This window comes from Streptomyces sp. AHU1 (assembly GCF_045343905.1).
Taxonomy (GTDB): domain Bacteria; phylum Actinomycetota; class Actinomycetes; order Streptomycetales; family Streptomycetaceae; genus Streptomyces; species Streptomyces triticiradicis.
In genome coordinates, this window is sequence record NZ_CP174283.1 from 567,595 (window position 1) to 681,122 (window position 113,528).

At 72.7% G+C, this 113,528-nt stretch carries 101 protein-coding genes and 6 pseudogenes (2 of these 107 only partly in view); 62 read left to right on the forward strand and 45 right to left on the reverse strand.

Going from position 1 to position 113,528, the window contains the following annotated elements; translation table 11 throughout:
* The 5 genes in view from ACICHK_RS02655 to ACICHK_RS02675 are tightly spaced (at most 45 nt apart) and all read right to left on the reverse strand, a layout consistent with a single transcriptional unit that may run on beyond the window.
* Window positions 1-1,313: the 5' portion of an LLM class flavin-dependent oxidoreductase gene (locus tag ACICHK_RS02655; protein WP_406835455.1), read on the reverse strand. 16 nt of this gene lie to the left of the window's left edge; only the first 1,313 of its 1,329 coding nucleotides appear in the window; its start codon is at window positions 1,311-1,313; its stop codon lies off the left edge, out of view.
* Between the two features lie 38 nt (window positions 1,314-1,351).
* Window positions 1,352-2,404: an ABC transporter substrate-binding protein gene (locus ACICHK_RS02660; RefSeq protein WP_406835457.1), complete on the reverse strand. Its 1,053-nt coding sequence runs from the start codon at window positions 2,402-2,404 to the stop codon at window positions 1,352-1,354.
* 45 nt (window positions 2,405-2,449) lie between these two features.
* Window positions 2,450-3,181 carry an ABC transporter ATP-binding protein gene (locus tag ACICHK_RS02665; protein ID WP_406835459.1) on the reverse strand — a complete coding sequence of 244 codons (732 nt, stop codon included), beginning with the start codon at window positions 3,179-3,181 and terminating at the stop codon, window positions 2,450-2,452.
* Window positions 3,178-4,071, reverse strand: coding sequence for an ABC transporter permease (locus ACICHK_RS02670; protein WP_406835461.1), 894 nt, complete (start codon window positions 4,069-4,071; stop codon window positions 3,178-3,180). Before ACICHK_RS02670 ends, ACICHK_RS02665 begins: the two co-directional genes overlap by 4 nt.
* Entirely contained in the window at window positions 4,068-4,964 is an 897-nt protein-coding gene (locus ACICHK_RS02675) for a TauD/TfdA dioxygenase family protein (protein ID WP_406835463.1), read from the reverse strand. The genes ACICHK_RS02670 and ACICHK_RS02675 overlap by 4 nt, the downstream gene beginning before the upstream one ends.
* A 1,141-nt stretch (window positions 4,965-6,105) precedes the next feature.
* On the opposite strand from ACICHK_RS02675, the gene ACICHK_RS02680 reads away from it, so the two are divergent.
* From ACICHK_RS02680 to ACICHK_RS02690, 3 genes and pseudogenes are all read left to right on the forward strand, one after another.
* Window positions 6,106-7,467: a bifunctional o-acetylhomoserine/o-acetylserine sulfhydrylase gene (locus ACICHK_RS02680; RefSeq protein ID WP_406835464.1), complete on the forward strand. Its 1,362-nt coding sequence runs from the start codon at window positions 6,106-6,108 to the stop codon at window positions 7,465-7,467.
* An 8-nt stretch (window positions 7,468-7,475) separates the two neighbouring features.
* On the forward strand, window positions 7,476-8,666 hold the full coding sequence (locus ACICHK_RS02685) for a homoserine O-acetyltransferase (RefSeq protein WP_406835466.1): 1,191 nt from the start codon (window positions 7,476-7,478) through the stop codon (window positions 8,664-8,666).
* A gap of 234 nt (window positions 8,667-8,900) precedes the next feature.
* Window positions 8,901-9,149, forward strand: a pseudogene (locus tag ACICHK_RS02690) (universal stress protein); the annotation flags it as partial.
* 866 nt (window positions 9,150-10,015) lie between these two features.
* Here the strand turns inward: ACICHK_RS02690 and ACICHK_RS02695 are convergent.
* The 3 genes from ACICHK_RS02695 to ACICHK_RS02705 form a co-directional block, all read right to left on the reverse strand.
* Window positions 10,016-10,342, reverse strand: a complete 327-nt coding sequence (locus tag ACICHK_RS02695) for an alcohol dehydrogenase catalytic domain-containing protein (protein WP_406835467.1) — start codon at window positions 10,340-10,342, stop codon at window positions 10,016-10,018.
* A gap of 105 nt (window positions 10,343-10,447) precedes the next feature.
* The gene (locus tag ACICHK_RS02700; RefSeq protein WP_406835469.1) at window positions 10,448-11,968 is read right to left on the reverse strand and encodes an AAA family ATPase; all 1,521 of its coding nucleotides are present in this window, start codon (window positions 11,966-11,968) and stop codon (window positions 10,448-10,450) included.
* A complete protein-coding gene (locus ACICHK_RS02705; protein ID WP_406835470.1) occupies window positions 11,961-12,830 on the reverse strand; it encodes a universal stress protein in 870 nt (289 codons plus the stop codon). Before ACICHK_RS02705 ends, ACICHK_RS02700 begins: the two co-directional genes overlap by 8 nt.
* Window positions 12,831-13,161: 331 nt before the next feature.
* On the opposite strand from ACICHK_RS02705, the gene ACICHK_RS02710 reads away from it, so the two are divergent.
* The 6 genes and pseudogenes from ACICHK_RS02710 to ACICHK_RS02735 form a co-directional block, all read left to right on the forward strand.
* Window positions 13,162-13,767, forward strand: a complete 606-nt coding sequence (locus ACICHK_RS02710) for a hypothetical protein (protein WP_406835472.1) — start codon at window positions 13,162-13,164, stop codon at window positions 13,765-13,767.
* Window positions 13,768-13,806: 39 nt separating this feature from the next.
* Window positions 13,807-14,856, forward strand: a pseudogene (locus ACICHK_RS02715) (hypothetical protein); the annotation flags it as partial.
* Window positions 14,857-14,914: 58 nt separating this feature from the next.
* Complete coding sequence (locus tag ACICHK_RS02720) at window positions 14,915-15,199, forward strand: DUF1876 domain-containing protein (protein ID WP_406835473.1); 285 nt, start codon at window positions 14,915-14,917, stop codon at window positions 15,197-15,199.
* A 228-nt stretch (window positions 15,200-15,427) separates the two neighbouring features.
* Window positions 15,428-16,351, forward strand: a complete 924-nt coding sequence (locus tag ACICHK_RS02725; protein WP_406835474.1) for a DUF1918 domain-containing protein — start codon at window positions 15,428-15,430, stop codon at window positions 16,349-16,351.
* Window positions 16,352-16,504: 153 nt separating this feature from the next.
* A pseudogene (locus ACICHK_RS02730) lies at window positions 16,505-16,684 on the forward strand (universal stress protein); the annotation flags it as partial.
* Window positions 16,685-16,744: 60 nt separating this feature from the next.
* Window positions 16,745-17,180 (forward strand): annotated as a pseudogene (locus ACICHK_RS02735) (glycoside hydrolase family 65 protein); the annotation flags it as partial.
* Between the two features lie 46 nt (window positions 17,181-17,226).
* On the opposite strand, the gene ACICHK_RS02740 reads toward ACICHK_RS02735, so the two are convergent.
* Complete coding sequence (locus ACICHK_RS02740) at window positions 17,227-18,093, reverse strand: universal stress protein (RefSeq protein WP_406835476.1); 867 nt, start codon at window positions 18,091-18,093, stop codon at window positions 17,227-17,229.
* A 417-nt stretch (window positions 18,094-18,510) separates the two neighbouring features.
* On the opposite strand from ACICHK_RS02740, the gene ACICHK_RS02745 reads away from it, so the two are divergent.
* The 5 genes and pseudogenes from ACICHK_RS02745 (at window position 18,511) to ACICHK_RS02765 (ending at window position 22,913) form a co-directional block, all read left to right on the forward strand.
* Window positions 18,511-19,500, forward strand: coding sequence for an Acg family FMN-binding oxidoreductase (locus ACICHK_RS02745; protein ID WP_406835478.1), 990 nt, complete (start codon window positions 18,511-18,513; stop codon window positions 19,498-19,500).
* A gap of 86 nt (window positions 19,501-19,586) precedes the next feature.
* The gene (locus ACICHK_RS02750; RefSeq protein WP_406841147.1) at window positions 19,587-20,021 is read left to right on the forward strand and encodes a CBS domain-containing protein; all 435 of its coding nucleotides are present in this window, start codon (window positions 19,587-19,589) and stop codon (window positions 20,019-20,021) included.
* A 366-nt stretch (window positions 20,022-20,387) separates the two neighbouring features.
* The gene (locus ACICHK_RS02755; RefSeq protein ID WP_406835480.1) at window positions 20,388-21,263 is read left to right on the forward strand and encodes a universal stress protein; all 876 of its coding nucleotides are present in this window, start codon (window positions 20,388-20,390) and stop codon (window positions 21,261-21,263) included.
* A 107-nt stretch (window positions 21,264-21,370) separates the two neighbouring features.
* Window positions 21,371-21,946 (forward strand): annotated as a pseudogene (locus ACICHK_RS02760) (response regulator transcription factor); the annotation flags it as partial.
* Between the two features lie 70 nt (window positions 21,947-22,016).
* On the forward strand, window positions 22,017-22,913 hold the full coding sequence (locus ACICHK_RS02765) for a ferredoxin (RefSeq protein ID WP_406835481.1): 897 nt from the start codon (window positions 22,017-22,019) through the stop codon (window positions 22,911-22,913).
* A 31-nt stretch (window positions 22,914-22,944) separates the two neighbouring features.
* Here ACICHK_RS02765 and ACICHK_RS02770 read toward each other — a convergent pair whose 3' ends face one another.
* A complete protein-coding gene (locus tag ACICHK_RS02770; RefSeq protein WP_406835482.1) occupies window positions 22,945-23,454 on the reverse strand; it encodes a DUF2231 domain-containing protein in 510 nt (169 codons plus the stop codon).
* Window positions 23,455-23,718: 264 nt separating this feature from the next.
* Between ACICHK_RS02770 and ACICHK_RS02775 the strand changes: the two genes are divergently transcribed.
* From ACICHK_RS02775 to ACICHK_RS02790, 4 genes are all read left to right on the forward strand, one after another.
* Window positions 23,719-24,420, forward strand: a complete 702-nt coding sequence (locus tag ACICHK_RS02775; RefSeq protein ID WP_406835483.1) for a CBS domain-containing protein — start codon at window positions 23,719-23,721, stop codon at window positions 24,418-24,420.
* Window positions 24,421-24,556: 136 nt separating this feature from the next.
* A complete protein-coding gene (locus tag ACICHK_RS02780) occupies window positions 24,557-25,219 on the forward strand; it encodes a CBS domain-containing protein (protein WP_151467886.1) in 663 nt (220 codons plus the stop codon).
* Window positions 25,216-25,668 (forward strand): OsmC family protein, encoded by a 453-nt coding sequence (locus ACICHK_RS02785; protein WP_406835485.1) that lies wholly within the window; start codon window positions 25,216-25,218, stop codon window positions 25,666-25,668. The genes ACICHK_RS02780 and ACICHK_RS02785 overlap by 4 nt, the downstream gene beginning before the upstream one ends.
* 176 nt (window positions 25,669-25,844) lie before the next feature.
* A complete protein-coding gene (locus ACICHK_RS02790; protein WP_406841148.1) occupies window positions 25,845-26,126 on the forward strand; it encodes an SHOCT domain-containing protein in 282 nt (93 codons plus the stop codon).
* A gap of 42 nt (window positions 26,127-26,168) precedes the next feature.
* Here the strand turns inward: ACICHK_RS02790 and ACICHK_RS02795 are convergent, their stop codons facing one another.
* Window positions 26,169-27,092, reverse strand: a complete 924-nt coding sequence (locus tag ACICHK_RS02795; RefSeq protein ID WP_406835486.1) for a carbamate kinase — start codon at window positions 27,090-27,092, stop codon at window positions 26,169-26,171.
* Window positions 27,093-27,440: 348 nt separating this feature from the next.
* Window positions 27,441-27,650, reverse strand: coding sequence for a hypothetical protein (locus tag ACICHK_RS02800; protein WP_406835487.1), 210 nt, complete (start codon window positions 27,648-27,650; stop codon window positions 27,441-27,443).
* Window positions 27,651-27,867: 217 nt separating this feature from the next.
* Here ACICHK_RS02800 and ACICHK_RS02805 point away from each other — a divergent pair, with 217 nt between their 5' ends.
* A complete protein-coding gene (locus ACICHK_RS02805) occupies window positions 27,868-28,872 on the forward strand; it encodes an Acg family FMN-binding oxidoreductase (RefSeq protein WP_406835489.1) in 1,005 nt (334 codons plus the stop codon).
* Between the two features lie 137 nt (window positions 28,873-29,009).
* Here the strand turns inward: ACICHK_RS02805 and ACICHK_RS02810 are convergent, their stop codons facing one another.
* Window positions 29,010-29,432: an Hsp20/alpha crystallin family protein gene (locus ACICHK_RS02810; RefSeq protein WP_406835490.1), complete on the reverse strand. Its 423-nt coding sequence runs from the start codon at window positions 29,430-29,432 to the stop codon at window positions 29,010-29,012.
* Window positions 29,433-29,689: 257 nt separating this feature from the next.
* Between ACICHK_RS02810 and ACICHK_RS02815 the strand changes: the two genes are divergently transcribed.
* The 19 genes from ACICHK_RS02815 to ACICHK_RS02905 all read left to right on the forward strand — a co-directional run bounded on the left by ACICHK_RS02815 (window position 29,690) and on the right by ACICHK_RS02905 (window position 50,489).
* Complete coding sequence (locus ACICHK_RS02815; RefSeq protein ID WP_406835492.1) at window positions 29,690-30,574, forward strand: universal stress protein; 885 nt, start codon at window positions 29,690-29,692, stop codon at window positions 30,572-30,574.
* A 141-nt stretch (window positions 30,575-30,715) separates the two neighbouring features.
* Window positions 30,716-30,934: a hypothetical protein gene (locus ACICHK_RS02820; RefSeq protein ID WP_406835493.1), complete on the forward strand. Its 219-nt coding sequence runs from the start codon at window positions 30,716-30,718 to the stop codon at window positions 30,932-30,934.
* Window positions 30,913-31,410, forward strand: coding sequence for a hypothetical protein (locus ACICHK_RS02825; RefSeq protein WP_406835494.1), 498 nt, complete (start codon window positions 30,913-30,915; stop codon window positions 31,408-31,410). Before ACICHK_RS02820 ends, ACICHK_RS02825 begins: the two co-directional genes overlap by 22 nt.
* A 912-nt stretch (window positions 31,411-32,322) precedes the next feature.
* Window positions 32,323-33,567 (forward strand): acyl-CoA dehydrogenase family protein, encoded by a 1,245-nt coding sequence (locus tag ACICHK_RS02830; RefSeq protein WP_406835495.1) that lies wholly within the window; start codon window positions 32,323-32,325, stop codon window positions 33,565-33,567.
* Between the two features lie 58 nt (window positions 33,568-33,625).
* Window positions 33,626-34,084: an Rrf2 family transcriptional regulator gene (locus ACICHK_RS02835; RefSeq protein WP_151467895.1), complete on the forward strand. Its 459-nt coding sequence runs from the start codon at window positions 33,626-33,628 to the stop codon at window positions 34,082-34,084.
* Between the two features lie 215 nt (window positions 34,085-34,299).
* On the forward strand, window positions 34,300-34,494 hold the full coding sequence (locus tag ACICHK_RS02840) for a hypothetical protein (protein WP_151467896.1): 195 nt from the start codon (window positions 34,300-34,302) through the stop codon (window positions 34,492-34,494).
* Complete coding sequence (locus ACICHK_RS02845; protein ID WP_406835497.1) at window positions 34,491-34,760, forward strand: DUF4190 domain-containing protein; 270 nt, start codon at window positions 34,491-34,493, stop codon at window positions 34,758-34,760. Before ACICHK_RS02840 ends, ACICHK_RS02845 begins: the two co-directional genes overlap by 4 nt.
* Before the next feature lie 233 nt (window positions 34,761-34,993).
* Complete coding sequence (locus tag ACICHK_RS02850; protein WP_406835498.1) at window positions 34,994-35,782, forward strand: GntR family transcriptional regulator; 789 nt, start codon at window positions 34,994-34,996, stop codon at window positions 35,780-35,782.
* Window positions 35,783-35,823: 41 nt separating this feature from the next.
* Window positions 35,824-36,051, forward strand: a complete 228-nt coding sequence (locus ACICHK_RS02855; RefSeq protein ID WP_037623574.1) for a ferredoxin family protein — start codon at window positions 35,824-35,826, stop codon at window positions 36,049-36,051.
* 16 nt (window positions 36,052-36,067) lie between these two features.
* Window positions 36,068-37,411, forward strand: coding sequence for an ABC transporter substrate-binding protein (locus ACICHK_RS02860; RefSeq protein ID WP_406835500.1), 1,344 nt, complete (start codon window positions 36,068-36,070; stop codon window positions 37,409-37,411).
* On the forward strand, window positions 37,408-38,358 hold the full coding sequence (locus tag ACICHK_RS02865; protein WP_225860371.1) for an ABC transporter permease: 951 nt from the start codon (window positions 37,408-37,410) through the stop codon (window positions 38,356-38,358). Before ACICHK_RS02860 ends, ACICHK_RS02865 begins: the two co-directional genes overlap by 4 nt.
* The gene (locus tag ACICHK_RS02870) at window positions 38,342-39,109 is read left to right on the forward strand and encodes an ABC transporter ATP-binding protein (RefSeq protein ID WP_406835503.1); all 768 of its coding nucleotides are present in this window, start codon (window positions 38,342-38,344) and stop codon (window positions 39,107-39,109) included. The genes ACICHK_RS02865 and ACICHK_RS02870 overlap by 17 nt, the downstream gene beginning before the upstream one ends.
* 12 nt (window positions 39,110-39,121) lie before the next feature.
* Window positions 39,122-41,893 carry a fumarate reductase/succinate dehydrogenase flavoprotein subunit gene (locus ACICHK_RS02875; RefSeq protein WP_406835505.1) on the forward strand — a complete coding sequence of 924 codons (2,772 nt, stop codon included), beginning with the start codon at window positions 39,122-39,124 and terminating at the stop codon, window positions 41,891-41,893.
* A 156-nt stretch (window positions 41,894-42,049) separates the two neighbouring features.
* On the forward strand, window positions 42,050-42,526 hold the full coding sequence (locus ACICHK_RS02880; protein ID WP_406835507.1) for an Asp23/Gls24 family envelope stress response protein: 477 nt from the start codon (window positions 42,050-42,052) through the stop codon (window positions 42,524-42,526).
* Window positions 42,527-42,612: 86 nt separating this feature from the next.
* Entirely contained in the window at window positions 42,613-42,930 is a 318-nt protein-coding gene (locus tag ACICHK_RS02885) for a DUF3040 domain-containing protein (protein WP_406835509.1), read from the forward strand.
* Between the two features lie 159 nt (window positions 42,931-43,089).
* Complete coding sequence (gene ppdK / locus ACICHK_RS02890; protein WP_406835511.1) at window positions 43,090-45,774, forward strand: pyruvate, phosphate dikinase; 2,685 nt, start codon at window positions 43,090-43,092, stop codon at window positions 45,772-45,774.
* Window positions 45,775-46,075: 301 nt separating this feature from the next.
* Window positions 46,076-48,808: a bifunctional acetaldehyde-CoA/alcohol dehydrogenase gene (gene adhE / locus ACICHK_RS02895; RefSeq protein ID WP_406835513.1), complete on the forward strand. Its 2,733-nt coding sequence runs from the start codon at window positions 46,076-46,078 to the stop codon at window positions 48,806-48,808.
* Window positions 48,809-48,855: 47 nt separating this feature from the next.
* On the forward strand, window positions 48,856-50,070 hold the full coding sequence (locus tag ACICHK_RS02900) for a globin domain-containing protein (protein ID WP_406835515.1): 1,215 nt from the start codon (window positions 48,856-48,858) through the stop codon (window positions 50,068-50,070).
* A 41-nt stretch (window positions 50,071-50,111) separates the two neighbouring features.
* Entirely contained in the window at window positions 50,112-50,489 is a 378-nt protein-coding gene (locus ACICHK_RS02905; protein ID WP_406835517.1) for a hypothetical protein, read from the forward strand.
* Between the two features lie 120 nt (window positions 50,490-50,609).
* Here the strand turns inward: ACICHK_RS02905 and ACICHK_RS02910 are convergent, their stop codons facing one another.
* Window positions 50,610-51,680: a zinc-dependent alcohol dehydrogenase family protein gene (locus ACICHK_RS02910; protein WP_406835519.1), complete on the reverse strand. Its 1,071-nt coding sequence runs from the start codon at window positions 51,678-51,680 to the stop codon at window positions 50,610-50,612.
* Between the two features lie 223 nt (window positions 51,681-51,903).
* Between ACICHK_RS02910 and ACICHK_RS02915 the strand changes: the two genes are divergently transcribed.
* Window positions 51,904-52,485, forward strand: a complete 582-nt coding sequence (locus tag ACICHK_RS02915) for a hypothetical protein (protein WP_406835521.1) — start codon at window positions 51,904-51,906, stop codon at window positions 52,483-52,485.
* Between the two features lie 100 nt (window positions 52,486-52,585).
* On the opposite strand, the gene ACICHK_RS02920 is transcribed toward ACICHK_RS02915, so the two are convergent.
* From ACICHK_RS02920 to ACICHK_RS02960, 9 genes and pseudogenes are all read right to left on the reverse strand, one after another.
* Window positions 52,586-53,083, reverse strand: coding sequence for a flavodoxin domain-containing protein (locus ACICHK_RS02920; protein WP_151467911.1), 498 nt, complete (start codon window positions 53,081-53,083; stop codon window positions 52,586-52,588).
* A 16-nt stretch (window positions 53,084-53,099) separates the two neighbouring features.
* A complete protein-coding gene (locus ACICHK_RS02925; RefSeq protein ID WP_406835523.1) occupies window positions 53,100-53,831 on the reverse strand; it encodes a CBS domain-containing protein in 732 nt (243 codons plus the stop codon).
* A 12-nt stretch (window positions 53,832-53,843) separates the two neighbouring features.
* Window positions 53,844-56,552 carry a GNAT family N-acetyltransferase gene (locus tag ACICHK_RS02930; RefSeq protein WP_406835525.1) on the reverse strand — a complete coding sequence of 903 codons (2,709 nt, stop codon included), beginning with the start codon at window positions 56,550-56,552 and terminating at the stop codon, window positions 53,844-53,846.
* A 157-nt stretch (window positions 56,553-56,709) separates the two neighbouring features.
* Window positions 56,710-57,648, reverse strand: a complete 939-nt coding sequence (locus ACICHK_RS02935; protein WP_406835526.1) for a universal stress protein — start codon at window positions 57,646-57,648, stop codon at window positions 56,710-56,712.
* 21 nt (window positions 57,649-57,669) lie between these two features.
* The gene (locus tag ACICHK_RS02940; protein WP_406835527.1) at window positions 57,670-58,584 is read right to left on the reverse strand and encodes a universal stress protein; all 915 of its coding nucleotides are present in this window, start codon (window positions 58,582-58,584) and stop codon (window positions 57,670-57,672) included.
* A 94-nt stretch (window positions 58,585-58,678) separates the two neighbouring features.
* The gene (locus ACICHK_RS02945) at window positions 58,679-59,299 is read right to left on the reverse strand and encodes a hypothetical protein (RefSeq protein ID WP_406835528.1); all 621 of its coding nucleotides are present in this window, start codon (window positions 59,297-59,299) and stop codon (window positions 58,679-58,681) included.
* 143 nt (window positions 59,300-59,442) lie between these two features.
* Entirely contained in the window at window positions 59,443-60,666 is a 1,224-nt protein-coding gene (locus ACICHK_RS02950; RefSeq protein WP_406841149.1) for a sulfite oxidase, read from the reverse strand.
* Window positions 60,576-61,007 (reverse strand): annotated as a pseudogene (locus ACICHK_RS02955) (sulfite oxidase); the annotation flags it as partial. The pseudogene ACICHK_RS02955 and the gene ACICHK_RS02950, both read right to left, overlap by 91 nt.
* A 153-nt stretch (window positions 61,008-61,160) precedes the next feature.
* Window positions 61,161-61,244 (reverse strand): putative leader peptide, encoded by an 84-nt coding sequence (locus ACICHK_RS02960; RefSeq protein WP_354775551.1) that lies wholly within the window; start codon window positions 61,242-61,244, stop codon window positions 61,161-61,163.
* A 223-nt stretch (window positions 61,245-61,467) separates the two neighbouring features.
* Here ACICHK_RS02960 and ACICHK_RS02965 point away from each other — a divergent pair, with 223 nt between their 5' ends.
* From ACICHK_RS02965 to ACICHK_RS03015, 11 genes are all read left to right on the forward strand, one after another.
* Window positions 61,468-62,391: an LLM class F420-dependent oxidoreductase gene (locus tag ACICHK_RS02965; RefSeq protein WP_406835529.1), complete on the forward strand. Its 924-nt coding sequence runs from the start codon at window positions 61,468-61,470 to the stop codon at window positions 62,389-62,391.
* Window positions 62,392-62,491: 100 nt separating this feature from the next.
* Window positions 62,492-63,316 (forward strand): DUF1684 domain-containing protein, encoded by an 825-nt coding sequence (locus ACICHK_RS02970; protein ID WP_406835530.1) that lies wholly within the window; start codon window positions 62,492-62,494, stop codon window positions 63,314-63,316.
* Window positions 63,317-63,692: 376 nt separating this feature from the next.
* Entirely contained in the window at window positions 63,693-64,481 is a 789-nt protein-coding gene (locus ACICHK_RS02975) for an RNA-guided endonuclease InsQ/TnpB family protein (RefSeq protein WP_406835531.1), read from the forward strand.
* A 40-nt stretch (window positions 64,482-64,521) separates the two neighbouring features.
* Window positions 64,522-64,782 (forward strand): hypothetical protein, encoded by a 261-nt coding sequence (locus tag ACICHK_RS02980; RefSeq protein ID WP_406835532.1) that lies wholly within the window; start codon window positions 64,522-64,524, stop codon window positions 64,780-64,782.
* On the forward strand, window positions 64,779-65,036 hold the full coding sequence (locus tag ACICHK_RS02985) for a zinc ribbon domain-containing protein (protein ID WP_406835533.1): 258 nt from the start codon (window positions 64,779-64,781) through the stop codon (window positions 65,034-65,036). Before ACICHK_RS02980 ends, ACICHK_RS02985 begins: the two co-directional genes overlap by 4 nt.
* A gap of 361 nt (window positions 65,037-65,397) precedes the next feature.
* A complete protein-coding gene (locus tag ACICHK_RS02990; RefSeq protein ID WP_406835534.1) occupies window positions 65,398-66,036 on the forward strand; it encodes a TetR/AcrR family transcriptional regulator in 639 nt (212 codons plus the stop codon).
* An 87-nt stretch (window positions 66,037-66,123) separates the two neighbouring features.
* Window positions 66,124-66,732 (forward strand): TIGR03086 family metal-binding protein, encoded by a 609-nt coding sequence (locus ACICHK_RS02995; protein WP_406835535.1) that lies wholly within the window; start codon window positions 66,124-66,126, stop codon window positions 66,730-66,732.
* A 93-nt stretch (window positions 66,733-66,825) separates the two neighbouring features.
* Window positions 66,826-67,515, forward strand: coding sequence for a HEAT repeat domain-containing protein (locus ACICHK_RS03000; RefSeq protein WP_406841150.1), 690 nt, complete (start codon window positions 66,826-66,828; stop codon window positions 67,513-67,515).
* 3 nt (window positions 67,516-67,518) lie between these two features.
* Window positions 67,519-68,523: a MerR family transcriptional regulator gene (locus ACICHK_RS03005; RefSeq protein ID WP_406835536.1), complete on the forward strand. Its 1,005-nt coding sequence runs from the start codon at window positions 67,519-67,521 to the stop codon at window positions 68,521-68,523.
* Between the two features lie 199 nt (window positions 68,524-68,722).
* Window positions 68,723-69,424 carry a DUF4232 domain-containing protein gene (locus ACICHK_RS03010; RefSeq protein ID WP_406835537.1) on the forward strand — a complete coding sequence of 234 codons (702 nt, stop codon included), beginning with the start codon at window positions 68,723-68,725 and terminating at the stop codon, window positions 69,422-69,424.
* 192 nt (window positions 69,425-69,616) lie between these two features.
* Entirely contained in the window at window positions 69,617-70,591 is a 975-nt protein-coding gene (locus tag ACICHK_RS03015) for an NAD(P)-dependent alcohol dehydrogenase (RefSeq protein WP_406835538.1), read from the forward strand.
* Window positions 70,592-70,905: 314 nt separating this feature from the next.
* Here the strand turns inward: ACICHK_RS03015 and ACICHK_RS03020 are convergent, their stop codons facing one another.
* A complete protein-coding gene (locus ACICHK_RS03020; RefSeq protein ID WP_406835539.1) occupies window positions 70,906-71,430 on the reverse strand; it encodes a hypothetical protein in 525 nt (174 codons plus the stop codon).
* 1,109 nt (window positions 71,431-72,539) lie between these two features.
* On the opposite strand from ACICHK_RS03020, the gene ACICHK_RS03025 reads away from it, so the two are divergent.
* Window positions 72,540-79,292, forward strand: a complete 6,753-nt coding sequence (locus ACICHK_RS03025) for a glycoside hydrolase domain-containing protein (RefSeq protein ID WP_406835540.1) — start codon at window positions 72,540-72,542, stop codon at window positions 79,290-79,292.
* Between the two features lie 21 nt (window positions 79,293-79,313).
* Here the strand turns inward: ACICHK_RS03025 and ACICHK_RS03030 are convergent, their stop codons facing one another.
* On the reverse strand, window positions 79,314-79,961 hold the full coding sequence (locus tag ACICHK_RS03030; protein WP_406835541.1) for an LUD domain-containing protein: 648 nt from the start codon (window positions 79,959-79,961) through the stop codon (window positions 79,314-79,316).
* Window positions 79,962-80,147: 186 nt separating this feature from the next.
* Here ACICHK_RS03030 and sigJ point away from each other — a divergent pair, with 186 nt between their 5' ends.
* On the forward strand, window positions 80,148-81,098 hold the full coding sequence (gene sigJ, locus ACICHK_RS03035) for an RNA polymerase sigma factor SigJ (protein ID WP_406835542.1): 951 nt from the start codon (window positions 80,148-80,150) through the stop codon (window positions 81,096-81,098).
* Between the two features lie 102 nt (window positions 81,099-81,200).
* Here sigJ and ACICHK_RS03040 read toward each other — a convergent pair whose 3' ends face one another.
* The 3 genes from ACICHK_RS03040 to ACICHK_RS03050 form a co-directional block, all read right to left on the reverse strand.
* Entirely contained in the window at window positions 81,201-83,783 is a 2,583-nt protein-coding gene (locus ACICHK_RS03040; RefSeq protein WP_406835543.1) for a cellulase family glycosylhydrolase, read from the reverse strand.
* A 362-nt stretch (window positions 83,784-84,145) separates the two neighbouring features.
* A complete protein-coding gene (locus ACICHK_RS03045) occupies window positions 84,146-84,580 on the reverse strand; it encodes a VOC family protein (protein WP_406835544.1) in 435 nt (144 codons plus the stop codon).
* 98 nt (window positions 84,581-84,678) lie between these two features.
* Window positions 84,679-85,227 (reverse strand): GNAT family N-acetyltransferase, encoded by a 549-nt coding sequence (locus tag ACICHK_RS03050; RefSeq protein WP_406835545.1) that lies wholly within the window; start codon window positions 85,225-85,227, stop codon window positions 84,679-84,681.
* A gap of 240 nt (window positions 85,228-85,467) precedes the next feature.
* Between ACICHK_RS03050 and ACICHK_RS03055 the strand changes: the two genes are divergently transcribed.
* Window positions 85,468-86,238, forward strand: coding sequence for a polysaccharide deacetylase family protein (locus tag ACICHK_RS03055; RefSeq protein WP_406841151.1), 771 nt, complete (start codon window positions 85,468-85,470; stop codon window positions 86,236-86,238).
* 154 nt (window positions 86,239-86,392) lie between these two features.
* On the opposite strand, the gene ACICHK_RS03060 is transcribed toward ACICHK_RS03055, so the two are convergent.
* From ACICHK_RS03060 to ACICHK_RS03075, 4 genes are all read right to left on the reverse strand, one after another.
* Entirely contained in the window at window positions 86,393-86,599 is a 207-nt protein-coding gene (locus ACICHK_RS03060) for a hypothetical protein (protein ID WP_406835546.1), read from the reverse strand.
* A 546-nt stretch (window positions 86,600-87,145) separates the two neighbouring features.
* Window positions 87,146-87,811, reverse strand: coding sequence for a class I SAM-dependent methyltransferase (locus ACICHK_RS03065; RefSeq protein WP_406835547.1), 666 nt, complete (start codon window positions 87,809-87,811; stop codon window positions 87,146-87,148).
* A gap of 58 nt (window positions 87,812-87,869) precedes the next feature.
* A complete protein-coding gene (locus ACICHK_RS03070; protein WP_406835548.1) occupies window positions 87,870-88,397 on the reverse strand; it encodes an SMI1/KNR4 family protein in 528 nt (175 codons plus the stop codon).
* Between the two features lie 49 nt (window positions 88,398-88,446).
* Window positions 88,447-88,911 carry a GNAT family N-acetyltransferase gene (locus ACICHK_RS03075; RefSeq protein ID WP_406835549.1) on the reverse strand — a complete coding sequence of 155 codons (465 nt, stop codon included), beginning with the start codon at window positions 88,909-88,911 and terminating at the stop codon, window positions 88,447-88,449.
* A 163-nt stretch (window positions 88,912-89,074) separates the two neighbouring features.
* On the opposite strand from ACICHK_RS03075, the gene ACICHK_RS03080 reads away from it, so the two are divergent.
* Window positions 89,075-90,286, forward strand: a complete 1,212-nt coding sequence (locus tag ACICHK_RS03080) for a glycoside hydrolase family 3 N-terminal domain-containing protein (protein ID WP_406835550.1) — start codon at window positions 89,075-89,077, stop codon at window positions 90,284-90,286.
* Window positions 90,287-90,398: 112 nt separating this feature from the next.
* Here the strand turns inward: ACICHK_RS03080 and ACICHK_RS03085 are convergent, their stop codons facing one another.
* Together ACICHK_RS03085 and ACICHK_RS03090 are read right to left on the reverse strand one after the other, a co-directional pair.
* Entirely contained in the window at window positions 90,399-92,813 is a 2,415-nt protein-coding gene (locus tag ACICHK_RS03085) for an FtsX-like permease family protein (RefSeq protein ID WP_406835551.1), read from the reverse strand.
* Window positions 92,810-93,502, reverse strand: a complete 693-nt coding sequence (locus tag ACICHK_RS03090; RefSeq protein ID WP_151471978.1) for an ABC transporter ATP-binding protein — start codon at window positions 93,500-93,502, stop codon at window positions 92,810-92,812. The genes ACICHK_RS03085 and ACICHK_RS03090 overlap by 4 nt, the downstream gene beginning before the upstream one ends.
* A 221-nt stretch (window positions 93,503-93,723) precedes the next feature.
* Here ACICHK_RS03090 and ACICHK_RS03095 point away from each other — a divergent pair, with 221 nt between their 5' ends.
* The gene (locus ACICHK_RS03095; RefSeq protein WP_406835552.1) at window positions 93,724-95,103 is read left to right on the forward strand and encodes a sensor histidine kinase; all 1,380 of its coding nucleotides are present in this window, start codon (window positions 93,724-93,726) and stop codon (window positions 95,101-95,103) included.
* On the forward strand, window positions 95,088-95,795 hold the full coding sequence (locus tag ACICHK_RS03100; protein WP_406841152.1) for a response regulator: 708 nt from the start codon (window positions 95,088-95,090) through the stop codon (window positions 95,793-95,795). The genes ACICHK_RS03095 and ACICHK_RS03100 overlap by 16 nt, the downstream gene beginning before the upstream one ends.
* A gap of 54 nt (window positions 95,796-95,849) precedes the next feature.
* On the opposite strand, the gene ACICHK_RS03105 is transcribed toward ACICHK_RS03100, so the two are convergent.
* From ACICHK_RS03105 to ACICHK_RS03115, 3 genes are all read right to left on the reverse strand, one after another.
* Window positions 95,850-97,457 carry a serine/threonine-protein kinase gene (locus ACICHK_RS03105; protein WP_406835553.1) on the reverse strand — a complete coding sequence of 536 codons (1,608 nt, stop codon included), beginning with the start codon at window positions 97,455-97,457 and terminating at the stop codon, window positions 95,850-95,852.
* A gap of 90 nt (window positions 97,458-97,547) precedes the next feature.
* Window positions 97,548-98,231 (reverse strand): hypothetical protein, encoded by a 684-nt coding sequence (locus tag ACICHK_RS03110; RefSeq protein ID WP_406835554.1) that lies wholly within the window; start codon window positions 98,229-98,231, stop codon window positions 97,548-97,550.
* Window positions 98,232-98,354: 123 nt separating this feature from the next.
* Window positions 98,355-99,497, reverse strand: coding sequence for a winged helix DNA-binding domain-containing protein (locus ACICHK_RS03115; RefSeq protein WP_406835555.1), 1,143 nt, complete (start codon window positions 99,495-99,497; stop codon window positions 98,355-98,357).
* A 220-nt stretch (window positions 99,498-99,717) separates the two neighbouring features.
* Between ACICHK_RS03115 and ACICHK_RS03120 the strand changes: the two genes are divergently transcribed.
* Complete coding sequence (locus ACICHK_RS03120; protein ID WP_406835556.1) at window positions 99,718-100,581, forward strand: DUF4239 domain-containing protein; 864 nt, start codon at window positions 99,718-99,720, stop codon at window positions 100,579-100,581.
* A 73-nt stretch (window positions 100,582-100,654) separates the two neighbouring features.
* Here the strand turns inward: ACICHK_RS03120 and ACICHK_RS03125 are convergent, their stop codons facing one another.
* The 4 genes from ACICHK_RS03125 to coaD all read right to left on the reverse strand — a co-directional run bounded on the left by ACICHK_RS03125 (window position 100,655) and on the right by coaD (window position 105,096).
* A complete protein-coding gene (locus ACICHK_RS03125) occupies window positions 100,655-102,478 on the reverse strand; it encodes a choline/carnitine O-acyltransferase (RefSeq protein WP_406835557.1) in 1,824 nt (607 codons plus the stop codon).
* Window positions 102,475-103,320, reverse strand: a complete 846-nt coding sequence (locus tag ACICHK_RS03130) for a class I SAM-dependent methyltransferase (RefSeq protein ID WP_151471971.1) — start codon at window positions 103,318-103,320, stop codon at window positions 102,475-102,477. Before ACICHK_RS03130 ends, ACICHK_RS03125 begins: the two co-directional genes overlap by 4 nt.
* Window positions 103,321-103,454: 134 nt before the next feature.
* The gene (locus tag ACICHK_RS03135; RefSeq protein WP_406835558.1) at window positions 103,455-104,324 is read right to left on the reverse strand and encodes an arpA protein; all 870 of its coding nucleotides are present in this window, start codon (window positions 104,322-104,324) and stop codon (window positions 103,455-103,457) included.
* 295 nt (window positions 104,325-104,619) lie between these two features.
* On the reverse strand, window positions 104,620-105,096 hold the full coding sequence (gene coaD, locus ACICHK_RS03140) for a pantetheine-phosphate adenylyltransferase (protein WP_406835559.1): 477 nt from the start codon (window positions 105,094-105,096) through the stop codon (window positions 104,620-104,622).
* Between the two features lie 90 nt (window positions 105,097-105,186).
* Between coaD and ACICHK_RS03145 the strand changes: the two genes are divergently transcribed.
* Entirely contained in the window at window positions 105,187-106,119 is a 933-nt protein-coding gene (locus ACICHK_RS03145; protein WP_406835560.1) for an aminoglycoside phosphotransferase family protein, read from the forward strand.
* Between the two features lie 98 nt (window positions 106,120-106,217).
* On the opposite strand, the gene ACICHK_RS03150 is transcribed toward ACICHK_RS03145, so the two are convergent.
* The gene (locus ACICHK_RS03150) at window positions 106,218-108,746 is read right to left on the reverse strand and encodes an FtsX-like permease family protein (RefSeq protein WP_406835561.1); all 2,529 of its coding nucleotides are present in this window, start codon (window positions 108,744-108,746) and stop codon (window positions 106,218-106,220) included.
* Complete coding sequence (locus ACICHK_RS03155; RefSeq protein WP_406835562.1) at window positions 108,743-108,991, reverse strand: hypothetical protein; 249 nt, start codon at window positions 108,989-108,991, stop codon at window positions 108,743-108,745. The genes ACICHK_RS03150 and ACICHK_RS03155 overlap by 4 nt, the downstream gene beginning before the upstream one ends.
* 293 nt (window positions 108,992-109,284) lie before the next feature.
* Between ACICHK_RS03155 and ACICHK_RS03160 the strand changes: the two genes are divergently transcribed.
* Window positions 109,285-110,013 carry a family 16 glycosylhydrolase gene (locus ACICHK_RS03160; protein WP_406835563.1) on the forward strand — a complete coding sequence of 243 codons (729 nt, stop codon included), beginning with the start codon at window positions 109,285-109,287 and terminating at the stop codon, window positions 110,011-110,013.
* A 73-nt stretch (window positions 110,014-110,086) separates the two neighbouring features.
* Here ACICHK_RS03160 and ACICHK_RS03165 read toward each other — a convergent pair whose 3' ends face one another.
* Window positions 110,087-110,695: a TetR/AcrR family transcriptional regulator gene (locus ACICHK_RS03165; RefSeq protein ID WP_406835564.1), complete on the reverse strand. Its 609-nt coding sequence runs from the start codon at window positions 110,693-110,695 to the stop codon at window positions 110,087-110,089.
* Between the two features lie 94 nt (window positions 110,696-110,789).
* Here ACICHK_RS03165 and ACICHK_RS03170 point away from each other — a divergent pair, with 94 nt between their 5' ends.
* From ACICHK_RS03170 to ACICHK_RS03180, 3 genes are all read left to right on the forward strand, one after another.
* The gene (locus tag ACICHK_RS03170) at window positions 110,790-111,650 is read left to right on the forward strand and encodes a class I SAM-dependent methyltransferase (RefSeq protein ID WP_406835565.1); all 861 of its coding nucleotides are present in this window, start codon (window positions 110,790-110,792) and stop codon (window positions 111,648-111,650) included.
* Between the two features lie 115 nt (window positions 111,651-111,765).
* Window positions 111,766-112,029, forward strand: coding sequence for a hypothetical protein (locus tag ACICHK_RS03175; protein ID WP_151471963.1), 264 nt, complete (start codon window positions 111,766-111,768; stop codon window positions 112,027-112,029).
* Between the two features lie 190 nt (window positions 112,030-112,219).
* Window positions 112,220-112,942, forward strand: a complete 723-nt coding sequence (locus tag ACICHK_RS03180; RefSeq protein WP_406835566.1) for a VOC family protein — start codon at window positions 112,220-112,222, stop codon at window positions 112,940-112,942.
* Between the two features lie 178 nt (window positions 112,943-113,120).
* On the opposite strand, the gene ACICHK_RS03185 is transcribed toward ACICHK_RS03180, so the two are convergent.
* Window positions 113,121-113,528: the 3' end of an EamA family transporter gene (locus tag ACICHK_RS03185; RefSeq protein ID WP_406841153.1), read on the reverse strand. 489 nt of this gene lie beyond the right edge of the window; 408 of the gene's 897 nt are visible here — the last part of the coding sequence; its start codon lies off the right edge, out of view — the gene reads right to left on this strand; the stop codon is at window positions 113,121-113,123.

Consider the following 113,528-nt stretch of genomic DNA (forward strand, 5'->3'; position numbering starts at 1 on the left):
TTCTCCGGGACCGGGAGCCCGTAGTGCTCGCGCAAGGTCGTGCCTTCGTACTCCTCGCGGAACAGGCCCTTGCCGCGCAGGATCGGCAGGACGTGCTCGATGAAGGCCTCCAGGCTCGAGGGCAGGGCGGGCGCCATGATGTTGAACCCGTCCGCGGCACCGCCCTCGAACCAGGCGATGATCGTGTCCGCCACCTGCTCGGGCGTGCCGATGAACTCGAAGTGGCCGCGCCCGCCGCCGAGCCGGGAGATGACCTGACGGACCGTGAGGTTCTCCCGCGCCGCGAGGTCGATGATCAGGTCGGAACGGCTCTGCGAGCCCTCCAGTTTCGGCCTGGCGAGGATGAAGTCCGGCAGGGGCGCGTCGAGTTCGAAGGCCGACGGCTCGGTCTCGAACACGGCGGCCAGCTGGCGCAGCCCGTACTCCGGAACGCGCAGTTCGTCGAACTCCCGGGCCAGCGACCGGGCTTCCGCCTCGGTCGACCCGATGTAGGGGACGATGCCGGGCAGGACGATCACGCCCTCGGGGTCGCGGCCCGCGGCCCTGGTCCGTGCCTTGATGTCGGCGTAGAAGGCGGCCGCGCGCTCGTAGGTCGTGTGGGCGGTGAAGACGGCCTCGGCGTGACGGGCCGCGAAGCCCTTCCCGTCCTCCGAGGAGCCGGCCTGGACGAGCAGCGGGTGCCCCTGGGGCGGACGCTGGACGTTGAGCGGGCCCGCCACCTTGAAGTACGCGCCCCGGTGGTCGAGCCGGTGCAGCCGCTCGGGGTCGGCGTAGCGTCCGCCGGCCTTGTCCGCGACGACGGCGTCGGACTCCCAGCTGTCCCACAGGGCCTTGGCGATCTTCAGGAACTCGTCGGCGCGGGCGTAGCGCTCGGCGTGGCCGGGGCGGTCGTCGAGGCCGAAGTTGGCGGCCTCGTCGGCCCCTGCCGAGGTGACGATGTTCCAGCCGGCGCGGCCGCCGCTGACGTGGTCGACGGAGGCGAGCCGGCGCGCGAGGTTGTAGGGCTCGTTGTAGGTCGACGAGACGGTCGCTATGAGGCCGATCCTGCTGGTCGCCTGGGACAGGGCGGTCAGCAGCGTCAGTGGTTCGAGCTGGCCCGGTGGCCTGAACTCACCGGTTCCCATGAGTGCCGGGCCGTCGGCCAGGAACAGCGAGTCGAACTTGGCGCTCTCGGCGAGCCTCGCCAGCTCGATCCAGTGGCGCAGGTCGAAGTCCGCCCGGGGGTTGCTGCGCGGGAGCCGCCAGGCCGCCTCGTGGTGGCCGGCCTCCATGAGGAAGGCGTTGAGGTGGAGCCGGCGCTGTGTCGCGGTCATGGGTTCTCTCCTTCGGGTGTCGAGGTGGATGAGGGGGCTCAGTCGAAGGTCAGCTCGGAGCTGTCGTAGCCGGCCGGGAGGAGGTTGTCGGTGATCGACCCGACGTCGACCTTCTTGGTGATCTGGCCCGATTCCAGGAAGACGTCCGCGAGCTTCTGCTCCAGCTCGATGTCGGACTTCTCGACCGGGGTCACCCGGTTCGAGTAGGCGGCCAGGGACGCCTTGGCGTCGGCCAGGGGGATGCCCTGTTCCTTCGAGAGCGCCTTCGCGTACTGGTCGGGGTGCTTGATCGCCCAGGCGTATTCACGGGAGAGCCGCTTCAGGACGTCGGTGAGGGCCGCGCGCTTGGTCCTGTCCTTCAGCGACTTGTCCGTCGCGACGTAGTAGCTGCTCGTCTGGTCGATCGGCGGGAGGCCCTTGACCAGGATCCGCGCACCGTTCTTGACCGCGATCGCGGACTGCGGGTTCCAGATCGACCAGGCGTCCACCTTGCCGGTGTTGAACGCCGTCGCGGCGGCCGCGGGGTCGAGGAAGACCAGCTCGGCGTCCTCGGGGCCGAGGCCGACGCTCTTCAGCGCGTTCAGGGCCAGTCCGTGGGCGGAACTGCCCTGCGGAACGGCGATCCGCTTGCCCTTGAGGTCGGCGGCCGTCCTCAGCTTCGAGCCCTTCGGCACGATGATGTTCTCGACCGCCTGATCGGGCGTGAGCGAGCGGTTCACGGCGACGATCTTGAAGCCGTACTCCTTCGCCGCGCCGGTGATCGGCGGTACGTCACCGACGCTGCCCAGGTCTATGTCCCCTGACGCCGCGGCCTGCACAAGAGGCGGACCGTAGGTGAAGCGGGCGAACTTCACCTTGTAGGGCGCGTTGTCGAACACGCCGGTGACCTTCGCCAGCTCCTGGCTGCCGTCGCCGCCGTTGTCGCCGATGGTGAAGGTGTACTTGCTCCACTCGGGGTGCTTCGCGCTGCTCGCGTTGCCGGCGTTGCTCAACGGCGCGGAGGTGTCCGAGGACGATCCGCAGGCGACGAGGGTGCTCGCCAGGGCGAGGGGAGCGGCGGCGGCGACGATCCTGCTGGTTGTCTTGCGCATGGTGATGTCCTGGGCTTTCTGTGCTGGGTGTCGTGGTGGGGAAGGTCAGTGCCGGCCGGCGAGGCCGAGGTCTTCCAGGAGTCGGGCGCGCAGTTCCTCGCGCGCGACGCTCGCCTCACGGTCGGCGGCGGTGAGGTGGACCTCGTGGGAGCTGCCGATGCGGCCGTCGTTCATGACGAGGATGCGGTCCGCCAGGGCGATCGCCTCGTCGATGTCGTGGGTGACGAGCAGCATGGCCGCCTGGTGCTTCGTCCGCAGGGCGCGTACGAGGTCGTGCACGCGCAGCCGGGTGATGGCGTCGAGGGCCGCGAACGGCTCGTCGAGCAGGACGAGTTCGGGCTCCGAGACGAGCGCCCTCGCCAGGGACACCCGCTGGGCCTCGCCGCCGGAGAGTTCCTTGGGCCAGGCCTTCTCGCGGCCCGAGAGGCCGACCTCGGCGAGCACCTCGCGGGCGCGCCGGTCCGCGTCGGGTCCGTGGAGGCCGAGTGTGACGTTGCGCAGGACGCGATGCCAGGGCAGCAGCCGGTCGGCCTGGAAGACGACCGCCCGCTTCGCCGGAACCTCGACGCGTCCTCCGTCGGGCCGGTCCAGTCCGGCGAGCAACCGCAGGAGGGTGCTCTTGCCGCAGCCCGAGGGGCCGAGCAGGATCACCAACTCCTCGCTCTCGATGGTGAGATCGAGTTGGTCGAGTACGGTCCGGTCGCCGAACCGCCGGACGACCCGCTCGACGACGACACCGGTCCCGCGGCGGAGATCGGTCGCGACCGTGCTGCTCATGACGCCTCATAACTGGGGCGCCACCGCAGCAGCACCCGCTCGAGAGCCCGGACGAGCTGGTCGGCGAGCAGACCGAGGAGCGAGTAGATCACCAGCCCCACGAACACCTGGTTGGTCTGCAGATAGGTCTGTCCCTGGGTGATGAGGAAGCCGAGCCCCTGGTCGGCGTTGACGGTTTCCGCGGCGACGAGACCCAGGACGCTGTACGCGAGGGAGAAGCGGAGGCCGACCAGGAAGCCGGGCAGGGATCCGGGCACCAGCACGCGCGTCACCAGACGCCAGGTGCCCGCCCCGGTCGTGCGGGTCATCTCGATCAGCCGCTGGTCGACACCGCGGATCGCGGCGAACAGGTTGAGGTACATCGGGACACCGGCGCCGAAGGAGATCAGCAGCACCTTCGTGAGCTCGTCGATGCCGAACCACACGATCATCAGGGGCAGCACCGCGAGGAGGGGGATCGTGTTGAGGACCTGTACGACGCCGTTGAACAGGTACTCACCGCTGCGCAGGAGTCCGCCGAGCACTCCGGCGACGATGCCCACCGTCAGACCGAGCGCGAGTCCGAGGCCGGCGCGTTGCAGGGAGATGGCCAGGTCCGGCCCGAGCACTCCCTGCTGCCACAGATCGACGGCGGACTTCACGATCGAGGTGGGGGCCGGGGCGTAGGTCTTCGTCAGCACCCCGGTCCGGGCGAGCGCCTCCCAGGCGATGAGGATCACGACCGGGGTCGTGTAGATGCCCAGCGGCCAGCGCAGCCGCTCGCGGAGCGCGCCGAGCGTCGTCCGTCGGCGCGCGCCGCGCGGAACGAACACCTCGCGTTCCCGCTCCTTCTCCGTCACGGCGTCCGGGCCCTTGAGGACGGCGGGAGCCGGGATGCGGACCTCGGTCATGCCGCCACCGCCAGGACGCCGGTGTAGTGCGAGGCGTCACCGACGAGTTGCTCGCTGCGGCGTCCGTCGACGCCGACCGGCACCTCTCCCGCGACGGTCACCCGGTTCAGGAGCCGCGGGTGGTCGTCGTAGTTGTCCACCGCGTAGTGCTGGGTGATCCGGTTGTCGAAGATCAGCAACTGGCCGGGGGACCAGGTCCAGCGCAGGATGTTCTCCGGACGGGTCACGTACGACTGGAGGATGCGCAGCAGATCGGCCGAGTCGCTGTGGGACAGGCCGACGATCCGTTTGGCGAACCCGCCGATGAACAGGCCGCGTTCGCCGGTCAGCGGGTGCACGCGCACGACCGGGTGCTCGGCCTCGTACGGTGTGGAGACGAAGACGCGGTCGTACTCCTGCTGTCGTGCCGTGGCGGCCGCGGGGCGGGCGTAGTCGTACTGGTTGGTGTGCACGACACGCAGCGAGTCCGCGAGGGCGCGCAGCGGTGCGGGCAGGTCGCGATAGGCCGCGGCGGCGTCGGCGATGAGCGTCTCGCCGCCGTAGGGCGTGGTCACGAGCGACCTCAGTGTCGTGACCTGCGGCGGGTTGACCACGAACGTGACGTCCGTGTGCCACTCGTTGGCCTTGGAGGTCTCGCTGTCGACGGCGAGCACGTTCGTCGTGCCGTCGACGGCCGCCACGTTGGGGTGGGCGGTGGTGAGTTCGCCGAACCAGCGGGCCACGCGCTCCTGGCCGGAGTCGTCGAGGCCCGCGTCGTCGAAGACGAGTGCCTTGTGCTCGTCGAGGGCGTCACGCAGTGCCGTGAGCGTGGAGTCGTCCGGTGGCGCCGTCAGATCGACGCCCTCGGCCACCGCGCCGATGCGGCCGGTGAGCTTGCGGATGGACACGGGCATGAGGAGGTCCTTCTCGGGAGGGGTGGGCGTACCACCGTGCGCCGGGGAACGGGCGGCGGCGATGACGGATCGCCCCGCCGCCGGGCGGGAACGGGAAAGGGGCCGCGATCACGACGCGGGGGCGGGCAGACGTCGTCCCTGCGGGAGGCACGGCCGGACGGATCCGCTCACCGAGGGGCCGATGGCCAACCGTCGGATCCGATGCCGGGCCGCTTGTCCGCCTGTGGCCGGCTACCGGTTCACAGGTCCTTCAACGACCGCGTCGGTCCGCTCGTACGGCCTCGCCGCCCGTGCGCGCCCTGCGCCGCGGACTCCCGGCCGGGGCCGGGAAGGAGAGGTACGAGTGAAGGACCTGGAAGAAGTCGCCGAGAGGTCGGATGCGGCGATCCCGCGGAACTGCAGCTACGGAAAAGCAGTTTGACACTGCGTCAGTCACGTAGGCTGCATCGGTGCGAGGTGCGCGGTCGGTGCGCACCGGTCGCTGCCGGGGACGGCTACCGGGTCAGCGACAACAGAAGGCGCTGGCGACGTGCGCCAGATCGATGTGGCGCCGCCGGGTGAGTTCCACGGGCGGGTTCATGGAACGGGAGTTCAGCAGACGTCCGCCGGAGTGGTCAAGAAAATCGGAGCGGGTCTTGCATCGCGGACACGGAGGGGTTCTCCGTTTGTCCGGAACTCCTTGGCCCGGCAGGACGGTTCCGCGTCGGCCGACGGCTCGCGCCAGGCCGGTGCGGACGGGGGCGGAGAGGGCCGGGCGGAGCGGCCGACCCCGTGCGGGTCGCGCACCCTCCCGCGCGTGAGGCCGGCGGACCCCGGAGCAGGATCGGCGCCCGTCCGGAGCGGCGGATCCGCCGCGGCCTTCGGCGGATGAAACGCACGTCTGGCTGGTTCGTGACGGCGCCATGTGGTTATCTGGGCTCATGACCGTGCTCGTGACCCGCCGCCACGTCGATTACGTGCGTGTCACCACCACCGGTTGTCCCGCCACGAGCTGACCACACGCTCGGGCTTCTGACCAGCACTTCTTTCACCCCTTCCTTCACCGCGCAGCGCCGACCTCCGCCGTCGTACCGGCAGTGGTCCGTGGCGCCGTGGTTCCTCGCACCTTCCCCATCTCACCCTCCGTACAGGGAGCAGCACCATGAGCCAGCCCATCGATTCCGTCACCGCCGGCCACACCCCGGAAGAGGTGCCCGCGGGACCTGACACCTCGGCATGGTCCTTCGAGACCAAGCAGGTTCACGCCGGGGCCGCTCCCGACCCGACGACCGGCGCCCGGGCGACCCCGATCTACCAGACGACGTCGTTCGTGTTCCGGGACACCCGGCACGCGGCCGACCTGTTCTCGCTGGCCGAACCCGGCAACATCTACACGCGCATCCACAACCCCACCCAGGACGTCTTCGAGCAGCGGATCGCCGCGCTCGAGGGCGGCGTCGCGGCCGTCGCGCTCGCCTCCGGGCAGGCGGCGGAGACACTGGCCGTCCTGACGCTGGCGAGCTCGGGCGACCACATCGTCTCCAGTACGTCGCTGTACGGCGGCACGTACAACCTCTTCCGGCACACGCTGCCCAAGTTCGGCATCGAGGTGTCCTTCGTCGACGACCCCGACGACGTCGAGGCCTGGCGGGCCGCCGTCCGGCCGAACACCAAGGCGTTGTTCGCGGAGACGCTGGGCAACCCGCGCGGCAACGTGCTGGACGTACGCGCGGTCGCGGACGTCGCGCACGCCGAGGGGGTGCCGCTGATCGTGGACAACACCGTCCCCACCCCGTACCTGCTGCGACCCCTCGAGCACGGCGCGGACATCGTCGTGCACTCGGCCACCAAGTTCCTGGGCGGGCACGGCACCGCCATCGCGGGTGTGGTCGTCGACGGCGGCACCTTCGACTTCGGCGCGCACCCCGACCGGTTCCCGGACTTCACCGAACCGGACCCGAGCTACCACGGCCTGCGGTACTGGCCGGCCCTCGGCCCCGGCGCCTTCGCGGTCAAGCTCCGGGTGCAACTGCTGCGCGACCTCGGCCCGGCGCTCTCCCCGCACTCCTCGTTCCTGCTGCTGCAGGGTGTGGAGACGCTGAGCCTGCGCATCGAGCGGCACTCGGCGAACGCCCGGGCGCTCGCCGAGTGGCTGGAGCGGCGCGACGAGGTCGCCGCCGTCCACTACCCGGGCCTCGAGTCCAGCAGGTGGTACGAGGCGGGACGGCGGTACCTTCCGCGCGGCGCCGGCGCCGTGGTCTCCTTCGAGCTGCGGGACGGAGTGGAGGCGGGCAAGCGGTTCGTGGACGCGGTCGAGCTGTTCAGCCACCTCGCCAACATCGGCGACGTACGCAGCCTGATCATCCACCCGGCGTCCACCACCCACAGCCAGCTGGACGAGGAGCAGCTCGCGGCGACCGGCGCCGCACCGGGCCTGGTGCGTCTGTCGGTCGGCATCGAGAACCTCGCCGACCTCAAGGCGGACCTGGAGGCGGGCTTCCGCGCGGCCAAGGGCGCGTCCTGAACACGACGGTGACGCCTCCTCAGGAATCCCTTCCGCCGGCCACCGGTGCCTGGCGGGAGGGGGACCCGCCGGGACGACGCCGGTGGTACCGCCGCGAGAAGCCGCTCTCGCTGGAGGCGGGCGGTGAACTGCCGGAGATGCGGCTCGCGTTCGAGACCTGGGGACGGCTCGCGCCGGACGCCTCCAACGCCGTCCTCGTGCTGCACGCCCTCACCGGGGACAGTCACGTCACCGGACCTGCCGGACCCGGGCACCCCACCCCCGGCTGGTGGGACGGCCTCGTCGGACCGGGACGCGCCCTGGACCCGGACCGCTGGTTCGTCGTGGCGCCGAACGTCCTCGGCGGCTGCCAGGGCAGTACCGGTCCCTCCTCGCTCACACCGGACGGGCTCCGCTGGGGCGGTGACTTCCCCTTCCTGACCCAGCGCGACCAGGTGGCGGCCGAGGCGGGCCTGGCCGACGCGCTCGGCATCGACCGCTGGGCGCTGGTGGTCGGCGGCTCGATGGGCGGGATGCGGGCGCTGGAGTGGGCCGTGTCGTACCCCGGGCGAACCGGTGCGCTCCTGCTGCTCGCCACGACCGCCGCGGCGAGCGCCGAACAGATCGCCTGGGCCGACGTCCAGACGCGGGTCATCCGCTCCGACGGGAACTGGCTCGGCGGCCACTACCACGACACCGGCCGCGGCCCGCACACCGGACTCGGCCTGGCCCGGCGGATCGCCCACGTCACCTACCGCAGCGAGCCGGAGCTCCACGTCCGCTTCGGCCGTACGCCCCAGGGCGCGGAGGACCCCTGGAGCGGCGGCCGGTACCAGGTCGGGTCCTACCTGGACCATCACGCCGGCAAACTGGTGCGCCGCTTCGACGCGGGCAGCTACGTCGTGCTGTCCGAGGCCATGAACAGCCACGACATCGGCCGGGACCGCGGTGGCGTGCGCGCCGCCCTGCGCCGGGTGACCGCCCCCACCCTGGTTGCGGGGGTCGACTCCGACCGCCTCTACCCGACGGCCCAGCAGGCGGAACTGGCGGCGGGCATCCCCACCGCGGACGGTCTCAGACTGATCGAATCCCCCTACGGCCACGACGGCTTCCTCATCGAGGTGGAACAGGTCGCGGCGCTCGTGGGCGAACTCGTTTCCCCGGACGCGTCATCACCTTGCCGTCGGGCAGGAGGCCCCGGACCGGGTGCCCCTCGGTGAAGGCGCGGGGTTCGGCTGTCCCGGCCTCCCGTTCCGCGGGACTCCGGCGGACGGACCGCGGAGAGCCCGGGACAACGGTGCCGGCACGCCGGGGCCGGATCACGGCCGGCCGGCCCGGTCGTACCGCCGCCCGTGCCGCGGCCGGTCGTCCCCCGCACGGCGACGGCGCGCGGGCGGCCCGCCCGAGAGCCGGGCCGCGGTCGAACGGGCGGCCCGTGAAGCCGGGCTGCGCGGGTGCCGGTCAACATCCTGCACATGTGGGAGCGGGTGCCGGAGCCCACGGCACAGGCCCCGCAGCCCGGTACCGGGACCGGGCAGCCTTGGGGCGAGGTTCTCCGCGATTCCGCCGAGGACCTCCGGTTGCGCCACCCCGGCGTCGAGGTGACCGCCGAGCACGTGGCCGGTCGCCCCGGCGAGGTGCTGCCCGCAACCGCCGAGAAGGCCGAGCTGCTCGTCCTCGGCTCGCGGGGGCTGAGTGGAAGCGGCACCGGCCTGAGGGGCGTACACGGTTGGAGCCCCCCGTACCACCTCGACCGCCCGACCACCGTGCTGGAGAGGTACGACCGGATCGCCCGGTGGCACGCATCCGCACTCGGCGAGGCGCTGACCCGACGGCGCCAGAAGTACCCGTCCCTCGAAGCGGCCGAGGAGTTCCGCGCGGGCAGCCCGGCGGGCCGGTGGGTCGACGCCTCCCACCACGCGTCCCTGGTGGTCGTCGGCAGGCGGGCTCACCCTTCGGGACGGTTCGGCGTACGGGACGGTGGAGACGGAGTCGTCCCGGGCCACGCGTCTCGGCACGGCCTTCTCGGCGTCGCCCGAGGCCGTGTGCCGACCGGCCGCCTCATGAGCCATGTCGAGGCCGACGCCGGGGAGCCCTGCCGGCTCGTCGGGTGCCCGCGGCCGGGTGAAGGCCTGGCGGGTCAGGCCGTGGACGGTGAGACGTCACGGCGTCGTGGAGCCGGGGGCCGCCCGCTTCTTGCGGGCCCGAATCACACGGTGCGCGGCTTCGCTCCGCTTCTCCGTGCCTTCCTGTGGCCCTCGGCTCACTTCCATGACAGCTCGGCACCTCGGCGACGTGTAGGGCCGGAGGGCCCCGGCGACCGGCCGACCGGCCCACGCCCGCCGTACCGGTCGGCCTCGCGTCAACACCGCAGCAGGACCTTGAGAGCACCCGTGGTGGCGCCTCGGGCGATGCGTCTCATAGGCGTCCTCCGTCCGGTCGAGGGGAAGGCGTCGGTGACCAGACCGGAGACGGGCAGGTCACCCTGCGGGCGACGGTGGACGGAGTGGTCGGCGAAGGGCACGCGCACCAGCTCGGCCCGCGTTCCGTGGATCCCGTCGCCCAGAAGTCACCCGCCGCCCGCGCCGCAGCGTCCGAAGGTGGTGTCACGGCATTCCCGGCAGTGGCCGCACGCCGACACGGCCGACACGATCACCTGGTTGCCGGAGCGCAGGTGGTGGACGCCGGGTCCCGCCTCCACGCCCTCGTGACCGAGAACGGTGCCCGGTTTCGCCTCGGGTAGGTCGCCCCGCAGAATGCGCAGGTCGCCGCCGCAGACGGTGGTGGCGTCGACGCGGACGATCGCGTCGGTCGCCTCCTCGATCACGGGGTCCGGGACGGTGTCCCAGGAACTCTGTCCCGGGCCGTGGTGGACGAGCGCTCGCACGGTACTCACTCCCCCGCCCCCTGGTTCCACGGTCGCTCCGGCCCGGCTCCCGGGCGACCGGGTCGCCCGCCGGGGGAAGCGTTCTCCGTCTCCCTCGGTGGCTCCCGGCTCTGGCTAGTCGGGTTCCATGTAGGGCCTGCGGAAGACCGGTGCCCGGCCCGTGCCGGACGGCCGTACGGCGGCCAGGGCCCGGGAGGCGGCGGACTCCAGCGGCCCGCTGGTGTCGATGGTGACGGCCTCGGGCCAGGCGGGTTCCGTGGCCGCCATGGCGGCGGCCACGTCGAGACCGGCGTCCGACGGCCCCGGGGAGCGCGCGCCCAGGCGGGCCGCCGAGACCTCGTCCGGCACCTCGCAGTGCAGGGCCACCAGGTCGGCGCTGGTGCGCTCGGCCACCGCCTGGGCCGCCGTACGCTGCTCCGTGGAGGTCCAGGTGGCGTCCAGGACCACGGATTCGCCGGACGACAGCAGGACGGCCGCGCGGTCGAGCAGGGCGGCGTAGGTCCGGGCCGTCCACTCGGGTGTGTACAGACCCTCACCGTAGGCGGCCGCCGCCGACCGCTCGGGCGGGATGCCCGCCAGTTCCTTGCGGAGGCGGTCGCTGCTGAGGAGGGTGGCCTCCAGCCGGTCGGCCAGGGCTCCGGAGAGGGTGGACTTCCCGCTTCCCGGCAGCCCGCCGACGAGTGTCAGTCCGACGGCGGCGGTACGCAGGTGGCGCAGGGTCGTGGAGACCAGACGCCGTGAGGCCGGCTCCGCACCCGGTGCCCCCTGCTCCGCCTGGATGAGCGACACCTTGGCGCGGACGAACGCGCGGTAGGCGACGTAGTGGTGCCACAGTGACGGGGGTGCGGGGTCGCCGGAATACTCGCCGTAGCACGCGAGGAAGTAAGCCGCCGCCTCCGGGGCGCCGAGCTGTTCGAGGTCCATGGCGAGGAAGGCGGCGTCGTCGAGACCGTCGACGTACCGCAGGTGGTCGTCGAACTCGAGGCAGTCCAGGACACGGGGACCGTCGTCGAGGCAGAAGATGTCCTCGGCCAGCAGGTCGCCGTGCCCGTCCACCACCCGCCGCTGTCCGATGCGGGAGTCGAACAGCCGCCCGCGCCCGGCGAGATAGCGGCGTACCAGCCGCTCGACCTCGGGTACCCCGTCGGGCACGGGGCCCTCCCCGGCCAACGCGCGGATCTGCGCGAAGCTCGCCTCCCACCGGGCCGCGAGCGCGTCCCGTGTGCCCTGTGCGTCCACGTCCCGGCCTCGGGGCGCCTCCGCGTGCCAGGCGGCGAGCCGTCTGGCCACGGCGCGCAGCACGTCGTCCAGCGGTGCACCCGATCGCACGAGCCGGGACAGGCGCCGGTCCGCCGGCATCCGGCGCATCACCACGAGCGGCTCACCCACGTCGGCACCAGGAGTGGAGACCTCCCCCAGGCCCAGGTACACATCCGGCGCGAAACGGCGGTTGAGGGCGACCTCGCGTTCGCATGCCGCCCTGCGTGCCGCCCCTGTCGTGTAGTCGAGGAACCCCAGGTCCACGGACTTCTTGACCTTGTAGGCACGGTCGTCGGCGAAGAACACGATCGCGGTGTGGGTCTCGCACACCTCCGCCCGGGACGGCGGCCCCGGGGAACGAGCGGGGTCAGCCATGGGGGACGACGGCCACGGGGCAGCGTCCGTGATGGAGGGCCGCGTGGGCCACGGGGCCCAGGTGCGGTGCCACACCGTGCCGGTGCGCGCGCCGGCCGACGACCAGCAGCGCGGCGCCCTCGGCGGCCTGGAGGACGGCCTTGCCCGGGCTCGTCAGGCGGATGCTGTCGGCGACCCGCACCTGTGGGTACTTCTCGCGCCACGGACGGAGCATCCTGGTCAGCTCCTGCTGCGCCTCCCCCGTGATCTCCTGGGCGACCTCGTGGTCCGCACCCCAGGGCATGCGCGCGTGGAGCGGCACGCTGCGGCCGTGGACGGCCAGCAGCGGCACCTGCCGGGCCGCGGCGGTGTGGAACGCGAAGCCGAGCAACGCCTCGGCGGAGCCGTTCAGCTTCAACGCCACGACCACGCGCTCCGCCGGTGCGGGGGGCGATCCGCCCTCCGCCGGTTCCGCACGGACCAGGACGACGGGCCGCTCGGCCCGCGCGACGACCGGCATGCTGACGTCGCCCATGAAGTAACTTTCCACGGTCTCCAGCCCGCGGGAGCCGAGCACGAGCATCTCGGACTCCGAGGCAGCCTTGATCAGGGCCTCCTGCGCGTCCTCCGGGACCAGATCGGCGACGACGGTCAGGTCCGGGTGGTGTGCCCGCAGTTCGGCCTGTGCGGTGTGCACCAGACGCCTGGCCCAGTAGTTCTGGTCGACCTCGGCGGCGGTGTCGGCCGGTTCCGGGGCCAGCAGCGGCCAGGCGTGCAGCAACCGCAGGGCGAGTCCGCGCTTCTCGGCCTCCTCGGCGGCCCAGCGGGCGGCGGCGAGGCTCTCGGGTGAGCCGTCGAGGCCCACGGTGACGACGGGTTGCATGGCGGAGGCCTCCGTCTGGTACGAGGCGGGAGATGACGGTGCATGGCGTGGGACGAGTCCGATGGCGCGCCCTGGCCGGACGTCGCCGGCCTGCCGGGTACGGCGCGTTCCCTCCCTTCGAGAAGTACCTCATTCCCCTCCGGCGCGCATGTGGACGGCGGTCCGAGGCGTCGGACGTCCTCGTGGCGGCTTCCCTCGGCCCACGCCACGGCTCCCGGGGCCGGAAACCGGTCCGTCAGGGACCTTCGGCCTATGACCCGGACCCGTCCGCGTTCGAGACTGGGGGCAGGAGCGGGGGGACAGCGACCAGCCAACCGCTGGAGGCCGGCCCATGAACACCCGAGGTTCGCCTTACACGTCCGGTCCGCCCTCGCCGCGCGACGAACACGTGCCGAGGAGCGCGAATCCGCTGAAGCGCCCGTCGGACGTGTTCGAGTGGTGGTTCCGGCGTCTCCTGATGGTCGTCCTCGCCGTCGGACTGCCGCTGGCCGCCTACGGCACGGGCATGACCGCGTACGAGACGTCGATGAGCGCGGCGCGCACCCAGGCGGCGCAGCGGCACGAGGTCACCGCCCGGCTGACCGAGGACGCCGAGCGCGACACCTACATGGCGAAGCAGCCGACGCGGGTCCGCTGGACCGGCGCCGACGGCGTCGTGCGGACGGCGGCGGTGCTGGTGAAGCCCGGAACGCCCGAGGGCGCCGCCGTACGCGTGTGGGTGGACCGGAACGGAACCGTCACCGGCCCGCCGACGAGCACGCTCGACGCGAGGACCACGGGCTGGGTGATGGGCGGCGCGGCGGCGTTCGGCACGGCCTTCGGGGTCTACGGGGTCTGGGCGGGCACGCGTGTGCTGCTGAACCGCCACAGGTCCAGGCAGTGGGACACCGAGTGGGAGCGGGCGGAGCCGCTGTGGTCCGCGCGTTTCCGCCGGTGACGGGTCGGTGACCGGACACGGGCCGAGAAGGCGGCACTCATGACGGACGCGAGGACCACGGATCTGTGCGAAGTGACGATGGCCACGTCCTACCCGCGGGAAGGGATGACCGCCCCGGCCACGTTCGGCCTGTTCGTCCGGGACCTGCCTCCCGGACGTGGCTTTTTGATCGGGGCCGGGCCGGAGTCCGCCCTGGACCACCCGTCCGGCTTCCGTGTCGGGGTCGAGGACGTCCGTGCCTTCGCCTCCGCGCCGCACCGGCCGCCGGGCGACCTGGAGCCGCTCCTCGGCCTGGAGTTCACCGGCCGGGTGCGGGCGGTGCCGGAAGGGCGGGTCGTGCTCCCGGGCGAGCCCCTGCTCGAGGTGACCGCTCCCCTCCCCCGGGCGCAACTGGTGGAGACGTACGTGCTCGACCTGCCGAGCCATCGGACGACGATCGTCTCGAAGGCCGCGCGCTGTGTGCTCGCCGCGGCCGGCCGGCCGGTGGTGGACTTCTCCCTGCGGCGCACCCACGGTCCGCAGGCCGGGTTCCAGGCGGCCCGCCTCGGCGCGGTGGCCGGTTTCACCGGGCCCGGCAACGTGGCCGCGGCCACCGCCCTGGGCATACCCGCCGTCGGCACCATGGCCCACTCGTACATGGAGGCGTTCCGGGCGTTCGCCCGCTCCCACCCCGGGCCCGTGACCCTGCTGGTGGACACCTACGCCGTCGGAACGCGCGTGGGGGTGTCGGCCGACGCGCCGTACCTGGACTCCGCGTACAAGATGGTGGAGTACGACGGCCGCCCGGTGATGAAGCTGTCGTCGGCGAAGGTCACGGCACCCGGCCCCAAGCAGGTGTTCCGCCGGCCCGGCCTCGCGCACGTGATCGCTCTCGCCGACGAACGGCCGCCGGACGGCGGCACCGCGCTGCTGGAGACGGTGCTGGAGAACGGGCGGCGCACTGTCGGAGGGCCCACGCTCGACGGGTGCCGGGCCAGATGTGCCGCGCACCTGGGCTCGCTGCCCCCCGCGGCCCGCCGGATCAGGGCGCCGGTCGCGCCTCGCGCCACGGCCTCGAAGCGGTTGCCGGCGCTCACCGCCCGCGTCCGGCACGAATCGAGGAGCGGCTCGCGTCGCAGCAGCCGGTACCCACATGAGGAGGACAGCCATGCCGCACACATCGGAATGGAAGTGCCGTCTCCACCTCTTCGAGGACGACGGAACGACGAAGGCACGCATGGTGCTGGACACCGGCACCACGGAACTCACCGGTCACGGGACCGCGCACTGCAGTCCCGGGGACGCCGACGTCCCGGAGATCGGTGACGAGTTGGCGGCCGGCCGAGCGCTGGACGACCTCGCCCGGCAGCTCCTGCGGGCGGCCGAGCGCGATATCGAGGGCGCGGGCGCGGCACTGCCGGACACCGGCGAGAACGCCGCTTGGTCCCTGTGAAGCGCGACATGAAGCCGCGACCCGTGCGAGACCGAAGTCCGGGAGCGGCTCTCCTGCCGCGCGACGCCGCCGAACGCCGGCACCCCATCGGCTCGTGACCGGGCAACCGCGTCCTGACGGTCGGAGTCACCGGGACCGGGAAGGGACGGCCGCAACGCATCGAGACCACCGGCTGAACCCGGATGCTCACGCGAGACACAGCACCGACTCCAGGAGAGGACGGCCACCATGCGAGCTCACCTCGGCGACCAGCTCGTCATCGAAAGCACGAAGTCCGGCGCGGCCCGGCGCGACGGGGAGATCGTGGGACTCCACCACGCGGACGGCACACCGCCGTACGACGTGCGCTGGTCGGACACGGACGAGGTGGCGCTCGTGTTCCCAGGGCCCGACGCGCGTGTCCGCCATCTGGAGCACGGCGGGCCCGAGACGGTTCACGGGACCGCCTCCCCGGACACCGGCGACGCGAAGGCCGCTGCCCCGAGCGGCCCGACGGCAGTCTCCGCCGGTCCCGGTGACATCGGCCGGCGTGTCGCCGTCGAACGCCGTCGGCAGGGGCTCGGTCTCGAGGAGACCGCCCGCCTGGCACACATGTCGCCCGGATATCTGTCGTACATCGAGGAGCGCCCCGCCGATCCGAGCACGGCTGCCCTGATCAGGCTGGCCGACGCACTGGGCACGACCGCGACCGCGCTGCGCGGAGCCGGGGTGGACCTGCCACCGGGTCAGGGCCACGCGCTGCTGCGTCCACGCTTCCAGGACCTCGGCCCGGACCAGTGCCGCGCCCTGCTCTCCACTCATGGCGTGGGGCGCCTCGCGGTGACCGCACCCGACGGACGGCCGGCGGTCGTCCCGGTCAACTACGAGGTCGTCGATGACACGATCGCCTTCAGGACCGCCCCGGACTCTCTGCCCGCCGCCGCCGTCGGAACGGAGGTCGCCTTCGAGGTCGACCACGTGGACGACGCCCTGAGTCAGGGCTGGAGCGTGCTCGCCGTCGGCCCGGCGAGCGTGACCACGGACCCCGCTGCCGTGCGTGAGCTCACCGCGCGGGCCCACACCACGCCCTGGCCGGGCGGTGACCGCGGGATGTGGGTGTCGATCCGGCCCACGAGCCTGACCGGCCGAAGGATCACCGCGGCCGATCGTTAGGCACCTCGCCCGCGGATCCCTCCTCGGCGCCCCACCGGGCCCGTACCACCGCGACCCGGCCGAAGAGGGACGGCCGGTGCCGCGACGGGCCGCCGGCGGTGCGACGGTTTTCGCAGGGAGCCTCTCGGCAACCGGGCGGAGGCGGTGGCGGCCATGGAACTCCCGCTGGTCGTGGGCGTCGACGGATCGGAGTCCAGCCTGCCGGCGGTCGACCGGGCGGTGGACGAAGCGGCCCGGCACCGACCGACGTTGCGGCTGGTGCACGGCGCCCGGTCGGAACGGTACGAGCGAGCGCTGCCGCCGTTCACGACCGGCGGTCCCGCCGGGGAGGTGACGGCACGGAACATCGTCGCCGCCTGCGCGGAACGCGCCAGGCTCCGGGATCCGGCGGTGAAGGCGTCCAAGCAGGCCGACGTCCTCATGCTCGGTCATCTGTTCCCCCCCCCCCCGCCGAACTCGGACGGCTCTTCGCGCGCCTCGGCCACACCGTCGACGACGAGGTCTGGCGCAGGACGGTCGACCACTACCTCCGGCGCACCAGCCACGGTTCCACCCTCAGCGGACTCGTGCACGGCCTGGTGCCCGCCAGGACGCGGCGGGCCGAAACCTGGCAGTACGTCCAGGAAGCCTTGGAGGCCGGCGTCGCCGACATCCGGGGAGGGACGACCGGCGAGGGCATCCGTCCCGGGGCGATGGCCGGACCCTCGACCTGGTCCAACGCCGGCTGACCGGGCTGGAAACCCGTGAGGACGCCCTGTGGCTCGGCCCGGTGCCCCTCCCGGCGCTCTCCGAGTACGGGTTCACGCTGCGCTGCCGCGGTCACCGGGGGGCGTACGGCGCCGGAGCGGACAGGTGGAGACCCTGAGCGGTGAAGCTCACCGGTGAGGGACCACCGCCACGGGGCAGTGCGCGTGATGCAGCACGGCGTGGACGACGTGCCCCAGCGGCGCCCCGGGGGCGTGCTCGGCCCGACGGGCTCCGACCACGACCAGATCGGCGTGGGCGGAGGCGTCGACGAGGGCTCCGGCCGTGGAGTGGGTCCGGACCAGATCGCTGGTCACCGTCAGGCCGGGAAACTCGTCCCGTACGGGCGCCATGAGGCGGTTGGCATAGCTCGCCTGCTCCTCGGCGACCTCGGTGAGGTCACCGAGCATCGGAACCATGCTGCCCGCGTACTGGTAGTAGGCGTAGGTGCTCAGCACGCGCAGCGAAGCCTTGTGCCGGACGGCGGTCCGTGCCGCGAAGCGCAGCACCCCGAGGTCCCGCTCGTCACGTACGGCGACGAGGACGACTCCTGTGGTGACGTGATCGCGCTCGCCGCGCACCACGACGACGGGGCCTGTCGCGTAGGCGGCCACACAGCGCCCGACCGATCCGACCAGAAGTGCGGAGAACCCGCCGGACCCGCGGGTGCCCACCACGACGAGGCCGTCGTCGCCCGCTGCCTCGAGCAGTGTCTGGGCGGCGGCCCCCTGGCTGACCACGGGAATGACGCGGATGCCGGGCGCCTCGCCCTCCGCCACCGCGACAGCGCTCTCCACGGTGGCCGAAGCGGCGTCGAGCACTAGCCGGGCCACGGATTCGGAGGGCACGTCCGCGGCCAAGGTGTCCAGTTCGGTGGCACACACGATGTGCAGTGGCGCGTCCCTGCACGCGGCCTCGAGAGCGGCCCACCGCACGGCCGTGGCGGCGCCCTCGGATCCATCCGCCCCCACGACGACCGGTCCGCGTACGGCAGGCATGATCCCTCCAAGGTTCAGGGTCGTTCCACGCTGGCACCGCGTACGCGGGCCCGGGTAGTGGCCGTTCGTCCCTGGGGCCGGGCCGAACGGCCCCGAGAGGACCGCGGGCGCGCCGGAAGGGGGACCGCGATCACCGCCCGGCTCGCCGGCGCCCGTCCGCACGGGACGACCGGGCCCGGCGCGCGGGAGGGTCGGCCGGGCCCGTGGCGAGGACCAATGGCCCCTGCCGGGCCGACGCTTCGGGGGCCTTTCATGGAGTCGTCGGCGGCGAGGCCGTCGTATGCGGAACCTCGTGCCGCGCCTCGTGGCACGGGAGACCGGGATCGCCGGAACCCGTCATCCCGACGGCAGCCTTTCCTGCGGCCCGCGCCGTCGTCGGAGAGGGTGGGACGAGAAGCCGCACGAAGGGAGAGCACCGTGAACGCAGAATCCCTCGACACGAACACCATCACGGCACTCGTGACGGACGCCGTCGCCGCGCCCTCGCTGCACAACGCCCAGCCCTGGGTGTTCCGCTACGTGCGGGACACCGGCGTCATCCGGCTCTACGCCGACCCGGAGCGCGCGCTCCCGCACACGGATCCGGAGAACCGGGGCCTGCTCATGGGCTGCGGCGCCGCGTTGTTCAACCTGCGGGTGGCCGCCGCGGCGGCCGGGCTGACGCCGAGGGTGCTGCTGCTGCCCGATCCCGCCTCGGCGGAACTCCTCGCCGAGGTACATCTGTCCGGCACCGGACCGTCCGACGACACGCTCGCGCCGCTGGCCCCCTCGATCCGGCGTCGGCACTCCAGCCGTCTTCCCTTCCGCGACGAGGAGATCCCCGCCGCCACGAAGGAACGGCTGTCCGAGGCGGCCCGCCTCGAAGGCACGGAACTGTTCTTCCCCGACCCCTGGCACGTGCGGTCGATCCTCGACCTGATCAGGGACGCCGAGGAATCCGAAACACTCGACCCGGGAGTGCACGAGGAGACGGTCCGCTGGACTCGCACGGAGCCGTCGACCGTCACCGCCGTGGCGGACGGCATCCCCGGCGAGGCGTTCGGTCCGCGGCAGCGCAACGCATCGGTGCCCGCACGTGATTTCGCCGTCGGCCGTCCCATGCCGGGGCGCGACAGCAAAGCCTTCGAGGAGAATCCGAACATCGCCCTGCTCGGGACAGCCCGTGACGAGCCGGTGGACTGGGTGCGCGCGGGTCAGGCGCTGGAACGGGTTCTGCTCCGGGCCACCGCGGACGGGCTGGTCGCCTCCATCACGTCCCAGCCGCTGGAGTGGCAGGACATCCGGTGGGCCGTCCGTGATCCGGTCTCCGCCATGGCGAACGTCCAGATGGTGATCCGGCTCGGGTACGGCCCCGAGGGCGCGGCGAGCCCGCGGCGGCCGGTGACCGAGGTGCTCGACTTCGTCTGACCCCCCGCCCGGCCTTCACAACCCCCTTCACATCAGCTCACATCAGCGAGGAAGCGAGGAGCGGTCTCATGCGGATCTCGGAGGTGATGACGACTTCCCCGGTGTGTGTGTCACCTGACGCGAGCTTGGCCGAGGTGGCCGGGCAGATGGCCCGACGCGCCGTGGGGTCGGTCCTCGTGATCGAGGACGGAGAGCTGTGCGGCATCGTCACCGACCGGGATCTCGCCGTACGGGGCATGGCCGAAGGCCTGGACCCGGGCACGCGGGTCGATACGGTCATGTCGCCGTGCTCCGTCACGGTCGACGCCGACGACGACCTCCAGGTGGCCTACCGGGCGTTCCGCCGGACAGGGGTCCGCCGGTTGCCGGTTCTGTGCGCGGGCCGTGTGGTGGGCGTGCTGACGGTCGACGACCTGTTCCTCGACGTCTCCCGAAGGCTCACCGACCTGCTCGGCCCGGTCGCCTGGAACATCCTGAGGGAATCACCGGCGCCGCCTTCACCTGCCACGACCCGGCCGTGAGACGCGCCGTGGTCCTCGGCCGTCGTCTCCGGCCCCGCCGTGGGACGACCGGCATCGTGGGGCGTTCCGCGGAAACGGGTGGACCTGGTTGGCGGAACTCGCCCGGGTTCTGCTCCATGCCGGCTCCGCCTCTCGGTCTCTCCCGCCCGGCGCGCACGGATCCCGCACGGGGACCGTTCCCACGGTAGTGCCGCACGGCAGGAGCCGATGAGCCGAAGGGCGCGCCGACCATACCGATCCCGTACCGGGGCTGAAAGTCCCGGGTGAGGGCTGAATGGCCCCTGCCGTCATCTGTCGGCGCGTACCACCGTGGAAGTGACACCCCCTACCGCACCCGTGCGGTCGAGAGAGAAGGCGGTGGAGACAATGACACTCCCCCTCGTCGTGGGCGTCGACGGATCGGACGGCAGCCTCCTGGCCATCGACTGGGCGGTGGACCTGGCCACGCGCAGCGGGCTTCCGCTGCGGCTGGTCCACGCGTCGCTCTGGGAACGGTACGAGGGAGCGTTCCCCTCACTGAGCCGGGAACGCTCCTCCGAGCAGGTGCTGGCGGAACACATCGTCGGCTCGGCGGCGGAACGGGCCCGCCGGCACAACCCCGACCTGAGCATCTCGACGAAGGCAGTGCCGGACGAAGCCGTTTCCACGCTCCTGGACGAAGGGCGGAACGCCACCGCCCTGATCACCGGCTCGCGGGGCCGCGGCGAACTGAAGGGGGCGCTGCTCGGTTCCGTGTCTCTCGCGGTCGCGGCCCGGGCGGACTGCCCGGTCATCGTGGTCAGGGGCGACAAGGCGGCTCTGACCGGATCCCACGAGCGCGTCCTGCTCGGCGCCGGTGACCTCGACACCTGCCGGGCGGCGGTCGGATTCGCGTTCGAGGAGGCCGAGGTTCGCGGGTGTGAGCTGGATGTCGTGCGGGCCTGGCGATGCCCGGCTCGGGAGGCGGCGGACGACACCGCACCGACCGAGGATCCGGAGCACCGGCACGAGAAGCAGGCGGCCGCTCTCGTCGAGAGCCTCATCGCCGACGCGTCCGCCGCCCACCCGGACGTGCGGCTGCGCCGGACGACGGTCGAGGGCGCGGCACGCAAGGTGCTGGTCCATCGCTCGGCCGCCGCCGACCTCGTGGTCCTCGGAGCGCGTCGCCGGTCCGGTCGCTTCGGACTCCAGCTCGGCCGTGTGAGCCACACCCTGCTGCACCACGCCTCCTGCCCGGTGGCGGTCGTACCGAACAGGGCCTGACCGCTCGGCGCCGTGCCGCCACGGTCGCGAGGAACCCGCGCCCGACGGAGAGCGCGGGGAAACGGACCGGGGTCGCCGATCCCACCGTCCGGAAGACGGATACGCACATGAACACTCGGAGCACCGGCGCGGACGAGGAGACCCGGGTGCTGGTCGTGGAGGACGACCGGGGCATCGCGGAGTCGTTGGCGCGCGGGCTGCGGCAGGCCGGCTGCACCGTCGAGGACGTGCGGAGCGGCGGGGCCGCGCTGGCGGCCGTCACCCCCGACGTCGTACTGCTGGACCTCGGGCTGCCGGACATCGACGGTGTCGAGGTCTGCCGGATGCTGCGCGCCCGGTCGGACGCCGCGATCATCGCGGTGACCGCGCGGGGCGAGGAGGCTGACCGGGTGGTGGCACTCGACCAGGGGGCGGACGACTATCTGGTGAAACCGTTCGGGCCGGCCGAGCTGCTGGCCAGGATCCGGGCGGTACTGCGCCGACGGCGGCCGGCCGGGCCGGAGATCGTCCGGCACGGGCCGCTGGAACTCGACCTGCGCACCCGGCGGGTGTCGGTGGGCGGACGCGCGGTGGCGCTGACGCCGAAGGAGTTCGGCATCCTGGAGTGCCTGGCCGCCGATCCGGGCCGGGTGGTCAGCCGGCAGCAGATCCTGGAGCGGGCCTGGGACGCCCACTGGTACGGGCCGACGAAGGTGCTGGACGTGCACATCGCCGCGCTGCGCCGCAAGCTCGGAGAGCCGGGACGAACGCGGCGTGGCCCGCCGCCCCGCCCTCGTCCACAACGCCGAGACACTCGCCCATCTCGCCCTCGTCGCCCGTCACGGACCCGACTGGTTCCGGCGGACGGGCACCCCGGAAGAGCCCGGCACCACGCTCCTCACCGTCCCCGGCGCGGTGGCCGCTCCCGGAGTCCTGGAAGCGGCGCTCGGCACGCCTCTCGCCACCGTCCTCGAGCGTGCCGGAGGCGCGACACAGCCCCTCCGGGCCGTCCTGCTCGGCGGCTTCGGCGGCACCTGGCTGCCGGTGGAGCACCTCCGAACTCCCTTGGCCCGCCGCGAACTCGCGCCGTTGGAGGCCGCACCCGGCGCCGGTGTACTCGTCGCGCTCCCCCACCAGGCCTGCGGGCTGAGGGAGACGGCCCTCCTACTGGGCTACCTCGCCGCCCACGGCGCACGCCGGTGCGGCCCCTGCCGCTACGGTCTGCCCGCCGTGGCCGAGGACTTCGCCGCGCCGGCCGGCGGGCGGACCGACGGAGAACTCATGGTCCGCCTTCGTCGCCGGACGGGTCTGCTGCCCGGCCGCGGGGCCTGCGGCCGCCCGGACGGGGCCGCCCGTCTGGCGGCTTCCGCCCTGCGTACCTTCACCGAGGACGTCGACCACCATCTGACCCGCGGTCGACGAGCCGCCGCGGATCCCCGTACCGCCCGCCACACCCCCGGAGGCATGGCGATGACCAGGACCCTGCGCGTCGACCGCGTCGCCTGCACCGGCCGGGGCCTGTGCGCCGAACTGCTCCCCGAGCTGGTCGACCTCGATGAATGGGGCTACCCCGTACTCGAGGACAGCACCGTCCCCGACCAGCTGCGCGGCCATGCCCGGCGGGCCGTCGCCGCCTGCCCACGCCTGGCCCTGCACACGGACGAGGTGTGAGGGGCGCGCGGGCAGGCGGGCCGGTCGCGGGTCAGTCCCCGTCGCCTCCGTGCGAGGCGGTCTTGGAATAGCCGTCGTGCCACGCCGCCTTCGCCCCGGAGTCGCCGATGCGGTACACGTCCACGACGGCTCCCACTGCCACCACGAGCGTCAGCACCGCGGCCGCGACCCGTACGAACGCGGCGGGCCGGCGCGAGACGTCCGAGTCCCCGGACGCCGTGGTGCGGCCTGTCTTCCACCAGAGGGCGACCGCCAGGACGAACAGACCCCCGGCCCAGGGAAGGAGGCCGTCCCCGAGCTCGGCGTGGCGGCGCACCAGCGCGTCGTCGGCGACGTGTCCCTCCAGCCATTCGCCCGCGTTCGAGGTGAGCGGCACGCTCACGAGCGTGACCAGGGCGAGCAGCGGCAGCGCGATGCCCAGGCGCCGGGCCGCTTCGGGCCATATCGCGCAGACCACGAGGGCGAGCGCGGTCAGGGGAACGAGGACGACCACGAAGTGCACCAGCAGTACGTGCGCGGGCAGGCCGTTGACCAGGCTCATCGGCAACTCCTTGAGATGGGTGGGTACTCACCGTGTCGATCAGGCGCGCCAGACTGGCACAGGAATCTCTCAGGTTCCTCTGAACACCGCTGAACACCGCGCCACCGGTCCGGCCCTCGGTGAACTGACGGCGCGGCAGCCGTTACAGGCGGGTGCGGCCAGGGCCTCCCGGGGCAGGGAACTGGACCATCCGGCCCATGCGGGCTTCCGTGTGCCGGGCGAGAGTGAAAAGGGGGATCCGCACGGCACGAGGAGGCGGGAACCATGAGGCACCGGACAGTTGGCGACCTCATGACCACGTCGGTCGTCGAGGTTCGCCGGGACACCGGATTCAAGGAGATCGCCAAGCTTCTCGCGGAGTACGGCATCACCGCCGTACCGGTCGTGGACGACGACGAGCGCGTCGTGGGCGTGGTCTCCGAAGCGGATCTGCTGCGCAAGGAGGCGGACCGGCTCGATCCGGCCGGGCTGCTGCCCGTCCTGCGCCCCCGTCCCGCCGACCGCACGAAGGCGGAGGCCACGACCGCAGAGGGACTGATGAACGGCCCGGCCGTGACGGCCAGGCCCCAGTGGACGGCGGTCGAGGCCGCGCAGGTCATGGAGCGCCACCACGTCAAACGGCTGCCGGTGGTCGACGAGTCCGGCAGGCTGGTCGGCCTGATCAGCCGGGCGGACCTGTTGCGTGTCTTCCTGCGCGGCGACAGCGCCATCCGGGAGGAGATAGCCGGTGACGTGCTCGTGCGCACCCTCGACGTCGCTCCCGGCGCGGTCGCCGTGCACGTCGTCGACGGGCGGGTGTCGCTGAAGGGCACCGTCGAACGCAAGTCGCTCGTCCCGGTCGTCGTGCGCCTGTGCCAAGGCGTGGACGGGGTGGTCGACGTCTCCGCGGAGCTGCACCACCACCTGGACGACGCCCCCGTGGCTCCGGGGACCGGAACGTCACGCCGGGCCGGACTGGCCACGTGAACGGCCCTGGAGCCGGCACCCCGGACGCGGCCGCAGTTCATGCCCGACCGACCCGTCCGGGTCGCCGCACGAACCACGTGCATCCGTCGGACCGGCGGCGACCGGTCGAGATGACAACGAATCGAGGTGTTGGGACATGACCGGCACTCCGCACATCGTCAGCGATGTGATGACCCAGACGGTCGTGGCCGTGGGACGGGACGCTCCGTTCAAGGAGATCGTGCGGACCCTGGAGCAGTGGAAGGTCAGCGCCATGCCCGTGCTGGAGGGCGAGGGACGCGTCGTCGGTGTCGTGTCCGAGGCCGACCTGCTGCCCAAGGAGGAGTTCCGGGACGAGGAACAGAGCCTCTCCCGGCAGCGGGAACGCCTGGCCGACGCCGCCAAGGCCGGTGCGACCAGGGCCGCGGAACTCATGAGCACTCCGGCGGTCACGGTCCACGCGGACGCCACTCTCGCGCAGGCGGCCCGGATCATGGCCGTCCGCCACGTCAAGCGGCTGCCCGTGGTCGACGCCGTCGGCATGCTCCAAGGCATCGTCAGCCGCGCCGACCTGCTCAAGGTGTTCCTGCGGCCCGACGCGGAGATAGAGGAGGAGGTCCGGCGCACAGTGGTGTCGTACCTCTTCCCGGGCTTCAGCCACGCCATCCACGTGAACGTGGACGAGGGGGTCGTCACCCTGCGCGGTCACGTCCGCGACACCTCGCTCGTCTCCGTGGCGGTGCGCCTCGTGCATGCGGTCGAGGGCGTCGTGGACGTCGTACCGCAGCTCACCGGCGAGTCGGCGGAGGCCACGCCATGACGGACACGGCACCGGACCCATCGGCCGCGCGACAGCCACGGCCCGCGGCCGGACACCGGCTCGATGTCACCCATGTGGACGGGGACGTGTACGAGGTGGACGTCCGAGGACACCGGCTCCTGGTGGACCAGCCCGTGGACGCGGGCGGAACGGACATCGCGCCGACCCCGGTCGAGCTGTTCGCCGCGTCACTGGCCACCTGCGTCGCCTTCTACGCGGGCCGCTACCTCCGGCGCCACGGGCTGCCCCGGGAGGGACTGCGGGTCCGTTCGGAGTTCACCATGGCGACGGACCGGCCCGCCCGTGTCGATTCGGTGCGCGTGGTCGTCGTTCCGCCTCCGGAGCTGTCGGCTCGACGGTATGCAGCCATGCTCGCCGTCGCCTCGCACTGCACGGTCCACAACACACTTCACGAGCCTCCCGGGGTCCGCATCGAGGTGGAGACCTGAGACGGCCCGGCAGGGATGCCGCCCGCTCCGGGCGGACGGGGCCGAACGCCCCAGTGCGTGCGGGCTCTTCGGGTTACGGCAGGTGAGCGGCCCGAGACCGAAACCGACCGTGCCGCGCCGGTACCGCGGGCAGGAAACCCCCGTCCGGTGCGGCCACGAGAAAGCGGGTGACCGTGATGTTCTGGTACGGACATGATCCGAGCGGGTGGGGCTGGTTCACCATGTCGGTCGGCATGATCCTCTTCTGGGCCGTGCTGATCGTCTTCGCCGTCCTGCTGTTCCGGTCCCTGGCCCGGCCCGCGGACAGCGGGGCGAGCACCGGACACGCAGGGTCCGGTCCCGCCCCGGAGCAGCTCCTCGCGGAACGTTTCGCCCGCGGGGAGATCGACGAGGAGGAGTACCGAAGCCGCCTGGCCGTCCTGCGTTCCGGCGACGGCGGGAGCTCCGGGAAGGTCTGACCCGGCGGTCCGCCGTCGCAGGCGACGGCGGACTCGGGAGGGTCACATGACCGGCAGGTCTGGGCGGACGAGTGTGCCCGACGTACCGTGGACCATCTCGTACGCCGCGTCCAGGGCGCCGATGGCGGCCAGTCCCCCGGTGCGTTCCACGAACCGGGCCGCCGCCTCGGTCTTGGGGCCCATCGAACCCTCGGGGAAGCTTCGCCCGCGCAGGTCGGCGGGGGTGGCGCCCAGGACCGGCCGCTGGCCGGGAGTCCCGAAGTCGGCGTAGACGCAGGGCACGTCGGTGAGGATGAGCAGGAAGTCGGCCTTCAGTTCCTCGGCGAGCAGGGCCGCCGTGAGGTCCTTGTCGACGACGGCCTCCACCCCGGTGAGCGCTCCGGTGTCCGGGTCGGCGGTCACGGGGACGCCCCCGCCGCCCGCGCAGACGACGAGCGCGCCGCCGGCGAGCAGTTCGTGGACGGTCTCGGTCTCCAGGATCCGTTCGGGTGCCGGGGAGGGGACGACGCGGCGCCAGCCGGTGGTGTCGGCGGCGATGTGCCAGCCGCGCCTGCGGGCGAGCGCCGACGCGATGTCGTACGGGTACACCTGGCCGACGAACTTCGTGGGGTGCTCGAAGGCGGGGTCGTCGGACCGGACCAGGGTGTGGGTGACCAACGCGATCGTCCGGTGTCCGGGCAGGGCGTCGTGCAGGCTGCGGACCAGCAGGGTGCCGATCAGGCCCTGGGTCTGCGCGCCGAGCAGGTCGAGCGGGTAGGGAGCGCTCAGGACCGGGTCGGCGGCGCTCTCCGCGGCGAGCAGGCCGATCTGGGGGCCGTTGCCGTGCGTGACGACGATCTCGTGGTCATGGGCGAGGGCCGCGATCGCGCTGGTGACGCGGTCGATGTTCGACTCCTGGACGGCCGCGTCGGGACGTTCGCCGCGGCGCAGCAGGGCGTTGCCGCCCAGGGCGATGACGATGCGCATGACTCGGTCCTCCAGGGTGACGGCCAGGACGGCCTCGACGGTGTGCGGTTGGTTCTCCGCCCGGTGGTCGACGTCGGCGGAGGCGGGTGAGGAGCAGACCTCATGATTCTCGTCGGCGGCAGAGGTCGTGGTCAGCGGCCGAACTTCCCCGTCCGGGACCGTTGGTCCCGGACGCCGCCGACCGGACGGCCCCTGTCGCGGGGGACGCCCGGTCGGCGGCGGCCGTGCAGAGCGGGATGGGAGGGAACGGGCGTCCACCGGGCCGGTGGTGACGATCACGTTCTTGATCCACCGGTCTTCCGGGGGCGGCGTCGCGGGCCTGTCGTGGACCGTGCCGACGGCTCCGGGTCAGTGCCGGACGGAAACGCCGTGCGCCGCCTGCCGCTTCCACGCCTCCGCAGGGGTCGGCGAAGTCGACGGGGTCGGTGGGATCCGGCGGCCGCGCATCCGCAGCACCAGGGCGTCGAGCGCGGCACCGACCACGACGACGACCGCGGTCGCGATCACCAGCAGGACGGTGAACTGCTTCCAGAACTCCGGTGTCAAGGTCGTACCCACGGTGTTCACCTCCTCTGTCCGTCGGTCGCCTTTCCCGGTTCCATCGAACCGCGGACGCCCCGGTGGCACAGGGTGCCGAGGGGTCCCCGCCGAACGCCGGTGGGCCCCGGCCGGGGGCCGGGTGGCCCCTCCCCGCGGCCTTGCCGACGGCATCAGGCTGGGCGGGAACAGCCAACGGCCCGGCGGCCTTTCGGGCGCGGGCACGGGAGGAGACACCATGTCCACCACGGCTCTCGACGTCCCGACCCTGGAACGGCTGGTCGCGGCCTCCGTCGCCGCCCCCTCCATCCACAACACCCAGCCCTGGCGGTTCCGGCTCGACCCGGACACCGCCACGCTGGAGATCCGGGCCGCCGCGCAACGGGGCTTACGGCACACCGACCCGTCCGGGCGGGCCCTGCACGTCTCCGTCGGCTGCGCCCTGTTCAACCTGCGTGTGGCGGTCGCCCACCACGGCTGGGAACCCGTGCCCAGGCGTCTCCCCCGTCCCGGCCGACCGGACCTGCTGGCCACCGTGCAGCTCGCCGGAACGTCTCGCCCCTCGGCGACTCCGCGGCTGTACGACGCCCTGTGGCGCCGGCACAGCAGCCGCTTCCCGTTCTCCGACCTGCCGGTGCCCGCTCCCGTACTGACCGAACTGCGCGAGGCCGCCCACGCGGAAGGCGCCGCGCTGGACTTCCCGGGCCTCGCGGAGACCGACCGGCTGCTGTGGCTGACCCGGGACGCCGAGCGGCGCAACACCCTTGACGCCGACCGGTCCGCGGAAAGTCGACGCTGGGTTCGACCGCCCGACGGCGGGTCCCTCGGCATGCCGCCGGAGGTGGTCGGTCCCCAGGACTTCCGGGACCGGATCCCGATGCGTGACTTCGCCGCCCACCCACGTCCTTCGGAACTCCTGGCCCGCCCCTTCGAGAAGCGGCCGGTCCTCGCGGTGCTCTCCACCCTTCACGACCGCCGGACGGACTGGCTGCGCGCCGGGGAAGCGCTCGAACGCGTCCTGCTGGTGGCCACCGCCCACGGCGTACGGACATCACTCCTGCATCAGGCACTGGAATGGCCGGACCTGCGGGGACAACTGGTGGGCGGCCGGAGGAGGTTCGCTCAGATGGTGCTCCGCCTCGGCTACGGCCCGCGGGGACCGGCCTCACCGCGCCGCACGGTCCGCCAGGCCCTGGCGCAGGACGTGTGGTCCGGCGCCGACGACGGCGTGCTCATGAGCTGAAGCGACCGTACGCGGTCGTCTTACGGCGGACCCGGCACGGTACCGGTGGGCCGAGGCGCGGCGCTCGGTCGCGCGAGCGGCCGGGCAGGAACAGGCCCGGCCGCTCGCATCCGGCGCGCCACGGCACGTACGCTCGATCAGCCGTGCCGCACCGGGATGGTCCGGGTACCGGTCTTGGTCTCCGGCACCGGGATCTTGATCGTCAGGACACCGTTCCGGTACTCCGCGGTGGCCTCGTCCCCCTTCGCTCCGGCCGGCAGCCGGACGGAACGGGCGAAACTGCCGTAGCGGAATTCCGTACGGTGCTTCTCGGTCGTCTCCTCACCACGCTCGGACCGCAGGGTCAGAACGCCTTCCGTGACCGTGATCTCCACGTCCTTGGTGGGGTCGATGCCCGGAAGCTCGGCCTTCAGCACGTACACGCCGTCCGTCAGGTGCTCCTCGATCCGGATGTTGTGCAGCCCCGGGATCGCGTGCGTGACCGGAAGTCCTGTCTCCATCCACCCGAACAGGTCGGGAAACGCCGGCCAGCCGGGCAACCGCTCGATCATGCCGTTCATCTTCTCCCTCCTCCCCTTCCCCACTTCCAGGGTCCCGCGCCACGGCACGGCGTGCGTGGGCCGAGCGGGCCCGTCGACGGCCCGGTCGGCCCCTGGCGGCCGGTCACTCTCGGGGTTCCGGCACGGCGTTCGGGCCTTTCGGCCTCGGGGAAGGGCTCCGCGGCCCCTGCCGGCCGGAGCCGTGCTCCACGACCCTGGTGGTACAAGGCCCGGGGCCCCGGCGCCGGGCGCGGGCATCGATGCGGGAGGTGTTGACCGTGCTTCGCCCCGTTGTCGTAGGACTGGACGGTTCACGGGAGAGCCTTGCCGCCGCCGACTGGGCGGCCAGGGAGGCGTTGCGTCGCGGTGCGCCGCTGCGTTTGGTGCACGCGTGGGAGGCGATGGGCAAGGAGCCGTCGACGCTCCCCGAGCTCGACGCGCCCCGCCACTGGGCCCGGCGGATCCTGCGCGATGCCATGGACCGGCTCGACGAGCGTTATCCGCAGGTCCACCTGAGCTCCGAACAGCTCGCCCGGCCTCCGGTCGACGCTCTCGTCGCGGCCGCCGAAGAAGCCGAACTCCTGGTCCTCGGCAGCCGGGCGTTCAGCGGTGTCGGCGGATTCCTGGCAGGTTCCGTGGCCCTGGCCACGGTGGCCCGCCTGACCCGTCCGGCGGTGCTGGTGCGGGCCGACGAGACGCCCGCGGGCGAGCGGGAGCCCGCCACCGGAGGCGTCGCCCCGGAGCGCGGCCCGTACCGCGAGGTGGTGGTGGGCGTGGACACCGACCATCGTTGCCATGACGTCCTGGCGTTCGCCTACGAGAGCGCCGCCCTGCGCTCGGCCCCGCTGCGCGTGGTGCACGCGTGGCGTCCGCCGGGCGCCCTGGGGCCGGGCGCGGAGGATCTGATCGGGCAGGAGGACGCCGAGCAGGCGGTGACCTCGCTCCTGCGGCCGTGGGGCGAGAGGTTCCCGGAGGTCGAGGTCCGCGTGCAGGTGCAGAACGGTCGTCCGGCCGAACTGCTGCTGCACACGGCTCGGGACGCCTGCCTGCTGGTGGTCGGCCGCCGGATCCGTCCGGCCCGGCTCGGCACGCACACGGGACCGGTCGCCCACGCCGCACTGCATCATGTCCGGTGCCCGGTCGCGGTCGTCCCGCACGAGTGACCCACGCGGTTGCGGACGGACCCCGGCCGTCTCGGGACCGGTCCCGTCCGGGACGGCCGGCAGTGGTGGCCGTATTTCACGCGACCTGGGCGAACCGCGCGCCTTACGATCACTCAATCCACTGCCGGAGCGGTCGAAGCGGTGCTGCGGGAGGCCGACCTCCCTTCCGGCACGCCCCGGTCGATCGCCGTCGAGCACGGCATCGCGGTCTTCGCCATCGGCTCCCCCCACTCCTGCGTCTACGGTCTGATGGCACCCGAGGGACCGAAGGCCTGGCGGGCGCCGTGGGCGGAGCCCTGCACCACCGAGGGCGCGTACGACGGATACGCGCTCACGCGGTGGCCGCCGGTCGACGGGTAGCCTCGACCGTCCATCCGGCGATCCGACACGAGAGCCACCGTCCTTCGAGCGATCACGAGTCCGCCGCCACCACGCCCGAACCCGGAGCCCACGAACTCGCCAGGCTCTACCTCGACGCGCTCGAGGACGTCATGCAGCCCGAGGAGTACGCGGACCTGCGCACCCTCGTCCTCACCCTCATCGGGGCGATGACCGAGCCCGCCGGTCCGGACGATCCGCCGTCCCGGGTTCGACTGGACGTCGACCTGACGCCGGCCGTCCACGACGAGTGGCTGACCGTCATGGGCATCCTGGGCAGCGGCCGTACGGACCAGACGATCGTCGACGTCGGCGACGGCACCCGCACGGTCGTGGACAGCGGACTCGCGGCCGATCCCGAAGCGCTGGCCGCGTTCCGCGCGGAGGTCCGGGAACGGAACCGGATCCGTGGACAGGAGCGGGAGTTCCTCGACGGGATCGAGGCCGGCCTCTCCTGACGGCCGGTCCGTGCCGCGACCGGCCGAGGGCGCGTCAGGCCGAGTGCGCGTCAGGAACGGGGAGCGGGGTCGGTGCGTACCGGCGGGGACCGAGGGAAGTCGGCGGCGACTCCCGGCCGCGAACGGGTTGCGTGCCGGCACGACGATGGCGTGGTCCACCAGCGTGGTCGCGCCCGGCTCCGACTCACCGTGCTCCGCGCCGTCCCGCACGCACACGATGCGGTACTCCCCGGAGAACTCCCTGAAGACATGGGGAACGTCGAGCCGGTCGGTCATCAACTGCCAGACCCCGTCGTGCGCCGGACCGCCGATCACGACCAGGTTCTCCTCGGCGTCCGAGGCCATGGCGAAGGCCCGCGCCCCGACCATCAGCGCCTCGTGCAGGCGCAGGTCCTGGGACAGGAACTGCCGCAGGTTCATGGCGGCCAGGGCGTCGGCCTCATGGAGCTTCGGTCTGCACCACGGGACCGGCCGAGGAGAAGGGCTCGCGGATCCGCGCGGACCTGCCACGGCGCCCGTCAACTCCGCACCTGAGCAGTACGCCTGACTTCCCGTCAGCACGGACCGCGTGCCGGACGACAGGCCTTGGCCGATAGTCGTCGGGTCCTCCCGCATCCGCGGGCCCGGGCTCCCTATATTTCCTATCGATTTACTAGGAAAGCATTGACCGGGCGTCCGGTGGCTGCGCAGGATGATGCACATGCCCCCCACACAGCAGCGACTGGTTCGCCGCCGGCACGTCGACTTCGGTCGCGTCGCCAGCGCCGTCTGTTGTAGCGCGTAGGGCACACCCGGCACCCACGTCGTGCGCGTGCCGCCCCCTCTCTCCCGCCCCCGGGCGATCAGGCGAACCCGACCGGCAAGAGACTCCCGACACGGCACCTTGCCGCCGACCTTGAGGAAACCAACATCATGGGCGTTGCCACCGCGCCGTCCGGAGCCGGTTCCGGAGCCGGCCCGAGCGCACCCGAAGCGGCCGGACCCGACCGCACGCACTGGCTGCGTGCGGCCCGTGAGACGGCGGAAGACCTGGCCACGGACGCGGTCGCCAGAGAGCAGGCGGGCAAGGCCCCCTTCGACGAGGTGGCCCGGCTGCGCGAGGCGGGACTGCTGACGCTCCTGGTACCGGCCGACGCCGGAGGAGGCGGCGCGGACTGGACGACGGCCTACGCCGTCGTCCGGGAGATCTCCGCCGCCGACGGCGCGATCGGTCAACTGCTCGGCTGTCACTACTTCTTGTCGTGGAGCGCGCTGTCCTTCGCCGACTCCGCCCGCGCCACCGAGGCCGTGCAGCGTTCCACGAGGAAGCCCTTCCTCTGGGGCGGCGGTCTCGCCCGCCAGGAGCCGCCGCTGCGGCTGACCAGGAAGGCCGGGGGCTACGTCCTCGAAGGACGGCAGAGCTACGCCACAGGGGTCCTGGTCGCCGACCGCCTCGCCGTACGGGGCGAGCGGACCGACACCGGCGAGCCCTTCGCCGTCGTCGTCGACACCGACCGTCCCGGCGTGCGGATCGACGGCGACCCGGACGCCTTCGGCCAGCGGCTCGCGGCCGGCGGCAGTGTGGACTTCGACGCCGTACCGGTCGCCGCCGGCAGCGTGCTCGGATCCCTGTCCGCGGACGAGGAGGTCCTGTCCCCCCTGACCGCCTTCACCTCGCCGGTCGGACGCCTCCTCTCCGTCCAGATCCTTCTCGGCATCGCCGAGGGAGTGCTCACCGAAGTGCGCGAGTACAGCAGGGCGGGCCACTCGCTCCGGCATCCCGCCTGGCCGATCGGCTCCCCCTCGGACCCGCGGATCCTGACCCTGCACGGAGAACTCACCGTTCTCACCCGCTCCGCCTCGGCACTCACCGAGCAGGCGGTGCGGGCGGTGCACGGCGGACTGGCACGCGGTGAGGACCTGAGCTACGACGAGTACGCGGAGATCTCCGTCCTCGTGGCCATGGCCGAAGCCGCCGCGTCCAGGGCCGCGCAGGAGTCCACCACGCGGGCCCTCGACGTCATCGGCGCCCGCTCCGCGTCCTCCCGGCTCGGCTTCGACCGGTTCTGGCGCAACGCGCGGACCCACACCCTGTACGAGCCCGTCGGCCACCGGCTCCGTGACGTCGGGGACTACTTCCTCAACGGCGCCCACCCGCCGTTCGTCCTGCCCGTCTGAACCGGAGAGCGGCGGAAGGGCGTGGATACCGGCCCGAACCGTACGGGATAATGCGCGCATGCGGATTTCAGCCAGGGCGGACTACGCGGTACGTGCCGCACTGCAACTCGCCGCGTCACGGGCCGAGGCACCGTTGAAGGCCGAGGCGATCGCGGACGCCCAGGACATTCCGCACAAGTTCCTCGAAGGCATCCTGAACGACATGCGCCGGGGCGGTCTCGTCCTCAGCCAGCGCGGCGGCAACGGGGGCTACCGCCTGGCCAGGCCCGCCGGGTCCATCACCATCGCCGACGTCATACGCACCGTGGACGGACCGCTCGTCTCGGTGCGTGGCGTCCGCCCCCCGGACCTCTCCTACACCGGCCCGGCCCAGTCGCTGCTCCCCCTGTGGATCGCGCTGCGGTCCAACGTGCGCGAGATCCTCGAGGGGGTCTCGCTCGCCGACGTGGCGTCGGCCCAACTGCCCCCCGACGTCTGCGCCCTGACCGACGCCCCGGGAGCCTGGGCCAACCCCTGACACCACGCACCCGCACCACCCGTGACGGCGACACCGTCTCCGAATTCCTTCCCCACCGACACTCCTTCCCCGGACCGGGACCGCCGGGCGCGGCCGAACGGTTCAGGCCGACCTGGCGGCCGACGGAGCGGCCGGAGTTTTCCGGGTGGCGCTCAGGGCACCCGGGCTCCGCTGATCATTCGTCCGCGCGGCCCCGTGAACCCGGAAGGAGACACATGCTCTTCCTCGTCGCCGCTTTCCTGCTCCTCGGAGTGGTAGTGGGTGCCGCGGCGCACCTGCCGCTGCCCGTCACGCTCGCCGCGTCCGTGGCCATCGGCTGCTGGCTGCTCGTCTACGGCCTGCGAAAACACCGTCCGGACGGTGACGCGGCGCAAAGGCGCGCCTCCTCCCGGAGCGGGGAGGCCCGATGAGCCGCCCCGTGACCGGCACGACGCGGACGGCCTCGCGCCGTGACCCGTACGCCCTGGCCGCGGCGTCCTTCGTCCTCGGCCTGGTCGGACTCCTGGTCTTCAACCTGTTCCTGGGGCCGACCGCCGTCGTTCTCGGGCTCCTCGCCCTGCACCGCGGCACCACCCACCGCCACCGGGCCTACCTCGGGATACTGCTCGGTGCCGCCGACCTGGTCGTCCTGGCTCTCGTCACCGCGGCGGACAACACGGTGAGCTGGCACTTCTGAGCACCCCGGCCCGCGCACCCGGCGCACGGAGGTGTGCCCCGGTGGGCGAAGGTCCCGGCGGCCGACCGACCGCGGCCGTCGCGGCGTGTCGCCGGACCCGCGCCCCGGGGCCGATGGCACATGTGGCCCCCGTGCGCCGGAAACCCCAGGCCGGACACGTGTCCGGCCCCTCCTGAAGTGGCGCAACATTCCGGCAACACGACTTTTCCCATCGGATCGGTAGGGTTCGACCCGTGCCTCCCACCGACCGCATCCGCGACCACGCCGGCCAGGGCGCGACCACCGTCGCCGCCCACCGCGCGCGGCGCCGGCTGCGCGCCGACCGGGCCCGGCAACTCGCCGACCTCCTCCGCCGCCAACTCCTCACCGGCGGATTCCCCACGGACACGTTGCCCCACGAGTCGATCCTCGCCGGTGACTACGGCGCTTCGCGCAACACCGTGCGCGAAGCCCTCGACCTGCTGCGCGCCGAAGGCCTGGTGGAACGCCAGCCGGGCGTCGGCACCGTGGTCGTCGCCCGGAAGTACCAGCACGGCCTCGACCGCCTGATGGGCCTCGCCGAGACCCTCCACGAACAGGGCCGCGTCACCAACGAGGTCCGCACGGCCGGTCCCGCGCCCGCTCCGGCGCCGGTCGCCGAGCGGCTCCACGTCCCGCCCGGCGCCGACGTCCTCTACATCGAACGCCTGCGCCGCCTGGGCGGTCTCCCCCTGTCCCTCGACCTCACCTACATCCCCCTCGACATCGGTACCGCCCTGCTCGGCGCCGACCTGGAGAACACCGACGTCTTCCGCCTCCTGGAGACCATCACCGGCCGGCCCCTCGGCCACGCCGAGATCACCCTGGAGGCGGTCACCGCGGACGCCCACTCCGCCGCCGTGCTCGAAGCCCCGCGCGGCACGGCCGTCCTCATGCTGGAACGGCTCACGCACCTCGACGACGGCCGCCCGGTCGACCTGGAGTTCATCCGGTTCCGCGGCGACCGCATCACGATGAGCGGCCTCCTGCGCCGCTCCTGCTGACACCCCCCTTCCTCCACCGCACGACCTTCCCGGAGACAGCCATGCCCTTGGCGCCCCAGCGGGCCGACGTGCCCGTGACCATCGACCAGTCGAAGTGCATCGACGGCTGCACACTCTGTGTGGACATGTGCCCGCTGGACTCCCTCGCCATCGACGACAGCAGCGGCAAGGCCTACATGCACGTCGACGAGTGCTGGTACTGCGGCCCGTGCGCGGCCCGCTGTCCCACCGGAGCCGTCACGGTCAACATGCCCTATCTGCTCCGGTGAAAGGTCCCGAACTCCCATGAAGCACAAAGCGGTTGCCGCGAGCTTCCTGCTGCTCCTCCCCCTGACGGCGTGCGGCGGCACGGCCGCGGCCGGAGGTGACGGCTCCACCGTCACCGTCACGGTCGGGTACCAGTCCAAAACCATCAACACCGTCACCGCGGGCACCCTCCTGCGCTCCCTCGGCCTGTTCGAGAAGGAGCTCGGCGCCCTCCACGACGGCCACACCTACAAGGTCGACTGGCAGGACTACGCGACCGGCGCCCCCATCACCGCCCAGATGACCGCCGGGAAGATCGACATCGGTTCGATGGGCGACTTCCCCCTCCTCATCAACGCGGCCCGGGGCAAGCAACTCGGCCGCCCCACGCACCTCGTGTCGGTCACCGGCTACAACCTCCGCGGCGGCCTCAACACCATCGTCACCGCCCTTGACTCCAGGATCGACTCGCTCGCGGACCTCAAGGGCAAGAAGGTCTCGACGAGCATCGGCTCCGCCGCCGACGGCACACTCGTACGGGCCCTGCGACGCGCCGGTGTCGACCCCGACAAGGGCATCGGGAAGCTCAACCAGCAGCCGGCGGTGGGGGCGTCCGCCCTCTCCGCGGGGAGCGTCGACGCGCTGTCCCAGTTCGTCGCCTGGCCGGGTCTGCTCGCCTACCAGGGCAAGGCGAAGGCCCTGTACGACGGGGCCCAGCTCGACCTGCCGACCTTCCACGGCGTCACCGTCCGCGAGGACTTCGCCGAGAAGAGGCCCGCCGTCCTGGAAGCCTTCCTCAAGGCCCAGGCGAAGACCACGGACTATCTCGACGCCCACCCCGTGTCCGCGGCCGAGAAGGTCGCCGAGGCCACCGGACTGCCCGCCGAGGTCGTCTACCTGTACAACGGCGCCCACGGCATCTCCACCTTCGACCCGGCGGTCAAGCCGCGGCTCGTCTCCGCCCTGAAGCAGGACGTGTCGATCCTCAGGTCGGCGAAGCTCACCGGCGACGTGGACGTCGACGCCTTCGTCGACGACCGGTACGTCAGGAAGGCCCTCGGCGCCGCCTACGCCGAGCGCCTCGCCGCGAGTCCCCCACCAGCCGCGAGCGAGGTGTGGACCAAGGGCGCCCGGCAGACCCGTACCTTCAAGTCACCGAGGGAACTGCTCGGTCATCTCGCCGGGCACAAGGCCGGCATCCGCGCCGCCTACGTGCCCGACGCCACCACCGGCACCCTCTGGTTCGCCGACCGGGCGGTCTGGGTGGCCGACGGCGAGCGGTTGCTCCCCTTCGTCGCGCCGGCGACCGCGAAGGCGTACACCGCCGGACACCCCGGCGCCCACGTCATCACCTACGCCGACGCCCTGCGGCGGGCGTCATGACCCGGGACGCGCGACAGGACGGCCGGTTCGCGCCGCGCGATCCACGGCGGGCCGGCCGGTTCGCGCCGCGGTATCCGCGCCGGTACGGCCGGTTCGCACTGCGCCTCGGCTCGCTGGCGACCGCCCTCGGCGTCTGGCAGCTGCTGACCGGCCTGGACGTCGACCTGTGGCTGCGCTTCTCGCAGTTCCCCACGGTCGCCGACGTGGCACGCGCCTTCGCCGACCGCCTGTCGGGACCCGACTACTGGACGGACCTCACCGACAGCCTCACCCGCATCCTCACCGGCTTCCTGCTGGCCGCCGTCCTGGGCGTGGCCACGGGCGTGCTCGTGGCCCGCTCCCGTCTCGCCGAGGACCTGCTCGGCCCGCTCGTGGAAGTGGTCCGGCCCGTCCCGGCGATCGCGCTCGTCCCCGTGGCGATCCTCCTGCTGCCGACCAACGAACAGGGCATCGTCTTCATCACCTTCACCGCGGCCTTCTTCCCGGTCCTGGTCTCCACCCGTCACGCCGTCCGGGCGCTGACGCCCGTCTGGGAGGAGGCCGTGCGCACCATGGGCGCCGGCCGCCTGCGCATCCTCGGTTCGGTCGTCCTGCCGGGTGCGCTGCCCGGCATCTTCGGCGGCCTCTCGGTCGGCCTCGGCGTCTCCTGGATCTGCGTCATCTCCGCCGAGATGATCTCCGGCCAGTACGGCGTCGGCTACCGCACCTGGCAGGACTACACGATCGTCGACTACCCGGGCGTGTTCGTCGGGATGGTCACGATCGGCGTCCTCGGCTGGATCACCTCCACGGCCGTGGAGGTGCTGGGCCGCCGCCTGACCCGCTGGCTGCCCCGTACGTCGTACGTCCCCGGCGCGCGGGCCCCGCGCCGGGCGCGCGGCCCCCTCACCGCCGTACCGGCGGCGCCCGCGACGGAGAAGGAGGTACCCCATGACCAGCTCGTCTGACGTCCGTCCGGTGTCGCGCACAGGGGCGGGACTCACCCTGCGCGACGCCGTCCTCGGCCACCCGGACGCTCCCGTACTGCACGGGGTGGACCTGGACGTGGCCCCCGGCGAGATCCTCACCGTCGTCGGCCCCTCCGGCTGCGGCAAGTCGACCCTGCTGCGCACCCTCGCCGGACTGCTGTCCCCCCTCGCCGGAGAGGCCGCCCAGGACACGCGCCCGCTGACGGGCCCCTCCGCCGACCGCGCCCTGGTCTTCCAGGAGGACGCCCTGCTGCCCTGGCGCACCCTGCTCGCGAACGTCGAACTGCCCCTCGCCGTCCAGGGCGTGTCCCGCGCCGAACGCCGCGCCCAGGCCGGGTCCTGGCTCGCCCGGGTCGGACTCGCCGAACAGGCACGGCAGTTGCCGCACCGGGTCTCCGGCGGCCAGCGTCAGCGCGCGCAGTTGGCCCGGGCCCTGGCACCGGCGCCGCGCGCCGTCCTCATGGACGAGCCGTTCGGGGCGCTCGACGCCCAGACCCGCGCCGGCATGCAGGACCTGCTGGTGGAGGTGTTGCGGGGCACGGGCGCGACCGTCGTGTTCGTGACCCACGACGTCGACGAGGCCCTGTTCCTCGGCGACCGGATGGCGCTGCTCGGCTCCGGCGCTCTCGCCGCGCTGCACGAGGTGCCCCGCCCGCGCGACCGTACGGCGCACGACGATCCGGCACGCGTGGCGCTGCGCCGCGAAGTCCTCTCCTCGCTCGGTACCTGAAAGGCATGTCCGGTGACCACCCCCGTGAACACCCCTCCCGTCATCCCCGACCTCGCCGACGCCGAGGAACTCCGGTGCGACGTCCTCGTGATCGGCGGCGGCACCGCCGGCACCATGGCGGCGCTGACGGCCGCCGAGCACGGTGCGCGGGTGATCCTGCTGGAGAAGGCCCACGTCCGGCACTCCGGCGCACTCGCCATGGGCATGGACGGCGTCAACAACGCGGTCGTCCCCGGCCGCGCCGAACCCGACGACTACGTGGCCGAGATCACCCGGGCCAACGACGGCATCGTCGACCAGTCCACCGTCCGCCAGACCGCCACCCGCGGCTTCGCCATGGTGCGGCGCCTGGAGTCGTACGGGGTGAAGTTCGAGAAGGACGAGCACGGCGAGTACGCGGTCCGCCAGGTGCACCGCTCCGGCTCCTACGTGCTGCCCATGCCGGAGGGCAAGGACGTCAAGAAGGTCCTGTACCGGCAGCTGCGGCGGCGTGAGATGCGCGAACGGATCCGCATCGAGAACCGGGTCATGCCGGTGCGCGTCCTGACGGCCCACGGGCGGGCCGTGGGAGCCGCCGGGTTCAACACCCGTACCGGACGGTTCGTCACCGTCCACGCCGGTGCCGTGATCCTGGCGACCGGCGCCTGCGGCCGCCTCGGCCTGCCCGCCTCCGGCTACCTGTACGGCACGTACGAGAACCCGACCAACGCGGGCGACGGCTACGCCATGGCGTACCACGCGGGCGCCGAACTCACCGGCATCGAGTGCTTCCAGATCAATCCGCTGATCAAGGACTACAACGGTCCGGCCTGCGCCTACGTGGCGAACCCCTTCGGCGGCTACCAGGTCAACCGGCACGGCGAGCGTTTCGTCGACTCCGACTACTGGTCCGGGCAGATGATGGCCGAGTTCGCCGCCGAGGTGGCCTCCGACCGCGGTCCGGTGTACCTGAAGCTGAGTCACCTCCCGGAGGAGTCGGTCGCGGCCCTGGAGACCATCCTGCACTCGACCGAGCGCCCGACCCGGGGCACGTTCCACTCCGGGCGCGGCCACGACTACCGCACGCACGACATCGAGATGCACATCTCCGAGATCGGTCTGTGCGGCGGCCACTCGGCCTCGGGAGTGCGGGTGGACGACCACGCCCGTACGACCGTCCCGCGCCTGTACGCGGCCGGTGACCTGGCCTGCGTTCCGCACAACTACATGATCGGCGCCTTCGTGTTCGGCGACCTGGCGGGAGCCGACGCGGCCCGGTACACGGCGTACGAGGGCGAACTGCCGCCGGACCAGCTGCGCGAGGCACATGAGTTGATCTACCGCCCCCTGCGCAATCCGGACGGCCCGCCGCAGCCCCAGGTCGAGTACAAGCTGCGCCGCTTCGTGAACGACTACGTGGCCCCGCCGAAGTCGGGTGCCCGGCTGTCCCTCGCCCTGGAGGCGTTCGAGCGGATGCGCGCCGACGTCGCCGCGATGGGTGCCCGTACCCCGCACGAGCTGATGCGCTGCGCCGAGGTCACCTTCATCCGCGACTGCGCGGAGATGGCCGCGCGGGCGTCCCTGGCCCGTACGGAGTCCCGCTGGGGCCTCTACCACGACCGCCTCGACCACCCGGAGCGCGACGACACGTCCTGGTTCCACCACCTGGACCTGTACAAGTCCCCTTCCGGAGCGATGGAGTTCACAGCCCGTCCGGTGGCTCCGTACCTCGTTCCGGTGGAGGGGTTCGCCCCGGCCGGCGGCCCCGCCCGTCACCTCGGAGAGGTCCACGCGCAGCAGGTGGCGACGGCCGGGGCCCGGGAAGCCGCGCCGGTGGCGCTGTCGCCCCGCCCCGCCCCGGCCGCCCACCACGGTGGGGTGGCGGGCGCGCCCGCCACCCCACGCCTGCTCCAGCTCCTCGCGCTCGCGGAGGAGGAGCCCGAACTCTCCGACCTCACGCCCTACTTGACCGATCCCGATCCCGTCGTCCGCCGGACGGCCGTCACCGTCCTGACGGAGACCGTGCCGCCCGGTGCCGGACCCGCCCTCGCCGGGGCACTCGCCGACGCCGACGCCTCGGTGCGCGAGGCCGCGGCCGGCTCGTTGCGCGAACTCGTCGAAACCCTCCCGGCCGAGCAGGCCCTGCGCGACGGCCTCGTCGCGGGGCTGTCCGGAGACGACCCCGTCGTACGGGCCGCGGCACTGGACGTCCTGCGTGCCCTGCACCTCGGTGACGCCGACCTGTTCGGAAACTCCCTGTCGGACTCCAGCATCGCCGTGCGCATCGAGGCCGTACGGGCGCTCGTGTCCGTCGACGCCACCGCCGAGGTGGCCCGCGCGTCCTCGGACCCGTCCCGGGAGGTCCGGGTGACGATCGCCAGGTCACTGGGCACCACCGCGGCACGGCCCGGCGACACGGGGCGGGCGGGCTCCCCGCCGGGCACGGCCCGCGCGGCCCTGGCCGTGCTCGTCGACGATCCGGACGCGCTGGTGCGCGCGGCCGCCTACGAGGCACTGGGCGCCACCGGCTGCCCGGCGCCGCTGGCCGACGGGGCGGTGGCCGCCCTGGCCGACCCGGCCTGGCAGGTCCGGGCGGGTGCCGCGACCGCCCTGTCCGCCGCGGACCCGGGCCCGGCCGTGCCCGCCCTCGCCGAGGCCCTGGCCGATCCGAACGCCGACGTGCGCAAGGCCGCCGTGCTGGCGCTGGCCCGGCACCGTGCCGGCGAGGAGGCCCGCGCGGCCCTGACCTCGGCGACCGCGGACCCGGACGCCGACGTACGGGCCTACGCGGCGCGAGCCCTGTGACGGCACCCCGCCCTCACTCCCACCCCGAAGGGCGCACCTTTCGTCCCGGATCGCACGAATTGAGCCGTTCGTGTGACGATGGCTGGAGGGGGCAGAGGCCGACCGTCCCCCCTCGAGCCACGCGAGGTGTCCGCACGGAAGACCGAGGAGGTCCTGATGACGGACCTGACCACCCACCCCGCGACCACCACGAACGAAACGGGCGGCGCCACGGGGACCCGGCGCCCCGGCGCCGGTGATCCGGGCGGCAAGGGACGGACCACCATCGCCGACGGCGTGGTGGCCAAGATCGCGGCGGCGTCCGCACGCGAGGTGCTCGGCGTCCACGGCCTCGGCACCGGCATGACCCGGGCCCTCGGGTCCGTCCGCGACCGGGTGCCCGCCGGGCGCCCCGGTCAGACCCGCGGTGTGAGCGTCGAGGTCGGTGAACGGCAGACCGCGGTGGATCTCGACGTCGTCGTCGAGTACGGGTACCCGATCACGGATGTGGTCGCGGACATGCGCGTCGCCGTGGTCACCGCCGTCGAGCGCATGACCGGCCTGGAGGTCGTGGAGGTGAACGTCGCCGTCGGTGACGTGCGCCTGCCGGACGAACCGGACGAGGAGCCGCAGGACGGCCCGCGTGTGACGTGACCCGTCCCGACGTGACCCGCCGCCCCGGCACCGGAGGCCCGCCGTCCACCGGCCGCCGGGGAAGAACCCCCAGGAGGTGCGTCGCCGTGGACGACAGGGACCGGACGGACGGTGTCCGTCTCACAGCACGCGAACGCGCCGCGCTCGCGGAGATCGAGGAGGGGCTGCGACAGGACCACGACCCCGCGCCGACGCCGCGCCGCTCGACGGGCGGGCGCCGACTGCCCGTCGTGGTCGCACTGATGCTGGTGTGCTCGGTGGTGCTCGCGGTGGTCGGCATCCGCACGTCGGAGCCCGCGCTCCTCTGGTGCTTCGCGGTCATGTGGCCGCTGACCGTGCTGCAGGTCATCAGGTTGCTGGGCCGCTGGATCAGGACCACGGGTCCGTTCACCCCGTGGTTCTGAGCGGCTCGCGGCCCCGGGGCCGACTAGGGAAGGTCCCGGCTCGCCCCGGTGGGCCGACCGGCCCCGTGCGGGGGCCCGACAGCACCTGCCCGTCCGTCCGTACGGGCCGGAGGCTGGAGACCCAGCCCAGTCCGCACCCCGTCAGAGGAGACCGGCGTCATGGTCCGTTACGTGTACGACTTCGCAGAAGGCGGCCGCGACCTGGCCGGCCTGCTCGGCGGCAAGGGAGCCAACCTCGCCGAGATGGCCCGGCTGGGGCTGCCGGTCCCGCCGGGATTCACCGTGACCACGGACGCCTGCCGGGCCTTCCTCGCCACCGGCACCGAACCGGACGGTCTGATGCGGGAGGTCTCCGACCACCTGACGACCCTGGAGGAGGCGGCCGGGCGGCGGCTGGGGCAGCCGGACGACCCCCTGCTGCTGTCCGTGCGCTCCGGGGCACGCTTCTCCATGCCCGGCATGATGGAGACGATCCTCGACATCGGCCTCACCGACGAGTCCGTCCTCGGTCTGGCCAAGACCTCCGGCAACGAGCGCTTCGCCTGGGACTCCTACCGCCGCCTGGTGCAGATGTTCGGCAGCACGGTCATGGGCGTCGACGGCTCCCTCTTCGAAGGCGTCCTGGACGACCTGAAGCGGGCGCGGGGCGCCGCGAGCGACCTGGACCTGACGGCGGAGGACCTGGCCGGACTCGTCGAGTCGTACCGGAACCTCGTCCGCCAGGAGACCGGCGAGTACTTCCCGCAGTCCCCGGCCGAGCAGCTGCGCCGGGCGGTGCTCGCCGTGTTCGAGTCCTGGAACGGCGAGCGCGCCCGGATCTACCGCCACCGCGAGCACATCCCCGACGACCTGGGCACCGCGGTCAACGTGCAGACCATGGTCTTCGGCAACCTCGGCGCCGATTCCGGCAGCGGTGTCGCCTTCACCCGGGACCCGGCCACGGGGCGGCCCGGCCTGTACGGCGACTACCTGGCGAACGCGCAGGGCGAGGACGTCGTGGCGGGCATCCGCAACACCGTCCCGCTGACGGCCCTCGCGGAGCTGGACCCGGTGTCGTACGAACAGCTCCGCTCCCACATGAGCACGCTGGAGACGCACTACCGGGACCTGTGCGACATCGAGTTCACGATCGAGCGCGGCCGGCTGTGGATGCTGCAGACCCGGGTCGGCAAGCGCACCGCCGAGGCCGCGTTCGCCATCGCCACGGAGCTGGCCGACGAAGGCCTGATCACCCCCGACGAGAGCCTGGCCCGGGTCAGCGGGGAGGGCCTCGCCCGGCTGATGTTCCCCCGCTTCGACACCTCGGCCGTCGGCAAGGCCCTCGCACACGGCCTGCCGGCCTCCCCGGGCGCGGCCGTGGGCGCCGCGGTGTTCGATTCGGCCGAGGCGGTACGCCGGTCCGCGGCGGGCGAGAAGGTCGTCCTGGTGCGCCAGGAGACCACCCCGGACGATCTGCCCGGCATGATCGCCGCGCAGGCGGTGCTGACCAGCCGCGGCGGGAAGACCAGCCACGCGGCCGTCGTCGCCCGGGGCATGGGCAGGGTGTGCGTGTGCGGGGCCGAGGAGATCACGGTGGACACCGGGGCGCGCCGGTTCACCGTGGGGGCCACCGTCGTCGAGGAGGGCACGGTCGTCTCCGTCGACGGTTCGGAGGGCGCCGTGTACCTGGGCGCCGCTCCGCTCGTCGACTCCGCGGTGATGCGGTACTTCGAGACGGGTGAGCGGTCCGACGCGCTGGTCGGGGCCGTCGCCGGTGTCATGGAGCGGGCCGACGGCGCCCGGCGCCTGGAGGTGCGGGCGAACGCCGACACCCCCGAGGACGCGGCACGCGCCCGGCGGTTCGGCGCACAGGGCGTGGGGCTGTGCCGCACCGAGCACATGTTCCTCGGCGAGCGCCGCAAGCTGGTCGAGGCGATGATCCTGGCGAGTGACGAGACCGAGCGGGAGAGGGCCCTCGGCGCGCTGCTGCCCCTGCAGCGGAAGGACTTCAGCGGCATTCTGGAGGCGATGGACGGCCTGCCGGTCACCATCCGGCTCATCGACCCGCCCCTGCACGAGTTCCTCCCCGACCGCACGGAACTCGCCGTGCGGATCGCCGCCGTCGAGGGCCGGGGCGAGCGGCCGGACCCGCACGACACCGATCTGCTCGGCGCGGTGAGCCGTATGCACGAGGAGAACCCCATGCTCGGGCTGCGGGGCGTACGCCTGGGGCTGGTCGTCCCGGGACTGGTCGCCATGCAGGTCCGCGCGATCGCCGAGGCGGTCGTCGAGCGGACGCGGGCCGGGGGCCGGCCCAGGGCGGAGATCATGGTGCCGCTGGTGGGCGCCGTCGAGGAACTGCGCATCGAGCGGGCCGAGGTGGAACGCGTCCTGGCCGAGGTGTCCCAGGAGTCCGGTGTCCCCGTACGGCTCCCGGTCGGCACCATGATCGAGCTCCCGCGGGCCGCGCTCACGGCCGGACGGATCGCGGAGGAGGCGGAGTTCTTCTCCTTCGGCACCAACGACCTCACCCAGACCACCTGGGGCTTCTCCCGCGACGACGTCGAGGCGGAGTTCTTCTCCGCCTACCTCGACAAGGGCATCTTCGCCACCTCGCCGTTCGAGACCCTCGACCGCGACGGAGTGGGCCGGCTGGTCCGCATCGCGGTGGACGAGGGCCGCGCCACGCGTCCCGACCTGAAGATCGGCGTCTGCGGTGAGCACGGCGGGGACCCCGAGTCCGTGCACTTCTTCCACGCGGCGGGACTGGACTACGTGTCCTGCTCGCCGTTCCGCGTCCCCGTCGCACGCCTGGAGGCCGGGCGTGCCGCGCTCTCCGGGACGGAGGCGAGCGACAGCAGGTGACGTGGGGAGGACGCGTACGGCCCGGGTCGACAGGCCCGGGCCGTACGCACGAGGTCATCGGCCCCGGAGCGAGCGGGCGGGCGGGCCCACGGTCGGGGTGCGCGTCGTCAACGGGCTGACCCGGCCCCGCACTTCGGGGCCGGTCGGCCCCCGGCGAGGACCCAACGGGACCTGATCACCGGCGTACCCGGTGGGAGACGCTGTGGGTACGGCAGGAACGGCCCGCGGCCCCGCGGCACCGCTCCCGCCCCAGCGCCCCACCCGCGTTGCGCCCCTCACCCGACCACGGAGGCCCGTTCCCATGACCCGCCACGACGACCGCACCGCGACCACCGATCCCGCAGGCGTGCCGTCCCCCGTCGCGGGCGTGCCGGCCGAACGCGCGGGCGCTCCGTCCGACATCGCCCTCGCGGTGGACCACCTCGTGGAGAACGCCCTCAAGGCGCTCACCGCGTACGAGTCGCTGGACCAGGAGCAGGTCGACCACATCGTGAAGAAGGCCTCGGTCGCGGCGCTGGACCAGCACACCGCGCTGGCGGCGCTCGCGGTGGAGGAGACCGGCCGCGGTGTCTTCGAGGACAAGGCCGCCAAGAACATGTTCGCCTGCGAGTACGTCACGCACAGCATGGGTCCGATGAAGACCGTGGGCGTCGTGGCCCGGGACGACATCGACGACATGACGGAGGTGGCCGAGCCCGTCGGAGTGGTGTGCGCGGTCACCCCCGTCACCAACCCGACCTCGACCACGGTCTTCAAGGCGCTGATGGCGCTGAAGACCCGCAACCCGGTCGTGTTCGCCTTCCACCCCTCCGCCCAGCGCTGCAGCGCGCAGGCCGCGCGGATCGTCCGTGACGCGGCGGTCGCGGCGGGAGCTCCCGAGCACTGCGTGCAGTGGATCGAGACGCCGTCCGTCGAGGCGACCGGCACCCTGATGCGCCACCCCGGTGTCTCCCTGATCCTCGCCACCGGCGGCAACGCCATGGTCAGGGCCGCCTATTCGGCCGGCAAGCCCGCTCTGGGGGTGGGCGCGGGCAACGTTCCCGCCTATGTCCACCGCAGCGCCGACGTGCGCCGCGCGGTCAACGACCTGGTGCTGTCCAAGTCGTTCGACAACGGCATGATCTGCGCCTCCGAGCAGGCCGTCATCCTGGACGAGGAGGTCCGTGACGCGGTCCTCGCCGAGTTCCGCACCCTGCACGCCCATCTGGCCACCACCGAGGAGAAGGCGAAGCTGGAGGCGTACCTGTTCCCCGTCGGCACGGCGGGCGCGGGGTGCGAGCCCAAGGTCAACTCCGCGGCCGTGGGCCGGAGTCCGGCCTGGATCGCCGAGCAGGCCGGGTTCTCGGTGCCGCGGGACACCTCGCTGATCCTGGTCGAGGCCGACGGGGTCGGCCCGCAGGAGCCGCTGACCCGCGAGAAGCTCTGCCCGGTCCTCGCCGTCCTGCGGGCCGACTCGGCGGAGCAGGGCTTCGACCTGGCCGCCGACATGGTCGCCTTCCACGGCCAGGGCCACAGCGCCGTCATCCACACCGGCGACCCCGAGCTCGCCGAGGCGTACGGCCGCCGCATGAAGACCGTACGGATCATCGTCAACGCCCCGTCCTCGCAGGGCGCCATCGGCGGCATCTACAACAGCCTGCTGCCCTCGCTGACCCTGGGCTGCGGCTCGTGGGGCAGCACCTCGGTGTCCAACAACGTCTCGGCCGCCCAACTGCTCAACATCAAGCGGGTGTCGGTGCGCCGCAACAACCTCCAGTGGTTCAAGGTGCCTCCCAAGATCTACTTCGAGCCCCAGTCCATCCGCTACCTCGCCTCGATGCCGGACGTCCACCGCGTCACGGTCGTCACCGACGCGACGATGACCCGCCTCGGCCTCGTCGACCGGATCCAGAACGTCCTGCGCCGGCGCCGGGAACCGGTCACCGTCCAGGTCATCGACAACGTCGAACCCGAGCCCACCATCGACTCCGTGCGGCGCGGCGCCCGGCTCATGGGCGACTTCCGCCCGGACACCATCATCGCCCTCGGCGGCGGCTCCCCCATGGACGCGGCCAAGGTGATGTGGCTGCTGTACGAGCAGCAGGCCGAGGGCAAGGACGTCGACTTCGCCGACATGCGGCACAAGTTCTCCGACATCCGCAAGCGCGCCTTCCGCTTCCCGGTCCTCGGAAAGCTCGCGCGGCTCGTGTGCGTCCCGACGACGTCGGGCACCGGAGCCGAGGTGACCCCGTTCGCCGTCATCTCCGACCCCGCGACCGGCAAGAAGTACCCGCTGGCCGACTACGCGCTCACCCCCAGCGTGGCGATCGTCGACCCGCTCCTCACCACCGGACTGCCGCGAACCCTGGCCGCAGACAGCGGATTCGACGCCCTCACCCACGCCATCGAGGCCTATGTCTCGGTCTACGCCAACGACTTCACCGACGGTCTCGCCCTGCACGCGATCCGGCTGATCTTCGAGAACATCGAGGCCGCGGTCAACGACCGCGCGGCGAGCGAGCGGGCGCGGGAGAAGATGCACAACGCGGGCACCATCGCCGGCATGGCCTTCGGCAACGCCTTCCTCGGCATCGTCCACGCCATGTCCCACACCCTGGGCGCCACCTTCCACATCGCGCACGGCCGCACCAACGCCGTACTGCTGCCGCACGTCATCCGCTACAACGGCACCGTCCCGACGAAGCTCACCGGCTGGCCCAAGTACGAGAACTACCAGGCCCCCGAACGCTTCCAGGACATCGCCCGCGCCCTCGGTCTGCCCGCCGCCACCCCTGCCGAGGGCGTCGAGTCCCTCGCGGCGGCGGTGGAGCGGCTCCGGGACCGGGTCGGCATCGAGCCGACGTTCCAGGCCCTCGGCGTCGACGAGCACGCCTTCCTCGACGCGCTGCCCCAACAGGCCCTGAACGCCTACGAGGACCAGTGCGCGCCCGCCAACCCCCGGATGCCGATGCTCGACGACATGCGGGAACTCATGCGCACGGCCTACTACGGCCGCGAGGCGCGCGACGGTGCCGCCGCCGCTTCCTCCGCCTGACCGAGTCCCCGTCCCTCCCCCTCACACCACCCTTTCCTGGAGGTTCCATGCTGTCCGCGGAGTCCGCAGCCCTCGTACGGGCCACCCTGCCCGCCGTGGCCGGGGCGCTCGACGAGATCACCACCCGCTTCTACGCGACCATGTTCCGCGAACGGCCCGAACTGCTCGACGGGATGTTCAACCGCGGCAACCAGGCCAGCGGAGCCCAGCGCCGCGCGCTGGCCGGCTCGATCGCCGGATTCGCCACGGCGCTGCTGGAGAACCCCGACGAGCGGCCCGACGCGCTGCTGTCGCGGATCGCCCACAAGCACGCCGCCGTCGGTGTCACCGACGACCAGTACACGATCGTCCACAAGTACCTGTTCGGCGCGATCGCGGACGTCCTCGGGGCGGCGGTCACCCCGGAGGTCGCGGCCGCCTGGGACGAGGTCTACTGGCTGATGGCCGGCGCCCTGATCAGCCGGGAGGCCCTCCTCTACCAGGACGCGGGGGTACGGCCCGGCGGGATCTGGCGGCCGTGGACGGTCGTCGAACGGCGCCCGGAGACCTCCGACGCCGTGTCCTTCCTGCTGCGCCCGGCGGACGGCGAGCCGGCACCGCGGGCCCGCGCCGGCCAGTACGTGAGCGTCCGGGTGCGCATGCCCGACGGGGTGCACCAGCTGCGCCAGTACACCCTGTCCTCGGATCCGGGCGGTGAGCTGCGGCGGATCACCGTGAAGCGGGCCACGGGCGAGGGCGGCGGGCCGGACGGCGAGGTCTCCACCCTCCTGCACGAAACCCTGGGCGAGGGTGACGAGTTGTCGCTGTCCGCGCCGTTCGGCGACGTCTTCCTCGACGACCCGGCCGATGCCACCACCCCGGTCGTCCTGGTCTCGGCGGGCATCGGCTGCACCCCGATGACCGGCATCCTGGCCCACCTCGCCGCCACCGGCTCGACCCGGCCGGTCCTGGTCCTGCACGCCGACCGCTCCCCCGCCGACCACGCCCTGCGCGCCGAGACGCAGGCGCTCGTGGGACGGCTGCCGGACGCCCGGTCCGTCTTCTGGTACGAGCACCCGGGACCGGAGGAGCCCGACGCGCGGGCCGGGCTCATGGACCTGGACGACACCGAGATCCCCGACGGGGCCACGGTGTTCCTGTGCGGCCCCCTCCCCTTCATGCGCAACGTGCGCGCACAACTGCTGGCCGCCGGTGTCCCCCCGCGCCACATCCGCTACGAGGTCTTCGGCCCCGACCTGTGGCTGCCCGGTACCGCGGCCTGACCCCCTCCCTTCCGCCGTTCCACCTCCGAAAGAAGGACCCCGTGACCACCGACAGCACCCGGCGGACCCCGCTGGTCCGGCTGCGCTCCGACGGCGCCGTGGACGAAGCCACCCTGGCGTACGCCCGTACGAAGATCGACGCCGTCCTCGCCCGGCCGGGACTGCCCGCCGTCACCGGCGAGGTACGCATCGCCCGGGCGGCGGCCCACCACGCCGGCCACCCGTGGTCGGCCACGGCCGACGTGCGCGTCGGGCGCCGCCAGGTCGTGGCGGTGGCCGAGGAGGCGACGGGTACGGAACTCGTCGACCGGCTCCAGGACCGGCTGCGCCGCCAGACCGACAAGGCTGCCCACGCCTGGGACGACGGCCGCGGCACGACGGCCCCGCCGTGGCGCGGCGGAGAGTCCGGGACGGCGTGAGCCCATGAGGACAGCGGGACCGGCCGGCGCCCACGCGCCGGCCGGTCCCGCTGTCCACGGGGACGCGACCCGGTACAACCAGTACGACTCGAACCGGCTGCTCACCACCGTCGCCCACCGTCAGGCCGCGGGGACGGCGACCTCGTCGTGCGACGGGGCGCCGAGCACCACCTTGAGGGCGCCGGTGTCGGCGGCCCGGGAGAAGACGTCGTAGGCCTCCTCCATGTGCTCCAGCGGGAAGGTGTGGGTGACCAGCTCCGCGGTGGGCAGCCGGCCGGCGGCGGCCATGCGGAGCAGGGTGGGGGTGGAACGGGTGTCCACCAGGCCGGTGGTGATGGTCACGTTCTTGATCCACAGGTCTTCCAGGTGCAGCGTCGCGGGCCTGCCGTGGACGCCGATGTTGGCCACGTGCCCGCCGGGCCGCACCATGCGCGTGCACAGTTCGAAGCTCTCCGGCACCCCGACCGCCTCGATGACCACGTCCGCCCCGAGGCCGTCGGTGAGATCGGCGATCAGCTGCTCCGGGTCCTCCCCCGCGTCGGCCACCGCGTCGGCGCCCAGCCGCCGGGCGGCCTCCAGCCGGGACGCGGCGAGGTCGACGGCGACGATCCGCTCGGGCGAGAACAGACGTGCCGTGGCGATCGCCGCCAGGCCGATGGGTCCGGCGCCGACGACGGCGACCGTGTCGCCCGGACGTACCCGCCCGTTGAGAACGCCGACCTCGTAGGACGTCGGGAAGATGTCCGCGAGCAGGACGGCGTCCCTGCTCTCCACGGCTCCGGGCAGTGCGTGCACGGAGAGGTCGGCGTGGGGGACGCGGACGTACTCGGCCTGGGTGCCGTCGATCAGGTGGCCGAGGATCCAGCCTCCGCCGCCCCGGCACTGGCCGTACATGCCCTCCCGGCAGAAGCGGCAGCGGCCGCAGGAGGTGATGCAGGAGACCAGCACCCGGTCGCCGGGACGCACGGTCCGCACATCGCTGCCGACCTCCACGATCTCGCCGACCGCCTCGTGCCCGAGGACCGTTCCCGGACGCACCTCGGGGACGTCGCCCTTGAGGATGTGCAGATCCGTGCCGCAGATGGTGACGGCATCGACCCGCACGACGGCGTCGGTGGGCTCCTTGATCGCCGGGTCCGGGACATCCTCCCAGGCGGACTGCCCGGGACCGTGGAAGACGTATCCCTTCATGGTCTCCTCACCCTTCCCTCTTCGGTCCGAGGTGGCTCCTCGAGTCCAGCTTGTCCCGTTGTGGGGTGCTCCGCTTGGGCCGACCGGCCCCCGTCGTCCGCCGCCCGGCGCCGGAGTCGGTCCCGAGCGGCCCTGCCACGACGCCTGGTCGACCCATGCCCTCGCGCCGCCCGGGCTGTCACCGTCGGAGGTGTCACCACGACGAAGGAGGAGGTGCGGACCGATGCCCCGTGGCGGGTACGCGAAGAAGCGGTTGTGGCGGTGGTGCGACAACCCGCTGCGGCGACGCGACGACGTCATCGAGGCCTGGATCGTCCTGGCCGTCTGGACGGTCTTCGGCGTGGGCGGAACCGTCGCCGGGCTGGTGACCGCCCGGGTCGCGAACGACGCGTTCGCACGGCAACGAGCCGAACGGCGGTCGGTCACCGCCGTGGTCCTGCACGACGTCCCGCCGGCCGCCACCGTGCCGCGCGGGACCTCCGGCCGCCTGATGACGACCGTGCGCTGGAAGGCGCCCGACGACTCGCTCCGCACGGGACGGACCCTGGTGAACACCGGAACCACGGCCGGGTCCGCGGTGACGGTCTGGCAGAACGACCGCGGCCGTCTCACCTTCGCGCCGCCGACTCCCGCGACGGCGGCCGTCGAATCGGGCCTCGCGGGTGCCGCGGCCGTGACCGCCGTCGCCGGTCTGGCGTTCGGCGTCGGCACGGTCGCCCGCCGACGGCTCGACCGGCGCCGTGTCGACGCGTGGGGCCGGGAGTGGGTCCTGGTGGAACCGCGATGGGGTCACAGGACCGGTTGACCGCGGACACGGATTCGGGGCCCGGACCGCAGAGGCGGTCCGGGCCCGTGAGCTGGGACAGGTGGACAAGTCCGACGGTTTCGTCCCTCCTACCTACGCGCTACGCGTGGGTCAAGGAGTCCGCGATGCCCTTGGCCCACTTCTCGACGGCGCCGAAGTCCCGGAAGTCGCCGCCCTTGCCGGAGCTCACGATCATCTTGGCGATCCGTCCCTTGGCTCCTTCCTTCAGGCACCCCCCGAAGGTGATGTGTCCCCGGGCGTCCAGCCGGGTCATGGCCCGCCGCACCCCGCGCACGGGCGGGATGTCCCGCTCCGCGGCGGAGGCGTCGAGCGGTCCGCTGCTGAAGAACCAGACCGGACGGTCCGTGAGCGGTGCGCGGTGCCGGCGGACGAACCGCCGCGCGTCCTTGTGCCAGCGTCCCGCGTAGAGCCCGCCGCCGACCACGACGGCGTCGTAGGACGTCACGCTCGTCACGGAACCGGCGGGAAGGGCCCGGACGGTCAGCCCCTCCTCGCGCAGGGTGCCGGCGACCGCTTCGGCGATCTCCGCCGTGGATCCGTTCGTCGTTCCATAGGTGACCAGCACGGTGTCGGCCATGGTGGTCCGCCTCCTTTCACAACCGGCGCAGCCAGTCCTCGGTCACGCCTCGCGGTGCGCGGTCGTCGGGGCGCAGGTGCGCGTCGTCCAGCCGGTGGGTGAGGTGGGCGACCACGTCGACCACACCGTCGATCCGGCGCGTCATGGCCACGGCGATCTCGGTGTCGCTCTTCCGTTCCATGTCTCCGGTGAGGGTGACGACTCCCTCCGTCACGGATACCTCGACGCCGCGCGGCGCCAGCCACAGCGAGCGCACCAGCACCTCGTCGATCACCTCGCGCCGTATCTCCTCGTCCGGCCGCAGGAAGCCACGGAGGAGATCGCCTCGGGTGACGATCCCGACGAGCCGGTCCTCCTCGTCGAGGACGGGGAGCCGGTCCACGTGCTTCCGGGCCATGGTGCGGGCCGCCTGGACGACGGTGTCGTCGGCGTGCACGGTGACGGGCGGTGCCGTCATCAGTCCGCCGGCGGTACGGGCGTTGTTCTTGGCGGCCTGCCGGCGGGCGCCGGGTATCAGGCCGGCGAGCCTCGCGTGGTGGTCCGGCTCGTACGGGTCCGGTGCGGCCGCCCGGTGCGTCAGCAGGTCCGTCTCGGACAGGACGCCGATGACCTTGTCATCCTCGTCCACCACGGGCAGTCCGCTGATCCGGTGGGCGGCGAGCAGCCGCGCCACCTCCTTGAACGGTGTTCCGTACTCGGCACGGACCACGTCCGCGGTCATCACGGATCCGACCTTGTCGTGTCGCACGGCCGTTCCTCCTCAGCGCAGTCGGCGCAGGTAGGGGTCCTGGGGGCGGCGCGGTAGCAGACGCACCCGTGCGTCGAGCACGGTGACGCCGCCCGGTGTCGCCAGGACGGGATTGAAGTCGGCCTCGGCGAGCTGCGGCAGGTCCGCCGCCATCCGGGACAGCCGCAGCAGCAGCTGTTCCAGCCGTTCGAGGTCGACGGGGGTGTTTCCGTTCGCGCCCAGCAGCAGCGGGGCGCACCGCGGCGAGGTGATCAGCTCGTGCACGTCCCGGTCGGTCAGGGGGGCGAGGCGCGCCGCGTGGTTGGACAGGACCTCCGTGGCCGTGCCACCCAGCCCGAACAGGACGAGCGGACCGAAGACCTCGTCCTGGACGACGCCCGCGAACAGTTCGGTGCCGCGGTCGGCGAGGGGCTGCAGGACCACGCCGGTCATGAGGCCCGCGAAGCGGGTCTCCAGGTCGCGGAACGCGGCCCGGATCTGGGCGTCGCCGCGCAGGTCCAGGTGGACCGCCCGCTGCTGCGACTTGTGCAGCAGTCCGGGCCAGTGGGCCTTCATCACGACCCGGCCGTCGAAGCCGCGCAGCCGGTCGGCGGCGAGCACGGCGTCGTCCTCGGTCTCGGCCCAGGCCCAGGGCATCTGCGGGACGTCGTAGCAGGCCAGCAGCTCGGCGCACGTGCGCGGGTCGAGCCAGCCGCCCTCGGGGTGGAAGGCGAGGTATTCCTCGACGACCTCACGGGCCCGTTCGGACTCGATACCGGCCGGCACGGGGACGGTTCCGGCCGGCTGGGCGAGCCAGGCGGCGCGCTTCGCGGCGTGCGCCAGGGCGCGGGCCGCCGCCTGCGGTTCGGCGTACGAGGGAATCGTGCCTCCGTCCGCGGCGGCCATCAGCCGCACGGACCGGTCCTGCTCCAGCCGTACGGCGACCACGGGCCGCGCCCGTCGGCCGGGAGCCGAGGTGAGGGCCCGCACCAGGTCGTCGCCGGTGGCCGCGGCGACCGCGGTGGGGACCAGCGCCACGACGACGGCGTCGACGCCGGAGCACCGGGTGAGGCGGTCGACGCACTCCGTGAGCTGCTCCTCGGACACGGCAGCGGTGGCGTCGACCGGGTTGCCAACGGAGGCGCCGTCCGGCAGGACGGCGAGGAGATCGTCGATCACCGCGGGGGTGAACGGCGGCAGGACGAGTCCCGCCTCGGCGCAGGCGTCCGCGGTGAGCACTCCGGCTCCGCCCGCGTTGGTGACGACCGCGACGCGCGGGCCTTCGGGCAGCGGCTGGGAGTGCAGCAGAGCGGCCGTTTCGAGGAGTTCGCCGACCGAGCGGGTCGCCGTGATACCGGCCTGGGTGAACAGTGCCTGGCGGGTCATGGTGCGGGTGGCGGCGGCGGCCGTGTGGGAGGCGGCCGCTTTCCGACCGGCGTCGGTACGGCCGGCATCCACGGTGAGCACCGGGATGCGGCGGGTCACCCGCCGGGCGGTGCGGGAGAAGGCACGGGGGTTGCCGAAGGACTCCAGGTGCAGCAGGGCGAGGTCGGTGCGGCCGTCGCTCTCCCACCACTGGAGCATGTCGTTGCCGCTGACGTCGAACTTGTCGCCCAGCGAGGCGAACGAGGAGACCCCGATGCCCAGCCGGGACAGCCCGTCGAGCAGGGCGATGCCGATGCCGCCGGACTGCACGGCGATGCCCGCGGTACCGGGACGCGGGTGGCCCGCGGCGAAGGTCGCGTCGAGGTTCAGCTCCGGGTCCGTGTTGGAGACACCGAGGCAGTTGGGTCCGACGAGCCGCATGCCGTGGGTACGGCACGCGGTCAGCAGCGCCTTCGCCTGCGTGCGGTCGAGGCCGGCGGTGACCACAACGAGGGCACGGACCCCGGCCCTTCCGCACTCCTCGGCGACGGCGGGCACGCTCGCGGCCGGTACGGCCACGACCACGAGATCGGGCGTCTTCGGCAGTGCCGCGACCGACGGGTGGGACGGCACCCCGAGCACCGACTCGACGCTGGGGTTCACGGCGAAGAGGCGACCGGTGAAGCCACCGGTGCGCAGGTGGTTCAGGACGGCCCGGCCCACCGATCCCGGTGTGCGTCCCGCCCCGACCACGGCGACCGTGGAGGGCCGCAGCAGCGGCAGCAGGCTGGCCACGTCGGCGGCGCGGCCGCGGGCCTCGACCGCGGCCAGGTAAGCGTCGTCCTGGTCGAGGTGGATGGTACAGCGCACTTCCGGCCCCTCGAAGCGACGGATGGTGCGCAGGCCGAGGTCGGCGAAGAGCCGGAGCACCTCGTGGTTCTCGCCGAGGGCGTCGGCGGTGAAGGCGGTGATGCCCTCGGACCGGGCGGACGAGACGAGGTGCTCGACGAGCAGGGTGCCCACGCCCCGGTGGTGCAGGCCGTCCGCGACGGCGATGGAGATCTCCGCGCTCCTCTCCTCCGCCGTGCCTTCCTCCCCGCCGGTGTCGTACTCGGCGAGGCCGATCACCCGGCCGTCCGTCTCGGCCAGCAGGGCGCGGTAGCCCGGGTGGGCGGGGGCGCAGGCCCGGTCGGCGGCCCGGGTGCCCGAGCGCCTGCTCGCGGAGAAGAACCTCAGCCGGAGGTTCTCCGGCGCCATCTCCTCGTAGAACCCTCGCAGCCGGTCGTGGTCGCCCGGGAGCGCCGGCCGGATGCGCGCGATGGTGCCGTCGGCGAGCAGGGCATGGACGGGGGGCCGTTCGAGCAGGTCGTCCGTCATCACGGATCTCCTCCCATCACTCGGTACTTCGATCGTCCGGCGGAGCGGACAAGGAGCCCAGGGGCCGACCGGGCCGCTCCGGGGCCGGTCGGCCCTCCCGCGCCGCCGACCGGCCCACCTCCGCCGCGGGACGGCCGCGGAAGCGGGCCGTCCCGCCTCACGCCGGCTCGGGGACCACGGCGACCGGGCAGGCCGCGTGGTGCAGGACCCCGTGGGCGACGCGGCCGAGCTGGAGCCCGAGGCGTCCGGGACGGCGCCGGGCGCCGACCACCAGCAGACCGGCGCCCTGGGACGCGCCCAGGAGGACGTGGCGGGCGGGACCCTCCACGGTGCGGCGGTGCACGTCGACGCCGGCCGGTGCGTCCCTCAGCGCCTCGTCCAGCGTCTCGACGGCCTGTTCCTCGTGCAGCCGCGCGGGCTCACCGGCGAGCAGGGGGTGGTCCACGCTCTCGTGCGCGGGGCAGCGCCAGGCCCGTACGGCGTCCAGGGGCGCCCGGCGCAGCCGCGCCTCCTGCGCGGCGAAGCGCACCGCCGCCGAGTCCTTCCCGGTCTCGCCGACCCCCACGACCACGCGGCGCGCGGTGGCGTCGTCGACGTGGTTGTCGTGGCCGCCGCGCAGCACGATCACCGGGCAGTCGGCGTACGCGGCCACCGCGAGGCTGACGGAGCCGAGCAGCATCTCGACGAAACCGCTGCGGCCCCGGGTGCCGAGGACCAGCGCGGAGGCGTCGCGTCCGGCCCGCACCAGGGCGTACTCGGGCTCTTCGGCCAGGATCTCGGTCGAGACCTCCAGGTCCGGGTGACGCTTCAGGACCCGGCGCGCGGCCACCGTCACGATGTCGTCGGCGCGTACCTCTTCGAAGGGCTTGTGCTCCCCGGCGAGTGCCGTGCCCTCGTAGCGCTCCCAGAGGGAGGCGTACACCACCCGCAGCGGCACACCGCGCAGCGCGGCCTCGTCGGCCGCCCAGTCGGCGGCGCGCAGGCTGGGCTCGGAGCCGTCCACGCCGACGACCAGGGGCAGTTCAGCCTTGTCCGCCCCACCGTTCGCCTCACCGGCCAGGGGCTCGCCGGACGCTCGTACGACCGCTGCGTTCATGGGTCTGCTCTCCTCGGGGGGTCAGTCGTGGGGGACGACGGCGACGGGGACGGTGGCGTGGTGCAGGACGGAGTGCGCGGTGTGGCCGATGTGGGCCCCGACGGGGATCCGGCGGGCGCACCGGCCCACGACGATCAGCGAGGCGTCACGGGACGCCGCGACCAGGTGTTCCGCGGGGCTGCCGTACCGGGTGACCTCGACGACGTCCACGTCCGGGAACCGGGCCCGCCAAGGGCTGAGCGCCTTCGCCAGTTCCGCCTCGGCGCTCAGCGCCAGGGCCTCGTTCAGGGCGGGGTTCACGGGGGTGCCGTACGCGTAGTAGGGCGGCGGGTACCAGGTGTGGACGACCCGCAGCGAGGTCTCCCGCCGCGCGGCGGACTCGAAGGCGAAGGCGATCAGCGCCTCGTCCGGGTGCTCGACGTCGAGCCCGAGCACGACCGGCCGGACCGCGGTCGCGGCGGACGGAGTGCCCTTCGGGTCCGTCCCGTGCCCGTCGGCGGCCGGCTCCGTAGACCGGACCAGCACCACGGGGCGATCGACGTGCGCGACGACGGACAGACCGACCGAGCCGACCAGGAAGCCGACCGGTCCGCCGAGGCCGCGGGAGCCGAGGACCAGCAGTTCGGCGCTCTCCGCCGCCTTCACCAGTACGTCGGCCGGGCGGCCGGGGAGCTGCTCGACGGCCACCTCGACCCCCGGGTGGCGCAGCCGGACGGCCTCGGCGGCCTCCCGGGGGATCCTCTCTCTCCAGTGCTGCCGCGTCCCGGCGTCCAGGAGCGATGCCTGCGCCATCGGCTCGGGCGCCGGTTCCCACACGTGGACGAGCTTCAGCGGCAGGTCACGCGACTCGGCTTCGCGGGCCGCCCATTCGGCGGCGGCCCGGCTCTCGCGCGAGCCGTCGAGACCCACGGTGACGGTGCGGGACATGGTCTTCATCTCCTGTGACGCGGCGGATCGGGTTTCGGGGGCTGCTTCGGGGCCCTGGTGCGGGCGACACCGGTCGTCGGCCGGGACCGGATGCCGTGGGGATTCAGCGCAGCCAGCGGTGGTCGCGGACGAACGGCAGCCGGGCCCAGAGCCGGCCCGCGCCCAGGGTGTCGCCGGCGGCGGTGACGGCCAGGACGACCAGGGCGGCGGCGTAGACGAGGTGGTAGTCGGCGAACGGGTTCGTCGACATGCTCGGCGAACCGTCCGAGAGGTGCCGGGCGGGCGGCCACTCGGCGAGCCACATCAGGGCCATCATGGCCGTGCCGGCGACGGCGGCGAACCGCAGCGCGACCCCGCCGATCAGGGCCAGGCCGATGCCGAGCAGACCGAGCATGAACAGCCAGTCGGCCCAGGCTGCGCCGGCCCACGCGTGGAACGTCGACTCCATCGGTCCGGCCGCGACTCCGCTGAGGAATCCCTTGGTCGGCGATCCGCCGTCGGCCCAGCCCTTGCCGGACGGGGTCGCGTAGCCGAGGCCGAAGGTCTTGTCGAGGAAGGCCCACAGGAAGACGAACCCGGTGAGCAGGCGCAGGAGGGCGAGGGCGTAGGCCGGGGCGGTGTCCGCCGCCACGGCGGTACCGGAAGCGGACGCGGTCCGGTGCCCGCGGAGGACGGCGGACAGACGGAAGCCGGAACCGCGGTGGGGGTGCTGGTGAACGGCCATGGCGGGGATCCCTTCGGGGACGGTCGGATCGTTGCCTGACGCGTCTCACTGTCGTCCCGCGCGATGCCGGGTGCCCGATGCCGAAGGACTGTCACCGTGGGGCCGAACGGCCCTGTGTGGAAGGCCTGTTGGGAACAGATCCGTCAGACCACGCTCACCGGATGCCGTACCACCGCGTCGAACAGGTACCCCTGTGTGTTGGGGACGGCGGTGTCCGGCTGGGTCCGGCCGGCCGTGTCCGTGGCGCGGGCCAGGAGGTGGGTGGTGCCGGGTGTGTCGGGGTTCCAGTCGAGCGACCAGCGGGTCCAGGTGCCGGTCCGGGGTCTGTCGTGCAGGCGGGCGGGCCGCCAGTGGGCGCCGCCGTCGGTGCTGACGTCGACCCTGACGACGGCTCCCGCGCCCGACCACGACCGTCCGTGCAGTACGTGCCTGCGGCCGGCCTCGAACGTGGCCCCGCTCGCCAGCTCGAAGGCGCTCTTCGTGGTCTGCCGGGTGAGCGGCGCGCTGCCGCCCTCGGGGTAGGCGGGGCCGAACAGCCGGTAGAAGGTGGTGTTCCAGGGCGAGAACAGCGGCTGTGCGGACACCTCGATGTCGCCGACCCACTTGATCGACGCGATCCCTATCCAGGAGGGCACCAGCACCCGTACCGGATACCCGTGGTCGTACGGGAGCCGCTCGCCGTTCATCTCGTACGCGAGCAGGACGTCGTCCAGTGCCTTGGCCAGCGGCAGCGGACGGCGTACCCGGCCCAGGTTCTCGCCGCCGCTGACGTACTCGGCGTCCAGACCGCGCGGCTGCACGTCCACGGCGCGCGGGGACAGCCCGGCCCTGCGCAGCACCTCGGCCAGGCGCACCCCGCGCCAGCGCGCGACGCCGATCGCGCCCAGGGTCCACGGGGTTCCGGCGACCGTCTCCCCCTGCTGCGTCGTGTAGAAGGAGCGGCCGTTTCCGGTGCATTCGACGAAAGCGGTCCGGGTGACGGCCGGGAGCGCGCGCAGATCGTCGTACCCGAACTCCACCGGCCGGTCCTCGCCGGGGCTGCCGCGCAGTCCGCTCCCCCACAGCCGCAGCCGCCAGTCGTCGGCCTTCAGGACGGGCGTGGCGGTGTGGTTGCGCACGAAGAACAGTTCGTTCGGGGTGTGGTGGCCGGTTCCGCGCAGCGCCTCCCAGCGGGTCTCCGCGTTCGTGCCGCGCTCGATGAACCACTCGGCGGGCAGCGGCTTAAGGAGCGGCCGTTTCCGGTGCATTCGACGAAAGCGGTCCGGGTGACGGCCGGGAGCGCGCGCAGATCGTCGTACCCGAACTCCACCGGCCGGTCCTCGCCGGGGCTGCCGCGCAGTCCGCTCCCCCACAGCCGCAGCCGCCAGTCGTCGGCCTTCAGGACGGGCGTGGCGGTGTGGTTGCGCACGAAGAACAGTTCGTTCGGGGTGTGGTGGCCGGTTCCGCGCAGCGCCTCCCAGCGGGTCTCCGCGTTCGTGCCGCGCTCGATGAACCACTCGGCGGGCAGCGGCTTGACGATTCCGGCCACGGCGGCGTGAGCGGGCCGAGCGGTGCCGAGCGCGGTCCCGGCGGCGGTCGCGGTGAGCATCGTGAGCAGTTGGCGGCGGGTGACCCCGTCGGCTCTGGCCTCACCCGCGAGCCACTGGCGCAGTCTGCGGCGGTCGTACTCGGTCTCGTGGCGGCGGCCGGCGGGGACGGGGGAAGACATGGCGGCTCCTCGTCATGACGGGGTGAGACGAACGAGAGGGCTCTGCGGGAGAAGGCGCGGTCCTGCCCGGGTCGGCCTGTGCGCGCCCGACCGGCTTATTACGCCTGACGGCAGTTGAGAAACAGTTGAGAAAGGGGGTGAGAAAACTCGTGATCAGCCGGTCGTCCGACACAGCGCGGCGGCGACACGGACGAGGTCCACGGCACGGCGGCGGGTCAAGGGCTCCGACAACGGCATGGCGGGATGCAATCACGCGGGGCGGAAGGCGTCAACGCACTGTTCGTGCCGAGGGAACGACGCACGTGGCTGCCGCGTCCCGCCTCTCCGCACCCCTCCGGTGGCCCCGCGGACCCACGACCCCGCGGACCGGCAGACCTGGCGGACCGCGCGTCACACGACTGCCATACAGCCGTCACACACGAACGGAATGCGGGCTCGTCGAGGGCTCGTTCCAACTCACATGACTGTTGGAGCAGCACTCAACGCGTCCGACGCGCGGAACCAGGTCGACGCCAGTGTCGAACTGGCCGAGGAGGCCGCGGCCGCCGGTCTGCGGTCCGTGTGGTTCGGCCAGACCTTCGGCGCGGACTCACCGCAGCTCGCCGCGATCGTCGGGCGCGCGGTACCGGACCTGCACGTGGGCACTTCCGCGATCCCCGTCTTCGGCCGCCATCCGCTGCTGGTCTCCAGCCAGGCCCTGACCGCCCAGGCCGCCACCCACGGCCGCTACCACCTCGGACTGGCCCTGGGCACGAAACTGGTGACGGAGACCGGCTTCGGTCTGCCCTTCGAACGCCCCGTCGCCCGTCTGCGCGAATTCCTCACCGCACTGCGCCAGTTGACCGAGACCGGCATGGCCGACTTCCACGGTGAGCTGCTCACCGCCGCCACCCCGCTCCCCGCGAACGTGCCGGGCGCGGAGACCGGTGTTCCGTTGCTGGTCGCCGCGATGGGCCCCCAGGCGCTGCGGGTCAGCGGTGAGCTGGCGGACGGGATCCTGCCCTACCTCGCGGGGCCGCGCGCCCTCGCCGAACACATCGTGCCCGCCCTGACCGCCGCGGCCGAGGCCGCCGGACGGCCCGCTCCCCGGATCGTGGCGCTGGTGCCCGGCGTGGTCACGGACGACGCGGACGCCGTGCGGGCCAGGGCCACCGAGAGCCTCGCCTTCTACGAACAGGTCCCGTCCTACGCCCGGGTCATCGAACTCTCCGGCGGTCGGCGCGCCGCGGACCTGGCCGTGATCGGCGACGAGAAGGCGGTCGAGGCCGAGGTACGGCGCTACCGCGACGCCGGGGCCACCGAAGTCGTGTTCTCGAGCACCGAGTTGGCGGGGGAGGGGGCCCGGCGCCGCACCTGGGCCCTCCTCGGCGAACTGGCCCGCTGAGCCCCACCGTCCCCTCACGATCCCCCGGTTCACCGTTCCCGCGTTCCCGCGTCACGGCATCCCCGTGCGGGAGCGGACCTCGTACACCGAAGGAGAATTCATGACCACCGAGGCGACCTCGACGGACCTCCACGCCTTCACCGAGCGATGGCTGGAGTGGTACCGCGCCCAGGAGGCCCGGCTCGCCCACCCGCACGGGTTCCTGGCGATCACCGGCCTGCACTGGCTCGACGACCGGCCGCAGCGCTTCCCCGACGCGCCCGGTACCTGGCGCACCGGCCCCGACGGGGTCGTCGTCACCCTCGACGAGGGCGAGGAACTGACCGTCGACGGGACGCCGGTGCGCGGTGAGCACCGGTTCGGCGTCCTGCCCGAACGCGGTGGCGTCGACGCCGTCTGGAAGGACGCCGTCATCGAGGTCGCCAAGCGGGGCGGTCACGACATCGTGCGGCCCCGGCACCCGGACGCCCCGCTGCGTACGGCCTTCGCCGGAACGCCCGCCTACGCCCCCGACCCCCGCTGGGCCGTGACGGGCCGCTACGTCCCCTTCGACGAGCCGCGGCCCACCACCGTGGGCGCCGCGGTCGAAGGTCTCGAGCACGTGTACGAGGCCCCCGGCAGGATCGAGTTCGAGCTGGACGGGCGCCCGCTGGCGCTGACCGCGTTCCCCGGGCACGGCCGGGACCGGCTGACCGTACTGTTCACCGACGCGACCTCCGGGGTCACCACCTACGCCGCCAACCGGTCCCTGGACGTCGGCGCGCCCGCCGCCGACGGGACGGTCGTCCTGGACTTCAACCGAGCCGCCAACCTGCCGTGCGCCTACACGGACCTGGCCACCTGCCCGCTCCCCCCGGCGGAGAACCGGCTGCCGGTGGCGATCGAGGCGGGCCTGAAGATCCCGCGCGAACGCGGCGGTTCCTGAACACCCCGCTTCCCGGGGCCGGGGCGGCGGCCGGCTGCGGCACGCCCCGGCCCCGGCGCGCGTCCGGACCCCGGTCCGCCATGAGATCAGTGAACAGGCCCTGCAGGGAAGGGACTTCGGTGAGCGTCCTTCGAGGCCGGGGTGAATGCCCGCTCCCGCAGGTCGGGGCGGGGAAAGCCGAATCACCGCCAGGGCAGTTCGGCTTCTCGGGAGGGATGGCGGTGAGGCTGGCCTCGAGCAGGTGCGGCAGCTCGGGGGCGACGATGGGCACTTGACGGTGGCTGACTGGTGATCGGTGGCCGGGGTGATCACTCGCGCGGGTGATGTCGGTCGATGGTGTGCGCGGTTGGGGAACGTGCGGGCTAGGTTGATGGTCGTGGCACGGTTTCGGATGTATCCGACGGGCGAGCAGGCGGGCGTCATGCTCGACCACTGTGCGCACGCCCGGTACGTCTGGAATCTGGCCGTCGAGCAGCACGCGCACTGGTACCGGGGTCGTAGGGCGGCGCCGGGTTTTGCCGAGCAGTGCCGTCAGCTCACCGAGGCCCGGCGTGAGAACGCATGGCTGGGTGCGGGGAACGCGGATGTGCAGCAGCAGGCGCTGAGGGACTTCGCCAGGGCCAAGAACGCCGTGTTCGCCTCCGGGTTCGGTGAGCCGACCTGGCGCCGGAAGCACGTGCACGAGGGCTTTCGCGTGATCGGCACCGACCGTGTCGAGGAGTTCGAGGCGGACGGCTCGCCGAAGCTGAACGCGAAGACCGGAAAGCAGGTCACGGGCCGCTCGGTTGTGGTGCAGAAGCTGAACCGGCGGTGGGCGCGGGTGAAGGTGCCCGGCTGCGGCTGGGTCCGCTTCCGGCTCACCTGGCCCGAACTGCCCAAGGCGAAGACGTTCCGGGTCACCTTCCGTAATGGCCGGTGGCACATCGCCTTCGCCGTCGTCCCCGCCCCGGTCGACGGGCCCGGCACGGGTGAGGTCATCGGCATCGACCGGGGCGTGGCCGTCACTGCCGCCCTCTCCGACGGCCGGAAACTGAACTGTCCCCGGCTCACCGTCAGGGAACATGCCCGGATCCGCAAGCACCAGCGCCGGGCCGCCCGCGCACCCAAGGGCAGCGAGCGCAAGGCCGCCGAGTACGCGAAGGTCGCTCGTATTCAAGGCCCGTGAGGCGGAGCGGCGCAAGGACTGGTGCGAGAAGACCAGCACGATGCTCGCCCGCGGCTACGACCTGGTGCGGTTCGAGAAGCTGAACATCAAGAGCATGACCCGCTCGGCCAGGGGCACCGTGGCCGAACCCGGCCAGAAGGTTGCCCAGAAGGCCGGGCTGAACCGGGCGATCCTCGCCCAGGGCTGGGGCCTGCTGCGGCGACGCACCGAGCACAAGGCCCCGGGCCGGGTCGAGGACGTCCCCGCCCCCTACACCAGTCTGCGCTGCAGCGCCTGCTGGGGGCACCTCCCACGCCCTTGAGGCAGTGGGAGAGGATCGACAAGAACTCGCGCAAGAGCCAAGCCGGGTTCGTCTGCTCCTCCTGCGGCTTCACCTGCAACGCCGACACCAACGCAGCAGCCAACGTCGCGGCAGGACAGGGCGGGATCCCCCGCTCCCGGCGAACAGCCGGTGCCGGAGGGGTGACAACGGCCACCAGCCGCTCGACCACCCGTGAACCCCAACCCGCACGGGCTGGAATCCCCCTCTTCCAAGAGGGGGAGGATGTCAAATGAGGTGAAGGCGCGACGACCACTGCGCTACGGACCCCGTCCCACAGGCGATCATACGAACCGTCCGCACTCCATTGCCCGGGATTTCGGCCGGGGAGACGACGGGCTCACTTCACGCCATGCCGTCAGTCGTTCCGTGAGGCTTAGAGTGGTCTGTCGTGAGCGACGATCCGATGTTCCCCGGTGGCAGCACTCTGCTCCCCGGATCCGACGCGCGAGGCCACATGTCCCCAGAGGACGCGCCGAAGCCCCGGGTCCCGGGCAGGGGGTTGTCGTGGGTGCGGGGCACGGGGTTCACGAATACCGCACCGGGCTCCCGCGCCTCGGTCGCCGGTTGTTCGGCGCCGCACCGGGGAGCGCGGCGATGACCCGGCTCGACGGGCGGGTCGAACGGGGCAACCGCACCCGGCAGTCGGTGCTGGACCGGACGGTCGACATCGCGTCGGTCGAAGGGCTGGAAGCGCTGTCCGCGGGACGGCTCGCGACCGAGCTGGGGCTCAGCAAGAGCGGGGTGTTCGCCCTCTTCGGGTCCAAGCAGGAGCTCCAGCTCGCGACCGTGCGCGAAGCCGGACGGATCTTCGCCGAGCGGGTGATCCGGCCCGCGGAACAGGTCCCGGCGGGGGTCGGACGGGTGCGGCGGCTGTGCGAGCTGTGGCTCGAGTACTCCCGCGGGCGGGTCTTCCCGGGCGGCTGCTTCTTCTACGGGGTCATCGCCGAGTTCGACGCCCGGTCCGGGCCGGTGCACGACGCGGTGGTGTCGGCCCACCGGGCCTGGACGGGCCTGATGGAGCGCGCGATCGACGAGGCCCGCACCGGCGGGGAGTTGCGTCCGGACACCGATGTCCCCCAACTCGCCTTCGAACTCGTGGCGTTGATGGAGACGGCCAACGCCGTCTCCGTGCTGCACGACGAGGAGACCGCCTACGACCGGGCCCGGGTGGGCATCGCGGACCGGTTGCGGAACGCCTCGGCGGACGGGGCGCCCGGGTCCCGAGGGGAGTGATTCCCCGGCTCGTCCCGCCCGGATCCCGGAGGATCCCTGGCCGGAAAACAAATTGCACGACCGGTCGCACAGTTTTACGGTCGGACCATGACTGTCACCGGAGCGGATGTCGTGGAACTCGACCGGATCGCCGTGCACGAGGCCCTGCGGGTGGTGGGGCTGGCGGAGAACGCGGACTGGGACCGCGCCACACCGTGCGCGGGCTGGGACCTCCGACGGCTCGTGGCGCACATGACCGCACAGCACCTCGGTTTCGCGGCGGCCGCACGCGGAGCGGGACGGGAGGCGGCGCACTGGCGGGAACCCCGGGACATGGGCGAGCCGGCCCGCGTCCACGAGGCGGCCGCCGCGACGGTGCTCGCGGCCTTCGCCGAACCCGGCGTGACGGAGCGGGAGTTCGCGCTCCCCGAGCTGGGCGGAAGTTTTCCCGGACGGCAGGCCGTCCGCTTCCACTTCGTCGACTACGTGGTCCACGCCTGGGACGTCGCCGCGACCCTGGGAACGGTCCTGGACCTCTCCGCCGACGTCCTCGGCGCGGCGCTCGCCACGGCCCGGCGGGTACCGGACGATCCGGCCGTCCGCGGCCCCGGGAACGCCTTCGCCCCGGCGCTGGACGTGCCCGACGGGTCGGGGCCGCTCGACGAGACGCTGCGCCTGCTGGGCCGGGAACCGGACCGGTGGCCCGTACGCGCCTGAACACCGCTGCGCCGGGCAGGCAGGGTGCGGGGCGGGGCGCTTGACCTTGACACGGTGACAAGGCCTTCACTGCTCGCCGAGGAGGTGGTCTCGATGACGGTCACGGGACAGGACACTGAGGTGGATGCGGATGTGGATGCGGTACGCATTCTCCGTGGGCTCGAGGACGGCCGCTCGTCGGTGCGGCTCCGGGCCGCTCTGGCGGCCGGCACGACACCCGACCCGCGGTTCGTCGCCGGTCTCGTCCACCGGTGCGCGATCGAGCCCGAGTTCTTCGTCCGCGACATGCTGACCTGGGCACTCACCCGCCACCCGGTGTCCCTGACGCTTCCCGCCTTGCTCCGCGAAGTCCGCTCGGACCGCGCGCAGGCACGGAGCCAGGCGCTGCACACGCTGTCCAAGATCGGGGACCGGCGGGCGTGGCCGGCGATCACGTCCTCTCTGCTGTCCGACAGCGAGGACGAGGTCGCACGGAGCGCCTGGCGGGCCGCGGTCGTGCTCGTGCCCGCGGGCGAGGAGGCCGTGTTGGCCGCGGAGCTGGTGACGCTGCTCGGACGCGGCGGGCGGGAGACGCAGCTGAGTCTCAGCCAGGCGCTGGTCGCGCTGGGAGAGGTGATCGTGCCGGTTCTGCTCGCCGCGACGACGTCACTCGACCCGCGCGTACGGACGCACGCGCTCGCCACGCAGCGGCTGCTGCGCGACCCGGACGCCGGATTCGAGCTCGCGATCGAGGAGGCGAAGCGCGTCGCGGTCCTCGACGGGCCCGGTCAGGAGGGACGATAGGGCGTGTTGATCGGTGAGGTGGCACGACGGTCCGGTGTCAGTGCCCGCATGCTGCGGCATTACGAGTCGCTCGGCCTGGTGCGCCCTTCGGGGCGCACCGGCTCCGGCTACCGGGAGTACTCCGAGGACGACATCCGGCGGATCTTCCACATCGAGAGCCTGAGGTCGCTGGGGCTGTCGTTGCGGGAGATCGGGCGCGCGCTCGACGACCCCGGCTTCACGCCCTCCTCGCTCGTGGCGGACCTCATCACCCAGACACGTCAACGCATCGCGGCGGAGACCGAGTTGCTCACGCGGCTGGACAGGATCCGGGCCGCGGAGCCGGCCGGCTGGGAGGACGTGCTCCAGGTCGTCGCGCTCCTGCAGGCGTTGGCCTCGAAGAACGCCGACGCGCGCCAGCGCGCGGCGCTCTCCTCGGCAGGCGAGGTTCCGGTGCCGGTGGAAGCCCTGGTCGAGGCGGCATTGAGCGAGACGGAGCCGAACGTCGCCGGGGCCCTTCGCTGGGCACTGGCGCGCTCCGGTGACCGCGGCCCGGCGCTGCTCGCGAAGGGCTTGGGCTCACCGACGGCCGCGGTACGGGAACGGGCCGTCAGGTCGCTCGCCGAGATGCCCGGCGCCGAGGCCACCGCGCATCTGCGGGCCGCCCTGGCGAGCCCCGACTCCGTGGTCCGCGGGCACGCGGCTCTGGCACTCGGCGCGCGAGGGGTGGCCGACGCGGTCCCGACGCTCATCGACATGATCGTGGAGGGGCGCAACGACACCGACGCGGCCGACGCCCTGAGCGTGCTGGCGGGCGACGACGCCACGGCGGACCGGCTCGCGGCCGGGCTCCTCGACCTCCTCGCCCGCCCCACCACGCGGGCACCCGCACGCGGACGGCTGACCCAGGCGCTGGCGGGCATCCCGGGGACGAGGGCGTCACACGCGCTCGTGGAACTGTCGCGGGACACGGACCGTGCCGTCGCGCTGACCGCGACGTACCTCCTCCGGCTGCGCGACGCACGGTGACCCGTGTCTCCCGGGGCGGCGCCTCGTCGGCGGCGTGCGTCGTGTCCGGCGGCACATGTCGCGTCCGGCGGCGTGTGTAACAGCCCTGCACTACGGTCCGGTCGAGCGGAACGGGGTGCCGGGCCGAGGGGTCTTGGGGGTCGGAAACGCCCGCTCGTACCGAGCAGCCCGTACTGCCGACCGATACCGAGGTAAAACGATGCGCGTTCACAAGCTCACCTTCGCCGCCCTGGCCGTCGCCGCAGGTCTCTCGCTCACCGCCTGCCAGAACGGGGACGACGGCACGGGACAGGGCGCACCGTCCGCCGGGTCCACCGCGTCGTCCCCGGACGGCGGTTCGGGTTCGAAGGGTTCGGATCAGGGCGGCGGTTCCGCCTCGGGCGGTTCCGGCCAGGACGGCGGTACGGACGCCACCGGAACCGGAAAGGGCACCGGCGGCGCGGGCACGGACGCCGGTGCCGGGGCCGGCGGAAGCGGCAAGGCCGAAAGGTGCCACACCGACGGGCTGGAGATCACGGCGAAGGACGGCACCATCGACGGTGACCCCGGCGGCACCGTCACGGTGGAGCTGCGGAACCGCAGCGGCCGGGACTGCGTGATCTCCGGGTACGCGGGCGTCGACCTGAAGACCGGCGCGGGGACGCTGTCCGCGAAGCGCACCGGGGAGAAGGCCGGCCGGGCCGTCCTCAAGAACGGGCAGTCGACGGCGTTCGGCATCAACTATCCGCTCAACGAGACGGGTGGCTCCGGCGTCCGCGTCACGGGTCTGCTGGTGACCCCGCCGAACGAGACCAGGACGGTCACCCTCGACTGGCCGGGCGCCGCGACCCTGCCCGTCACGGACGGCTCCGGCGACCCGGTGAAGGTCGGCCCGGTGGGAAACGCCGGCCAGGGCGGCTGACCGCCCGCCCGGGAACCCGAAGGCACCGTGCGGGGCGTCGCCCACACCGTCACTGCGTTCCACGCGTCACCTAGGGATTCGCCCCGATACCCGCGCCGCGGTCCCTTGCCTACCCTCGTGGAGGGTGCTGGACTTCCGCTCAGCCGGCTCGTTCCGCACCGCACTCGCTCGCCACGGAGGACCGGAGGACCGATGAAGGCGATCGCCCAGGACCGGTACGGCTCACCGGACGTCCTGGAACTCAGGGAGGTCGACGCGCCGGTCGTCGCCGACGACGGGGTGCTCGTCCGAGTGCGCGCGGCCGCGGTCAACGCGCGCGACTGGCACCTCATGCGGGGCGACCCGTACCTGGCGCGCCTGGGGCTCGGGCTGAGCGGCCCGAAGACGAAGATCCGGGGCACGGATTTCGCGGGCCTGGTGGAAGCGGTGGGCAGGAACGTGAAGCGGTTCCGTCCCGGCGACGAGGTGTTCGGCGAGGCCGACGCCGCTTTCGCCGAGTTCGTGTGCGCCCCGGACGGAGCGGTGGGGCCGAAACCGGCCGGACTGTCGTTCGAGCAGGCGGCCGCGTTGCCGCTGGCGGGCAACACCGCGCTGATGGGCCTGCGCGACCTGGGAGAGGTGCGGCCCGGCCAGGAGGTGCTGATCAACGGCGCGTCGGGCGGGGTGGGCACCTTCGCCGTACAGATCGCCAAGGCGTTCGGCGCGGAGGTGACCGGCGTGTGCAGTACGAGGAACACGGACCTGGTCCGGTCGCTCGGCGCGGACCACCTCGTCGACTACACCCGGGAGGACTTCACCCGGCTCGGACGGCGGTACGACCTCGTGTTCGACCTGGTGGGAAACCATTCGCTGACCGGGTTCCGCCGCGCGCTGAAACCCACCGGGACGCTTGTCCTCTCCGGTGGGGGCGTGTTCGAGGGCGGGAGTGCGGTCGGGCCGATGGGCCTCCTCCTCAAGGGGCAGGTGATGTCACGCTTCGCCCGTCACCGGCTGTTCGTCCTCACCGCGACACCGAGCAAGGAGAACCTGGCGACGCTGGGGGAACTCGCCGCATCGGGAAAGCTCGTCCCCGTCATCGACCGCACCTACCCCTTGGGCGAGGCGCCCGAAGCCATCCGTTACCTCGAAGGGGAGCACGCGCGCTCGAAGGTCGTCATCACCGTCTGACGCGTGTCCGGGCCGTCATCGTCGCCCACGAGACGGCCCGGTCAGCGCCGGTGAGCGCGAGACCGACCGACGGTCCGCCGAGCGGACGCAGCACGAAGCCGGGGCGGTTCCCGGGAGTGGGCACCGGCCGAAGCCGCGCGGGCCGGCCGACGGCGAGGCGGGCCGACGGCGAGGCGGGCCGACGGCGAGGCGGGCCGACGGCGAGGCGGGCCGACGGCGAGGCGGGCCGACGCACCCGAGGTGCGCCGGCCCGTCCCCCGCCCCGCTCCCGGCTCGCCCCGTACGTCCGGGAGCGGGGCGGAGTGGTTCCGTCGTCAGCCGTTGCTCGTGGTGGTGATGTCGACGATGTGGTCGTACCGCTCCAGCAGCACGAAGAGCTTGGTCTTCTGCGTCGTCTCCCCGCTGCCGAAGGTCAGGGTGACGACGACCTCATGGCCCATGCCCACGGGGCCGTTGTCGGTCACCGACCACCGTGCCGGGACGTTCTGCGCGCGCAGGATCCCGTCCACCCCGTTCTGCTCCTCCCAGGCCGCCAGCCGCTCGGCGAAGTCGGACGTCAGGTAGTGCCGGCGGAGCGCCGTGGCCAGCGTGCCGTCCGGGTCCTCGTAGTCACCCTTCGCGTCGATGTAGGCGCCGTAGAAGTCGGCGACCCGGGTCACCGCCTGACCGGTCGTGCCGCTGACCGACGCCGGAGCGGCGGCGGACACCTTCACCGGCGCGTGGACGGCCGCCTGCGCCGACCCTTGCGCCGACACACCGAGCCCGGCGGCCAGGACGAGGCCGGCGGCGACGGCCGCCAGACGGCCCGAACGACGGTGTGCGCGCATGTTCCTGCTCATGTGTTCTTCCCTCTTCTTCCGGGTCCCTGTGGTCGCCCCTGGCCGCTTCCGGCTCCCCTGCCGGATACGCCGGCCGGTGCGACACCCAGAGCTTCCGGGACGCCCGGGACCCACCACAACGACTACCGCCCGACGTGCAACGGTGGGACCGTCCCACCCCCTCCGACCAGCGGAGACGGCCAGTGCCTGGGATGCCGCCCCGGGACGCGGAGAGGAGGCGTCGACGAGGAGCACCGACGGGACGCCCCGGGGGCGGGGCTGTCGACCGATGACGACGAGACGGCGCATCCGGCCACGATGACCGCGCGGGGCGGCACAGGCCACGCTTTTCGCGATCCGCGCGACCGACACACGGCGTGCGCCGCCGTCGGGCCGGCGGGACCGGGCGGGACCACGACGTGAGAACCCGTGGACCGTGGGTACCCGTGCCGGAGGAGCACGACGGTCCGCACGGCGCCGGGCACATCCAGGCGCTCGTGCGAGTGGTTCTCCACCGGGCCGTCACGGCGCTCCGGCGAACACCACGACACCGGACCCCACACACACCGGTCAGCGAGGCCGATCATGAGCGATCAGTTCCCGACCCCGTCCCAGGCAGAGGGCGAACGCACGGACGACGACGCGGAAGAGACCCACACCGATGTTCCTCGAACGACTCCTTCGCAGGCCGAAGGCGAGGACACGGAGGAAACGGGCTGAGGAGGACGACTGAAGCACGACGGGACCGACCCGGCCCCCGGGGCGCCTCCCGGTCCGACCCGGAGGCGCCCCGGTCCGGCGAGCGGCCGCCCGAAGAGGGCGCCTCGTGGAAGACATGCCCCAAGAGCCCTTGGTGCGGCGCGAGTTGTCCGCCGATCCCGTAGCCGTGCCCGTGCGGTTCCACCGGACTACACATGACGTTCGCCTGCCGTACGCCTTCACCGTGTCCCCTTGCGGACGGTCGTGAACGCGGCGGGTGCGATCCTGTGTGTCCACTTCCGACTCACCCTGGGTTGCACGCCTGGCGCACCGGGCCGACAACGTTGTCTTCCGGTGGGCCGGACCGTGCGTGCGTACGAGCGACGTGGAGAGGTTACGTGCCCATCAGATCCCGGTCCTCCTTATCCCCCGTGATCCGTCCGAGGACCGCCCGCCGGTGCCGGCCACTGCGCGCGACGGTCGTCGCGCTGCTCGCCGGGGCCCTCGCCCTCGTCGCGCCGGGCGGCAGCGGTGCGGCCACAGCGGCGCCTTCCCCGACCACGTCCGCAGGATCCGGCGGGGCATCCGGCGGGACGGACTACACGAAACTCGTCGATCCGTTCGTGTCGACCGCCGGCGACGACGGCAACGACCTGCCGGGCGCCCAGGCGCCCCACGGTCTGGCCAAGGTCAACCCGATGACCACGCCAGGCCGCAACCACTCCGGGTACGACTACGACGTGAACCACATCGCCGGGTTCACCACCACGAACCTCGACGGGGTCGGCGGCTCGGGAGGCGGTGGCGACCTGCTCGTCGTCCCGACCTCCGTCCGCTACGACAAGCGCCCCGCCCCCGGCACGTACTCCCACGCGTACAAGCACGACGACGAGACCGCGACGCCCGGCTACTACCGGGTGGGCCTCGGGGCGGTCTCCGGAACCGCGTCGTCGGTGACGCGGGACCCCGGCACCGTCGAGGCCGAGACGACCGCGACGACGCGCACGGCGCTGGAGCGGTACGGCTTCCCCTCCGGGGCCGAGCCCGAACTCGTCCTCGACCTGGCGAACAACTTCACCAGCCGCACCCGCTCGACCCTGAAGGCGACGACGCTCCCGGACGGCACCACCTCGATCACCGGGCTCGTCGCGGGGTCGTTCAACGGCGCCTCGTACCAGCTGTACTACGACGCCACCACCAACGTCCCCGTGACCTCCCTGCGGAGTTGGGGCGGCGACGGCAGGCTGAGCGACGCCACCGCGCAGGACGGCACCGACACCGGCGTCGTCCTCGGGTTCGACAAGGCCGCCGGGGACGACATCGAACTGCGCATCACGCTGTCGCCGATCAGCGCGGAACAGGCCGCGACCGACCAGCGGAACGAGGTGGGCGGGCTCACCTTCGACCAGGCGCGCGCACGGACGAAGGCCGACTGGAACCGCACGCTCGGCGCCGTCGACGTACGCGCCTCCGAGAAGTCCGATCCGGGGGCGACGCTCACCAAGGAGTTCTACACGCACCTGTACCGCATGTACGCGCTGCCGGTGAACGCCACCAGCACCAGCGGGACGTACCGCGGCGCGGACGGAGCGGTGCACAGGACGAACGGCTTCACGTACTACGACGGCTGGTCCACCTGGGACGACTTCCGCAAGTACTCCGTCGAGGCGTACATCGACCCGGCCGGCTACCGGGACATGGTGCAGTCGCTCGTCGAGCTCTTCGCCGACGCGCACGCCTCGGGCAAGAGCCTCGGCAAGCTCACCCACTCGGTCCCGACCGTGCGCTGGGAGCGCTCGGCGGTGCTGGTCGCCGACGCGCTGTCGAAGGGCTACAAGGACTTCGACCGGCTCGACGAGGCGTACCCGGCGCTGATGTCGTACTCCGGGTACTACACCGGGGCGCAGCTGCGGCAGGGCTACATCACCGGGGATCCCGGCACGACCGTCCAGCGCGGCTACGACCAGTGGGCGCTGTCCGTCGTCGCCGCCGCGCTCGGCAAGGACGAGGACGCGAAGAGGCTGCGCACCCAGGCGACGATGGCGATCGACCATCTCGTGAAGTCCGGCACCTGGACGGCGGCCGACGGCACGAAGGTCGGTCTGCTCACCCCGCGCGCCGCGAACGGCGACTGGCAGAGCGCCGATCACGAGAAGTTCGAGGCGGCCGGCCTCTACCAGGGCACGCTCTGGCAGTACCACTGGTACGACGCGTACGACATGGGCGGCCTCATCGAGGCCATGGGCGGCGCGAAGGCCGGCAGGGCCGCCGTGGAGCACATGTTCGGCGAGGACTCCGGCGCCGACGACGGCTCGACCATGCTGCACTCCAACGCGAACGAGATCGACCTGCAGGCCCCGTACCTCTTCAACTACGTCGGCGAGCCGAGCCTGACGCAGAAGTGGGTGCGCGCCATCTACACCGGCACGACCTGGAACCGCTACATCGCCACCGGTTCCTCGAACGAAGCCCCCAGCTCCGGCGGCGAGTTCCGCCCGCCGGTCAGGACCCAGGTCTACAAGCTCTCCCCCAAGGGCTTCCTGCCGACCATGGACAACGACGCCGGCACCATGTCGACCATGTTCGTCGGCGCGGCGCTGGGCCTGTTCCCGGTGACCGCCGGTTCCGGCCAGTTCCAGATCGGCAGCCCGTTCTTCGACTCCACGACGATCACCTACGCCAACGGCGCCCGGTTCACGGTGAAGGCCGACGGCGTGTCACCGGACGACTATTACGTGCAGGGCGCGACCCTCAACGGCTCGCGGTTCGACGACACATGGCTCGACTACTCCCGGATCGTCTCCGGCGGGACCCTGGACCTCACCATGGGCTCCGAGCCCTCGCGGTGGGGCGCCCGCACGAGGCCCGCGTACTCGCTGAACACCGACTCCGGCGACGCGGGCGAGGGCGGAGCGGGGACGGGCAGGGGCGGCACCGTCGTCTCCGCCCGCCCGAGCACCGTCGCCGCCGCCGCGGACGGCACCGTCGACGGCCGTGTGCGACTCACCCTGACCGGACCGGCGTCGTTCGCCGCGCGCGGGGGAACCAGCCTGACCGGGACCGGCGCGGCCACCGTGACCGGTCTGCCGGGCGGTGTCACGGCGGACCTGCGCGTCAGCGGCTCGCGTACGGCGACGCTGTCGCTCACCGGCAGCACGCGGGTCGACGCGCGTCTCGGCATCACCTTCCATGACGCGGCCTTCGCGCACGGAGTGGGGGCCGGGACGGTGCGCGGCACCGGGACATCCCCGACCGACCCGCTCGTCCTCTCCGTCGCCGCGGTGCACCGCGAGGCGCTCGGCGCACTCGTCGGCCAGGCCGTGCTGGTGCGCGAGGGCAACTACTCCGACGGCTCGTGGACCGTGTTCCGGTCGGCGCTCGAACACGCGCGGACCGTCCTGGCGGACCCCGCCTCCGTGACGGGCACGATCATGGCCGCGGACGACGCGCTGCGGTCCGCCGCCGACGCGCTCACCATCGACGAGGGCGGCTACGCCGTCCTGCAGGCGGAGGACCCCGACCAGATGGAGGGCCCGAGCCTGGTGAAGGAGGCGTACTACTCCGACGGCGACCTCGGCGGCGTCACCGAGGGGTCGTGGGAGCGGTTCGGCAGGCTGGACTTCGGCGGGGTAGCCCCGCGGAGCGTCTCGGTCCGCTACGCCAACTCGCAGGCGACGACCGCGAGGCCGAGCAGCGTCGACATCCACGCCGGTACCGCCGACGGCCCCGTCGTCGCCACCGTCCAGCTCCCCGGGACGGGCGGCTGGCAGTACTACAGCACGGTGCGGGCGGCCGTCACCGATCCGGACGCCCTGTCGGACGCGGCGAGCGCGACCTTCGTCTTCCACGCCCCGTCCGGCCAGTCGTGGGTGTCGAACTTCGACCGGTACCAGTTCTCGCCGGACGGGGTCTCCTCGTCCACCACGGCCACGCTCGCCACGCTGACCGCCGCCGACAGCACCACGACCGGCGGGGGTTCACTCCCGCTCGACCTCACGAAGGGCGTCTTCGAGAACACCACGAACGGCGCGTGGGCCCGGTGGACGGGCATCGACCTCCGCTCCGGTGCCGACACCGTCACCGTCCGCTACGACAAGCCCCGGTCGCGCGCGGCGTCGGACTCGCGCATCGAACTGCGCCTCGGCTCGAAGGACGGTCCGAAGAAGGCCGACATCCCCCTCGATTACACCGGTTCGGGCTGGGGAACCGTCGCCACCACGTCCGTGCGGCTCGATCCGGCCGTCTTCGCCGGCGTCCAGGACGTGTACGCCGTGTTCGTCTCCTCCACGCAGTCGTCCACCCAGCCCTACGTGGCCAACGTCCATTCGCTGACGCTGACTCAGGACGCTTGCTCACCCGTGTCGTTCGACGCCACCGCGTTCCGCTCCCACAGTGGGGGCGGGCTCAAGAGCGAGCCGGCCGGCTGGAGCGGCGCGGGTTCCACCACCGACCTCGGCGGCACGTACGACGGAGCCTGGCTCGACTACGGGGACATCGACTTCGGCGGCTCCCCGAAGAACACCGTCACGATCACCTACGTCAACAACTCCGCCCGCTGCGGCACCGGTTCCGCCGTCCAGCTCTACCTGGACTCCTTCGACCCCGGCGACCCCGGCACGCCGTACGCGACCGTACCCCTGCCCGTCACGGGAGCCGCGTGGTCGTCGGGAGGGACGACGGGCCTGACGCTGCCCGAGGCGATCACCGGAACGCATGCCGTCCACCTCCGGCTGGTGACGACCCCGGACGCCTCGCACCCCTACGTCGCCAACCTGGGCCGGATCACCTTCGACCACGTCGAGACGCCCGCCGCCACCGACAAGTCCGCCCTGCGCAAGGCGATCGACCGGTACGAGGGGCTGTCCGACCACGCCGATCGCTACGACACGGTCGACTTCGGTGTGTACCGGCGCGAACTCACCGCCGCGCGCGCCCTCGTCGACGCCGACGACGCCACCCAGGCCGAGGCCCACACCCGGACCCGCGGCCTCACCCTCGCCGCCGAGCAGCTGGTCCCCCTCCCGAGGCTGCGGCTGGAGGACCTGGTCGCGACCGCGTCCGGCCTCGACGACGACCGCTACACGGACGCCTCGTGGACGGCGTTCACCACGGCGCTCGCCGAGGCGAGGACCGCGGTCGCGGACGGTTCGGCCACCGACGAGACCCTCACCGCACGGTACGAAGCGCTCGACCACGCCGTGTCGTCGCTGACCACCAGGCCCAGGACGGTGCCCACCGCGCCCGACGCCGTGTCGGCGACCTCGTCCGGCACGAGCGTGACCGTCGCCTGGTCCGCGCCGAAGGACACCGGCGGCTCACCTGTCACCGGCTACGGGATCACCCTCGACGACGGCCACCGGGTCGAGATCCACGACCCGGACAGCCGGAGCACGACGTTCACCCGGCTGCGGACCGGCCGGTCGTACACGGCGCGCGTCCGGGCGGTGAACGCGGTCGGCACCTCGCACCCGAGCGCCGCCACGGCACCCGTGGTGACCGGCGGCGGCGAGCCGCGGAATCCGGCCGTCCCGGCACGGGAATCCGCCGTGACCGCCTCGGCGGACGCCTCCGGCCCGGCGTACGTGTCGTCCCCCTTCCCGGACGACGTGCTGAACGCGACCTACTCCTCGGACAGTTGGCCGGCGACCAGTGACGGGAGCGACTACTTCGACGGTCTGCTCCGCGGTGTCGGCGCTCTGCGCACCGATGTTCTCGGCACCGACACCAAGGTGCCGTACGGCACTTCGCCCACCGCCGAGAACGACAGGATCGCCGTGCGCATCAACAACGCGGCCACGCAGGAGGAAGTGGACCGGGCCGAGGCGGACGCCACGAACAGCGCCACCGTCACCCTGGCCGACGGCCTCGGCTCCCGGCTCGGCCGGATCTACGGCGACGCCCTCGAGGAGGGGCGACTGCCCAGGACCAGCGCCCTGTTCTCCCGCGTCACGAAGAACCTCGACAAGGTCGACGCGGCGAAGAACCACTACGGCTATCCGCGGCCCTACGTACGGCTCGGGTTCGTCGGCGACGGCGGTGCCGTCTACGAGTCGCAGGACGGTTCCTACAGCGGCCTCGCGACCAGCGGCTCGTACCCGAGCGGCCACGCCTACGGCGGCTACGAGGCCGGGACCGTCCTCGCCACGCTCCTGCCGGAGCTGGCGCCGTCGATCCTCGCGCGCACCTCGGAGTACGGGGACAACCGCGTCGTCCTCGGGTTCCACTACCCGCTGGACGTCATGGGAGGACGCATCACCGGACAGGCCACCGTGGCCCACCGGTGGGCGGACCCCGGCTTCCGGGAACTGCTGACGCAGGCCCACACCGAGATCGAGAACGTGCTGCTCGCGCAGTGCGAGAAGGAGGGGTACGGCGACACGCTCGTCGTCTGCGCGGGGGACGCCTACGCCGGCCTGAGCACGGCGCAGGACGTCGACCTGTACACGCGGCGCCTCACCTACGGGTTCTCCCGGGTGGCGAAGCCCGGGCAGGCGCTCAGGACGCCGTCCGACGCGGCGGCCCTGCTGATCACGGCCTTCCCCGGCCTCACCGCCGAGCAGCGCACCCAGGTCCTGGAGCAGACCGCGACGGACTCCGGGTACCCGCTCGACCTCACCGCGGACGGCGGGGCGGGCTGGCAGCGGATCAACCTGGCGGCCGCGATGGCGGCGCACGTGACCGTGAACGCCGACGGGTCGGTCACGGTGACGGACTTCGCGGACGCCACCGGGGCGAGTGTCGCCGATGCCGCCGCGATCACCGTGGGGGGCGTCCCGATCGACGGGTTCGGCCCGGAGGTCTCCACCTACGTCGTCGACTGGCCGAAGAACACGAGGATCCCCGCCGTGTCCGCCGTACCGGCCGGGCCCGGTGCGCGGGTGAAGGTCACCCGCGGCGGCCCGGTCCTGTCGTCGGCCGGTTCCCGGTTCACCACCCGCACCATCAGGGTGACCTCGGCGAACGGTTCGGTCACCCGGACCTACACGGTCGGATTCCAGCCCACGGACCGGGAGGACCGGCCGGTCGGGGCCGGCGGGAACGGCGGCGCCCGCGAGGGCGCGGGTGCCGTCCTCAGGCCGCTCGGAGGCGATGGAGCGGGCTCCGCCGACGGCGCCGGACGCTGGTCGCCGGCGGCGGAGTGGGCGCGGCGCGTCGGCGTCCCGGGGGCGGCTAGCACGACGTGACCGCGGACGGCTCCCGGCGCCTCAGAATCCGATCGCCTCACGGAGCAGCAGGACGGTGGCGCGCCCCGGGTGGGGTTCCGCGTTGAGGACGAGGAGGCGGTTGAGCGCGCTGGGCACTCCGTAGACCTGCCTGGCGCGCTCGTCCTCCAGCGGGACGCAGTGCTCGTCGACGCGGCGCAGCGCGGTGTCCAGGTCGGGCACCACCTTCTGCGCCCCGACCACCAGGATCACGCGGGGCGCGGCGCCCGCGTAGGCGGGCAGTTGGCTGCCGCTGGCCGAGGCGGCCACGAGGGAGCCGGTCTCGGTGACCGCGCAGACGCTGCCCACCACGGCGTCGGGGCAGGCGAGCATCCGCAGGATCTCCGTCATCTGCGTGGCGCGGTCCATGGCCAGCCCGCGTTCCTTGACGGAGTCGTAGCGGCCGCTGCCGTTGATGTCCTCGTCGATGCCGGACAGGCGGAGGGTCTCGCTGGCCGCGGTGAACACCGTGCTGCCCGCGGGGATCAGGTCCTTGACGCGGGTCCGCGCCGCGGCGGCGTCGTCGAGGATCTCGACGTCGAAGTTCCTCTCCTTCAGCGCGGCGGCCACCCGTTCCAGCCGCTCGTCGGTAGCCGGGGCGGTGAACGGTGTCGTCGCTGTCGTCGGTGTCGTCGGTGTCGAGGCAGTCATGATGTCCTCGCTCTTCCTCTCCGCTGGATGATGTTCCGGTCCCACCTGTCCGACAGCACAGCCCCGCGGAATGTGAGGCGCGGCCCCGGTCCGGCCGGCCGGGAGGCGGCGCTCCGGCCTCACGTTCCGGTGCGCTGTCCTGTCGTACCGGTGAGAACACATGCGACCGAGGGAGTTGTCGGCACCATGACCACCCGATCCGCCCCGGGGCACGGCCGCCCCGATCCGAGCCTGGACGCGGTGATGAGCGAGCGGCGTCATCTGCTCAACCTCGCCTACCGGCTGCTGGGTTCCCTGACCGAGGCCGAGGACGCCGTCCAGGAGACGTACACCCGCTGGTACGCCATGTCCCGGCGGCAGCAGGACGCCGTCGAGTCCCCCGGTGCCTGGCTGACGACGGTCGCGAGCCGTGTCTGCCTCAACGTGCTCGGCTCGGCGCGGGCCCGGCGGGAGACCTACGTGGGTGAGTGGATCCCCGAGCCGCTGCCCGGGGGCGCGGAGTGGATCGGCGGGCGGCAGGGGGGCGCGGCCGTCGACCCGGCGGACCGGGTCACCCTGGACGAGTCGGTCAGCCTGGCGTTCCTGGTGCTGCTCGAATCGATGACCCCGGCCGAGCGCGTCGCGTTCGTCCTGCACGACGTCTTCTGCCACTCCTTCGCCGAGGTGGCCGAGATCGTCGGCCGTACGCCGGGGGCGTGCCGCCAGCTGGCCTCCTCTGCCCGTCGCCGGGTCCGGGCCGCGCGGCCTTCCGCGACCGCGGCGGGCCGGCGTACCGACGTGGTCGGCGCTTTCAAGAGGGCGTGGGAGGCCAAGGACATCGAGGCCCTCGTCGGTCTGCTCGACCCCGACGCCACGGCGACCGCCGACGGCGGCGGTCTCGCCCCGACCTTCCCGCACCCGATCGAGGGCGGTGAGCGGATCGCGCACGCCTGGGCCGAACTCGCCCGCCGCAGGCCCGTCGGCACGCTGCTCCTGGAACGTACCGTCAACGGCCGGCCGGGACTGGTGGCCCAGCAGGACGGCACCGTCGTGACGGTGTTCGCGTTCGAGGTCGTGGGCGACCGGATCAAGAACATCTGGGTGGTGCGCAATCCCGAGAAGCTCAGGCTCTGGACCACGGATCGACGCACGGGTTGACGCGCGGGTCGCCCGGCACCCGTGTCGTCCTCCGCGCGCGGTGTCCGGTGCCGTCGGCCCGGACCCGGCCCACCTCGGGGCGGGCCGGGCCGACGGCGGCCGCTACGCCACGCGCAGGGTGTACCGGCCCGAGGTGTGCGCGGTGAGCCGCCAGCCGCCGGGACGCCGCTCCAGCCGGATGCCGGTGAGGCCTCCGCCCTCGGCCTCCGGGCGGGCCGGGCCGGGGACCCACACGTCCAGGGTGCCCTTCCCGGAGCCCGCCAGCCGCAGGTCCCGCTCGGTGAGGGAGGACTTCAGGGAGTTCAGGCGACCGGGGGCGCTGCGCGGGTACGCCTGGGACAGGGCCGTGATCTCGAAGGCCGGGCTCGCCAGCGGCTTGCCCTCGGGGCAGGTGTGGAGCACGACGCCTCCGCCCGAGGTGGTGGCCGCGGGGTCGTTCTGCGGATCACCGCAGGCCTTCTTCCAGACCCAGATAGCCGATCCGAGCATGTCGCTGTTCTGCCGCTCCAGGAAGCGGTCGAACCGGGCGTGGAAGTCGTCGGGTTCCCCGAACCATCCCCACTCGCCCGACCACAGCGGGACCCCGTACGCCCGGGCGGTGCGCTCGGCGGTGGTGTAGCCCTGCTCGATCGAGGTCAGGGTGACGCCCAGGCCCTGGTCCATGGTGATCGACTCGCTGTACAGGTGGGGCGAGAAGACGAGCAGGGGGTCGTCGGAGAACCCGGCCGGCGGGGTGGTGTCGAAGCCCAGGCCCGACCAGAGGATCGAGGGCTCGAAGAACACCAGGTGGTGGAAGCTGCCGGGCACCTTCGACTCCGCGGCCCGGATCGAGGTGATCGCCTGCTGGTAGAGGCGTCCGAGCAGGATCGAGGACGTCACGCCCGGGGCGTTGCCGGGGCCGGGCTCGTTGAGCAGGTCGTAGCCGGCGACGGCGGGGTCGTCCGCGAAGGTCTTGGCGAGGCGGCCCCACGCGTGGGCGAACTCGGTACCGATGCCGTCGGTGTCGTTGTAAAGGTTGGTGAACGCCTGCTGCACATTGGGCGCGAGGTCGCGGCCGAGGAAGCCGCAGGCCTTGGCTCCGTCGGTGCGGGTCGCCCACTCGGGGGCGCCGTCGTTGCCGAACTCCGGTGACGCGTTGGCGCGGCACCGCGTTCCCGGCGCGGCGCTGACGTACTTCGAGAACGTGTCCTGGTGCATGTCGAGGACGGTGTGGATCCCGTGGGCGGCGGCCTGCCGGACGGCCGTGCGCACCCGCTCCAGATATCCCTCGTCGAACACGCCCCGCTTCGGCTCCAGGGCCGACCAGGACAGGGCCAGCCGCTGGACGTCGAACCCGTACCGCGCCATCAGCGCGTAGTCGGAGTCCTTCAGCGGCCACACCGTGGGCTTGGCCGGGTCGGGCTGTCCGTAGTCGATGAGCTGGTTGACGTTCACGCCGCGCAGCAGCACCTGGCGTCCCGTGCTGTCGCCGATCACCGGGTCCTGTCCCTCGCGGCGCAGCACGGTCAGCGGCAGCAGCTCGTCCCGGTCGCCACCGGCGGCCTGTGTGGGCGCGGCGACGGAGGCGACCTCCGTCGCCGGTCCCGGTGCCAGGGTGCCGGCGGCGAGTGCCAGCACCGCGGCGATCGCGACCGGGGGCGCCCAGCGGACGGCGCGGGCGAGGCCGCCGCGCTCGGCCGAGGGCTCCCGCCGTCGCCTCCACGCCATTTCCGCGATCCAGGGCACGCAGACGATGCCGGCGCACACGCCCGCGGTCACGCCCTCCGCGACCCGTGTGAGCGCGGACGCGACCGGGAACAGGGCCCCGCCGAATCCGTTCAGGCCCGCGTCGATCAGCCACAGGGGCACGAACCCGAGGGCGCCCGCCGCGGTGAGCGTCGTGGCGAGCGACCACAGGGTCACCCCGGTACCGGCGTGGGCGAGTCCGGGCGACACCACCCGGCGCCAGAGCCCGATACCGGCGAGCACGGAGGCGACGCCGGCGATCAGCGTGGCCACGCCGAGGCCGCCGGGTACCGGGCCGGCGGCCCAGGCGAACATGCCGGTGCCCGCGTGGAGCGCCACGGCGGCACCGGCGGGCAGCCACGCGAACCCGGCGATCTCGTTGATGTCGGTCCCCGAGACCTCCGCGGCGATCTCGCCGCTCTCGCCCGGCTCACCGCCCTCGCCCGCCTCGCGGCGCAGGCGCCAGGCGCCGATCCGGTACGCGGCCGCCGAGACGCCCGCGACCAGCGGTCCGAACACGGCGTACTTCGCACCGGTGAGCCCGCACTCGCCGAGCAGCGCCCCGGCTGTCGGGAAGATGTGCAGTCCGGCCGGTCCGGCGACGGCCAGCAGCAGCACGCTGTAGGCCAGTTTGGCCACGAACGCCACGAGGATCAGGCTCGCCCAGACGGCGCCGAAGACCCAACGCGCCTTCGCCCCGGGAGCCGCGGCACGCACCACCCGGTGGACGGCCACCGTGCTGCCGCCGATCAGCAGGGGCAGGAACACCACCGTGGCCCACGCCGGGCTGGTCGCGTTGCCGGGCAGGAAACCCGCGTCCAGCCAGTTCTCCGGGGCGAACAGTCCGGTCCCGTCGACATGGCCGAGGACGGCGCAGAGGACCGCGAGGACGACCACGGTGGTGAGGGACACGACGCGGGCAAGGCGACGGCCGCCGCGCTGATCATCGGCTGGGAGCATGGATGGAGAAGATAGGGCAGTGTGAAGGTTCTGCGAAAGCCCTGTGAACAGGAATTTCTCTTGATCCACGGGGCTCGGGCCGGTACGGGCGGCAGGAAGGCCCCGGGCCGCTCGCGCGAGGCGCTTCCGCCCGGCCGGGGACGGAGACCCGAACTCGCTTGCCGGGCCCGGGAGTCATCGCACCCGCCGCCGCCCGCCGCTCGCGGAGCCGGCGCCCCGCGGACGGCCCCGGGCCCTCCGTACGAACGCCGGACGGCCATGATCACACCACGGTAACGGTCCGTCCTCCACGGCCGCCGGGCGGTGGGTGGGGCGTCGTCGCCGACCGCCTCACCCGCCGCACCCGTCCGGAACGCGGCCTGTCAGTCGAGACAGAACTCGTTGCCCTCGATGTCCTGCATCGGGATGCAGGACTCGTTCTCGTCATCGGCGTACAGCGTCTGCACGTGGACCGCGCCGAGCGCGACCAGCCGCGCACATTCGGCCTCGAGCGCGGCCAGGCGCTCCTCCCCCACGAGTCCGGTGCCGACCCGCACGTCGAGATGCACCCGGTTCTTGACGACCCTGCCTTCGGGGACACGCTGGAAGTACAGTCGCGGGCCGACGCCCGACGGATCGACGCAGGCGAACCAAGCGCCCCGGGCCTCGGGCGGCTGCGAGAGCGTGAACGCGTCCCACGTGTCGAACCCGGCCGGCGGCGGCGGTACGACGTACCCGAGGACCTCGCACCAGAAGCGGGCGACGCGCTCGGGTTCCTTGCAGTCGAAGGTGACCTGGAACTGCTTGACGAATGACATCGGATCACCGTAGCAGGGAAACCGTGCAGCTCAACTGCCTTTACCGGCGCGCAAGTTGAAGGAAAAACAGGTTGTACTCACGAGCGGTGCGGTGCGGCTCACACCTCCGGGAGCGAGGGATCGGGCCGCCAGGGGTCGGGCGCGGTGACGGACCAGCGTTCGTGGTCGCGCCAGGCCCCGTCGATGTAGAGGTAGGCGGGCGACAGCCCTTCGTAGCGGAATCCCAGGCGCCGGGCCAGGGCCAGGGACGGTTCGTTGCCCGGCTGGATGCTGGCCTCCAGCCGGTGCAGCCGCAGTTCGGTGAAGGCGTACCGCAGCGTGGCGGCGAGCCCCTCCGTCATGTACCCCCGGCCCGCGGACGGGGCGAAGGCCGCGTAGCCGAGGGACGCGCCCTGGTAGCGGCCCCGGATCAGCGAGTTGATGTTGACCATGCCGGCGGCGGCGCCGGTCTCCCGTACGCGGACCAGGAAGCCCAGATTGGCGCCGTCGTCGAAGCGGCGCATCCAGGCCCTGAACTCCTCCGGGGTCGAGGGCAGTTGCATCCAGGGCAGGTGCAGTTCGGCGCTGGCCCGCACGAGCGAGCAGAACTCGTCCTCGTCGGAGAGCGTGAGCGGGCGCAGTTCGACGCGTGATGACAGTTCGGACATGGGCCAACGGTAGGACCTGTCACCGGCAGGGGATCACCCGGCCGACCGGTGTCCGAGCGGTCGGTGCGGGGCGTCACGGAGTCGGTGCCGGTCCCCGTTTCCCGCCGCTCCCCGCCGAGTTGTCCCCATTCCCTCTCGGAATTGTCCGTGATCTGTAACAGAGGGATCCTCCGGCCGCCGCCGCTCGTCCTGCCAGATGGTCGGGAGGCGACCGGGGAACTGCGGGAGAGCGGGGCGGACATGGCACGGCACGGCAGCAAGCGGGGCTGGTACGGCAAGGTGGCCGGGGCGGCACTCGGGGTGACCCTGCTCGCCGCCGGGGCCTCGGTGTGGACCGCGCAGGCCGGTGCCGTACACCCCTCGACGCCGCGCCCGTCCGCGTCGGCCGACGCGGACCGCGTCAAGCCGGTGGCGGTGACCATCGCGCACGCCTCGGACAAGGGGGCGCACGGCGTCAACATCACCATCGACGACGGCCCCGACCCCGTGTGGACCCCTCAGGTGCTGGACGTGCTGCGCGAGTACGGCGTGAAGGCCACCTTCTGCATGGTGGGAACGCAGGCGCAGGCCCACCCGGACCTGGTCAAGAAGGTGGTCGCGGCAGGGCACCGGCTGTGCGACCACTCGGTGTCGCACGACACCGCCATGGACAAGAAGTCCGAGGCGTACCAGTCGCAGCAGATACTCGACGCCGAACGCATGATCACCAAGGCGTCCGGGGGCGTACGGCCCATGTACTACCGGGCGCCCGGCGGGGCCTTCACCCCGTACAGCCGCAAGCTGGCCGCTTCCCGGGGCATGCGGCCGCTGGGCTGGAACGTGGACTCCAAGGACTTCGAGCGGCCGGGCACGGACGCCGTCGTCGCCACCGTCGAGCGGGAGTCGCCGAACGGCCCGACGCTCCTCTTCCACGACGCGGGCGGCGACCGCTCGCAGACCGTCGAGGCCCTGCGCCGGATCCTGCCCTGGCTCAAGGAGCAGGGCCACACGTTCGGCTTCCCGGTGCGCTGAACCCGGGGACCGGGCCCCGCCGCCGGCTCGCGAGAGCCGGCGGGAGAGACGCGAGGACCGACGGGGAAAAGGTCGGGTTTGCCCTGATCCCGGAAGCCGGAGGCTTCCGGGACGGCCGCACCGGCCGGATACGGGGCCGGCTGGATACGGGCGGTCAGCCCTGCTGCGCGCCGGGCGGGAGCGCCAGGCCGGCGGGGGCGCCGGACCAGACGGGCTCGGCCGCGGCGGGCGCCGAGGTCCGGAGAGGCGGCATCACCCGCTGCAGGTCGCTCTTGATCCGCTCGGCCTCGCCTCGGACCTGCGCGGGGATGTCACCGCGCTCGGCGACGAGCTGGCGGTAGATCGGGGCTTCCTGGAACACGGACAACGCGTCCTTCCTGTCGGGGCCTCGCGCCGGAAACGGAGGCGGTTGCCGAGTGTACGGGCCCCACGACCCCCTTCCGTCCAGCTCGGGGCGTCCGCGACCCCTCCGGGCGCCCTGCAGGCCGCGGCCGGACGGGCGCGAGGCCGTTCCCCGCGCCCCACCCGGGCCCAACAGGCGCCAAGAAAACGGCTCTTCGGCGTCAGCCGTTTTCCGCTCCGGTGCCGGATGTGCAACCGGCCACACCGCCGCCGACCGCGCGCCCGCCCCGCGCCGTCACCACGGCGGCGGGCGAGACGCCGCGGACCGAGCGGGGGCGATGACGGGGAGAGGCGATCACCGTTGGAAGCGAACCCGGCACGGAGAGTGCCCACCGCGACCCGGTCGACCGCGCCGCGGATCGGAGAAGCTTCGACGACACGACCGAGGCCAGGCCGCTGGAGCTGGGCACGGGTGAACCGGATCACCAGCCCCACGGCACCGAGGCCCGCACCCTCACCGGCCCGGCAGGACACCCGTTCCGCGTCACCGTGAACTGATGCCCCGTCAGTCAACGGTCGGCACAGCGGCCTTGCGGGCGAGCAGATGGACCTCCTGGAACTGCCGCCGGTCGGTGGGCTGGGGCTCACGGACCATCCGGGCCACCTCGTCCAGCCCGGCCCCGCGCAGCATCGCGGAAAGGTGATCGGGCCACCAACGGTGGGCCGGCGTGACCGCGTGGTCGAAGACCTGCGTCGGCCGGGAAGGGTCGTCGCTGCCCCAGAAACCGATCAGGAGATGCCCTCCGGGCGCCAGCACCCGATGGAACTCCGCCAGCAGACGGGGGAGTTCGTGCGGCGCGGTGTGGATGATGGACCAGCGCGAGAGCGCGCCGTTCAGCGCGCCGTCGGCGATGTCCAGCGCGGCCATCGTGCCCACCTCGAACCGCAGGTCCGGAAAGGTCTGCCGGGCCAGCTCGACCATCGTGGAAGAGGCGTCGACACCGAACACGTCGAGTCCCGAACCGGCGAGATGGGCGGTGACATGACCGGGCCCGCACCCCAGGTCGGCGACCTGACCGCCCCCACCTGCCCCGACGGTCTCGGCGAAGACACCCAACATCGCCCGGTCCAGGGGTCTCTGGCTCAACTCGTCCCGGAACAGCCGCGCGTACTCGGAAGCGACGGCGTCGTAGGCGTCACGGACGACCTGCAGAGCATCATGGTCCACCACACCCGCGACGATATCCCCTCCCGCGGAGGACGTCCGGCGGACGGCCGTGCCCGCGGGGTCAGCCGGTCACGTCTTCGCCTTCTCCGTCCTCGAACGCGTCGGCGGAGGTGAGCCCTTCGGCGAAGGAGCGGAAGTCCGGGGCGAGAGCCAGGTCCGATCCGTCGTCCGCGTCGAACCAGGTGACGGACGGTTCTCCGTGCGGGCCGCACGTCCGGTAGTCGAGCCCGATCCAGTAGTGCCCGTCGCCCGAGAGCAGGACCACGGCCGTGGGCAGGCCCCACTCCTCGACCAGGTACGGGCTGTCGAGCACGGACAGCGTCCGCTCGCGATGCCCCAGGCCCATCAAGCTGTCGAAGGGGACGTGGTCGGAGCTCCACGAGGTCGGCCGGCTCGTGGGAAAGGCGGCCCGGCTGTCGTCGACCTGGCCGCCGTTCCGGACCCGGAGCAGGTCCAGGAGCGGCGCGGGGAGCGTGACCTTCAACAGCCGTTCGGCCTCCTCCACCATCCGGTCGGTCAGAGCCGGCCGCACCTCGTGGTCGTTGCCGGTGTCCCAGAAGGAGTGCCGAAGGTCTTCGAAGCGTGCCATGCCCGGCATCGTAGGAGTGCGGGACGGACCCGGCCCAATTCTGCGGCCCTCAGCCCAGTTCCAGCACGCCCACCGTCTGGTCTCCGCTGGTCTCTCCGGTCGGCCTGAACCCGAGGTTCGCGTAGAAGCCTGACGGGCCGTCCTCACCGGGGTGCCAGGTGGTGGTCAGGCGCGTGCCTCCCCGGCGCCGGATCTCGGCGGCCACGGACTCCACCGCGAAGCGTCCGTAACCCCGGTCCTGCTGTCCGTCCGCGATGTTGAGGCGCCAGAGTCCGGAGCGGAAGTCGGTGCCGTCGCCGGTCCAGTCGATGCGGAAGAAGGCCATGAGGAACCCGACGGCCTCGCCGTCGGCGCAGATGAGACGCGGCCAGGCGACCCCGGGGTGGACATGGGCCTCGGCGAGCGACTTCACCACGGGTGCCACCAGGTGTTCCTGGTCGGGGCGGACCCTCAGGCCGATCGCGGCCTCGAAGTTGTCGGGGGTGATCTCTTGCAGGTACGGCGGAACTGGCATGCGCTCACCCTAGTTTGCCGTCCCGGCCGGCTGTCGTCGCATCACGCGTCCCGGTCCGCTCCCACCAGGACCGGCCGAGGTGCCTGGATGTAAAATGGGACCGGCAACTGACGAACCGCTCGAGATACAAGCTGCCCGCAGCAGGCACCCTCGGAGTATCTTCATGGCATCACACCAGTCGCCCACCCGTCGCTCCGGTATCAGCCCACGTGTCTGGCTCGCGTCCTCGCTGGCGGTGTCCCTCGTGGCGGTCGGAGTGACCGTGCAGGTCTCGCAGGCCGCCCCGGCCGACCCCTCAGCCCCGCCTTCGAAGTTCGCCGCCTCCACCTGCGCCGAGAGGACCTACTCGGCGATGACGGCCTCGCAGCGGGTGGGCCAGCTCTTCATGGGATCGGTGGTGCCGTCCGCCCCGGACAGCAAACGGATCGCTCTCATGCGCCAGTACCACGTCGGCTCGGTCTTCCTCGCCGGGCGCAGCAAGGCCGGGACGGCGGCGACCAAGAGCCTCGTCGACGGTCTGCAGGCGAAGGCGGACAGCGTGGCCGGGCACCGTGTCGGTCTTCTGGTCTCGACCGACCAGGAGGGCGGGCAGGTGCAGGTGCTGTCCGGCCCCGGGTTCTCGACCATCCCGAGCGCGCTGACCCAGGGCACGTGGACGACGACGAAACTGCGCGGCGAGTCGGCCGTATGGGCCAAGCAGCTCAAGTCGGCCGGGGTGAACCTGAACCTCGCGCCCGTCGCGGACGTCGTCCCCGCGAGTCTGGGCACGGCCAACCCTCCGATCGGCAAGTTCAACCGCGAGTTCGGTCATACCGCCGCGGTGGTGGCCCCCCACAGCAACGCGTTCCTCGCGGGCTCCCTGCAGTCCGGGGTGCTGGCCACGCTCAAGCATTTCCCCGGGCTCGGTTACGTCCGGGGCAACACCGACACCACGGCCGGCGTCGTGGACACGGTGACGACGAGCACGAGCCCGAGCGTCGCGGTGTTCAAGTCCGGCATCGACGCCGGGGCGCCGTTCGTCATGATCTCCTCCGCCACGTACAGCAGGATCGACGCGAAGAACCGCGCCGCGTTCTCCCCCACGGTGATCCAGACGATGCTCCGCAAGAACATGGGTTTCAAGGGTGTGGTCATCTCGGACGACCTCGGGAACGCGGTGGCGGTGAAGGCCGTGGCCCCGGGCGACCGGGCGGTCAAGTTCCTTTCCGCCGGCGGTGACTTGGTCCTGACCGTCGAGCCGAATCTGATCCCGGCCATGACCAAGGCGGTACAGAGCCGGATGACGCAGAGCGCGGCCTTCCGCACGCAGGTGAATCAGAGCGTCCACCGCGTCCTGAACGCCAAGCAGAAGGCGGGCCTGCTGACGTGCGGCTGACCCCGGTCCGCCTCCCCTTCGCGCCACTGCCGACGGCCCCATGTCCCTGACGCCGTGCAATGCCCCCCGTGTCCCGGTGGGCACCGCACGGCGTCGACCGCCCGTCCGTCCGTCACTCGGTGCGCAGTGCCGTGGCCGTGCGGACCTTGGCCGCCCATCCCGCCGGGGCCGTCGCGCCCAGCACGGCGACGAGCACCCCGGCCAGGCCCAGCAGCACCAGTTGCCAGGTGTCGTACACGTCGAGGACCGACGGCGGAAGGCCGGTGCCCGCGGACCGTCCCATGACCGGCAGCACGTAGTCGTGCAGCGCGAACCCGGCCGGGACGCCGATCAGTCCGCCGACCACGCCGATCCCGGCCACCGAGGCGAGCACGAGACTCACGGTCCCCCGCGGTGACATGCCGAGCGCCTTGCACACCCCCAGGTCGTGGACGCGCTCACGGGTGTCGAGGACGACGGAGTTGAGCACTCCGAGGCCCGCCACGGAGACCAGCATCAAGGTGAGGAGGGCGGCCATCGCCTCCAGCAGGACGATCATGTTCTCGCCCTCCGGGGCGGATTCGGCGAAGGCGTCGCCGCCCAGCGGCTCGACCACCCCGGCGAGCTTCCGCGCGTAATCGGCCGGAGAGACGCCCGACTTGACCTCGATGTGGAAGGCTCCCGGCTCCGCCTTCGTGAAGCTGTCGAGGTCCGCGTGGACCCGCATGCCGTCGTCCGACGTGTCGAAGGCCTCGCCCACGATCCGCAGGCTCACGGTCTCCTTCTGGAACGTCACCCGGACGCTGTCGCCGATCCTGGTGCCCGTCCGTTCCAGGAAACCGGTGGGCACCACGACCTGGCCCCGCCCGGAGATCCAGTGCCCGGCGATCATCTCGTAACCGCCGGGGCGGGAATCACCCTGGTAGAGGGTGGCCCGGACGGTGCCGGAGATCCCGGACACCGTGGCGTCGCCCGTCGCCGTGCCGTAGTACGAGGCGGTGCCGGGCTGCGCCGCGATCGCGGCACGCACCGCGGCCGGATCCGCCGACGGCTGGTTCGCCCCTGAGCCCGCGGGCGCCTGCCGGGAGCCGCCCGGGGACGGCTTCTGCCTCTTCTCCACCACGCCGGGCCCGGAACCGGAGGGACCGCCGCTGACGGCGGTGACATCGGCGCGGTTCTCGGGGTCCTGCGCGTTCGCCACCGCGTCGAGGGACTGCGTCAGTCCCACCGCGAACGTCGCGGCGACCGTCCCGAACGTCACCGCGAGCACCATCGCGATCGCCCGTACGGGATGTGCGAAGGGACTCGCGAGGCCGTACGTCACCGGGCGCGGCAGCGGGAGCCGTCCCGCGGCCCGGTGCGCCCACTGTCCGCGCGTGGTGCGCGGCGCCCTGCCGACGGCGATGGCCTCGACCGTACGCAGCCTCCCGGCCCGCAGCGCGGGCACCAGCGCCGCGACCGCGACCACGAGCAGCGCACCGGCCGGCACCACGACGTCCACCCACCAGGCCACCGACAGCGACACGGTGCCGTACACGGACTCGGTGTCGTTCAGCAGCGGCACGGCCAGCAGGTTGCCGAGGACGACCCCGAGCGCGATGCCGGCCGCGGCGGGGATCAACGCCTGGGCCACATAAGCCCGTACGACCTCACGCGGGGTGAATCCGATGGCCTTGAGGATGCCGATCCGGCGCAGACTCGTGCCCACGGCGCCGCTGATGACACTGCCGATGATGATCACCGACATGACGATGCCGAGCACGCCGAACGCGAACAGGAACGGGATCGTCGCCGCCGCGCCCTGGTTGGCGGAGTGCTTGGTGTCCAGCCACGACTGGGTGCCGACCAGCGCCCCTGCGGGCAGGGCGGCGGCGAGCTTCTCGCGGTCGGCGGTGATCTGCGCCTTCGTGGCCGCGGAGTCGAAGCGGTAGAGCATCTGGTTCGTGAGGACGCTCTCCCCGGTGGCGAGGGACCTGACCTGAGCGGGGGTCGCCCACATCTCGGCGCTCTTGCTGGCCGACAGCGCGAAGCCCACGACGGTCAGTGTCTGTGCGTCCGCGGAGTCGGAACTCCTCAGAGTCTCACCGAGCGGGAGGAACTGGCCGGAGAACGAGGCGGACAGCACGATCTCACCCGACTTGCGGGGCCACCGGCCCGACTTCAGGTCCAGTGCGTCCACGTCCTTGCCGGGGCCGGACCGTCCGACGAGCGTCAGCGCGGGCAGGTGTCCGCCGCCCGGCCCGACCGGGTTGATCGTCGTGGACGGGAACGGTCCCGCGCTCGCCGTGACCCCCTCCAGGCCCCGGGTGCCCGCCAGTTGGGCACTGTCCGCCCGCTTCGGGTCGAGCTGCGCGATGAGATGCGCGCCGTGCCGGCGCGCGAAGACGTGGTCGAAGGGAGCGTTCGTGGCGACCATCAAGGACCCGGCGACCACGGCCGAGGCCACCGCCATCATGGTGGCCACGGCGATCACCAGCGTCTGGACACGCCGTCTGCCGACCCCGGAGCGCACGACCCGCCCGAGGGCACCGCTGCCGAACCGGATCATCGGACGGCCTCCGCGTGGGTGTCGACGGCGACGTGACCGTCGACCAGGTGGATCGTGCGGGTCGCGCACGCCCGGGCCAGCTCCGGATCGTGCGTGACCAGGACGAGGGTCTGTCCGCCGCGGTGCAGGTCCACGAGCAGTTCCCGTACGTCCTGCCCCGACGCGGTGTCCAGCGCGCCGGTCGGCTCGTCGGCGAGCAGCAGGGCGGGCTTGTTCATCAAAGCCCGTGCCACGGCGACCCGTTGGCGTTCGCCGCCGGACAGCCTCCCCGGGTAGGCGCGGGCGTGCTTCTGGATCCCCAGCACCTCCATCAGCTCCCCGGCACGGGACGCCGCCGCCCGCCGGGCGGTCCCGGTCAGCTGGGCGGGAAGCTGGATGTTGTCGGCGACGGTGAGGTCGTCGAGCAGGTTGAAGAACTGGAAGACCATGCCGATCCGCTCGCGGCGGAACCGGGCCAGCGCGTGCTCGCCCATCCGGTCCACGCGCTGTCCGGCCACGGTCACGGTGCCCTCGCTCGGCCGGTCGAGACCGGCGACGAGATTGAGCAGCGTGGACTTGCCGCTGCCGGACGGCCCCGTCACGGCCAGGGCCTCGCCCTGGGCCACGCCGAGATCGACCGGTCCCAGCGCCGGGGCGTCGGCGCCGCCGTACCGCTTGGCCACGCCCTCCAGTTCGATCACGTGAGTCATGGGTGTGTCCGTCCTTCGTGGTCGGGGAGCCGATGCCCGGTGCGGGCCAGGTGAACGTACGAGCGGACGCCGTGGCGGCGCGTCGGCCGTGGCACCGACATACGGCCCTCCCCGCGGAGGATCCGGCCACGGGGTCCTCCTCGAGGAGTACGCCTGGCGGGCAGGTGGGCCGGTCACGCAGGTGGACGTGGACCCGTGCCGCGGGACCGCACAATGTGCGGATGGAGAAGGAGGGCCCGTACGGGCGGCCGCGCGACGCGTCGTGGGCGGGCACATGGCGGGAAAGGGCCGGCGACGTGCTGCGGCCGGGGACGTGGTGGGCGCACGTCCGCGACGCGCTGCGGCCGGAGGGCGAGCCCGCCCCGCTGACCCGGCGGGCGGTGGTCCTGGACGTGGTGCTGGCACTCGTGCTGACCGTCGTCGCGCTGGTCGTGGCGACGCGCTATCCCGGCGACGGGCCGGTACGGATCAGTTCCCGGGCCGTTTCCGTGGGCCGGGACGGTCTGCCGTACCCGGTCCGGCCTCCGGTTCCCGGCGCGGAGGCCGTGTACGACCCGCGGTCCTCCGCTCCCTGGGGCCTGGTCGTGCTGTCGGCGCTGCCGCTCGTGGCCAGGCGCAGGTTTCCGCTGCTCGCGTTCGGTGTGATCGCCGCCGCCGCGCTGGCCCTGGGTGACGCCGTCTCCTGGATCAACGTGCTGACCTGCAGTATCGCGGCGTACGGAGCCGTCGCGCACAGCCGCTACCGAACGCGGGCCCTGGCCGCGCTGATCGCCGCCGCCGTGCTGGCGGGTGTCGCGTTCCGGGACGCGGACCCCATGCTCCCCGGCTGGTCCAGCCCCGCCGTGGTGCTCCTGGTCGTCGGGGTGCTGGCCAGCCTCGTGCGCCTCGGACGCCTGCGGCTGGAAGCCAGCCGGAAGCGCTTCACGGACCTCCAGCAGGCCCAGGAAGAAGCCACGCGCAGAGCCGTCGAGGAGGAGCGCGCCCGGATAGCCGCCGAGCTCCACGACGTCGTCACCCACAATGTGAGCGTGATGGTCATCCAGGCGGGCGCGGCGCGCAAGGTGATGGACGCGGCCCCCGAGCGGTCCAAGGAGGCGCTGCTGGCGGTGGAGGCCGGGGGCCGCGCCGCCATGGCCGAGCTCCGCCATGTGATGGGCCTGCTCGCGGGCCCGGACGCGGGCACCGACACCCCCGCCGACGGCCTGGAGCCGCAGCCCGGTCTCGGACAGCTCGACGCCCTCGCCGAGAGGGTGCGGGCCGCGGGGACGCCGGTGGGCCTGGCGGTGTCGCTGCCGCCCGTGCCGCTGCCGCCCGGGGTGGAGCTCACGGCGTACCGCGTCGTGCAGGAGGCGCTCACCAACACGATCAAACACGCGGCGGGCGCCGGCGCGCGGGTCACGGTCGGCTTCACCGGCTCCTGGCTGGAGATCGAGGTCAGCGACACGGGAGCCGTCCGGGAATCTCCCGCGGTGGACGGCAACGGCCGCGGACTGATCGGACTGCGCGAGCGGCTCGCTCTCTACGGCGGCAGGCTCACCGCGGGACCGACGCCCACCGGCGGGTACCAGGTCACGGCCCGCCTCCCCTGGGAGGCGGTGTGAACGGCCCCGCTCTGCGCGCCGTCATCGCGGACGACCAGGCCCTGGTGCGTACGGGCTTCGGGATGATCCTCGCCGCCGACGGCATCGAGGTGACGGCCGAGGCGGCGGACGGGGCCGAGGCGGTCGACGCCGTCCGGCGCACCCGGCCCGACGTCGTCCTCATGGACGTCCGGATGCCCCGGATGGACGGCATCGAGGCCACCCGGCGCATCCTCGGCGACGGGCCGGACGGCTCCGGGGACACCCGGGTCATCATCCTCACGACGTACGACCTCGACCATTACGTGTACGCGGCGCTCACCGCCGGAGCGAGCGGCTTCCTGCTCAAGGACGTCACCCCCGAGCACCTCGTGGCGGCCGTGCGCCTGGTGCGCTCCGGCGACGCGCTGCTCGCGCCCTCGATCACCCGCAGGCTGATCGAGCGCTTCGCGCACCGCGAGGAGTCCCCGCGGACCGGCCTCCACCGTGATCTGTCCGGGCTGACCCCGCGCGAGCTGGAGGTGCTCCGGCTGCTGGCGACCGGCCTCAGCAACGCCGAACTCGCGGACCGCCTCTTCCTCAGCCCGACCACGGTCAAGACGCATGTGGGCCGCATCCTGTCGAAGCTCGACCTGAGGGACCGCGTACAGGCCGTCGTCCTCGCCTACGAGAGCGGTCTGATCTCCCCGCAGGGGCCGCACGGAACGGACTGAGGTCCCGGGCAGGACCGGCGGGCCCGGGCAGGACCGACAGCGTGTCGCACGGGGTCAGGCGGGGGCCCGCCAGACCGTCATGTCCGCGGTCAGGAAGCTGCCCTTGTCCGCCAGCGCGGTCGACTTGACCTGGATGACGAGCAGCGCGATGTCTCCGGAGGGGTGCTTGACGCAGATCTCGCTCCCGGCCGCCGCCGCGGCGAGCGGAAGACGGTGGCTGGTGGCGCCGGTCAGGGCGATGCGGCACGAGTCGAGGGTGGCGCCGGGCTTCTCGGTGTACAGCATGGTGATCACACTGGTGTCGCTCGCCAGAGCGCAGCTGCTCGCGTCGCAGACGAAACGGATGTCGCCCTTGGCGTCGTCGCGGTCGACCGGCTGCTCGATGTACAGGGAGTGCTGGTCGTCCAGCCACTGGAGCGGATGCGCCTCGGGCAGCGGGGAGGCGGACGCGGTCGCCGGGGCGTCGGAGGGCCTCGGCGACCGGCGGTCCGTGCCGGACACCGTCCCGGATCCCTTCGCGGGGGCCGACGTCCTCGGGGACGCGCCCGGCGTGGACGTCGACGTGGCGAGCGCGTCGATCCGGCGGAACTGCTCACCCGCTTCCACGACCATCCACACCAGCCCCGTGAACAGCAGCGCGCACGCCGCGCCGAACGCCGCGATCCGCGTGACGCGCCGCCGTCGCGACGGGGGCCGGACCGGACGCGCCGCCTGCGGCCACACGATCAACGGCATGGTGTGTGCCGGGGTCGGAGCGGGCACGGGAGCCGGCACGGTCACCTCCGGACCCGTGACCTCCCGCCAGACGGCCGGACCCGCGCCGTCGTCCGCGTCGTTGCCCAGGTGCTGCCGGCACCACCGGACGATCTCTCCGGGAGTGGCCCGCTCCTCCGGGTCGGCGGCGAGACAGCGGGCGATCACCGGCCGTATCTGCTCGGGCAGCGGTGACAGGTCGGGTTCCGAGTGCACGATCCGGTAGAGCACGCTGACCGAAGGGCCGTCCCCGTACAGCGGTTCGCCCAAGGCGGCGAACGCGGCCGTCTGCCCGAGGGCGAAGACGTCGGTGGCGGCGGTGACCTCACCCGCCGACGCCTGTTCGGGTGCCATGAACTGGGGTGTGCCGATGGCCGCGCCCGTGGCCGTGTGCCAGGTGACGCCGGAAGCCAGCGAGATGCCGAAATCGATCACGCGTGGCCCGTCCGCGGCCAGGAGCACGTTCGACGGCTTCAGGTCGCGGTGCACGATGCCGGCGCCGTGGACGGCCTCCAGTGCCTCGGCCACCCCCGCCATGAGCCACAGCACCGCCTGCACCGGAAGCGGCCCGCGCCGGGCCACCACCTCCGCCAGGGAGGGACCGGGCACGTACAGCGTGGCCAGCCAGGGCGGTGTGCCGTCCGCGTCCGCGTCGATCAACTCGGCCGTGTAGGCGCCCCGGACCCGCCGGGCCGCCTGGATCTCCCGGCGGAACCGGTGCCTGAAGTCCGGTGAGTCGGCGAGCTCGGGACGTACGACCTTGATCGCCACCGGTCGGCCGCCCTGCGTGTGCGACAGGTAGACCCGGCCCATGCCGCCCGCGCCGAGTCTGGCGGCGAGACGGTAGCCGGCCACCAGGGGCGGATCGTCCGCCTCCAGCGGCTGGAAGGTCTCGGCTGCGCTCTTCATCGGACTTGGTCCCCCCGACCCCGTACCCTGGCCTCACCCTGGCCTCGGCGTTGATCAACGACAGCCTAAGGCCTGCCTCATGACGGCTCGTCAGCGGCCCGTGGCCACGCGCCTCAGGAAGTTGTCGGCGTCATCGGGTTCCGCCAGGCGGCCCAGCTCCAGCCAGGAGCCGTCGGTGAAGCACAGCCGGAACGTGGCGAAACCCCGTGGCTGACCGGCCTCGCCCTCCACACGGATCTCGTGCGCCGGGTACTCCGCGACGATCCGGAAGTCGTCCGCCTTCGTGGGCGACAGACGGCGCCGGGGAGAGGCGGCCACGCAGACCCGGTCGCGGGCCAGCATCACGAGCCGTTTCGGCTCGGGCGACTGGGTGTACCAGCGCAGGAGCAGCCTGCCCGCGGTCAGGTCCCAGTCCCCGTCGAAGACGCCGTCGGTCCGGTCCTCCCGCCCGCGGTTCCCCGCCGTCGGCTGCCCGTCGACGGGCGTCCGGTCACGGACCGCTCCGGGATTCCGGGACCGTCTCCCCTCCGACGGCCCGCCGAGACGGTCGCCGAGCTTGTCGATCAGCATCATCGGGACGACCACGAAGAAGAACACGACCGCCCCGACGTACAGCAGCCAGTGGCGCCTCGGCTTGAGCCGGCCCTTGCCGGCGGCGCGGTGGACGTCGGCGGGCGGCTTCGGGATCGCCTTGTGGATCTCGCACCAGACCATGGCCGTGGGGTCCTCCCCCAGGATCGTCCGCATCCTCCGCTGAACCTTGCGCTTCGCCATACGAGGAATCCTAGGAGGCCCCGGCCGGGGCGGACCCGGCCCCTCCTCCGCGGGAACCACGGCCCGTCCGGGCGCCGTTCGGCGACGCACGCGCCCGGGACCGACGCATGGCCCGGGACCGGTTCAGCGGCCCTTGACGGTCCTGGTCTCGGCACCGGGGATCCCCTTGGCCCACCAGTGGTCGTACCTGCTGTACGGGGCCGGGTCCCGGTCGGCGAGCAGGGCCGCCAGCTTCTCCGCCTCCTCGGTCAGCCCGCGCCAGGCCGCCTTGCCGAGTACCCGGAACGCCGTCAGCTCCAGGCCGTCGTCCACGGCCCGCCACACCCCGGCGACCTGCCCGTCGACGAGCAGGGTGGGCAGGATGTCGCCGTTGCGCCGGACGACGAGGGGCCGGTGGTCCGGGGGCATGACGCGCCCGGGGAGGGCGTGGGCCAGCAGCACGCTGTCCCACATCGGCAGCAGCCTCGGCGGTGCGGGGGTGTCCTCGTCGGGCACGGTGGCGCCCGGCAGGTCGTACAGGACGGCGCGGCCCGGACCGGGAACCCGTACCACCCGGTCGCCGAGTTCACCGAGCGCCTGGGTGATCACGGGGCGCCCCAGCAGGGTGAAGCGCGCGAAGTCCTGTGCCGACGCCGGTCCGAACGCCCGGAGGTGGGCGAGCAGGAGCCTCCGCACTCCCGCCGCCGCGTCCTGTGCCTCGGCCCCGGGGACGACGGGCGAGGCCAGGTAGGTGTTCGGCAGTCTGAAGGACCACGGACCACCGATCGGCACGTGCTGGACCGGCGCGTACGTCCGCAGCGCCCACCACGCGCGGCGCGCCTGTTCGCCGAAGCGCGCCATGACCTCCTTCTCCACGTCGGCACCGGTGCGGGGACCCTCCAGGAACTCCGCGAGCCACGGAAGCAGCCCGTCGGCGTCGGCGTCGGTCAGCCCGGTCGAGGTGAAGCGGCGGTCGTACAGCCGCGATGCCCGCAGGCTCCGGACCATCGCGGCGTGGTACGGCGCGTAGTCGTCGGCGTGGACGGCGTGCAGGGTGATCCGCATGAGGGTCGCCTTCACGACCCGGCGCTCCGTGAACGCCGCGTCGAGCTGCTCGGGCACGAATCCTTCCACCCGGTTCCACAGGGCCACGTACGGCGACGCGGGCGCCTGCGCCTGAACGGCGCAGACCCGGCGGACCGCCTCCGCCACGTCGAGACGCCCGCGCTCCAGCAGGAGCTGACGGTCCAGGGTCGCCAGGGTGAGCTGTCGCGCGGTGAGGGTCACTCCCGGATCATCCCTCACCCCACCGCCCCACGCGTCGGCATTCCGGCACCCGCGCACCCGAATCCCTCGTTTCCGACGCCGGTACGACGGGACCGCCCGCGGGACCGCCGGACGGGACGCGAGCGCGCGCGAGGCCCGGCGGAATCGGTCCCTCACCCTGTGGTGTGAACTTGCCGGTCACACCCGTAGCGGCTGATCGGCGCCGTACGTTTGGGCAGGTGTGTCCCCTCCAGACTCCACACACGTCTCGCTCTGGCTGCTCAACCACTTCAGCACCTTCACGCTGGCCGTCGTCACCGTCGGCGGAACCGTCCTCCTCGCCGTCGGCGGCAGCGTGCTGCTGCGCCGCAGGTATCCCTCGGTGGCCCGCGGCGAACACAACGACATGGTCGGGGTGACGCTCGGCATGTTCGGCGCGATCTACGGGATCATCCTGGCCTTCGTCATCGTCACCCTGTGGACCCAGTTGGAGGACACCCAGACCATCGTGGCCTCCGAGGCCACCGACGCGGCGCTCATCACCCGGGACGCCGCCGCGTTCCCGGCGCCGGTGCGCGACCGTCTCGACGCCACCATGAGCGGATACGTCCACGCGGTCGTCGAGGACCAGTGGCCCCGGATGCGCGCGGGAGACCCCAGTTACGGGGCCACGGAAACCCACCTGCGAGCCGCTTTCAAGACGCTCCAGGAGTACGACCCGAAGGGCGGGAGCGAGCAGGTCTTCTACGAGGAGGCCGTCACCCGTCTCAACGACGTCGCCTCCCAGCGCCGCGCCCGCATCACCATGGCCCGCCAGGAACTCCCCCCGCTGCTCCAGGTCCTGGCCTTCGGCGGCGCACTGGTCCTGGTGCCGCTCACGTTCCTCTACGGCATGCGCAAACTGAGGGTCCAGATCCTCTTCGTGGCGTCGGTCGCCGGGCTCGTCGGCTTCAGCCTGCTCCTGGTCTTCGTCCTGGACCGCCCGTTCGCCGGTGAGCTCAGTGTCAGCCCGGCCCCGTACAAGGAAGGGGCACTCGCCCAGTACTGGAGCCGGGGAGCGGACGACGTGAGCGCCGGCCACCGGGCGTCGACCGCCGACCGCTGAAGCCGTCCGGGCCGCCGGACCGTGGTCCCCGACCGGGAGTTCCGGTCGGGGACCACGGTCCGGCGGGGTCCGTTCAGTCCTCGGACCCCTCGGGCGCCAGCAGCTCCCGGAGTTCGTCCACCGCCTCCCGGAGCCGGTCGGCGAACGTGCGCATCTGCGCGGCGACCGCCGACGGCGTGCTCAGGTAGAGGTTGAACCGCTCGGGAAGCAGCACGTAGGCGACACCGATGCACCGGCTGCTGGTCGACCCGAAGCCGAAGTACTGGATGTTGACGGACGGCGCGGAGCTCGTGCTCAAGTAGTCGTCCCGCATGGTCAGCCAGCCCGGCGTCCGGTACAGCGCGGGCTGCTCGGTCACCCCGAGCCCGGCCCCCCGCCGGCGCTGGATCAACTCCAGTTCCCACAGGTGCTGCTCCGGCACCTGCCCGGCCTGGCACGCCTTCGCGCGCGCCACATGAGCCTCGGTGGCCGCCCGGAACGCGTCGCGTCGGGCGTCCGCGTCCGCCGCCGGGTCCTCCATCGCCGCCACGAAGGCCACCATCTCGGGGGTGACGACGCGCATCGCCTCGGTCCGCCCGTGCCGGTACTGCCGGGTGGCGATCGACTCGTACGTGGCGCCCAGGTGCCCCTTGGCGCGCTGATGGGCGAGCTGGTAGGCGGCCTGGACGAACGCGTCCGGCGAGACCCCCAGCGCCTTGGCCGCGCCGCTGCCGAAGTCCGTGAACGACACCGTGCTGGTCGCGGTGTTCTCCCCGTACGCCGCGAAGGCCTCGGCGGCGGAACGCGCCTGTTCCCTCAGCGCGTCGTCCAGTTCGAACACGATCGGCTCCAGCGCCGGCAGCCCCTGCGAGCGGGCTCCGGACTGCCGGGAGTGCTCCTCGGCCGGGGTGCCGAGCAGGGCGTCGGTGAAGGAGAGGATCGTGGTCCCGTCCAGCTCGCAGTGCTCGACGTTGATGCCCGCCCGTCCGTCGGCGAAGACGACGAAGGTCACGGCCTTGTCGAACCAGCGGTTGCCGCGGTCGCCGTACAGCAGCTGGTCGCAGGCGTCCTGGACGTCCGCGGGGGCGAAGTCCTCCAGGGCGACGCAGAACAGCGCGGTCTCGACATCGTCGAGGGCGTCGGCGTTGCGGGGGTGGCAGGCGAGAAGGGACTCCCGGGCGGCCGCCCACTCCGCGCGGGCCATGGTGGTGAGGTGGCCCACCGAGGTGTCCGCGCCGGCCGGTTCGGCCTTCATCACGGCGCGCAGCCCGGCCTCGATGTCGTCCAGGCTGTGCGGGACACCGTCCGGACCCAGCACGTCCAGCCGGAACATGCCGCCCCGGAAGAACACCACGATGTGCCGGGCCTCGGACGGACCGGGCCACTCCTCTGTGTAGGGGGCGCGGACGGTGTCCTGCGGTACGCCGGGAATACGCGTGGTGGAGAACAGGAACTTGTTCTGCACCATCGACTGGGGTGCTCCGCGCTGCACCACCGGTGCGATCAGCCCCTGGTCGAGCTGCCGCTTGTGGTTGAGGGCTCCGGCGACGAGCCCCGCCGCCCGCTCCACCTGCGCCTGGCCGGAGTCCTGGAACAGGAAGAAGAAGTTGGCGTTGAGCGCGATCCGGTCCCGGCGGCCCAGGTACCGGTACGGCCAGAAGGTGTCGAGCCAGCTGTGCACACCCTCCGTGGCGTCATATTCCTCCAGGGCCGCGTGCAGCACCCGGCCGGGGCCACCGGGCCGGAGGAAGGCGGCGACCGCCGCCTCGGTCTCCGACCGCTCGTCGGCGGTCAGCAGCGGCGTACACCATGCGAGGAACCTCTCGCAGCTGGCATCCAGCGTGGGCAGCGGAACGCGCGGGAGGCTGTCCTCCTGGGCGAAGGTCGCGTTGCCCGAACCATCCTGACTGGTCTTCAACTCTGGTCTCGATTCGGATCGTCGGTACCTGTGACGTCGTGCGGCCGGGAAATGTAGAGCTGTGCGTACAGCCAGCCTTCCGCCTCCAGGCCTTGTGGATCCACCCCTGCGGCCGACAGGCCGTCGAGCACGAGTGCCTGCTCCTGCGGGGAGGCGAAGCGCCGCTGTCTGAACACCTCGTCGACGCGGACGGTCCGGTAGCCCAGACTCGCCAGCGCGCGCTCGACGGGGTCGAACGGAAACATCCGCAGCACGAAGTGCGCCATCCAGGGCCGGTGGACGCCCTGCGCCCGGACGACTCGCGTGAGCGTCCGCTCGGTGACGTAGCCGACGCAGCCCGTCGAGATCACCAGGTCCGTACCCGAGAGCTGGGCGCGCTGTCGCGGTGTGGGCTCGTGCTCCTCCAGATCGGCGTGCACCACGTCGTCGAGGAACCCGGCCTCGCGAGCGTAGGACAGCGCGCTGCCGGAGGTGTCGAGGCCGGTGAAGCGGATCGCTTGCGGGGGTTGGCGTGAACGGGCCAGCTCCCGGTCGCGGGCCAGCAGGGCCTCGCGGCTCTCCCCCGCGTGCTCCTCGTCGCCGTAACGCGCGTACAACTCGTCCATGGTCGCGTCGTACTTCAGCAGGGCGGCGTTGATCCCGTACGAGCATCCGATGTCCAGCACCTTCGGCACCGCGACGTGCCGGGACTCCCGGTACTCCGTTATGATCTTGGTGAAGTAGGGCTTGGCCAGCTGCGGAACACCGTAGTCGAGCGGGCGCAGCACTCTGAAATAGGTGCGCGGGTCGGGCTGGTCGTAGATGTGGTCGAGTGAGACTTTTCCGGTCACGTCGAAACGCACAGGGCTTACTCCTCCGTGGGATCGCGCAGGGGGACGGCCTACGGTGACTACGCCTTCTCGCGCCGGCCTTCGGGCCACGACGCGTTCTCGCGCCGCCCTTCGGGCGACGACGCGAATGGTCGGCCGGACACGGCCTAGTCCAGGAGCCGGTCGCCGCGGACCGCCCGCCCCTCGGCCGCCAGGTGCTCGGGCAGCACCCGGCCGAAGAGCTGCCGGGTCCGTTCCACGCTCCCGATGACGCCGGGGCGCTCGCTGTAGGCGAAGATCGCGGAGTGGCGCGCGACCTCGCCGCGCACCGGGCTCACTCGGTGCAGCGAGTAGCGCCCCTTGAACAACTGCAGGTCACCTGGTTGCAGGGGGAGGCGCCGGGTCAACCGCTCGCCCCGGCCGTCCACCACGTCCCGGACGTCGTCGAAATTCTCGTCCCGCGCGGTCCGTATGTTCGGGCAGTACTCGAAGACGCCGCCGGCCTGCGCCTGCTGGGTGAGCATGCTCACGGTGAACTCGTTGGTGTCGAAGTGCCAGGGGTGCTCCATACCCGGCGCGACGACGTTGAGGACCAGCCCGGAGAGCGGGTCCGCCAGCTCGTGCAGCTCCGTCAGCTCGAAGCAGCGGGCGACGAAGTCCCGGAACACCGTGTCGGAGTAGAGCCGACTGATGAGGGCGTCCGCGGGGATGCGGTCCCGCGCGACGAACGCGTTGCCCCGCTCGAAGGTCCTCCGGCCCGGATGGCCGTCCGGCAGCTCCGAGTCCACCGCGATGTTGTAGACGTTCACCGTCTCGACGTCGTGGTGCGCCCGGGGGGCGATGGCCGAGCACTCCTGCCGCAGCACATCGCGCAGCGACGGGCGGATGAAGTCGGGCAGCACGGTGCAGCCGAGAGTGGCCAGGTCGCGCCGGGCACGGGAGACCACGGCCTGTCCCCGGGCGCTCGCGATGTCCGGCAGGGGATAGCGGGCCGTGTCGACCACCTGATCAAGCGTCAGAGCTTCCAAAGAGCGCATTCGATCCTTTCCGCATGGAGGCCGCCCCTCCCGCAGGTTCCCTCGCCGGCCCGCGGTTCCGCCTCTTCCGCACACACGGGACGAGCGTCATGATCCGTGCGGTCGACCGGACCTCGCTCTCGGCTTTCAGCAACTCGACTGGCAAGAAGGGCCCTTGAAGTTCCCACAGTGACGCCGTGTTGTCTGTGACGCGTCACACTGCCCCACTGTGAGCTCCGGCCCGGGTGTCTTCCGCCGGGTCGTCGAACGCGCCGTCGCCCGGATCCACGGCTTCCGCCGCCTTCGTAAGGACCTCTCAGGGGCCCTCGCCGCCGCCCCCACCCGCCGGAAGGGGCTCGCTCACATCACCGTTCGGGACACGGACCTGTCGACTCATCGCGGTGACGAGGGTGGAGGAGACGTGGGCCAGGGCGGGGTCCGCGGCGATGAAGAACGTCTCGACTCCGGCCAGTTCACGGTTCATGCGGGCCATCGGCATTTCGTGGTCCAGGTCGGCGACGTTCCGGACCCCGCGGACGACGACGTCGATTCCGGCTCGGCGGCAGTAGTCGACCAGCAGGCCGCCGGTGTGGGAGTCGACCGTCACGTTGCCCGAGCCGGCTGCTGCCGCGCGGAGCCGGTCCAGCCGTTCCGCGACGGGGAAGCGGCCGGTCTTGTTCGGATTGAACATCACGCACACGACGACCTCGTCGAACAGGAGGGCGGCGCGCCGGAGTACGTCCTGGTGCCCTGGAGTGATCGGGTCGAAGGATCCTGGGAAGAGGGCTCGCATGATCGGAAAGACTAACAAGCGGCCGCCCACGGCACCCGGCACGGATCTGGTCGGAACCCGGGGCCCGCCACCCAACTACCCTTGCTCCGCATGACATTCACCGAGCCGGACATCACAGAGGACCTGATCCGGGGCCTGCTGCGCGAGCAGTACCCCGATCTGGCGGATCTCCCCCTGAAACTCGGCGCGCTCGGCTGGGACAACCAGGTGTGGCGGCTCGGCGACCACCTCGCCGTCCGGTTGCCCTGGGCGACAGGGTCCGCGGACGCGCTGCTGCGCAAAGAGCACGAGTGGGTGCCCCTCCTCGCCCCGGGCCTTCCCCTGCGGATTCCCGTCCCGCAGCACCTGGGTGAGCCCTGTGAGCGGTTCCCGCGCCCCTGGCTCGTCACCACCTGGGTGCCGGGCGAGCCCGCCGACCGTGCCCCCGCCACACGCCCCGCCGAGGCCGCCGACGCCCTTGCCGCCTTCCTGACCGCCCTTCACCGGCCCGCTCCCGACACGGCGCCGGCGGGCCGGGACCGCGGCGGCCCGCTGGCCGACACCGCCGGACACCTCACCCGGGCACTCGCCTCGGCCACCGAACTGGGATTGGTCCGCGACCCGGCCGCCGTCCGCGCGGTCTGGGAGGACGCGGCCGCCGCGCCCGACTGGACCGGCCCGCGCCTCTGGCTCCACGGCGACCTGCATCCCGCCAATGTCCTGACCACGGACGGCACGTTCTCCGGGGTGATCGACTTCGGGGACCTCTTCGCCGGCGACCCGGCCTTCGACCTCGCCGCCGCGTGGATCCTGCTGCCGGACGGCGCCGTCGACCGCTTCCACGAGGCCTACCGGCCGAGCCCGGACCCCGCGACCCTTCGCCGCGCCCGCGGCTGGGCGGTGCTGCGGGCTCTCGCCTGTCTCCACATCGCCGACGCCGGCGTCCACGGCCGCCCCGGAGGCAAGCCCAGCTGGGGCCCACCCGCCCAGGCCTCCCTGCGGCGCCTCACCGCGACGGCCGGTCAGGAGTCGAGCACCCCGTGAGAACGGCCGGGCCCCGGCGCTGAGCTCCGGGCCCCGGCGCCGAAGGGCCCGGTGAGGCCCTGGCCGACGGAGCAGGGTCTCGGTCGGCGAGTCCGGCGCTACTCCTTGGCGGTGGCCACCGTCACCGCGCGTACCCGTAGTGCCGCGCGTCCGGGCAGGGCGGTGGCGGCGAGGGCGAGGAGTCCGGCGACGGCCACGACGGCGACGTACGGCAGCGGAGTGACGGACGGGGCGGCGCGACCGGTCATGCCGACGCCGAACGCGGTCAGGACCGCGAGGGCGATGCCGCTGCCGAGCGCGGTGGCGAGGAGCACCACCGACAGCGCCTCGGTCCGCAGCATGCGCAGCACCTGCCGCCGGGTGGCCCCCGCGAGCCGCAGCAGGGCGAACTCACGGACGCGTTCGGAGACCGACATGGCGAGCGTGTTGACGACGGCGATGGCGGTAAAGGCCAGGACCAGCCCCATGGCGAGGTGGTTGACCTCCGCGTTCGCCTGCTGCCGCTGTGCCTGGAGGTGGTCGGCGGTGCGCGGGGAGACGACGCGGGCGCCGGGGACGTCACGGAGCGCGGCCGCGATCTGCGTCCGCGTACGGGGCGTGCCGACGAGGACCGCGGCGGCGAGGGGGTTGTCGACGTGGCGTGCCACCAGGTCGTGGGTGAAGGTGAGGTCCCCGAAGCCGAGACCCCTGGTGTAGACGGCGGCGACGGTCAGCTCGGCGGGCGTGCCGTCGCCGAGTGTGAGCCTCAGTGTGCTGCCGGGCTTCAAGTGAAGCTGTTCGGCGGCCAGTTCGCTCACGGCCACGGTGCGGTCGGTGAGCCGGCCGAGGGATCCCGCGGTGACGCCCGGGTCCCAGGTGCGGGTGAGCCCGGCGGGAGTGACGCCCTGCGCGGCGTACTTGTCGAGGCCGACCCGGACGGTCGTACGCACCACCTCGGTGGCCACGTCATGGTGTGCGCGCAGCCGCCGTGCGGCCTCGGCCGGGACGCCCGGGCCGGCCGGGACGACGACCCAGTCGGCGCGCACGCCCTCACGGGCCTGGGCGCGGGCCGCGTCGCCGAGGGTGGGCGTCACGAACAGGATCGTGCAGGTCATGCCGACGAGCAGGGTGAGAGGAGTGACGACGGACGCCATGCGGGCGGCGTTGCCGCGCAGGTTGGCCGCGGCCAGCCGGCCGCCCGGCCCGACGAGGCGCAGCGGGCCGCCGAGAAGGAGCATGGCCGCCTTGACCAGGAGCGGCCCCAGCAGTGCGACGGAGGTGGACAGGACCACGACCGCCAGGAAGGTGACCGGTGTCGACGCGGGTTCGGTGCGCAGGGAGGTGAGGACGACGACGAGGACCGTACCGCCGGCGAGCAGGAGGAGTCCCGCGAGGACACGTCCCCACGGAAGCCGCGCGGGCTCGGTGCGGGACTCGGCGAGCGCTTCGACCGGCCGGATCCGGGTGATCCGGCGGGAGGCGACCCGGGCGGAGGCCCAGGCTCCGGCCAGTGTCGCGACGACACCCGCGGCCACGGGGAAAACGCTGGCGGTGTGCCGGAGCGTCGCGGGGACGGCCCCCATCGCGACGAACCTGCTGTGCAGCAGGCCGCCCAGCGGCAGCCCGAGCAGAGCACCCGTGAGACCGGCGACCGCACCGACGATCAGCGCCTCGCGGCCCAGCAGGCCCCGGATCTGTCCCGGGCTCGCTGCGACGGCGCGGAGCAGGGCGAGTTCGCGGTGGCGCTGCTGCACGGTCAGCGCGAAGGTGCCGACGACCACGAGCACGGCCACCAGCAGCGAGGTGCCGCCCATGGCGCCACCGAGGCTGACCAGCCTGGTGCGGGCCGCGGCGGCGTCCAGGAACTCCACGGCACCGCGGGAATCCCCGCTGCTGACCTGTGCGCCGGTGCCCCGCAGTGCCCGCACCACGGCGGGGCGCAGCCGTCCGGTGTCCGTTCCCCGGTCGGGGAACACGCCGAACGCGGTGACCTTCCCGGGGTGCGCGGCCAGCCTGCGGGCCTCCCCGGCGGAGAAGAACAGCGACGTCTGGTGCGGTACCTCCACGGCCGGCGCGGCGATCCCGGAGACGCGGTAGGTGCGCGGTGCCCGCGTCGACTGGACGGTGAGCCGGTCGCCGACCCTCAACCGGGCCCGCCCGGCGAGCCACGGGTCGACGACGAGGTCGGCCGGGTTCTTCGGCGCGCTCCCCGCGGTCAGCCTGTACGGCGTGAGGGCGGCGGAGTCCCAGGCGTGCCCGTAGGCGGTACGGCCGCCCGTACCGTTCGCGGTCAACGGCTGGGCGAGGAAGGTCAGTTCGGGTACGACGCGGGCGACGCCCGGGGTGTGCGCGAGGGTGCCTGCCAGCCCCTGGGGGAGCCAGGCCCGCTCGGCGACGGGCTTCGCCTTGTGCTTGGTCTTGGTCTTGCCCTTCTTGTGCTTCACCGTGGTCCGGTGGACGTTCTGGTCGGCCGAGACCACGACGGGGGCGGCGGTGTACCGCTCGGTGCGGATCGACCCGCGTAAGCCCGTCTCCAGGAGGGTGCCGCAGGCCGTGATCAGGGCCGCCGCGCACATCAGGGCGAGGAAGGCACCGAAGAACGCGGCCTTGCGGGCACGGACCGACTTCAGGGCATAGCGCAGCATCATGAGGGATCGGTCCTCTTCGTGGTGGGCGGATTCGTGGCGGGCGGATTCGTGGTGTGTGCGGGACCGGGGCCGCGGTCGTCGCGATCGCCGCAGTCGTCGTGACCGTCGTGATCGCCGTGAACGCCGAGGCGGTCCCGGTGGTCGACGGCCTCCCGGGACGTCCCGCCACCACCGTTCCCGGCCGGCGGCGCCGGGGCCTGTCCGGCGGGCGCGTGCGGTCCGGCGGTCGCGGGTTCCTGTGCCATGCGTACACAGTCGTCTGTGCACAGGTGTCCGTGCATTGCGGTGGACCGGCGTCCGTGACGGGGGGTTGGCCCTACCTGGGGGCAGCGGCCCCGGTCACCGCCGGAACGGGCGGCGCCGGCCCTCCCGGCGCGGCCCGACGACCGAAGGCGGCACGGCCTTTCGTTCAGGTCCGGAACACGGACGGCAATCCATGCCGCGCCTATTGTCAGGTCCTGAACAAAGTCCTACGTTCCGGATGACGACGTGGGACCGCTCCCACGCCATGTCTCACCCATCGAGCAACGGAGCTCCGATGACGACGATCCCCGTACGGCCCAGGTGGTTCATGGTCACCGTGCTCGCCGTGTGCGTGATGCTGCTCTCGGCCTGGCAACCCGCGTACGCCGGCTCCTGGGGCGCACCGCAGACCGTCAACTCCTGGAACGTCATCAACGGCAGATGGACGGCCAACAACGAGCTGGAGACGTACACACCGAACTGCGTCTGGTACGACGGCGACACCCTGATGATCAAGACCTACGACGCGGGCGGCGGGGTCTACTACTCCGGCCGCGTGGAGTCCAAGGCCCTCTACGGCTACGGCACCTACAGCTTCACCGCGAACATGCCCAACGGGCAGGGGCTGCTCCCCGCCGTGTGGGCGGCCTACCTGAACCCCTGGCTCCCCGAGATCGACGCCGCCGAGATCGTCGGGTCCAACCCCACCACCGTGTACCAGACCTTCCACGACACCGGCAACGCGCAGACCCAGTGGGCCGTGAACAACCCGGGGGGCTGGACCAACAGCTTCCATGTCTACGCGTTCAGCTGGTGGCCCGATCACATCGACTTCTGGGTGGACGGCGCCTTCCAGGGGACGAAGTGGTACACCACCGCTCCCGGCGTCGGCATGCGCTTCATCGTCAACACCGCGGTCGGCGGCGACTGGCCGGGCAACCCGGACTCCTCGACCTGGGCCACCGCGGACGGCGCCCGCTACCTCAAGGTCTCCTCGATCACGTACACCCCGTACTACCCCTGATCCGTCGCCGCCGGACCGCGCGTCGAGAACCCGCGCGCGGAAGCCGGGGAGACCGGGACGCCCGGCGGTCCGCTCAGGGCGCCGCCGTGGACCCGGGCGGCACGGGCACCAGGGCCGTGACCAGACGGCGGATCAGCGGGGCGCTGTCCTGCGGTCGCGGACCCGGGTGCATCAGGAGGTGGTGGACCGTGCCGGTCAGGGCGAGGGCGAGCATGGGGCAGTCGGCGTCCGGCGCCACTCGACCCAGCCGCTGTTCGGCCTGGAGGTAGCGGGTCATCGCGTCCTCGACCGCGCCCGGTCCGGGAGCGCCGTCCGCCCAGGACCGGGCCACCCGCCGGGCGACCTCGTGGCGGGAGAGGGCGGCCGCGGCGATCGCGGGACCGCTCGTGCCGAGCATCGCGAGCGCGGCGGCGGCGAGGTTCTCGCGCACGTCCCCGCCGCCCGCCCGGCCGGGCAGCGGGCCCACCTCCGCGGCGATCCGGGCGAACCGGTCCAGGACGAGCTGCGTCACGAAGTCGTCCAGGTCCGCGAAGTGGTTGTAGAGCAGCCCCTTCGCGCAGCCCGCCTCCTCCGTGACGGACCGGTTGGTCAGCCCGGCCGTTCCTTCCCGGGCCAGGACCCGCTCCGCCGCGGCGAAGAGCCGCTCCCTGACATCGGGGATCGCTACTCCGCGTGGTGACATCGAGTCCTCCCGGACGGCGCTTGCCAGTATGGGCGAACGCTCATACCTTGGTATGAGCAGACGCCCATACTAGCTCTCCGACAGGAGCGGTCCCATGCGCGAGCTCGTCAACACCGCACAGTTCCAGGCCTGGAACGGCGACGAGGGCCGGCACTGGAGCGACCACCACGACCGCTGGAACGCCGTCAACGAAGGCTTCGACGAGCCCCTCCTCGCCGCGGCCGGGATCGGCCCGGAGGACCGCGTGCTCGACGTCGGCTGCGGGACCGGACAGACCACGCGGCTGGCCGCCCGTACCGCCGCCCGGGGATCGGCGCTGGGCCTGGACCTGTCGGGCCCCATGCTCGACCGGGCACGCGGGCTGGCCGCGGAGGAGGGCCTGGGCAACATCGGCTTCGAGCAGGGCGACGCCCAGGTCCATCCTCTGCCCGGGGCCGCCTTCGACGTGGCCCTGAGCCGCTTCGGGATCATGTTCTTCGCGGATCCGGCCGCCGCGTTCGGCAACATCGCCCGCGCCCTGCGCCCCGGCGGACGGCTCGCCTTCGTGTGCGTGGCGGACCCCGCCCGCTGCGAGTGGGCCCAGGTGTACGGCGCCGCGAGCGCGGCGCTGCCCTCCCCGCCGCGGGCGTCCGGCGCCTCCGCCGGGCCGGGCATGTTCTCGCTGGCCGACCCGGTCGTCGTACGGGAGGTCCTGACGAAGGCCGGCTTCGACGGCGTACGCACGGAGGCCGTCGACGCGCTCGGGAACTTCGGGCGGGACGTCGACGCCGCCGCCGAGCACCTGCTGGGGTCCGGGCCCGGGCGGTACCTGGTGGAGCTGCTCGGCTCCGCGGGCGACGGGGACGGGGCGAGCCGCGTGCGGGCCGCCCTCTCCGCCGCTCTCACGCCGTACGAACAGGCGCCGGGCGTCCTCATGCGAACGGGGGCGTGGCTGGTCACGGCCGTCCGCCGGTGAACGGAGCCCTACGGGCGGGGAAGGCCGTGTCCGACGTGCGAGCGGGCGTCCGCCGGGCCATCGTGATCGTGAGGATGAAGCAGCCCTCGCCGTCATCTCCCGCTCCGGAGGCACCATGAAGAAGGACGACCTGACAGACGCCCAGAAGAAGGCCTTCGAGGAGAACAAGGCCGCTTTCCTCGAACTCGACAAGCACAGGCGCAGCATCCAGGAAGCCGCCCGAGCACGGTTGACGGCTCACGGCTGGGAGCCCGGCCTCGAGGAGCACATCCCCTGTCTGTCCTGCCCGTGCCCCGACTTCCAGCACGGCGGCCCGCTCGGCACGTGCAAGAGAAGCACCTGCAGGCACTTCCTCATCGACCACGACCTGCCCCTCTGACCCGGCCACCCGCTCGCACCCGCTCGCACCCGCCGTAGGCGGCCCCACCGGACGGATCCACGCCCGGCGCGCCTCCCGGCCTCCTCGCGGCGAAAATCCGGATGCGGACACCGCACGACCGCCCCTAGGCTGCACGCGCGCACAGGGCAAGACGTCGGATCGACCGTCAGCGGATCGGAGATGCCCGGGTATGAGCAGCCAACTGTTCGCGATCTGCTTCAACGCGACCCGGCCCTCGGAACTGGCGCGCTTCTGGTCCGGTGTCCTGGGCTGGGAGCCGGCCGAGGGTCCGGAGGACGGCGTCGCGATCCTGCCGCCCGACGCGGCCGGGTTCCGCATCCGCTTCCTGCCGGGCCAGGAGCCGAGGACCGGCCGGAACCGGGCGCACTTCGACCTCACGAGCGCCTCCCCGCAGGAGCAGCGGCAGACGGTGGCCAGGGCCCTGGAACTCGGCGGCAGGCACATCGACGTGGGCCAGCTCCCCGAAGAGGAGCACGTGGTGCTCGCCGATCCGGACGGCAACGAGTTCTGCGTCATCGAGGCGGGCAACAAGTTCCTCGCCGACACCGGGGTCATCGGAGCCCTGGCCTGTGACGGTACGCAGGAGGTCGGCTACTTCTGGAGCGAGGCGCTGCGGTGGCCACTGGTCTGGGACCAGGACCAGGAGACCGCGATCCAGTCGCCGGGCGGCGGCACGAAGATCACCTGGGGTGGTCCCCCGGTGGCGCCGAAGACGGGTCCCAACAGGCTGTACTTCGAGCTGGCGCTCCCCGCCGACGCCGACCGGGACGCGGAGATCGACCGTCTGGTCTCGCTCGGCGCGACGCGTACGGCCACCGGCGCGGGCGATGACGACCGGGCCCTGCTGCTGGACCCCGACGGCAACGAGTTCTCCCTGCGGCTGCGGGGGTAGCGCCCCCGGTCCCGGCGTTCGCCCGACACCCGCGGCGCCACGCCGTCGCCCGGTCCGCTCACCGACGGGCGGCACGCGCCGTCCCGCGGGAGGACCACTCGCCGCGGACGCGCGTCACGGGACCACTCGCCGCGGACGCGCGTCACGGGACCACTCGCCGCGGACGCGCGTCACGGGATCACTCGTTGCGGACGGGCGCCGGACATGCGCGGGAAGCCGCCCGGGTGACGCTTCGCCGGTCCGCGCGCCGGGGCCGGCCCAGGACGACTCCGACCAGGACCAGGACCAGTCCGCCGAGCTGCTGCGGGGTCAGCACCTCCTCGGCGACCACCATGCCGAGCAGTACGCCGGTGACGGGGTTGAGCAGTCCGATCAGTCCGACGGTCCCCGTGGGCAGGTGCCGCAGTCCGGTGAACCACGCCGCGAAGGCCAGCGCGGTGGCGATCAGGGCGACGTAGCCGAACGCCAGGAGCGTCTGCCCGGAGAACGCGGGGGGACGGCCTTCCACGGCCGCGGCGACCGGAAGCAGGAACACTCCCCCGGCGGTGAGCTGCCAGGCGGTCGAGGCGAGCACGTCGGCACCGGT

Coding starts and splice junctions, on each gene's coding strand:
- ACICHK_RS02725 (WP_406835474.1), top strand. CDS start 15,428: ATGCGAGCTCACCTCGGCGACCAGCTCGTCATCGAAAGCACGAAGTCC.
- ACICHK_RS02795 (WP_406835486.1), bottom strand. CDS start 27,092: ATGCGCATCGTCATCGCCCTGGGCGGCAACGCCCTGCTGCGCCGCGGC.
- ACICHK_RS02710 (WP_406835472.1), top strand. CDS start 13,162: ATGAACACCCGAGGTTCGCCTTACACGTCCGGTCCGCCCTCGCCGCGC.
- ACICHK_RS02935 (WP_406835526.1), bottom strand. CDS start 57,648: ATGAACGCAGCGGTCGTACGAGCGTCCGGCGAGCCCCTGGCCGGTGAG.
- ACICHK_RS03160 (WP_406835563.1), top strand. CDS start 109,285: ATGACGACGATCCCCGTACGGCCCAGGTGGTTCATGGTCACCGTGCTC.
- ACICHK_RS03110 (WP_406835554.1), bottom strand. CDS start 98,231: ATGGCGAAGCGCAAGGTTCAGCGGAGGATGCGGACGATCCTGGGGGAG.
- ACICHK_RS02840 (WP_151467896.1), top strand. CDS start 34,300: ATGCTCTTCCTCGTCGCCGCTTTCCTGCTCCTCGGAGTGGTAGTGGGT.
- ACICHK_RS02865 (WP_225860371.1), top strand. CDS start 37,408: ATGACCCGGGACGCGCGACAGGACGGCCGGTTCGCGCCGCGCGATCCA.
- ACICHK_RS03145 (WP_406835560.1), top strand. CDS start 105,187: ATGACATTCACCGAGCCGGACATCACAGAGGACCTGATCCGGGGCCTG.
- ACICHK_RS03055 (WP_406841151.1), top strand. CDS start 85,468: ATGGCACGGCACGGCAGCAAGCGGGGCTGGTACGGCAAGGTGGCCGGG.
- ACICHK_RS02835 (WP_151467895.1), top strand. CDS start 33,626: ATGCGGATTTCAGCCAGGGCGGACTACGCGGTACGTGCCGCACTGCAA.
- ACICHK_RS02945 (WP_406835528.1), bottom strand. CDS start 59,299: ATGGCCGTTCACCAGCACCCCCACCGCGGTTCCGGCTTCCGTCTGTCC.
- ACICHK_RS02940 (WP_406835527.1), bottom strand. CDS start 58,584: ATGAAGACCATGTCCCGCACCGTCACCGTGGGTCTCGACGGCTCGCGC.
- ACICHK_RS02790 (WP_406841148.1), top strand. CDS start 25,845: ATGTTCTGGTACGGACATGATCCGAGCGGGTGGGGCTGGTTCACCATG.
- adhE (WP_406835513.1), top strand. CDS start 46,076: ATGACCCGCCACGACGACCGCACCGCGACCACCGATCCCGCAGGCGTG.
- ACICHK_RS02720 (WP_406835473.1), top strand. CDS start 14,915: ATGCCGCACACATCGGAATGGAAGTGCCGTCTCCACCTCTTCGAGGAC.
- ACICHK_RS02915 (WP_406835521.1), top strand. CDS start 51,904: ATGCCCCGTGGCGGGTACGCGAAGAAGCGGTTGTGGCGGTGGTGCGAC.
- ACICHK_RS02980 (WP_406835532.1), top strand. CDS start 64,522: ATGCTCGCCCGCGGCTACGACCTGGTGCGGTTCGAGAAGCTGAACATC.
- ppdK (WP_406835511.1), top strand. CDS start 43,090: ATGGTCCGTTACGTGTACGACTTCGCAGAAGGCGGCCGCGACCTGGCC.
- ACICHK_RS03010 (WP_406835537.1), top strand. CDS start 68,723: ATGCGCGTTCACAAGCTCACCTTCGCCGCCCTGGCCGTCGCCGCAGGT.
- ACICHK_RS03090 (WP_151471978.1), bottom strand. CDS start 93,502: ATGACTCACGTGATCGAACTGGAGGGCGTGGCCAAGCGGTACGGCGGC.
- ACICHK_RS02880 (WP_406835507.1), top strand. CDS start 42,050: ATGACGGACCTGACCACCCACCCCGCGACCACCACGAACGAAACGGGC.
- ACICHK_RS03050 (WP_406835545.1), bottom strand. CDS start 85,227: ATGTCCGAACTGTCATCACGCGTCGAACTGCGCCCGCTCACGCTCTCC.
- ACICHK_RS03095 (WP_406835552.1), top strand. CDS start 93,724: ATGGAGAAGGAGGGCCCGTACGGGCGGCCGCGCGACGCGTCGTGGGCG.
- ACICHK_RS03180 (WP_406835566.1), top strand. CDS start 112,220: ATGAGCAGCCAACTGTTCGCGATCTGCTTCAACGCGACCCGGCCCTCG.
- ACICHK_RS03105 (WP_406835553.1), bottom strand. CDS start 97,457: ATGAAGAGCGCAGCCGAGACCTTCCAGCCGCTGGAGGCGGACGATCCG.
- ACICHK_RS02750 (WP_406841147.1), top strand. CDS start 19,587: ATGACGACTTCCCCGGTGTGTGTGTCACCTGACGCGAGCTTGGCCGAG.
- ACICHK_RS03030 (WP_406835541.1), bottom strand. CDS start 79,961: ATGACTGCCTCGACACCGACGACACCGACGACAGCGACGACACCGTTC.
- ACICHK_RS02755 (WP_406835480.1), top strand. CDS start 20,388: ATGACACTCCCCCTCGTCGTGGGCGTCGACGGATCGGACGGCAGCCTC.
- ACICHK_RS02965 (WP_406835529.1), top strand. CDS start 61,468: ATGACTGTTGGAGCAGCACTCAACGCGTCCGACGCGCGGAACCAGGTC.
- ACICHK_RS02810 (WP_406835490.1), bottom strand. CDS start 29,432: ATGAACGGCATGATCGAGCGGTTGCCCGGCTGGCCGGCGTTTCCCGAC.
- sigJ (WP_406835542.1), top strand. CDS start 80,148: ATGACCACCCGATCCGCCCCGGGGCACGGCCGCCCCGATCCGAGCCTG.
- ACICHK_RS02775 (WP_406835483.1), top strand. CDS start 23,719: ATGAGGCACCGGACAGTTGGCGACCTCATGACCACGTCGGTCGTCGAG.
- ACICHK_RS02675 (WP_406835463.1), bottom strand. CDS start 4,964: ATGCCCGTGTCCATCCGCAAGCTCACCGGCCGCATCGGCGCGGTGGCC.
- ACICHK_RS03040 (WP_406835543.1), bottom strand. CDS start 83,783: ATGCTCCCAGCCGATGATCAGCGCGGCGGCCGTCGCCTTGCCCGCGTC.
- ACICHK_RS02920 (WP_151467911.1), bottom strand. CDS start 53,083: ATGGCCGACACCGTGCTGGTCACCTATGGAACGACGAACGGATCCACG.
- ACICHK_RS03000 (WP_406841150.1), top strand. CDS start 66,826: ATGACGGTCACGGGACAGGACACTGAGGTGGATGCGGATGTGGATGCG.
- ACICHK_RS02910 (WP_406835519.1), bottom strand. CDS start 51,680: ATGAAGGGATACGTCTTCCACGGTCCCGGGCAGTCCGCCTGGGAGGAT.
- ACICHK_RS02960 (WP_354775551.1), bottom strand. CDS start 61,244: ATGCCGTTGTCGGAGCCCTTGACCCGCCGCCGTGCCGTGGACCTCGTC.
- ACICHK_RS02770 (WP_406835482.1), bottom strand. CDS start 23,454: ATGAGCCTGGTCAACGGCCTGCCCGCGCACGTACTGCTGGTGCACTTC.
- ACICHK_RS02660 (WP_406835457.1), bottom strand. CDS start 2,404: ATGCGCAAGACAACCAGCAGGATCGTCGCCGCCGCCGCTCCCCTCGCC.
- ACICHK_RS03075 (WP_406835549.1), bottom strand. CDS start 88,911: ATGCCAGTTCCGCCGTACCTGCAAGAGATCACCCCCGACAACTTCGAG.
- ACICHK_RS03015 (WP_406835538.1), top strand. CDS start 69,617: ATGAAGGCGATCGCCCAGGACCGGTACGGCTCACCGGACGTCCTGGAA.
- ACICHK_RS02830 (WP_406835495.1), top strand. CDS start 32,323: ATGGGCGTTGCCACCGCGCCGTCCGGAGCCGGTTCCGGAGCCGGCCCG.
- ACICHK_RS03135 (WP_406835558.1), bottom strand. CDS start 104,324: ATGCGCTCTTTGGAAGCTCTGACGCTTGATCAGGTGGTCGACACGGCC.
- ACICHK_RS02705 (WP_406835470.1), bottom strand. CDS start 12,830: ATGCAACCCGTCGTCACCGTGGGCCTCGACGGCTCACCCGAGAGCCTC.
- ACICHK_RS02860 (WP_406835500.1), top strand. CDS start 36,068: ATGAAGCACAAAGCGGTTGCCGCGAGCTTCCTGCTGCTCCTCCCCCTG.
- ACICHK_RS03175 (WP_151471963.1), top strand. CDS start 111,766: ATGAAGAAGGACGACCTGACAGACGCCCAGAAGAAGGCCTTCGAGGAG.
- ACICHK_RS02665 (WP_406835459.1), bottom strand. CDS start 3,181: ATGAGCAGCACGGTCGCGACCGATCTCCGCCGCGGGACCGGTGTCGTC.
- ACICHK_RS02740 (WP_406835476.1), bottom strand. CDS start 18,093: ATGCCTGCCGTACGCGGACCGGTCGTCGTGGGGGCGGATGGATCCGAG.
- ACICHK_RS02680 (WP_406835464.1), top strand. CDS start 6,106: ATGAGCCAGCCCATCGATTCCGTCACCGCCGGCCACACCCCGGAAGAG.
- ACICHK_RS02785 (WP_406835485.1), top strand. CDS start 25,216: ATGACGGACACGGCACCGGACCCATCGGCCGCGCGACAGCCACGGCCC.
- ACICHK_RS03170 (WP_406835565.1), top strand. CDS start 110,790: ATGCGCGAGCTCGTCAACACCGCACAGTTCCAGGCCTGGAACGGCGAC.
- ACICHK_RS02845 (WP_406835497.1), top strand. CDS start 34,491: ATGAGCCGCCCCGTGACCGGCACGACGCGGACGGCCTCGCGCCGTGAC.
- ACICHK_RS02855 (WP_037623574.1), top strand. CDS start 35,824: ATGCCCTTGGCGCCCCAGCGGGCCGACGTGCCCGTGACCATCGACCAG.
- ACICHK_RS03070 (WP_406835548.1), bottom strand. CDS start 88,397: ATGGCACGCTTCGAAGACCTTCGGCACTCCTTCTGGGACACCGGCAAC.
- ACICHK_RS02870 (WP_406835503.1), top strand. CDS start 38,342: ATGACCAGCTCGTCTGACGTCCGTCCGGTGTCGCGCACAGGGGCGGGA.
- ACICHK_RS02995 (WP_406835535.1), top strand. CDS start 66,124: ATGACTGTCACCGGAGCGGATGTCGTGGAACTCGACCGGATCGCCGTG.
- ACICHK_RS03080 (WP_406835550.1), top strand. CDS start 89,075: ATGGCATCACACCAGTCGCCCACCCGTCGCTCCGGTATCAGCCCACGT.
- ACICHK_RS02990 (WP_406835534.1), top strand. CDS start 65,398: ATGACCCGGCTCGACGGGCGGGTCGAACGGGGCAACCGCACCCGGCAG.
- ACICHK_RS02700 (WP_406835469.1), bottom strand. CDS start 11,968: ATGGCTGACCCCGCTCGTTCCCCGGGGCCGCCGTCCCGGGCGGAGGTG.
- ACICHK_RS03155 (WP_406835562.1), bottom strand. CDS start 108,991: ATGGCACAGGAACCCGCGACCGCCGGACCGCACGCGCCCGCCGGACAG.
- ACICHK_RS02930 (WP_406835525.1), bottom strand. CDS start 56,552: ATGACGGACGACCTGCTCGAACGGCCCCCCGTCCATGCCCTGCTCGCC.
- coaD (WP_406835559.1), bottom strand. CDS start 105,096: ATGCGAGCCCTCTTCCCAGGATCCTTCGACCCGATCACTCCAGGGCAC.
- ACICHK_RS02780 (WP_151467886.1), top strand. CDS start 24,557: ATGACCGGCACTCCGCACATCGTCAGCGATGTGATGACCCAGACGGTC.
- ACICHK_RS03020 (WP_406835539.1), bottom strand. CDS start 71,430: ATGAGCAGGAACATGCGCGCACACCGTCGTTCGGGCCGTCTGGCGGCC.
- ACICHK_RS02805 (WP_406835489.1), top strand. CDS start 27,868: ATGTCCACCACGGCTCTCGACGTCCCGACCCTGGAACGGCTGGTCGCG.
- ACICHK_RS03165 (WP_406835564.1), bottom strand. CDS start 110,695: ATGTCACCACGCGGAGTAGCGATCCCCGATGTCAGGGAGCGGCTCTTC.
- ACICHK_RS03150 (WP_406835561.1), bottom strand. CDS start 108,746: ATGATGCTGCGCTATGCCCTGAAGTCGGTCCGTGCCCGCAAGGCCGCG.
- ACICHK_RS02900 (WP_406835515.1), top strand. CDS start 48,856: ATGCTGTCCGCGGAGTCCGCAGCCCTCGTACGGGCCACCCTGCCCGCC.
- ACICHK_RS03045 (WP_406835544.1), bottom strand. CDS start 84,580: ATGTCATTCGTCAAGCAGTTCCAGGTCACCTTCGACTGCAAGGAACCC.
- ACICHK_RS02670 (WP_406835461.1), bottom strand. CDS start 4,071: ATGACCGAGGTCCGCATCCCGGCTCCCGCCGTCCTCAAGGGCCCGGAC.
- ACICHK_RS02970 (WP_406835530.1), top strand. CDS start 62,492: ATGACCACCGAGGCGACCTCGACGGACCTCCACGCCTTCACCGAGCGA.
- ACICHK_RS03085 (WP_406835551.1), bottom strand. CDS start 92,813: ATGATCCGGTTCGGCAGCGGTGCCCTCGGGCGGGTCGTGCGCTCCGGG.